Genomic DNA, 115,343 nt, shown 5'->3' with positions numbered 1-115,343 from the left:
ACTTTTCAAGAATGTACTCTACAAACTCAACGATTTCAAACTGAGTTTTGTGAAGAGAGGTATCACCAAATTCTATTTGATTGATATTAAGTAGATTCTGTACAAGTTGATTCATTTTTTTTGCTTCATCCATTATTACATCACAATAAAAATCCACCCTATTGTGATTCTTAGCCACATTTAACTTTAGTCCTTCTGCATATCCTTGCATCAATGCCAATGGGGTTTTAAGTTCGTGTGAAACATTATTCAATAACTGTTTTCTCTTCTCATCTATTTTGATTTTATCTTTTATTTCTTGTTGAAGTTCTTTGTTGCTTATGTTGAGTGAAGAAATGGTGCTATCTAGTTCTAAGGACAACTCGTTTATGCTCTGAGCAAGCTGTCCTAGCTCATCATTTGACTCAACGGTACATTTAGTATCAAATTTAAGATGTTTTAAATCATTGGTAGTCTTATTCATTTCTAAAATTGGTCTTGTAAATGATTTAGAGAGAATATAAGCTACGAACATACCAACTAAAAATAATATTACTCCAACCAGCAGTGAAAAATTATTTGCCAGTGAAATACTTTTCTCGATAGATATAAGAGGTAGTCTCAAAAGTAAGCTATTATTATTATCGAGAGTTCCCATTACATGAAGAAAGTCTGCACCTATGAATAAATCTTCTGCCCAAACAACTTTTATATTCCCCTTAATAATCTCTTCTTTTTTAATATCAAGTGGAGGATGAAAGCCATCTTTAAATGGAGGTATTTGCTTCATTAAGTCATCAATATCTTCACCTATTGCATAAGATTTAGATGAATAAAGAAGTTTTCCCATAGGGTCTTCGATGAATATATCAATATTTGATGTGTTTTCCATGGAAATAAAATCTTTAAGGAAGGCATCATATTCTGAGGAGGTAATATTGTTAATCTGTTCATAATAAGTTATCAGCTGTTTTTTTGCGTTAGATGTATAAAAGGGCTTAAAAAGATAAGTATTTGCAAGAATTAACAAACTGATAAGTAGAATTATTAATAATCCTATCTGGAAAAATAATTTTTTCTTTATTGAATTCATTCAATCACCTCGAATTTATAACCATACCCTCTTATAGTTTTTATATAAATACCACTTTTCTTCAATTTTATCCTAAGTCTATTCATATGGGTATCTACGGTTCTATCTGTTCCTTCGTAATCATAACCCCAAACTTGATCCAGTAGATTCTCTCTAGTTAGAACACTTCCTTCATTTTCAATCATATATGTAAGCAACTTAAATTCTGTACTGCTTAATGTAACAGGAGAATTAAGAACAGTAACCTTGTGCTGTTTAGTGTTTATATTCAGAGCACCTTTTATGATTATATCTGACTCAAGAGGGGAGTAAGTTCTATTGAATAAAGCATTTACACGAGCTACGAATATAGAAGGACTGAATGGTTTTGTAATGTACTCATCGGCACCAGATTTAAATCCTGTAAGTTCATCAGGTTCAGTATTCTTTGCAGTGAGCATTATGATTGGCACTGAGCTATTCATTCTGATTTTTTCACAAACCTGCCACCCGTCAAAGTAGGGCATCATCACATCAAGGATGACCAAATGTATATTAGGATCTTGGGTGAAAATATCAAGAGCTTCTTTGCCATCTTGTGCTTCTAGGATTTCATAACCCTCAAGGGATAAAAAGTCTGAGATGAGAATACGCATACGAAGTTCATCATCAGCTATAAGAATTTTTTTATTCATAAATATCACCAACCATTTTTAATTTATCTACATATTATTATCCCATATAATTGTCACAGTTATATAACGAATTTTTATTAACTTTCATAAATCTTGTTATATTTCTGTGACATTTATTCTATATAGTTAGTGGCACAGGAAGGAGGGGAATGACTACAATGAGACATGAATTAAAGTATATGGTTAATAAACTTGAGTATAAAGTACTAGTCAAACGGTTAGAGAAGATTCTAAAAAGAGATTCTAACAGCAGTGATGAGGGATATGCCATAACAAGTCTTTATTTTGATGATATGTATAATAACGCATATAGACAGAAGGTTGAAGGAGAAGCAGTAAGGCATAAATATCGAATTCGTTATTATAATAATGATCTTTCATTTATAAAGTTGGAGAGAAAATCTAAGGTAAATCAAATGACTATGAAGAAAGGTGTTCCATTATCAAAAGAAGAGGTTCAGATGATATACAGAGGAGATATTGAATTTTTACTATCTAAAGAAGAGTCCCTTTATAGAGAATTCTACTGTGAAATAAAACATAAGTTGTTAAAACCAAAAGTAATAGTTAAGTATGAACGTGATGCTTTTACTCATCCAGTAGGAGATATGAGGGTGACCTTTGATCGTAATGTAAAAACAGCAAATATGGAGACTAATATCTTTAATGAGGATATTTCTTTCGTACCTATACTTGATCCAAATCAGGTGATAGTTGAGATTAAATTTAATGGAGTGATCTCAGATCATATACAAAGTATTATGCAAATGGGACATGTTACCCAGGCTTCAACATCAAAGTATGTATTATCAAGAAAGTATAATATTGATTTTTAATAAGGCATTCAATTGCCATGCTTAGGAGGAAGAATTATGATAACTTTTCAAGATATTTTAAAGGATGGTTTCTTGCAGAATAGCACAAATATATCGGCATTATCAATAGGAGTAAATTTATTTTTAGCATTTATTATAGGGATGTTTATTTTCCAGGTGTATAAGAAAACATATCAGAGTGTTGTATATACAAAAAGTTTTAACATTGCATTAGTTATGATGACAGTGGTAACTTCATTAGTAATTTTAGCAGTAACTTCAAATGTTGTTCTATCATTAGGTATGGTAGGTGCATTGAGTATCGTTCGTTTTAGAAGTGCTATTAAAGATCCGATGGATATAGTTTTTATGTTTTGGTCAATAGCAGCAGGAATAATTATAGGAGCAGGGTTTTACTTGTTAGCAGTTATAGGTTCACTTGTAGTAGGAGTAATTATTTTCGTCTTAACAAAGAATGTTAAGAATGATACTCCATATATTCTATTAATAAGTTTTAAAGATGATTCCGCAGAGAAACACATTCTGGATAAAATTAAGTCTACAGTGGATAAGTATTTTGTTAAATCAAAAATTGTGAATAGTAACAATATCGAACTTACAGTTGAATTAAGAATTAAAAATGGTGAATTTTCATTTATAAATGAACTACAAAGAATGGATTCAGTTTCTAATGCAATGCTTGTTAGTAGTAATGAATTTTCAAGTTAAGAAGGTGAGAATGTGAAGTGGATAAAGAGCTTAGGTGTATTTTTATGTGTTTCAATACTCTTAGTTTCAATAGATAACTTTGTAAGTAAAAGCAGTATTTCGGCTAGTACAAGCGTGAGTAAGGTTGATAAGGTGGTGTTTCCTCATGATAGTGTGATAGATGTTAAAATCACCATAGATGAGGAGACATATAAGAATATGATTGAAAATGCTATGTCTGAAGAAATTGTTGAGGCAGACATTGACTATAATGGATACAATTTTAAGAGTGTGGGAATCAGACCAAAGGGAAATTCAAGTTTGATGCATGTGGCTAATTCAGATAGTACAAGATTTAGTTATAAAGTTGATTTTGATTATTATGCAAACGATCAGAATTTATATGGAATAACAAAGATTAATCTGAACAATATATTCGGTGATCCTTCTATGATGTATGAGTATTTAGGATATGAGATGATGGATGAATTAGGGGCAGATGCATCAAGGACAAACTATGTTGCACTATATATTAATGATGAGTATGTTGGATTATATTTAGCGGTGGAGCAAGTAAATGAGAGTTTCTTAAAAGAGCACTATGGAAATGGGACAGGTGAGCTATACAAACCGGAGATGGCAAGAGGTGCTGATCTTAAATATATTTCAGATAACTCAGATGATTATACTGCACTTATTCCTAAGAATAAGAGTGTGTATAATAATAATGACATAATAAAATTCATGAAGGTGATTGAAGAAGGTGGAGATTTAGAATCTGTACTTAATGTAGACTCTTTCTTAAAGTACCTGGCAATGAGCACAATAACAGTACATCTGGATGCCTATCAAGGTGGAATGTATCATAACTACTATTTGTACAATAATAATGGAGTTTTTGAATGGATAGCATGGGATCTAAATATGATATTCAATGGATTTACTATGGGAGTAACTGAGGAACAGGCAATTCAGTTTTTGATAGATGAGCCTGTAAAAGGTGAAATGGCAAAATACCCTCTAATAGAAGCGATATTCAAGAATGAGGAATATGTTGAGCAGTATCATGAATATATACAAATATTAATTGACGGATATCTTTCAGAAGATAGGTTTACAAACAAGGTTTTGAAAACTTATCAAATGATTAATAGTTATGTTAAAACTGATCCAACTTCATTCTTCACATATAAGGAATTTGAAGATGCTTTATTTAATGATACTGAAAATAGCCTTAGCTTATTAAACTTTGTTAAAAATAGGAATGAAAACGTACAGAAACAGCTTGATGGAACTATACCAAGTACCAATAATGGACAAGGTAATGAAGGTGAAAGTGGTCTGGGCGGAAAAGGTGGTTTCGGTGGATTGGGTGGACAGAATGGAAAAGGTGGTAGGCCTGAAAATATCGAAGAAACAATCCCTGTTAATGGACAGAATGGTATGAATCGTCCTAAAGAAGAAGGTAAAGAAGATAGTAAAAATGCAATTATAGGTGGTTTACCACCTGGAGTAAATATTGAGGATATGCCAGAAGAATTAAGAAGTTATATAGAGAATGGTGAAATGCCACCTATGGATATGATGATGGAGTTTATGGAGAATTTGCCAGGAGGGTTCCCAGGTATGGGAGGAGAAGGGTCGATTAAAATGGTTAACCCTATAGAACTAGCCATAAATCTAGCACTAACATTACTTGGAGTTATTGTGATGTTAATTTTTATGAGAATTATGAAAAAGAAATATTAAAAATCTTATAAAAAAGCATTTAAACTGCATATATTCTATTGAAAGGTTTCCCCACCTTGAATATATATAAACTTACTTATAACGTAGAAGGAGGGTGCAATATGTATGAGGAGTTATCCAAAATTATAGGCACTCTCGGGTTCCCCATAGCTATGTGTATATATCTCTTAGTAAGATTTGATAAGAAGATTGAAATTCTAAATCAATCCATATTGAATCTTACAAGGGTGATTACAAGCGTTATAGGTACCAGAGAAGATAGGTAGCCCTTGTGGCTACCTTTTTCAGACTGCTGAAAAAGCCCAATTTCGGCGTCACTAAGACTCTCTGCGCTGCTCGTTCGCCTTGTTCCTTGACCTTGGACTTTTTCAACAGTCTGAAATTCTGAAGTTTGAAAAGTGTACTCTTTTTTATATTAATAACTTTCTTTTTGCTATCCAATAGTAAATGCCGGGTATTTGACAAAAGCAAACCATAATTAATGTACGATAAGGATTTATAGTAAAAAATAAAGGGTAAATCGCAAAAATAAGGTAAGAGATTAATTTAAGTATAGATTGATTTCTATGAACTTTCCAAAATTTACATTCATTAATTACATTGTCTTTTTCAATATTTAATGAAGAATAATCCTTTTTCTTACGAAGATTATAATCAAAAATAAATATTACAACAGCAGCAACGGGAATTACAAAGAATAAAATAATTTTATAAGTCATGATGTTGTCCTCTCTAAAATTAAGTTTTATGAATCAACAGTTTTATCAATATATAAATCTTTAGATTTCCTATTGAAATAAAAATCAGGTAAAAAGTTATAAAGAGTTATAGGAATCAAATTATAATCATAGAAGAGACAAATGCCAAATCCAATTGCTCCAGCTAATCTTAGTATTGAACGATTCATATGGACTAAGTACAGTTCATCTTTATCTAAAATTGTATAATCTTCTCGATTTTTTAAAAAGAATTTTTCTTGGGAACGCCGAATGCAATCAAAAATAAATATTAAAATTCCAACCATAAGAACTATGTATGCCATGGTTTTCTCAATCATAATATTACGCCTCCAATAAAACAATATGTTTATATGAAAATATTACCATAACATGAGCGCTGTGTCCAAAGATTCTAAATAATACGAATATTATAAAGCGTATTGACCATGGAATGTTCAGGTGTTATCATTTAAAGAAATTAAAAACTTAAACCGAAACTCATATATTTTTGATAATATGGATCAAAAGTTTCTACGAGACACCGTAAATTTCTCGCTATGGGTAATCCAGCTAAATAATTTTGTTCAGAATTTCTGTCATTAGGATTACTTATTATCTTGAGGACGGGAATTTTTTTGATTTACAAAATTGTTGTTAGAGGGAGCAGTTTATGAATACTAAAGATAAAGCTAAAGGAAATTTCTTAGAATCATATTTTCAATTGAAGGAACATAATACCAATATAAAAACCGAGATATTGGCAGGATTCACAACTTTTATTACAATGGCTTATGCATTGCTAGTAATCCCTAATATATTAAAGGCTTCTGGAATGAATAGTCTTGGACTTATGGGAGATGCGGCTAATGGTTTAAATACTATGAATGATCCAGTGGTTGGAGCTGCTTTCGTTGCAATGTGTATAGTGTCTGCTATAGGAACATTGATAATGTCTCTGTATGGTAACTTACCATTTGCAGTTGCACCAGGTATAGGCCTTACAGCATTCTTTACATATAGTGTTTGTTTAACATTAGGGTACACTTGGCAACAAGGATTAGCGGCGGTAACTATATCAGGATTGTTATTTGTTACTATTACAGTAACTTCATTAAGAGAAAAAATTGTTGAGTGTCTGCCAAAGAATATAAAAGTAGCAATGACAGCAGGAATTGGTCTTTTCGTAGCACTTATAGGACTAAAGAGTGGGGGAATAGTGGTAGCTGATCCTGGAACACTTGTTAGGTTTGGAAATTTTACTGATAAGAATGTATTGCTTACAATAATTGGACTAGCTATTATGTGTGTATTGATGGTTAGAAAAGTTAAAGGAGCAATGCTAATTTCTATATTAGCAACTACAATAATCGGTATACCTATGGGAATTACACAGGTTGCTGGTTTGAAAATATTAAGTGCACCTACATCAATAATGCCAACATTCATGAAAATGGATTTCCAAGGGCTATTTGCTCATAATGGAAATGGAATAGTTGGAGCAATAACTAGTATAATAATGGTTGTATTTACATTCAGCTTAGTTGATTTATTTGATACATTAGGAACATTGGTTGGAACAGCTCAGAGAGCAGAAATGATCCAGCCTGATGGGAAGATAAGAAACATGAGAAAGGCATTACTTACAGATGCAATATCAACAACATTTGGTTCAATGTTTGGGATGACAACTACTTCTACATATATTGAATCTGCAGCGGGAATAGCTGAAGGTGGAAGAACTGGATTAACAACTTTAGTGGTGGGTGTGTTATTTGCAGCATCAGTATTCTTAGGTGGAATCGTTGGAATAGTACCAGCGCAGGCTACAGCACCAGCACTTATTGTAGTTGGAGTTCTTATGATGGAATCTATTAAGGATGTTAATTTCTCAGATTTAAGTGAAGCAGTACCAGCATTCTTAACAATAGCTCTTATGCCATTTACTTATAGTATAGCTAACGGTATAGCAGCCGGAATCATATTCTATCCTATTATGAAAGTAGCTGTTGGAAAGTACAAAGAGGTACATCCTATTACATATATACTTGCAGTACTTTTTGTTTTAAGATTTATGATGATACAGTAGATTTAAAGAACAGAGAATAAAGAATAGGAACAGATTAAGGTGCTTAGCAAGATTAATAGAAATAAAATGACAAAACAAAGATGCTGTTACCGGTGTAACAGCATCTCTGAATGTTTATTGGAATAAAACAAATTTAAAAAAAATGTAATATTCCAATAATTATGTAGTGAAGATCACTAGGAGGCAACCCATAATCTTCCTTTAGCTTAATTAGCTATGTTTTATAAATTTATTATACAATATTTTTCACTAAAAGTCAAAATTTACTGAAAATTCTAAAGAAATATTATGGCATGGGGAGGACTAAAAAGAAGTGGAGAGTTGGAAGTAGAGAGTGGAGAACGATTGACATTCGTTCTCCACTCTCTACTCTAAACTTGTTTTTAAGCACGGTTCACAGTGCTTTTTCTATTATCTATGTTATCCAGTAATGCCATTAGCAAGGTAGAAATTATCATTATAGCTCCTATGATCTTCCAAGCAGTTGGAATTGAGATATATTCTAATGCTTTCCCTGTTAATACAGGAGCTAGTGTATATCCAAGTCCCATTAGAAGTGGGAGAATAGAATTCATACGTCCTCTATGGGAGGCTGGTGTGTGATTGGCAATGAATGGCATAAAGCTGATTGTAACCAATATCTCCCCTAATGTAAATATGAATACAGATACGAAGAAGGCAATCTTAGTGCTTACGAAGCCTAACATACCAAACCCTATAACATATAGTACTCCTCCGTAAACCATCTTTCTTATATTTGATTTCTTGATAAATATAGCTGTAAGTATAGCTGTGAAGATCATAACAATAGCTCCATTTGCGCTAGCCATCCAGCCATATAGTTTAGCACCTTCATTTACGAAATTATTTTCAACATGCAAAGGAATTAAATATCCCCATTGAGCATATACAAAGTTATATCCAATAGCAACTACTGAAAATAGTAGAAGCATTGGTCTTTTTATAAGAACACTGAATATTGAACCAGTAGCTATTTGTTCCATAGCTCTATCTTCAGTAACTTCTTCTTTAGTTTTATGGATTGTTTCCCCAACAAAGAAGTAGATTAAGGTTAGTGCCATAAGTGCTGTAATTGCATCAACTAAGAAGAAAAGTCTTAAATGATTCTCGAATAAGAGTCCTCCAATTGCAGGTCCAACTGCGAAGCCGATGTTAAATCCTAGATAAGTGAGGGAAAAAGCACCATCACGATTCTCAGGAGTAGTTAAATCAGCGATTATACTACTATGAGCAGGATCACCTACACCCATAAAAAATCCAGCAGCAACTATGAGGTATACCATAGTCATAGATGGTGGGATGATTGCACAGATTATGTAACATAGTGCTGCAAGTGTATCAAATACGATTATTAGTTTTTTTCGCCCATAGGAATCTGCAAGTTTTCCTCCTATAAGACCAGCAGGCATAAAAACTAAACCGGAGGCTGTTATCCAAATACCAGCTTCAGTAGTGCTAAGGCCTAATTTTTTAGTAAGAAGCAAGGTTAAAAGTGGAAATACGAACATGCCTAGCGCATTCACTATTTTTGCTATAAATATTATGTATATTTCTTTTGGTAAACCTTTATAAGGTTTAAGTAATTTGTTGATAGTTGATGAATTATAACTCATTTATATCCCTCCCTGATGATAATTAATAATTGTATAAGACATAATTTTTTATTAAGAAAAATTAATATATAGAATAAAATTTTTGAATAGGAATTCCCCAAAATTTTGATGAAATCTTTAATATAAAGATTTCAAAAAAATAAAAGCCACATTAAGCAGAGCTTAGCATGACTTTTACAGAACATATTTATTATTCAGGTATTGAAGCAAGTGAGATTACCTTAATACTATTAGATATAATAAAAGCCATAGGGGGAACTCCCTATGGCTACATTAAATTCAATTTAATATATTAAACTTCTTCATATAGGTCGTTCGTAAAAAAATATTCACTTGATGATACAATTTCATTTAATACATTTAACATATTTAATTTATTTGTATTCATCAAAACGACCTCCTAAAAATTATTATAATTTCTTTCTTGTCCATTATATGACATAAAGAATGATATGTCAAAAGATATTGAAAAGTCAGAAATAAAAAAACGCGATATATTACACACTATTAGTCATACTGAAGAATTAATACAGTATATGACATGAATCCAACGTGTATATTTCAACAGGAAGTGACTGTATATTTATATTTGTGAAAGTCTTTTTTCATATGTATAAAGACTTTCATAAGAAGTGAAAAATCATATTCTTGTTTCTAATATATTGAAGTTATAAAATATATGTAAGAGATATTCCGGAATGTCCCAAAAGCGTGCAAAAGGGGACGATAAAGATGAAAATAGAAAATGATGTTTTAAAAGTTCTTCTAGAAAGGGCTAAAAGTGGCGATAAAAAAGCAGTCAGTGAAATTATTGATTTGTTCAACGGGTATATAATTAAAGAAGCATTGAGATATAAAATACCCTCAATGGAATTAGAAGACCTTGTACAGTATGGCTATCTTACAGTATTAAAATGCATAAAGAGTTATAAGCTTGGATCAAATTCTTTCTATGGGTATGTAATAATGGGAATTAAAAATAATTTTAATTATATGGTGAGAAAGCATAAGGTGAATAGAGTTGTATATTATGATAATGAGATTGTAGATATTATGGGTACAGATGAGTTTTCACTTGAGGAACATATTATGATTTATGAAGATGTGAAATGGCTAAGAGACACTATAGATAAATTAATTAAGGAAGAACAGGAACTTATCAAATGTTATTTTTTAGAGGGGGTGAAGCTAGTTAATTATGCTAAAGCAAAGGGGGTACCTTATCCAACTATGCTATATAGGAAGAATGAGCTATTGAAGAAACTGAAAAGAAGTTACTTTAAGAATAAATAAGGAAGAAAACTCTTTGCTTGATTAATGGGCGAAGAGTTTCATTTCTGTGTAGAAAATTAGCGATTTGTATGTTATATATAGGATAGAGAGTTATTCTTAAGGAACAATGGAAATAACACATATATGTAAAGTGAATAAATTAGTATTTGAATGTGCCTTATGCAGCATTAATGAAGAAGTTGGAGAAATTTATAAAAGAAGGTGTACAATTTATGACAGAGTTTACGAAAAGTGTGATAGAGATAATTACTGGAATACCTGCTGGAAAGGTGATGACCTATGGAGGAATAGCCACAGCAGCAGGTAATTCAAGAGGAGCACGACAAGTTTCAAGAATACTTCATTCAATGAGTAAGACTCATAATCTTCCATGGCATAGGATTATAAACTCAAAAGGAGAAATTTCCTTAACTGGCGAAGGCTTAGAATTACAGACAAAACTTTTAGAAGAAGAAGGTGTTCAGGTTCACAAGGGAAACAAAGTGGATCTTAAGAAATATAGATACGAAGTTATGATCTGTGATGATTTAGATTGGATATAATACATAAATAGTGTTGGATGGTTTTTAAGCTGAAAATTTAACCGAATTTTAACTTTTGAGAGTATAAATCGTCATATAATAAGAGAAGTGAAAATGATGGTGAAAAATGAGAAAATTATAATAGCAGAAGGGGAAAAATATGAGTAGAGTAAGAAAAAGAAAACCTTCTTCAACATCTTCAAGAGGGGGAAGAAGTACTACTAAAACAAATAGGGGAAATACCCAAAGAAGTCCACAAAAAAGCAAGCCTATATCAAATAAAGGGCGTAGAGGAAAAAGAAAAGTTAAAAAGAAAAAAAGCGTTTTAAGATCTATAAGTTTGATATTATTTATATCACTAGTGCTTATAGGAGCAGGACTAGGAGCAGGAACTCTTTACATAAAGAGTAAGACTGATAAAATGTTTGTGACTAAGCCAACAACTCCAACTGGTGGGAACAACGGTGCTGGTGATACTGAAAAGGAATACTCTTTTAAAGAATCAGACTTATATACTTATGATAGAAAGAAGGATGAGGAACGATATCTAAATATTCTTGTGATGGGTATAGATGGTGAGAACAGAAGTCAGAGAATAGATAGTTGGACGAGGACTGATGTAATGATGCTTGTTAGTTTGGATAAAGAAACAAATCAGACTAATATTATATCCATACCAAGGGATACATATAGTGATAAGATTGATTCAAAGACACAGAAAATTAATTCGGCTCATGCTATAGGTGGACCATATAAGGCTATTGAGGTTGTTGAGGATTTTTTTGATACAAAGATTGATAACTTTATAAAGATAAACTATCAAGGATTCAGAGATTTTATTGATGCTATTGGTGGAGTGGATGTTTATATTGATAGGGATATGATATATGATGACCCGGGACAGGACTTAAAGATAAGATTCTATAAAGGGGACAATGTAAGACTATATGGAAAGAAGGCAGAAGAATATATAAGGTGGAGAAAGAATAACGAAGACGCTTCACCAGCAGTTGGTGGGGGTTCAGATTTTGCTAGAATAGAGAAGATGCAATACTTCATAGGGCAAGTAATAAATGAGTTGGTTTCTGTATCAACTGTATTTGAGATGAATAGTATACTTGATTCTGTAGCTGATAATATTCAGACAGATATGGAATTTGGAACTATGGTGGATTTAGCATTGAAGATAAATAAGATAAAATCAGGAGTTGAAATGCGAACTCCAGAAGTTTTTGAAGGAAATCAATATGCTCCTAGTATGGGAAACATACAATCATATTATTTTGTGGATGATAGAAATATTATGAATACATTGAAATTATTCCATGGTGATGGATATCTAAATAAAAGGTATTTGAGGATAAAAATAGAAAATTGCACATCCAAAGCAAGTCTAGCTGGGGATTTTGCAAAGTTCTTAAGAGGAAAAAGATATGGGAATTTTGAATTAACTGATGGAGTTAAGAGAGACAAGAGTGTTGTTATAATAAACGGATTAGATGAGTACGCAAGGAAGGTATTTGAGGATGAGGTGAATATGGATAATATCCAGTATATCAATGATTCTAATGAATACTATGATGTTATAATCAAACTTGGAGAAGATCACGATTACATTAGATAAGGCATATTCAAATAAATAGCACTAATACTATGCTATTTTCAATATACCAAAGGGAGGATAAAATTAATGAGTGAGAATGTTAAAATTAGGTTTGCAACGATGGAGGATTTAGAGGGTATAGTAAAAATTTACAACCAGGCTATTGAGACTAAGAGGGCAACTGCTGATCTTGAGAAGATAACAACTGAGGATAGAAAACAGTGGATGATTGATCATAAAAGTGATACATATCCAGTATACATAGCGGAAATAGATGGGGAGGTTGCTGGATGGTGTTCAATAAGTCCATACAGAGCAGGAAGAAGAGCACTTGCTAGAACAGCAGAGATAAGCTATTACATTGATTTTAATCACCATAGAAAAGGAATAGCTTCAAAGCTTGTTGAACATGCATTAGGTGATTGTGAGAGATTAAACATAAAAAATCTTTTCGCATTTATATTGAGTGTTAATGAGAGAAGTATAAACCTTCTAAAAAAATATGGATTTGAACAGTGGGGTTACATGCCTGAAGCAGCAGATCTTGATGGAACAATTTGTGGTCACTGCTTAATCGGAAAACAAGTTTAAAATAAAAACATAGTTGAGAGTTCTCAACTTCTTTTAAGGCACGCTTAGCGTGCTTTTTTTATTGAAAATTCTTCCAAGTTGTGATATTATTTTAATAACCCCCTATGGGGGTTATTAAGAATCTTGGAGGAAATATGAAATTTCTAAGAGAAAATAAGATTTTGATGAAGGCTATAATTGTATTGGCTATCCCTGCTATAATTGAGAATGTGCTACAGTTTTTTATCGGGGTTGTTGATATGTATTTCGTAGGTGGTTTAGGTAAAGAAGCAGTCTCAGCTGTGGGGATAAGCAATCTCATAATGAACATATACCTGTCATTCTTTATTGCAATAGGGGTTGGAGCTACTGCTATAATAGCGAGATATATAGGTGAGGGGGATAGGGATGCTGCTAAGAGGGCAATAACTCAAAGTTTAATTACCACAGCTATTCTTGGTATTATTTTTGGTGGTATAAGTTTTATATTTGCATATCCTATACTTGGTATAACTGGGGCGGAAGAAAGTGTTCTTATTCTTGGAAAAGAGTATTTTAATATTGTTGCAGGCCCGGTGGTATTTCTGAGTTTGATAATGGTTGCATCATCCGCATTAAGAGCATCAGGTGATACTCTGACACCTATGATTGCTGTTATATTATCTAACTTTATTAATGCGGTGTTGGATTTCATCTTGGTAAGAGGCGTGGGAAGCTTCAAGGGTATGGGTATTGCTGGAGCAGCTCTGGCGACTACTATATCCAGAGCTATTGCAGTGATTATTTTATTGGTTGTATTATGTAAAAGATTTAAAATTCATAAGAAATTTAAAGTAACTCTAGATAGAGGAGTCCAGAAATCTTTATTGAAGATAGGATGGCCAGCAGCTACTGAAAAGTTGGTTATGAGAGTTGGACAGATTATATATGGAGCATTGATAATAAATATAGGGACAACTGCTTATGCAGCTCATAATATAGGGGGAACCATTGAGAATCTCACCTATCTTCCTTGTTTGGGATTTGGAATAGCGGCAGCAACGTTGGTAGGACAGAAATTAGGAGCTAACAAACCAGATGAGGCAGTTAAGGTAGGAATTCTAAGTTTCATAATGTCGACAGCTTTCATGTGGACTATAGCATTGGTATTTTTAATATTTCCAGAGCAATTGGCTGGTATATTCTCAAAAGATATTGAGGTTATTAATTTAACTGCAGATGTGCTTAAGATAATAGCAATTTTCCAACCAGCATTAAGTTGTTCAGTTGTTATAACCTCTGCACTTCAGGGGGCAGGAGATACCAAATATCCTATGTATGCCACTATTATTGGTATATGGGGAGTAAGAGTAACAGGAGCTGGTATCTTTGGAGTATGGCTTGGCATGGGACTTGTTGGAGTGTGGTTATCCTATGCACTAGATATATCCTTGAGAAGCATAATCCTCATGAGACGATATGTAAAGAAAAAGTGGTTAAATATTGAAGTTAATATAAAAGCATAAAAATATAGCTATGAATTTGTTAAACTTTAACAAATTCATAGCTATATTTTTGGCTAAAACATCAATATACATAATATTGTTAATATAGTAAGATTTATATAGAAAGGTTATTTATGGGGAATATATATCTTAAAAATTTAGGAGGGGAATCATGGCGGGATTAAACTTAAAGGGAATTAATAAAATATATCCTAATGGTTATCATGCTGTTAAGGATGTGAGTTTTGAAATTGAGGACAAAGAGTTTATTGTTCTTGTTGGGCCATCTGGATGTGGTAAGTCTACAACCTTGAGGATGATAGCGGGTCTAGAAGAAATCAGTGATGGTCAATTATATATTGGGGATAAGGTAGTAAACGATGTTCATCCTAAGGATAGGGATATAGCGATGGTGTTCCAAAACTATGCATTATATCCTCATATGTCGGTGTATGAAAATATGGCTTTTGGATTAAAATTGAGGAAGTACCCAAAAGCGGATATTGATAAGAGGGTAAACAATGCTGCTAGAATACTTGGAATAGAGGAGTTATTACCAAGAAAACCTAAACAATTATCTGGAGGACAGAGACAGAGAGTTGCTTTAGGAAGAGCTATTGTAAGAGAGCCTAAGGTTTTCTTAATGGATGAACCATTATCAAATCTTGATGCAAAATTAAGAGTTCAGATGAGAGCTGAACTTTCTAAGCTCCACAAAGAACTTCAAACAACTTTTGTATATGTAACTCATGATCAGACTGAGGCTATGACAATGGGATCAAGAATTGTAGTTATGAAAGATGGGGTTGTACAGCAGATAGATAATCCCCAGACCATATATGAACATCCTGTTAATAGATTTATAGCATCATTCATAGGTTCACCTCAGATGAATTTCTTGGATTGTAAAATAGTTAAAAATAGTGATAAAATGTATTTAGACTTCTTTGATAGTAATATTGATATTCCAGAAGATAAAATTAAGATTATCAAAGAAAATCATTATGTAGGAAAAGAAATCCTTCTTGGAATCAGACCTGAATCTGTTCTTATAGATGATAGTAATGAAGGGATTCTTGCTAAAGTTGAAGTAACTGAGATGCTTGGTTCAGAAACATATCTATATCTTAATGCAAATGGATACAATATAATTGCTAGAGTAGATCCAAGTATAAAGGCTTCAGTTGGAGATGATGTAAGAATCAAGTTTGTTACTGATAAAATTCATATATTTGATAGAGAAAGTGAGAAGGCTATTTTCTAATCCAGTAGGAGGAGAAATTTGAGTAAAATCTTAAAAAAACAGGGTATAGAAAAACTTAAGAATATTATCCAAGGTGATTTAATCATGCTAGATGGTGATTTTAATACAATCTGGAGTAAAAATGAAGAAACTATTGGAGAATATGATTATAAGAGATATAAAAACATAATATATAGAGGAACTAATTTTATTGATAATAGAATAATATATATGCACATGGATGAAGAATTAGTAATTGTAATAGAGGATGATAATGAGTTCAATCGGGATGTCATAGAGATGGTGGCTTTATTTATTGAAGAAGAGAAAGAATATGACAGTAAAGAAGATGTAATAAAAGGCCTGATAAATGGAGAGATAGATAAAAAATATGCAGAAGAACTCTTTAAAAAGCTTGATTTTAAGTTGAAAAAGAAAATGAAAGTCTATATTGTAGAATGTCGAAAAAATATTGAAGAAATTCATAATTTATTGAAGGAATTTTTTGATAATTCTATAATTTTATTAAATGACAAGAAAATTGTGGTTATTGATACATCTCTTGAAGATAATCTGGAAGAAGGTATACAGGATGTTATACTTTCAGAGACAATGATAAAAATAAAAATTTCAGTAGGAACCATTGTGAATGATATCTTTGATATTAAAAATAGCTATGATAGGGCTATGAAAGCAATGGTACTTGGTAAAAGATTAATTAAGGGTAAAAATATTTTCTATTATGATCAGATGATATTACCTATCATAATTAATGGAGTTAAGAGTAAAAAACTTACTACGCTGAGTAATGAACTGTTTCAAGGTATGGATAAGATATTTGAAGAAAGAGAACTTATGCAAACGGCAACAAGTTTTTTGGAAAACAACTTAAATATAAGTGAAACATCCAAAAAGCTTTTTATACACAGAAATACTTTAACGTATAGGTTAAACAAAATCAAAAAACTCACTAGATATGACCTAAGAAATTTCGAAGACGCTGTGAATTTTAAAATTGCCCTCTATATTCACAGTTACGTCAAAAATTAGATTAATTTTTGCACCCTTTGGGGTGTTTTTTTATTCTTTAGGAAATTGAAAAATTTCTTAAAGAATTTATCACATGTAATGTTGCTTATATCAACGGGGTGCATGTTTGTGTAAAATTGTACCAGTTCAATTTCTAAAGAATAAAAAAATGAAGGGGTGGTAGGGAATACAAGGAACATTTAACAGAGAATAAAGAATAGATGTCCTTGGTTAAAAATACAAAAAAATTATTTGGGTAAACTAAACCTTAAGATAAGATATCTATAGAGATATAAACAAAATTTTAAGTTTGTGTGAAAATAATTGAAAGATAGTATAATAATTTTCAAATTTATGTTAAAATATGTGCTATGTATATATAGATGAACTTTCCAATAATATGAAAAATCATTGGAATCTCCATATGATTTCAATATTAATAGGTTTACCTATATGATAATGTGAGATCAATGTGAAAAATTCACAGAACGAGGAGGCATTTGCCGTGCTTAAAAAAAGTAAAAAATTCAGAGCTATCTTGTGTACGCTTCTTGTGGCAGGAATGTTTACAGGGTGTACTACAGGAGCTAAAGCATCAGAGAATAATGATAAAAAAGCAGTTGTAGAATTTAAACAAGGAAAGATAACTAAGGATGAATTATATGATGAAATGGTTAAGGCATCAGGTATGAATATTGCTTTAACAATAGCTGATACTGCTATATTAAATGAACTTTATCCAGTTACAGATGAAATGAAATCAAATGCAGATGAGCAACTTGCAAAAATAAAAGAATATTATGGAGAGAATTTTGAAGCAGTATTAATGCAAAATGGTATAGCTACTGAAGAAGAGTATCTTAAAATTGTATCTCTTAGTCTTCAAAGACAAAAGTATATCGAAAAATACGTAGGGGATAATATTTTAACTGAAGAAGAAATTAAAGCATATTATGATAATTTTGAACCTAAGGTAAAAGCTAGTCACATTCTTATAGGTGCAGAAGAGGAAAGTGAAGAAGCTTTAGCTAAAGCTAAAAAAACTGCTGAAGAATTAATAGCAAAGATAGAAAGTGGAGAAGATTTTGCAGCATTGGCTAAAGAATTCTCTATAGATAAAGGTTCTGCCGTAAATGGAGGAGATTTAGGATTCTTCGGAAAAGGGCAGATGGTACCAGAATTTGAAGAAGCTACTTATGCTCTAAAAGTAAATGAATACACTAAAACTCCAGTTAAATCACAATTTGGATATCATATTATATTGAAAACAGATGAAGAGAAAAAAGATACACTAGAAGAAATGAAGAATAAAATAATTGAAGATTTAACTAAGGAAAAAATAGCTGCTGATGCTACATTAGGAGATAAAGCTTTAATTAAGATGAGAGAAGAAAATGGAATGAAAATAAACAATACTGATATAAATGATAAATATCAAGAGTTTGTAAAAAGTCTTGAAACAGAAAAAACAGAGAAATAACAATATATTATAACTTTGTCAACAAACTTAGAGACCACGCAGGTCTCTTTTTTTCTGTGAATTTTAGAAACTATGATGAAAAAATACTATTAAAACAAGGATTGGAACTCTTCAATATTTTTTTGAATTCAGCTATGCTTTAAATAAATATTTATTTCGGAAAAAAGATAATAATAAAGGTGTTTTTCATATAATATAGAAGTATTGATAATATATGTAATTTAAAGAGGAGCAGGTTAGTGAGAAAAAAACTTATAAAGGAGGAGATTTTTTGTTTTCATTTGTTAACTTTTTCTTAGGGTTAGGATTACTAATTATAGTAGTTGTTATCTTAGTGAGGAATATATTAATAGGAATTAAGGGTACTGATAACGGAGTTGTTAATTTAGTTCTTGCGGCTCTTGTTTTAGTAGGAATATTTTGCTCGTTTGCTATATTATTAAGACTAGTCAACATAAATAGTTTAGAAGTAAGACTTAATTCTGAAAAGGCTCTATCTATGGAACAAATTGCATTAATAAAAAATGATATAGCTCAAGCGAAAACTAACAATATCATTTGTATTTTAGTTGGTTATTGTTCTCTAATTTTTGATTTTATTATATTTAAAATTATTGAGAAGAAGAAGACAGTAGCCCTTGCAAAAGGAAAAAAACGTTGGGATTGGAATAAAGTGAAGTGAATCTACTCCAGATGAAGGGGAGCAAGTATAAAAGATAATGGAGAATGTATAATGGAAAATGATTGACATTTCTCTTCGAGAAATTTTAATTTAATAGTGCTTGGACAATAGAAGGTTGGTAGTGCGCGCAAAGTGCGCTTTTTTTTTATTGGCTATGTTTAAGAATGATATTGAAATTGTGTATTCATTATAAATGTTGAACAATTGCTTTATATTAGTTTATTAAAATACCTCCCTAATTTTCGGGAGGTTGATATTATTTATTTCTCAAACTGTTTCAATGTTTCAATAATAAACGAAGAGTTTCCAAACAAAATAAATCTTGCTTTTGATTCTTTCTCAACATAATCATATGAATAATTTGCACCACCTTTTGTTACCTCAACATTATTATTTATTATTGTCATTAACTTATCTGACATTTCTTTGGCTGCCTTTTTCGTATCACAATAATAATCTGCAATAGTACAAATTTGCAGTTGACCATTCATATCTGTGTTAACACCATCAATAAAATCAAGTACTTGCTCTCTTTGATGATCTTGCATATCTTTTGCTACATTTCCTTTATTAAATAATTTTTTAACGTCTTTCATAGTAAACCTCCATTGACCTCCAATTTTTGTACCTTCAAGACTTCCATCTTTCAGATAATTTCTAATTGTACGTGTTGTAAGACCAGTCATCTTTGCAATATCTTCAACCGTATAAAGCTTTTCCATTTCCTCCATCTTTATATTCTCCTTCCATATATTGTTATTATAATTATAATTATAATTCATATATTTTCATATTAATTGTTATTTACATTTAACTAAATGATATTATCAACACTATTTTTAAACATAGCCTTTTTATTTAAAAAAGAGAGTTATATAAAATTGGAAATAAAAAGTTTGAAAAAACACTTTACTACTCTACTATACTAAAGTATAATATGTAAATATAACGTTGGACAAGGTATTTGAATATGCCTAAAGTCCGAAAAGGAGGAAAAACATGAGAAAGAGTATTTTAGTAGTTTTAATGGTTCTTGTTGTACTTATGGGTATAACAGGGTGTGGTAGTAAGAATTCAGAAGGGGGAAAAAATTTGCATTCTGAAGAAATTAAGAAATTTGTTGTTGGATTAGATGATAATTTTCCTCCGATGGGATTTAGGAGTGAAAGTGGAGAGATAATTGGATTTGATATAGATCTAGCTAAGGAAGCAGCAAAGAGAATAGGATATGAGGTAGAGTTTAAAGCTGTGGATTGGGATGGAGTACTTCTATCTTTGAATAATGGAGATATTGATGCAATATGGAATGGGTTGACCATAACAGAGGAGAGGAAGGAAAAGATAGGGTTTACAGATGAGTATTTAGTAAATAATCAGATTATAGTTGTTAAAGGAGAATCTGATATTGATACTAAAGCAGAATTAAATGATAGGAGTGTAGGAGTTCAAATGGGAAGTAGTAGCCAAGCTGTTCTTGAGAATATAAAAGATGAAATTGGTATAAAAGAGATAAAAAAATATGCAAACAATGTGGATGCGCTTCTTGACCTTAAAGCAGGTCGAATACAAGGAGTTGTTGTGGATGAGGTTGTTGGAAGATATTATATGACTAAGAATGGTGGAAGTTATAGAGTATTAGAGGAAACACTTGGAGGAGAGAGCTATGGTGTTGGATTTAGAAAAGATGATAGTGAATTTGGAGAAGAATTAAATAAAGTCTTGATCGATATGAAAGAAGATGGAACTTTCGATAAGATAAAAGAAACGTGGTTCGGTAAATAGATGAGCATGAATGAATTAATGGAAATGGTGAAATATATTATAAGTGGAGCAACCATCACCTTCAGTATTTTCTTTTCCACACTTGTAATATCCTTTCCCATTGGAGTAATAGGTGCTCTTGGAAAAATAAAAGGGAATATATTAGTTCGAAAGCTTCTGAATATCTATACATGGGTATTTAGAGGTAGTCCATTATTGCTGCAGATTATTTTTGCGTACTATGGACTTGGGGTTATGGGAATAAAATTCACGCCATTTCAAGCAGCACTTATAGCATATTCTTTGAACTATGGTGCTTATATAACTGAGATAATCAGAGGAGGAATAAACTCTGTTGATAAAGGGCAGTTTGAGGGGTTCAAAGTTCTTGGTATGACTTATTTTCAGGGAATGAGAAGAGTAATCCTTCCTCAGGCAATAAGAAAGGCATTACCATCTCTATGTAATGAGGTAATAAACCTTATTAAAGATACGGCAATGGTGTCTGTTATTGGGCTTGGAGATATACTAAGAAACTCAAAGGAAATTGTAACTAGAGAATTCACAATAGTTCCTTTGATAATAGCAGTGGGTATATATTTGTGTATATCATCTGTAATCATACATTTAATGAAGAAACTTGAGGAAAAATATGCTTTTTAAGCGCACGCAGCGCGTGTCCTTTTACAGCCTAAGGAGGAAAAACTAATGATAAAAATTATAGATGCTTCGAAAAAATTTGGAGAAGAGAATGTTCTTAAAGGAATAAATACTTGTTTTGATAGCGGTCAAGTTATATCTATAGTGGGTCCATCAGGGGCAGGGAAAAGTACCTTTCTTAGGTCAATTATTCAGCTTGAAAAGTTGGATAAAGGAATGATTGAAGTTGATAATAAAATCTTATCGCTGGTTAAGAATGGAATAGATGAGGTGAGTAAGAGGAGTAAGAGAGAACTCTTATTAAAAATGGGAATGGTGTTTCAGAATTTTAATCTATTCCCTCATAAGAGTGCCATTGAAAATGTAATGGAAGCTCTTGTTGTTGTAAAAAAGATGAAGGAAAATGAGGCAAGAGAAATTGGAGAGCAAATGTTAGAAAAAGTGGGGCTTTTTAATAAATGTGATGCCTTTCCTTCTCAGCTTTCAGGTGGACAGAAACAAAGAGTAGCTATAGCAAGAGCACTAGCATTGCAACCTGAGGTTATATTATTTGATGAGCCAACATCAGCCCTTGATCCAGAATCGATAAGGGAAGTGGTTCAGGTTATTAAGGAACTGGCAAAGGAGAAAATAACTTTAATTATAGTAACTCACGAAAAAGAATTAGCTTTAGGGGTATCCCAAAGAGTATTATTCATGGAGCATGGGAAAATAGGTTTTGATTTCAACCCAAGTGAAATTGATACATTAGAAGATGGGGACAGAGTGAGAAATTTCTTTAGAGCTTTGGCCTAAATACACAATTCTTAGATTCCATCATATATTATTAATATAGGATGGTTTTTATTTTAACTAAAGTTAGAAATTAAGATACAAAAGAGAAAATGTAAAAAGTCCTTAGAGAATTTTATTCTCTAAGGCCTTTGTGTTCTTATTTGAAGTGTCTATCTAATAATCCTTTAAATGCAGCACCATGTCTAGCCTCATCTTTACACATTTCATGAACTGTATCATGAATAGCATCTAGGTTAAGTTTCTTAGCTAGAGTAGCTAGTTCTTTCTTACCTTTGTTAGCACCGTACTCAGCTTCAACTCTCATTGCAAGGTTTTTCTTAGTAGAATCAGTTACAACGTCACCAAGTAATTCAGCAAATTTAGCAGCGTGTTCAGCTTCTTCCCATGCAATTCGCTTATAAGCTTCTGCTACTTCTGGGTAACCTTCTCTATCTGCCTGTCTGCTCATTGCTAAGTACATACCTACTTCAGTACATTCACCAATGAAGTTTTCTCTTAAACCTTTAACTACTTCTTCGTCAACACCTTTAGCAACACCAATTTTATGTTCATCAACCCATTTCATGTTGTTTTCATCTAATAATTGAAACTTTTCAGCTCCTGCTGAGCATACTGGGCATTTATCTGGTGCATGCTCTCCCTCGTGTACATATCCACATACTAAACAAACGTGCTTTTTCATAATAATATCCTCCTAAATAATTGTTTTTTGACCTTTGAACAATTTATTTTCTTATTTCGATTAAATTCAATTTATCATTTTCTTTTGATGGTACCTTGTTTTGTTTTATCTATCTTACAGTTATTATTATATAATAATTATTATTGCTTGGCAAGAGTTTTCGAAAATTTTTTTTCTCTGTGTGGTTCAAGACATAAAAGAATGATTTTAACGAATTAACAAATATGATAAAATATGTATGCGGGGAGGCGGGAATTATGATTGAAAAAAAGCCCATAGTAAGATCAAAGTCTAGAGCATATCTAGGAAAGCAGTATTATACATACAAAAGATATCTAAAATGGATATTTAAAAGCAAGAACTTTTCAAGAATACATTCAGAGAAAAAGTTAGAGTATAAGATATTTACTCATAAGACTCCTTTGTTGAGAAAATTAAAAGATGTAGATATGCAGCTTCAGTATAATAAGATTACTAATTTGAAGATAGCTATAGATAAGATTAATGGGATAATAATAAAACCTGGAGAGATATTTTCTTATTGGAGGCTAATAGGGAAACCTACTTATAAGAAGGGTTATGTAGATGGATTGATATTAAATCCAGATGGTTCATTTAAAGCTGGGGAAGCAGGGGGATTATGTCAACTCTCAAATATGATATATTGGATAACATTGCACACACCACTGAAGGTTGTTGAGAGATATAGGCATAGTCATGACATATTCCCAGATGCTAAAAGAACTCAGCCCTTTGGAAGTGGTGCTACTTGCGTATATAATTATCTTGATCTTCAGATATATAATGATAGTGAAGTGGAATATCAGCTTAATCTGAGTATAAACCATGAATTCCTATATGGAGAATGGCGTTCTAATGAAAAGGGAAGATATACATATGAGATATATGAAAAGGAACATTTCTTGACTACTGGATGGTGGGGAGGATATATACGTAATAATATAATCAATAGAAGAGTGTTTAATATGTTTGGAGAAGAAGTTGATGATGAGTTCGTAACAGAGAACCATGCAATAATGATGTATGAGCCTTTTTTAGAAGAGAGTTCTATTGCTGTAGAAGAAGTAGCAGCAGGAGAATCAGCACATAATGAAAAACTTTAAACAAATGGAGAATTATAATGATGGATGTTTCTGCTCTAAAGCAGAAACATCCATCATTCTCCATTTTTAATTAGGTTTTGTTAAGGGGCTGCGATTTTAATAATCATAACCCCATCAGGATTAAATACCTCAATTATCAAACTCTTAATCAGTGTTACGATTTTAAACTCATCAGTCTTAATTTTAAGTTTAAAAGTATTACAACAAATTTCTATAAGTTTGATTTCAGCAGGAGATAGTACATCAATATTGAAATGTGGAGCAGTTATTTTTGCTGTATATCCTTCAAGAGGTAAATTAATTGATAATCCGGTTGAATTAATAATTTGCTCTAACATAGGAAAATAACCTAAGTATTACTTTCTATATTAGATTTAAGCATAATTCTAACTAATTCGTTAGTTTGTTCCCCTTGTTCAGTTTTTTCAGTAGTATACAATGTAAAATTTCCTTTAGAAACTACAGTAACAATTTCACTTTCAGGGGAAGTTTTTTGAATATAGTATCTATTTGTTACTTGTGTAGAACCATCTGTATTAACTGTAGTAATAGGTGATTCTGTAGCTGAAATTAATGCCACTTTAGTGTTAGTTGATTCAATATCATATAAATCAGCATTTAAGCTAAGAACAGAAGCAGATTCAGTGGCAGGTATTACTAATATTTCATCAACATCTAAATCGTATTTCATTTTTTTCTCCATAATAACCTCCAAACTATGTTGGATTAATACCAACATAGTATCAATATATACAGTAATAAGCTATCTGTTACAAATTTTAAAAAAGTAAAGCTAACTGCTTAAAAAAGCAAATGAATGGAATTATATTTCGAAGATTACTGAAATTTTTTGAAATAAAGGGGCTATTTCAGTAGTAATAACTCGAGGTATGGATTAGTTTGCACAGATTTGGAATACAGTGTAAAATAAAAATAACAGATTGTTTAAAGAAAATTATGATAAATAAATATTGGTTTTATTGGAGTGTTTTGAAAATGGAATAGGAGTGGTGTTATTGATTAGTTGGGTAAAGAATGTGAAGCTTAGAACTAAGATGATCCTTGGATTTATGGCAGTTATTATATTAATGCTTGTAGCAGTTTCATTTGGTTTAAAAGGGCTAGATACAAATAGAAAGCAGTTCATAGCTCTTAAAAATATATCTGATGAACAAGTGATTGCTAATAAAATTCAAGCAGAACTTTTAGGAAGCCGTATTAATTATGAAAACTTTCTGGTTACAGGTGATGTGAATAAGGAAGATTTATTCAGTAAGCATTTAAGAAGTATGAAAGATCTTATAGAAGATTATATATCAATAAGTGTTGATGAAACGCGGCTTCAATATATGGAAGAAATAGAAAAAGAATTGGAGTCTTATGAATCAGATTTCCGTAGAATTGTTGACTTAGAGAAAGCGGATAAGGAATTATTTGATGATACATCAGAAGTTGGGAATAGAATATTGACTTCACTTAGAAATATGGAGGAGACAGCATTTAATGAAGATGAAGCTTTTATCGCAAAAGAAGTAGCAAAGGCTCTAGAGTATATTCTTAACTCAAGACTTGTAGCATTCAAATATTATACATTCCATGATTTAGAAAATTTTAATGAATTTGAGGATTTATATAATATATTAGTTTCTCATATGGATGAAATAAAAAAAGAAGGAAAGAATCTGCAATATAGAAGCGATTATATGGATTATTTAAACAATGAGAAAACATATATGGAAGGAATTAGAGGATTAAAGAAAATTTTTGAAGAACAAGATCGCTTGATTGTAGGGATGGCAGAGCGAGGTCCTAGAATTGAACAAGTAATTGAACGTATTGTATCTTCAATTGAGTATGATAAATTACTTTATTTACATAATGTGGGAGAACAAAATAATATTATGATGAGATGGATGGGGCTGTTCGCACTGATTTCCATTTTATTATCTGGATTGATTTGTTATACATTACTGAGAATGATTTTGAGACCTATTACTTCTTTAACAGACACTTTTAAACAAATAGCTAAAGGTGATGTGGATCTTGATTTCCGTATGCCTTCAGGAAAAAAAGATGAGCTTGGTAAAATGTCCACTGCATTTAATGAATTCATGATTAAACTTAAAGGAATCATGAGTGATGTTAGATATAAAAACTGGATAAAGACTGCACAGACTGAATTGAATGATAAGTTAAGGAATAATGAAGATTTACTTGAAATAAGTGATTTGACTATATCTTATTTGTGTAATTATTTAGATGTAGAAATCGGAGCATTCTATCTAAATGATGGACAAGATAATTTCAGAATGACTGCTTCATATGCATATAAAAATAGGAAGGGAATGCCTCAAGAGATTAAGCTTGGTGAAGGGGTTATTGGCCAATGTGCAAGAGAGAAAAAAGTGTTTATTCTATCTGAGCTACCTGAGAACTATATTGCAGTTCAATCAGGATTAGGGGAGGGAACACCTAGAAATATTGCTGTACTTCCTTGTGTATATGAGGGTAATGTTAAGAGTGTCATTGAGATAGGTAGCATTCATGAATTAAATGAAGAAAGCATAGGGTTATTGGAAGCAATGGCAGATGCTATTGCAATAGCTATTAGTTCAGCTGAAGTAAATAAGAAGGTAAAAGAATTACTTGATCATACCCTTAGTCAATCAGAAGAACTAAAAACACAGCAGGAAGAACTTAAGCAAAGTAATGAAGAACTAGAAGAGCAAGCAAGAATATTAAAGGAATCTGAAGGACAGTTACAGGTTCAGCAAGAAGAACTTCGTGTATCTAATGAAGAACTTGAAGCAAGAACAAGACAATTGGAGCTGCAGAAGAAAGCATTAGATGAAAAGAACCACGAACTTGTTGAGTCTCAAGGACTTATTATTGAAAAGGCAGATGCTCTTGAGATTGCAAACCAGTATAAATCTGAATTCCTTGCAAATATGTCTCATGAATTAAGGACACCGCTTAATAGTATTCTTGTTTTATCTCAACTATTGAGTGATAGAGATAGAAATCAATTGATGACTGAGAAAGAGGAAGAATTTGCAAAGACAATACATTCTTCTGGAAATGATTTATTGAATATTATCAATGATATATTAGATTTATCCAAAGTTGAAGCTGGTTTTTTAGATATTCATCATGATGAAGTTAATCTTGAAGACTTGTTAAAACAAAATGAAAATTTATTTAAACCTCTTGCAGAGTCTAGAAATATAAAGTTTGAGACTTCTTTAAGTTCAATTGTTCCAAAGACCATTACAACAGATTCAGTTAGAGTGAACCAAGTAATAAAAAATCTTATATCGAATGCAATAAAATTTACTGAAGAAGGCATGGTTAAACTTTCAATTCGTCGACTAAATAACCAGGAAAGAAAAAAAATAGGAGATGCTGATGAATTTGTAGCTATAGAGGTAAAGGATACTGGAATTGGAATTCCAGAAGATAAACTTGATCATATTTTTGAAGCATTTAGGCAAACGGATGGTACAACTAGCCGTAAGTATGGTGGTACAGGCCTTGGATTAACAATTTCCAGAGAACTTATGAACTTATTAGGTGGAGAGATATTACTGGAAAGCGAACTAGGTAAGGGAAGTGTTTTTGTTGTTATATTGCCAATAAATTTATCATATCCAATGCCAAAAGAAATTTCTTATGAAGATGAGAAAAAGAAAATAAATGAACCAAGTGAAGATGATAGTGAAAAATTCGTGAAAATTAAAGAACCAGAGACTGGAAAGTCTAATAAAAATAGTAATAGATTATTGATAATTGAGGATGATGTTAATTTTGCTAGTGTTCTAAAATCTCTTTCAGAAGAAAAGGGGTATAAAGTTAATATGGCTCATAGTGGTGAAGAGGGACTTAAACAAGCGCAGATGCGACCACCAGAAGCTATAATTCTAGATATTGGATTACCTGATATGGATGGAATATTAGTAGCACAAAAGCTTGAAAAGATGGATGAGACAAAGGATATTCCAATTCATATTATTTCAGGTAAAGAAAATGAAAACATCGTAATGCCTCAAAGTGTAATAGGTTTCTTAAAGAAACCAGTAGATATAAAATCAATTTATGAGACCTTAGGGAAAATTGAGTCTGTTACAAAAAATGGATTCGAAAAGCTTCTAGTAGTTGGTCATTGTGGTGGAGAAGAATTTGATCACTTTGTTAATCTAGGGAATGTTGATGTGTCAAAAGTACTTACAGGTAAAGAAGGGCTAGAGAAAATCAAGGAAGATAAATATGAATGTATAGTACTTGATGTTGAACTTGAAGATATGAGTGGTGTTGAATTTATAAAGACTGTAAGTGAAAATAGGGAAGAGAAAATTCCAGTTATAATCTATACAGATGAAGATATAAAAAATGATAAACTCAGTGATGTAAATCCCCATGTGGAAAGTATAATACTTAAGAGTTCCAAGTCAAAGGATAGATTAGTTGACGAGATTTCATTATTCCTTCATGGTATGAGGGAGGCTGATAAAGAAAATACCTTTATTGAAAAGCCGACTCAACAAAAGCAGGAGAATCTAGATGATTCATTGGCCAGTAAAAAAATTCTTCTAGTGGATGATGATGAAAGAAATGTATTTGCTTTACTCCATCTATTGGAACAACATGGAATGGAAGTTCTAACAGCAATTGATGGAAATGAGTGTATTGAGTTGTTCAAGGAGAATGAAGCGATTGATCTAATTCTAATGGATATTATGATGCCTCATAAGGATGGTTATGAAGCAATTAAAGAAATACGTAAGATAGATGAGAGAAAAGAAATTCCAATAATTGCATTAACGGCTAAAGCAATGAAAGGAGATCGTAAGAAATGTATTGCTGCTGGAGCAAATGATTATCTAACTAAGCCAGTTGACGTTGGAAAATTATTATCTACTTTGAAGGTGTGGTTATCGTGATAAGTAAAAATGATGTAATATTAGATAATGAGGATATAGAGATACAATTATTTTTGGAAGCAATATTTCAAAAATATGATTATGATTTCAGGGATTATTCTCGAGCTCATATAAAACGAAGAATATTAAGTAAAAAAGTGAGAGATAACTTCTCAAGTATTTCTGAGATGCAGCATAGAGTTATATATGATGAATTGTTCTTCTTGGAAATGCTTTCTGAGTTCTCTATAAATGTCACAGAGATGTTCAGAGATCCAGAGTTTTTCTTATACTTTAGAAAAGAAGTGGTTCCGTACTTAATGACATATCCGCGACTTAAGATTTGGCATGCAGGTTGTTCTACTGGAGAAGAGGTTTATTCAATGGCAATATTGCTCAAGGAAGAAGGCCTCTTAGAGAGATGCCAGATTTATGCCACAGATTTTAATGAAAAGGTTTTGAAGAAGGCAGAAGAAGGAATATTTTCAATGGAGTCCATTAAAGATTATACAAGGAATTACATTGAAGCCGGAGGGAAGAAAGACTTCTCTGATTATTACATTGCTAAATATGAGTCTGCTATTATTAATCAATCATTAAAAAAACATATTATGTTTAATGAACATAATCTAGTTGTTGACCAGGTTTTTGGTGAAATGAATGTAATTATCTGTAGGAATGTTTTGATATATTTTAATAAAGAGCTTCAGAATAAAGTTTTGAATTTATTTGATGAAAGTCTTCCCAAAGGTGGTATACTATGTCTTGGGTCAAAAGAGACTTTGAAGAATTCAAATACTATGATAAATTTTGAAGTGTATGATGAAATGAGTAAAGTGTATAGGAAAAAATTTCAAGGATTGAATTTGTAGGGATACTATAGGTATATAAAAAATGTACAGGAGATATGAATATGAGACAAAAAGTAGATATCTTAATTGTGGATGATTTAAAAGAAAATCACTTGGTTATGGAAAGTGTTCTAACTGATGAGGATTTAAATCTGATTAATGCTATGTCAGGGGAAGAGGCATTGAAGCTATGTTCAAGTCATTCTTTTGCAGTTATTTTAATGGATGTTCAGATGCCAGGTTTAGATGGATTCCAAACAGCTGAGCTTCTCAGAAAAATTGAGAAAACGAAGAAAATACCAATTATTTTTGTCACTGCAATTAGCAAGGAAAAAAAATCTATATTTAAGGGCTATGAGGTAGGAGCTGTTGATTATTTATTTAAGCCTATAGATCCATTGATATTAAGAAGCAAAGTAAATATTTTTAAAGAACTATATTTGCAAAGAAGATTAATCGAAGATATTGCTGAAGAGTTGGAGAATAAGATTGTTGAATTGACAAACTTGAAAGAAGAGAAGTGTAAGTTAGAGGATATTAGTTTAGAAGATTTTCTAACAGGGACATATAACCGTAGAGGAATTGATCGTATGCTTAAAATGCATTGGAGAAACTGCAGTAGATATGAAATGCCATTATCAGTGATAATGTTGGATCTTGATAATTTTAAGAAGTACAACGATATGTATGGTCATATTCAGGGGGATGAAGTACTTAAAAAGGTAGCTAGTAGTATAAAAGGAACTCTTGGGCGATCAGAGGATTTTGCTGGAAGATATGGGGGAGAGGAGTTTTTGGTTGTACTGCCTAATACATCGTTGGATGGGGCAATTATTATTGCGGATAGAATCAATAATAAACTTAAAGAATTAAGCATAAAACATGAGAATAATGATGCAAATGGATATGTTACAGTAAGTATGGGTATTGCATCTATTTTTCCAAAGAATCATATGAATATGGAAGGAATTATAAAGCACGCAGATGAAATGCTTTATAAGGCTAAGGAGAATGGAAAAAATCAATATAAATATATAGAGATTTAAACGTAGTTTAATAGAATATAATTAAAAGGTACTTTTTTTCAGCAACGGCTTCTTATTAAGGTGCAAATTTAATAAATAACATTAGAAATAACTTGCTATTTAACATTAAAATAGCAAGTTGTTTTTTATTCTTTCTTTTTATAAACAAATACTGATAATATTAGGAAACCTAATATTAATGGACTATTTAAACCTATGTTTTTGATAGCAACATTAAGAGTACCATTTTCTACAAATCCAGAAATGAGACATATTACAAACATAAATACTGAAACAATTCCATATATAACTGATAATATTTTAGTTATAATTGACCTTATTTTAAAATCACCTATCCTTATTACTCCCAAATATAATATAGGTAAAATGATTAAGGCTATCATTTCCCATACTATAGGGTGAATGATTGCAGATATTATGCAATATAAAGATATTGTTAATATAGAACCATAAATAATTTTGTCCTTTGTTTTTTCATTTTTCATATAAAACGCTCCTTGAATTATGTTATTTTATATTTTTAATCAGCAAGTTCATTAAATCTTTTATTTATGTATTCAACTTCAAAGGAATAACTCACTCTTAGATTATTACTATCTAAAATTCTGTAATGATTTGATATTACATTTTGTTGAACTGTATAACCATTTTTAGTCTGAATATCCTTCCACCAAAGCTTTCCTCCAAGTGTTGAAGTGTATTTATTATCATTATTTTCAGAGGATAATGACCGAATTATATCTTCTATATCTCCTCCAAAAGTTAATTCTAATATTTCACTGTTCTTGAAGATAACACATACTGCTATAGCAACTGCCCAACCCAAACTACCTCTTTCTTTTTCAACTTGTACTAAAGTTTTTTTTGATATTCCAAGTATCTGTGCCATTTTATCTTGTGTGTATCCTTTTTCGTTTCTTATAAGTTTAACCTTTTCATCAACTTTTTTTATAAATTCATTTCTTGTCATAAAAGTTCCACCTTTTAAATATGATTTACTTATTAAATTTCTAAAGAGTAAAAAACACCCTTATAGTGTAATTTTACACTATAAGGGTACTATTGTAAATAGTTTTATAAAAAATTACAATACATTATGGCTCTTAAAGATAATTTTATATGCTAAACAGCTATAATATACAAGTTTGCATTAATATTGTATTTTAATCGTCTCATATTATTCTTTATGCTATTTTTTTTAAAACTTATTTGAAAGAATAGCATCATAAATAAAAAGAGAAATTATTTTTTGCATATAAAATTAAGTAAATGGACATCTTACAAACAAGATATTGTATGGAGGTTGATTATAAATGAGATACGAGAGAAGTACATTTGTGGAGATATTAGAAAGGCTAAGAGAAAACTTGTCTGAGTTTATAGAGGTAAGTGAAATCAGAGGCTTGGAGACTAATCCTGTAACTCAGGTAGTTGATTTTAAGTGCAAAAAGAATGAAAAAACTGGTTTGATTATTGTTGGTGAAAATAATAATAAGATTGTTCTTGAAGTAATTGTTGATGACCATGATGATGTAATTAAAGGAACACCTGTAATAGAAATGCATAAAGTAAATATTGAACTTCTAAATCAGCTTATTGAGTGGTTTGAAGAGTATAATGAAACAAGAAGTCCATTATTAGTTTAAAGAGAATAAAAATGGTTCTGTTTTTTGTCTTAAGAATTTCAGGCGTTGAAAAAGCTCAAGGTAGTCTTTTTAGAGACTACCTATTATTTTATCATTTTCACTTCTAATATTATAAAAAGTTAATTTATAGGAGTCAAGTCAAAAATAGTAATAAACTTATGTAGTTGCAATCGAAACTAATTTATTATATACTGAGATTAGTTTCGGTTGCAACTAATCTTAATACAGATTTATTTCTGGGAAAAGACTTATTTTGAAAGTATATAGCTGCAATTTTAAAAATAATCAAAGCATTAAATATGGGGAGGGGTAACAATGAAAGTTGGATTTATTACAGTACATGTAAAAAACTTAGAGGAATCAGTAGAGTTTTATAAAAATGCATTTGGACTTTTTGAAGTAAGAAGATTTAGTCCGCAAGAAGGCGTTAATATTGTTTTTTTGAAAGATGAAGAAAAGGGATTAATTGAACTGATAGAAAATAATCATATGCATGAAGTTAATGAAGGGGCATTGGTATCAATTGGATTTAATGTTGAAGATTTAAATGAAGTGTTAAAAAGATTAAGGGAAAAAGATATTGAGATTATTAGAGGACCTATTGAGGTTCCAAGCGGAGAAAAATTTGTTTTTATAAAAGATCCTAATGGTGTTGAGATTGAATTGATTGAGGGATTTGGAGTTTAATGCCATTCGCCTCCACCATTGAAACCCACGAAAATCTAAAATTTGGATTTTCGTGGGTTATTTTAATATATACACATTAAAAAAGATTTAATTTTATCATTGATTTGGAAAAACGTATTAAAATCAAAATTGAGCATATTATTAAATTTTTATGTAGTACTATTTGTAAGCTTTTTTCCTCTGCGAATAACTCCTTTGATAGAAACTTGTTTTTTAATATTTTATATTTTATAATGTTGAGAAGGCGGTGATACACTGTGAGTTTATTTTCTAACCAAGCTTTAAGCCAGTTTAGTGATTTAGATTATGAGATTTATAATTTTATATTAAAAAATAGTGAAAAAATTGCTTATATGACCATTAGAGAGGTGGCTAATGAAGCTCATGTTTCAACTACTACTATCACTAGATTTTGTAGGAAATTAAATTGTGATGGATTTTCTGAATTCAAAGTGAGATATAAGCTTGAAGCAGAGAAGAGTAAGAATCACCCCAAAACATATGATTCTTCAATAGTCGTGGATTTTTTACAAAGAGCAAATACGGAAGCCTTTCAAAATCAGCTTGATGAAATTGCATCAATTATAGCATCAAAGAAACATGTTATTTTTTTAGGTGTAGGCAATTCAGGAATAATTGCTGATTATGCTAGTCGCTATTTTTGTAATGTTGGGATTTTTTCTACAGGGATTAACAATCCAATGTTTCCAATAAACCTTGAAGTTCCAAGTGAAACAATAATAATTACCTTATCTGTTGAAGGTGAGATTGAAATGCTAATCCATAATTCTGAAATTTTGAAAAGAAGTAAGGCCACTGTAGTTTCTATCACTAATAGTAAGAATAGCACCTTAGCGAAAATGTCAGATTATAATATTTCATATTATATACAAAGAGAGTTAGCCTATAAGAATTCATGGGGCAAAGTAGATATAACTTCACAAATTCCAGCAATGTATATAATTGAAGCTTTAGCTAAATTAACCATACTAAAAAAGTAAAGTATAAAAACAACTTCAGAGTGTTAATAAACCTCCTTATAAAATTTTAAGGGGGTTTATTCTTGTAAAAAAAACACTTTGTTTTTTAGGTGGAACATGTAACTAAACAATCCTCTTTGTGACTATAAGCGCTATGAATATTCTAATGATTAATAGTTTCAATTATAATAATTATAGAAAGGTCGTGATGAATATGAAGAAGAATTTGAAAATAGTAACTATTGGTGGTGGATCAAGTTATACACCAGAATTAATAGAAGGTTTTATAAAGAGAAAAGATGAATTACCAATCAAAGAACTATGGTTAGTAGATATTGAAGCTGGGAGGGAAAAGCTAGAAATTGTTGGTGCTCTGGCAAAGAGAATGGTTAAAGCAGCAGGGTTAGATTGGGATGTTCATTTAACATTAGATCGTCGTGAAGCACTAAAGGATGCAGATTTTGTTTCTACTCAACTTCGAGTAGGTTTATTAGATGCCCGTATTAAGGATGAGAGAATTCCTTTATCTCATGGAATTATTGGACAAGAAACAAATGGTGCAGGAGGGATGTTTAAGGCATTTCGTACAATCCCTGTTATATTAGATATTGTGGAAGATATGAAGGAGCTTTGTCCAAAGGCATGGTTAGTTAACTTCACAAATCCGTCTGGAATGGTAACTGAAGCAGTTATTCGTTATGGAAATTGGGATAAAGTAGTAGGCTTATGTAATGTACCTATTATGTGTAGCAAAATTGCAGCAGGAGCTTTAAAAGATAAAGAGGAAGATTTATTCTTCCGTTTTGGAGGGCTAAATCATTTCCATTGGCATCGAGTATGGGATAAATCAGGAGAAGAAAAGACTAAAGATGTAATTGAAGCTGCATACACATCACCTGAAGCAATGGTGAAGGCATTAGAAGGAATCATGAGTCCAATAAATCCAAACAATAATATTGATGAAGATGTTGAACAAAAAGCTGGAGTTCAAAATATCCCGAATATTGGATTTTTAGCAGATCAAGTACGTAATCTTGGGATTATTCCATGTATGTATCATAGATATTACTATATTACAGATGATATGTTAAAAGAAGAGTTAGAAGCCTTTGAGAAAGGTGAAACTCGAGCAGAAGTAGTAAAACGTACTGAAGCAGAATTATTTGAGCTTTACAAAGATCCTAACTTAAGCATAAAACCACCACAACTTGCAAAACGTGGAGGAGCTTACTATTCTGATGCAGCATGTGAGTTAATTACTTCTATATATAATGATAAGCGTAGTCATATGGTAGTAAGTACGAAAAATAATGGTGCTATCTCTGACCTACCAGATGATGTAGTTGTTGAAGTAAGTTCTATCATTACTTCTAATGGACCAGTTCCACTTTCATGGGGATCCTTTGACTCTTCAAGCAGAGGATTGTTACAACACATGAAAGACATGGAGTTAACTACTATTAAAGCAGCGGTAACAGGAGATTATAGTACTGCATTACAAGCATTTACAATTAACCCACTTGTTCCGAGTGGGAAAATAGCACAAACAATTTTAGATGAAATGTTGGTTGCACACAAAGAATATTTACCACAATTTGAGGAAAGAATAGAATTTTTAGAGGGCAAGAAGAGAAATTAATATTCTATACAAGATGATTTAGTAGTAGCTACAAAATTGGCTAAAAAAATTAGTGAATTTTAAAGGAACTCCAGAGAGTTCCTTTATTACATGTTTTGGGAAGAAATGAAAACCATCTTAACTTTATATTATTGTTATTTTGTAAAGATGATGAATTATGGATTATAGTTTTTAAAAATCTATAGCTTATATATACGCTTTGGATTATCATATAACCAAAGCTTCATCACATATTTTGCATAGTTAAGATCCATACGCCCAATTTTAATTCTATATGCAAACGCTCTAGATAGATTTTCAAGAGCATGATTTAACTGTCCCCATACCTGCTCAGGCAATGTGTTAACATCTCCACCAAATCCGATAATCTTATTAACTGGCACTAAATCAAGCCATTCATTAATCATATTTTTTGTCATTTGTTCACTGACACAGTGACTCCAACATAAATTAAGATGGACATGAGGAAAGTTTTTACCTAAAAAAGCACATTCCCTAACATATGGAATGCCCATATGATATATGTCAAAAACAGTACCCCAATGTGCATTAACAACCGGAAACATAATTGACGGTGAAAGCCTGGTAATATCACCCCATACACCTGTATGAATTGCTGCAACTATATTATATTTAGCACATAAATCAAGTTTTTCATGAGCAATTGCTGAAGAAAGGGCAGCGCTGCATGGCATTTTTGAGTTCTTACGAATGTCTTCAAAATCTGACAATGCAGCTTTTTTATCTAATGGATGTATGAAAACGTCTGAAAAAAACTTTTGTAATATTGCTCCATTATTAACCTCTTCAGCCATTTCCTTATCAATCATATTAATATAATCATCATATGTTCCCTCAGGGCAACTATCAAAAAAATTACGAAGTTTTATACTACAATCATCTTCATCAGGTATTCCATAACAGAATCTGGAATCAGCAAATGCTTTTTCTCCAGTTGTACTCTGATTAAGTATAAGTTCAATTTTAGTAGCATTGAATATTTCATCAAAATGACCAGGTTTATTACGTTCATTTAATTCTCGACCAATCTTAACTATATTTTCTTCAGTTAAGTCATCACAATCATGGAACTTTTTCAAAGCTAACAATACTGGTCGGGCATAAGAACTGTATTTTATATATTGCCAAAATGGCTCAATTTTTCGGAATAAATCTATAGCTTGTCCCTCGTTTTTAGGATAATCTAAAAGTCCATAATTCATTCCTGAACTGGCCAAATCCCCTTTTACATATGCAGCCAAATAATCATAAAAGCTTAGATAGCGTTTCAAATGTTCTGGTTCGCTAACAAAATGTTCATGTGCGTCTATAATGTTCAATGTTTTTGAATACTCAATCAATTCTGAATAAAACTTGTCCATGTCATTTTCTTTATAATCATTAATATCATAATTAGGCATTTTCTATCACTCCCATTAAATATTCACTTATGCTGCCGGCGCATGATAAGATTATACCATTATATATTGGGTGGTTTACAGATGGAGGGTTTGAAAAATTTCATTTAGAAGATCGAGAACCTTCATTGCATTTTCAAGGGCATTGTCAGATACTTCAAGCCAATGGGATCGCATATTAGAGATGTGCTCGTCTCTTCTTTGATTCACTTCATTGGGAATTTTATTAATAATTTCTTTATCATATAATTGCAGCCTTTCTGATATCTCCACTATTTTATAATTTGATTGAAGCATAACATAGATTACATGCAGCCTTTCAATTTCTAGCGATGAGTATACTCTTTTGTTTGATTTTTGAGGTACTTTTATCAATCCTCTTCGTTCCCAATTTCTCAACACTTCCGGAGAGGTTCCAATAATAGCTGCTGTTTGTTTTCGATTATAGGTCTCAACCTTAGAGGAAGCATAAATATTGTTCCCCCAATTCTCGAGAGTTTTTATTGCGACAAGTGCCTTTTCCTGTTCCTCATTTATTGCTTTAACATAGTCACGTGCGTACTGATGGGCTCCAATTAGGTCCCATTCCTTCATTGCGCGTACTATCTTCATACCTGAGTTCCGTATAGGCTTTCCAGGCCATTTTCCATGAACAATTAATCGTGCAATCTTTGTCTGATATAAATGCTTATCTGAAAAAATCCTGTATCCATTAGCAGATCTAGGTGCAACTGATATAAAACCTATCTGTTCATAAAGCCTTACAGTATTTACATGAATCCCCACTTCACGAGCAATATCAATTGTTCTGTAACTTGTCAAACTCATCACCTTCTTATAAAGTCTTATATGTTATACAGTAGCAATCAAAAACTAGTTCTAAGGCATAGTTATCATGTACCGTGCCTCTTCAATTATTATATAGATCGATATTGTAGACAACAATAAGTTTATCATCTTTATCATTGGCAATCAATTTCGCATTTGCCGTTGATACGGTGAATCTTACCATAAGTAATGGCGTTTTTATTATTAAGATTGATATTACAGGGATAGGGGTTACTTTACTCCTAAAAATACTGTATCATAATTAAGAAATGAAGATATTTGCTATGTTAAATTAGTATTGAGTATTGAAGCTCACAATAGATTAAATCGGACAAATCAAAGCACAAAAACACAGGAAGTAATTCTGAAATTTTTATATAATTAGATTGAAAGGAAATGAATATTTTGGAAACAATTAAAATGCTTAATAATACAATTGAATATATTGAAAGAAATTTGGATACAACACTTGACATAGATGAGATATCAAAGGTGGCATTCTCATCACGATATCACTTTCAGCGTGTTTTTTATGCATTAACAGGATTTACTGTGACTGAATATATAAGAAATCGTAGACTTAGTCTTGCTGCCGAAGAGTTTACTACGTCAGACAAAAAAGTGATTGATGTAGCATTAAAATATGGCTATGAAAGTCCAGAAGCCTTTACTAAAGCTTTTAAAAGACTTCATGGAATATCACCATCAGCTTTAAAGAAGATAAATGGGAAAATTAAAGCTTTTCCAAAAATATCTTTTCAAATATCAATAAAAGGAGAAAGTGAAATAATTTATAGAATAGTTGAAAAGGAAGCTTTTAAAGTTTTTGGTACAGGTTTTGTAACAACTACAGTTAATAATGCAATCTATAAGGAGATACCAGAATTTATTAATAAGATTTTTGAAAATGGAACACATGAGAGGATTAATGAACTATTGGGAAATCCTAAAGGTACCTTATTGGATGGATTTCATTATGGTTTTAAAGAAGATGGGACAAGAAAATATATGATGGGGTATGAAATGCCTGAAACTGAGATATCAGATGAATTTACAATACTGCAGATACCAAAACTTACATGGGCAGTATTTGAAGGTCATGGACATCTTCCAGATAACTCAATTATGCAAGATATCTGGAAACGTATATATTCAGAATGGTTTCCCTCCTCTGGATTTGAACAAGTGGAAGGTCCATGCATTGAAAAAAACTTTTGGAATGATGAAAACCCAATTGAATATACATGTGAAGTTTGGATTCCTATAAAAAGAAAATCTATTAATTCATTATGATAAGAAATAATGATGATAAGGGAGAAAATCAATATGATTGACAATACAAATGAAGTTTATAAACTATGTATGAGAAAAGAAACTGAACAATTTATAATTTATTACACACAAGCAGACAAGACATGTATTGATAAAGTTTTGCATATTCTTGAAGAGAATTATAGTAGAATTACTGATAAGTTCAATCAAAAACTTCAGGAGAAATTGACTATTGAGATTCACTCAGAACATAAGGAACTTCTTAAAGCTTTAGGATTTCCTAATGCACCTAAATGGGTAAGAGGTGGAATTGGAGTAGGTAAGATATTAATCGCATCACCATTAAATCCACCATATGGTTCAGACTTTGATGGTGTGGTAAAAACAGCGGTTCATGAATTCATTCATATAATTGTAAATAAAATAAATAGCAATATACCTAGATGGCTGAATGAAGGAATTGCTTCTTATGAAGCAAAAGACAATAATGAAAATTGGATAAGGAAAACGATTATAAATGGACTACAAAGTAATTCCATTCCAACATTCAAAGATCTAGATACTGGTGAGGACTTTGAAACGTTTTTCAAGAGAGATGGATATCAATACGCATATACCATTGTAGAGTCACTCGTTCAAGAGTTTGGTTATGATAAATTGAATGATTTTGTAAAAACACCTAATGATTATTTGAATGTTTTTGGTTTAACAGAAATCCAATTGCAGGATAAGTGGATGGAGTTTATTAGGAGGACATATCAATAAAGTTAATTAATTTAATAAGAATAATGGCAAAAAAAATTGACAAAACAAGTAAAATGGGTTATTATTATTTATAATTAAACGATTTAAATTAAATAATGTGATTGTTACTGATTCGATCAGGCGAAACCTTAAATAATCAAAAGTGATAAATTTTATCCCTTTGATTATTTAAGGTTTTTATGTTTAAAAAAGCATTTTGCTAATGGATATGGGGGGGAATAGAAGTGATAATTAAAAAAATTTTTAATAATAATGCTGTGTTAGCTAAGGACGCTTCTAAGCATGAGAGTGTTGTTGTGGGATGTGGAATTGGTTTTAAGAAAAAGGTAGGAGATGAAATAGATGAAAATCTGGTTGAAAAAACCTTTATTCTTAAACAGAAAGAGATTTCAGAAAAATTTAAGTTATTGCTAGAAGACGTTCCAGTGGAGTATGTGTCTCTATCCTACGACATTATAGAATATGCAAAAAATATTCTAAAAGTAAAATTAAACGATTATATCTATATTACCCTAACAGATCATATTAGTAATGCTCTTAAACTTTTTGAAGAAGGACTCAATTGTTCTAATGTACTGATTTGGGAGATTAAAAAGTTTTATCCTAAGGAATTCGCTGTAGGGTTAAAAGCATTAGATTTTATTGAAAGTGAAACAGATAAGAGATTACCTGAGAATGAAGCAGGAAATATAGCTCTTCATCTAATAAATGCACAGGTAAATAGCTCCAGTGATAAGGTGGAGAATATGCGTGACATGACAACAAAGATAATGGATATTTTAAATATAGTTAAATATACTTATAATATTGAATTAGATGATAAATCTCTAAGTTATGAAAGATTTATTACTCATCTAAGGTTCTTCTTTAAAAGATTAAATAAAGAAGAAAAGAGAGAATCAGAACATGATGATTTTTTATTGAAGCAGGGAAAAGCAAAATATAAAAAGGCATATAACTGTATGCTTAAAATAGAAAAATATCTAGAAAAAGAGTTAAATGATGAGGAAAAATTGTATTTGACCCTTCACATTCAAAGGGTTACTAAAAGATAATTAAACATTTAGGATTGTTACTGGTAAAGCAGGCAAGACCGAAATAAATAGAATAAAAGATTATTCTATTTATTTGGTCTTGCTTTTTTTTATAAATAAAGATGAAAAGGGGAGAGCATTGTGAAATATGAACAATTGGCAAAGAACATTATAAAAAATGTTGGTGGAAAAGAAAATGTTAACAGTTTAACCCATTGTGTTACACGTCTTCGTTTTAAATTAAAGGATGAAAAGAAGGCAAATACAGAAGTATTAAAAAATATGGATGGTATTGTAACTGTTGTTCAAAGTGGTGGACAATACCAAGTGGTTATAGGTAACCATGTAGCAGATGTTTATGAAGAGGTGATGGCTGTAGGGGGATTTGGTACAGCTTCAGAATCAGATGAAACAGGAGAAAAAAAAGGAATATTTAATAGTTTAATAGATACAATTTCAGGAATATTTGCACCAGCTCTAGGAGTATTAGCAGCTACTGGTATGATTAAAGGTTTTAATGCTTTATTCTTAGCATTAGGTTGGCTTGCACTAGATTCAGGTACGTATCAGCTTTTAAATGCTATAGGAGATTGTTTCTTCTACTTTTTCCCAATATTCTTAGGATACACAGCTGCTAAGAAGTTTAAATTAAATCACTTCGTTGGTATGGCAATAGGTGCAGCACTTGTTTATCCAGCACTTGGTGGTTTAACTGTAGGTGAACCATTATACACTTTGTTCCAAGGTTCAATAATAGAATCACCTGTATATATAACATTCTTAGGAATTCCAGTTATCTTAATGAATTACTCATCAAGTGTTATTCCAATTATCCTTGCTACTTATGTAGCATCAAAGGTTGAAAAGGTATTTAAGAAGATAATACCAGATGTTGTTAAGACTTTTTTAGTTCCATTTTGTACATTACTAGTTGTTGCTCCTTTAACATTTATAGTAGTTGGACCTATAGCTACATGGGCAGGTCAGTTATTAGGTGCAGGTACAGTTGCTCTTTATGAATTAAGTCCAATTCTTACTGGTATTGTTATCGGTGGGTTCTGGCAAGTGTTTGTTATATTTGGATTACATTGGGGATTAATACCTGTGGCAATCAACAATTTAGTTACTTTAGGATATGATCCAGTACTTGCTATGTCATTCGCTGCATCATTTGCACAAACAGGGGTAGTACTAGCAATACTGTTTAAGACAAAGAATAAAAAGTTAAAAGGATTATCATTATCATCAGTTATTTCAGGTATATTTGGAGTTACTGAGCCAGCTATATACGGTATCACATTGCCTCGTAAGAAACCATTTGTAATAAGTTGTATTGTAGCTTCTATAGGTGGTGCTATTACGGGATGGGCTGGTTCAAAAGTGTATATGGTTGGAGGATTAGGTATCTTTGGTATACCAAGTTACATTAATGGACAAACAGGATTCGACAAAGGTTTCTATGGAGCCATTGCTGCAATTATCATTGCTTTCATTCTAGGGTTTGTTGCAATGTATTTAACTAAACTTGAGGATGAAGAAGTTGTTAAGGAAAAAAAAAACGCAAATAAAGATGAAACTTTAGTAAAGCAAGAAGTTATAGGTAGTCCACTAAAGGGAAAAATTATACCATTATCAGAAGTTAAGGATCAAGCTTTTTCAACAGGAGTATTAGGAAAAGGGGTTGGTATAGAACCTTCAGAAGGTAAGGTTGTAGCTCCGGCAGATGGAGTATTAACAACTCTTTTCCCTACAGGGCATGCTATGGGAATCACTACAGAAAATGGTGTTGAAATCTTAATTCATGTAGGTATGAATACTGTGCAATTAGAAGGAAAATACTTCACTCCAAAGATGAAACAAGGAGATAGAGTTAAAAAAGGCGATGTTATATTGGAATTTGACAAAAAGGCTATCGAAGAAGAAGGATACCCAGTTACAACTCCAATAGTTATAACAAATTCTGATAATTACTTAGATGTTATTGAAACTGATGAGGGCAATATAAATCATAAAGAAAAGTTATTAACAGTAGTAATTTAATAACTGGCATGTGAAAATAAATAACAAGTCAAAGATGCGAAGTATATTTTGCAAAGTACGAAGAGTTGGGTTCCACTGATAGTGGTTCTCTCAGTGGGTTCCAAGGATGAAGTAGTTTGCAAAATAGACGAGTATACTGAATTGTTATTTATTTGAACTTGCCTAAAGAAAGGACAATGGCTATGACAAATAAATTAGGATTTCCAGAAAGTTTTTTATGGGGAGGCGCTTTAGCAGCCAATCAATGCGAAGGAGCATATAATGAAGGAGGTAAAGGTCTAACTAATATAGATCTTTGCCCCGCTGGTAAAAATAGATTTAAAGTTATGTTTGGAAATGTAGAAAGTTTAAAGCCAGTGGATGGAGAAACTTACCCATCTCATGAGGCTATAGATTTTTATCACAAGTTTAGAGAGGATATAGCTTTATTCGGTGAAATGGGTTTCAAATGCTTAAGAGTATCTATAGCTTGGGCTAGAATTTTCCCTAATGGTGAGGATGAAACTCCAAATGAAGAAGGACTAAAGTTCTACGATGAGATGTTTGATGAGATGTTAAAGCATGGTATTGAACCGGTAGTTACTATTTGTCATTTTGATATACCGGTAGCTTTGATGGAAAATTATGGTGGATGGAGAAGTAGAAAGCTTGTTAAGTTCTATGAAAGATACACTAGAACTATTTTTGCAAGATATAAGAATAAGGTTAAATATTGGATGACTTTCAATGAAATAAACATGATATTACATCTTCCGTTTGTTGGTGGAGGAATAGTGTTTAAGGAAGGCGAAAATAAGACACAAATAAAGTATCAAGCGGCTCATCATCAGTTAGTTGCAAGTGCATTAGCTACAAAAGCAGCACGTGAAATAATGCCAGAGGCTATGATAGGATGTATGCTTGCAGCAGGAGTAACTTACCCTTATACTTGTAATCCAGATGATGTTCAAGAAGCTCTTGATAAAGATAGAGAAAATTACTTCTTTATAGATGTTCAATCAAGAGGGGAATATCCTGGATATGCTAAGCGATTCTTTAGGGAAAATAGTATAGATATTATAATGGAGCCAGGTGATGAAGAGTTACTTAAGGAGAATACAGTAGATTACATTGCCTTTAGTTATTATTCTAGTAGATGTGCTAGTACAGATCCAGAAATTCTAAGTAAAATGTCATCTGGTAATGTGATGGCAACAATAAAGAATCCTCATCTTAAGGCTTCTGAATGGGGATGGCAAATTGATCCTAAGGGATTAAGAATTACATGCAACACTTTACATGACAGATATCAAAAACCATTATTTATAGTTGAAAATGGATTAGGTGCTGTAGATAAGGTAGAGGAAGATGGCTCAATTAATGACGATTATAGAATTGAGTACTTAAGAGAGCATGTTAAGGAAATGAAGGAAGCCGTTTTAGATGGAGTTGAGCTTATAGGTTACACTCCTTGGGGATGTATTGACATAGTTTCTGCATCAACAGGTGAAATGAAAAAACGTTATGGCTTTATATATGTTGATAAGGATAATGAAGGAAATGGAACTTTAGAAAGATCTAAAAAGAAGAGCTTTCATTGGTACAAGAAGACTATTGCTACAAATGGGGAAGAACTTTAGACACTATGACCGCATTGGAGAAATCCAATGCGGTTGTTTTTTGCACAAATTGGTATTAAGAGGGGTGAATAGTCAGCCAAAACTGTCTTCTCGATATATATATTATCCTAATAAATTATTCATGTGAGGATTAGTAATACGACTTTCTATCTCGTTAAATCCACTATATATATTACACACTAACCTTTGTGAATGTTTTAAGTCTACTTCTAATATTTCAGTAAGATGGAATAAAGCAATATTTGTAGAAAGTATACTATATAGTCTTTTTAATAGAATAGTATATTTTCTAGATGATAATTTCTCTATTAAAGGTATAACAAATCTTCTTTCAATAAAGATTTTTAAAAGTGCAAAAGTAACAGCTATTGAGGCACTCATAAGTAACGTATGATAAATAGCTTCAATTGAATGAGAAATATTAGATATTGTTACAATTAATAAAACTGATAAAAAAATTTCTAAAAATTTAAAAGCATTTCTAATAAATCTAATGAAGTTAGAATACCTATATAATATATTTTTGAAATGATTTATTATATGTTTTTGTTTTTGATAACATTTTTGAATATCCTTTTCATTTGAAGGAATTTTACAACTAGTAAAAACTGTATCTAATAGAGAAGTTGTAGACTGTTCTAAATATTTAAAAGTCCAATCAGAATTATATTTATGAAAATCTTCACTAATAGAAAATAATTCATTTAGTTTATCATTAACATTGTCAAATACATTACTTTCATCTATAAGAGGAATATCATATTCCCCAACATTGAAATATTTTCTTAATAGATCATTTGAAAATTTTATTACATTACAATTATTCATTTAATATCTCCTATAAATAATCGTTATTGTCATATTTACTATATTATTAACTATAAAAATAATATGTAAAATCCATTAACGACTAAAATTATTCTCTCTATACTTCTACATTTAGAAAAAAATGCTTTCAAACAATATCCATATATAAGGATAACCACTTAAAGGGGTAAATATTCGAATCTCTCCCATAGGGCTTAGAAATATCTAAAGTTCTTTTATAAGCACATATTTTCAATAAATCTAGTTTAATTTATTAAACTGAAGCACCAATAAAGTAGCCTTCATGTGTCGCATCAATTGCTTTTCTAACTTGTAGAGCATCGCCAATAATACTCGTAGGAATTATATTTTTAAACTGAGTATATAATTCATTATTTGGTCGGGAGCCTATAGCTATAACGACTTGATCAGCTTGAATTTCATATTCTATGTTGTCGATATTTTTCACAGTAATAGAATTTTCAGTAATATTAACAGTTGTTGTATTAAGGAATGTTTTAACTTTATTCTTTTTTAATGATTTAAGTAACAAGTTTCTTGAGGCAGCTTCCATATCAGTAGCTAAAGTATCTCTCATTTCAATAATTGTTACATTATGATTATGTATAGCTATGTGTTCGGCAGTTTCTACTCCAACAAGTCCACCACCAATAACAACAATGTTTCCATTCATTTCTACAGTACTACTCAAAATATCATTTGCTAAAACAACGTTATTGTTAGTGATTCCAAGAATATTTGGCATTATAGGATTAGCACCAGTTGCAATAATTAAATGATCAGGATTGAATTTCGTGATTACTTGTTCAGTAACATCTGTATTGAGATGCACAGTTACATTAAGTCTTTTTAATTCACTAATTTGCCATACAGTTAATGTATTTAAAATTTCCTTACCTGGTGGAATGGCAGCTAATAACCACTGTCCTCCTAATTTGTCCTTCTTCTCAAAAATTGATACTCTATGTCCTTTACTCGCGGCACTTATTGCAGCCTCCATACCAGCAGGGCCACCACCAATGATCATGATTTTTTTCGGCATATGTGCATTTACCAAAGGATTCATTTCATTACCGGTTATAGGATTTACTAAGCATGAAATAGGTTTATTTTTTAATAGGTTATTCCAACATCCTTGCCTACAGCCAATACAGTGGATGATTTCTTCTTCTCTTCCTTCATATACCTTTTGAGGGAGGTGAGGATCAGCAATTGAAGCTCTTCCCATAGAGATAAAATCAGCTTTATTCTCTCTTAATAAGGACTCTGCAACTTCAGGATAAATAATTTTATTAACGGTTAGCACAGGAATTTTTATAACTTTTTTAAATTCACTTGCATAATCAGAGAATAGAGCAGTTGACATTGCTGTAGGTGCACATAAGTAATCACTACTTTTATAAACACCTCCAGATGCATGTAAGGCTGCAATTCCAGCAGACTCTAAGATTATAGCAATCGTTTTAGTATCTTCAATGGTTAAACCACCTTCAACTAACTCCTCTGATGAAATTCTAAAAATTATTGGATAATTTTCACCTAAGTTCTCTTTAATACTTCGAATAATTTCTAAAGGGAATCTAAGTCTATTTCTTAAATTGCCGCCATATTTATCGGTTCTTTTATTGGAAAATGGTGATAGAAATTGGTTTATTAAGTAGCCATGACCACCTTGTAATTCAATTGCATCGTATCCAATCTCTTTTGCTCGTAGTGCTGCTTCCGTAAATTTTCTAACTAAAACACCTATTTCATCAGGTGATAGTTCGATAGGTGTCTGACCAATAACAGGATCTTGAATAGCAGAAGGCGCAACTGGTAATTCTCCGATTACCGCGCTATGGGTTTGGCGACCTGCGTGATATAACTGAACAGCTATCTTTGAACCTGCTGCATGGACGCGTTTAACTAATTCAATATGTTCTGGCATAAACTTATCACTATATAATCCAGGAATATTTTTAAAACCTGCACCTCTTGGATCAATGAGATGGTCTTCACAAATAATTAAACCCCATCCCCCTTTAGCTTTCTCTTCATAATATTTTATATACTTCTCAGAAAGGCTTCCATCTTCATTTGCATATATACTTAACATTGCTGGAACGACTAATCTATTTTTTAATTCCATTGAACCAATTTTTCCTGATTCGAAAATTTTATTAAACATATTAACTCCTCTATGAATTTATTTTTCAATTAAAGATATATCTTGATGATTATTATATATCATCATGTAATTAACAACAAGTACTTACAAAAAAGTGGTATACACACAAAAAGTATAGTATAAGGTCATATGGATAATATAGATTTTAGATAAAAGAAAAGTTATATAGATATTATTTTGAACTAACATTAGATTTGATAAGGGGAAAATATTGAATTATTTGATCACAAAACACTAGAGTTAGAAGAGTAGCTATACTCTGTGTTCGGTATGCACAATAAAGACCGTTCTTGTTTTTCATTTATGGATTGGTATAATTCAATTAACAAAAATATTGAATTATTAAAGGAGGATAAAAATGAAAGCTACAGGAACGATTTATAGACCACCAGCTGAAGGAAACACAGTGTCATTGCAAGGAACAGCTGGTTGTGCACACAATAAATCCACATATAGATGTTATTTTGAAGTAACATTAGATTTGATAGGGGGGAAATGGAAACCAATAATGCTCTATTATTTAGGGTTTCATGGTACTTTAAGATATACAGAATTGCGGAGATGCCTTCCTAAAATAACAGAAAGAATGCTTACAAAACAGCTTCGTGAATTAGAAATGGATAGAATTATTAACAGGGAAGTGTTCCCACAAATTCCGCCAAAAGTAGAATATAGCTTGACTGAGAAAGGTAAATCACTAATACCACTACTAAATCAACTTAAAGATTGGGGTGAAGAGTATTTCAATGACAATATTGAATTATTTGATCACAAAACAATGGGGTTAGAAGAGTAGCTATACTCCATGTTCGTTATGCACAATAAAGACCGTTCTTGTTTTAATTTTATGGCTTGATATAATTCAATTAGCAAAAATATTGTAATCATTAAAGGAGGATAAAAATGAAATTTACAGGAATGATTTATAGACCACCAGTTGAAGGAAACACAGCGTTATTACAAGTAACAGCTGGTTGCGCACACAATAAATGTACATTTTGTACGATGTATAAAGATGTAAAATTTAGTATTGAACAATTAACTCAAATTGAGAAAGATATCCTAGAAATTAAAGATCGCTTTGGAAATATTGATAGAATTTTCTTAGTAAATGGTGATGCGTTTGTATTAAGTGCGAGAAGGCTAAAAGAAATATCTGATCTATTGATTAAGCATATTCCTTCTATTGAAACTATTTCTATGTATGCGTCTGTATCGAATATAAAAGGAAAGTCAGATTCAGATCTAGTAATGTTAAAAGAAGCACGTATAAATGACCTCTATATAGGTTTAGAAACAGGACATGAAGCGACTATTGATAGAATTAATAAAGGTCATACCCTAGAGGACGCGTATATTCAACTTGAGAGATTAAATAGAATTGGTATTGTTCACCATACCGGATTGATGTTAGGGGTTGCAGGAAAAGGACTTGGTATAGAGAATGCTAAGGCCACTGCTAAATTACTTAATACAGTAAAGCCAGGACTTATCTGGGCAGGTACTTTAGGTATATTTGAAGGTAGTGAATTAAGTGATCAAGTAGAAAGAGGAGAATTTATTCCTGCTAGTGAGTTAGAAATTATAGAAGAAGAAATAGAATTACTAAATGCATTAAAATTAGAGAATATTAGATTCTATGGTGTTCATCCAACAAATACAGCTTCTATTTATGGTGCATTACCTTATAACAAAGAAGCAATGATTCAAAAATTACAGAATACAATTCAAAAGTTAGATAATGAGGTATTAAATTCATCAGTTAAGAGACATAGTTTATAACAATTTAAATATCAAAGTTACTTTACATTTGAAAATGAACTGAAACTTTAGAAGAGGAGATGATATTGTGGATTACAGTAAAATGGATTTTAAAGAAGTTCTTAAAAGAATAAATGCTTTATATAACAAAAGTAAAAATGAAGGACTTACAGAAGAAGAAAAAAAAGAGCAGGCTGAGATAAGAAAATATTACATTAGTGTTATTACAGGTAATGTTAAAGGCAATCTTAATAAAGTAGAAAAAATAGACAAAGAAACAAATGAAAAAAAAAGGAGGATAGATATGAAATTTACAGGAACTACTTACAGACCACCAGTTGAAGGAGATACAGTATTATTACAAGTAACAGAAGGTTGTGCACACAATAAATGCACATTTTGTACGATGTATAAAGATACAAAATTTAGTATTGAGCAATTATCTCAAATTGAGAAAGATATCCTTCAAATTAAAGAGCACTTTGGAAATATCAATAGAATTTTCTTAGTAAATGGTGATGCCTTTGTATTAAGTGCGAGAAGGTTAAAAGAAATATCTGATTTATTGATTAAGCATATTCCTTCTATTGAGACTATTTCGATGTATGCGTCTGTATCGAATATAAAAGGAAAGTCAGATTCAGAGCTAGTAATGTTAAAAGAAGCACGTATAAATGACCTCTATATAGGTTTAGAAACAGGACATGAAGCGACTATTGATAGAATTAATAAAGGTCATACCCTAGAGGACGCATATACTCAACTTGAGAGATTAAATAAAACTGGTATTGTTCACCATACAGGATTGATGCTAGGAGTAGCAGGAAAAGGACTTGGTATAGAGAATGCTAAGGCAACTGCTAAATTACTGAATACAGTAAAGCCAGGACTTATCTGGGCAGGTACTTTAGGTATATTTGAAGGTAGTGAATTAAGTGCTCAAGTAGAAAAAGGAGAATTTACCCCTGCTAGTGAGTTAGAAATTATAGAAGAAGAAATAGAACTACTAAATTCATTAGAATTAAAAAATATTAAATTCTATGGTGTTCATCCAACAAATACAGCTTCTATTTATGGTGTATTACCTAATAACAAAGAAGAATTGATTCAAAAATTACAGAATACAATTGAAAAGTTAGATAATGAGGTATTAAATTCATCAGTTAAGAGACATAGCTTATAACAATTAAAATATCAGCGCACTAATATAGGCTGTGCTGCTCGAGTGCTATTTGGTAGTATAAAAAAGAATACTCATAAATCACAATAATATGAGTTGAATGTATATCTTGAAAAAACGCAGTTTAATTATGTACGGTTCACCGTACATAATTAAACTGCGTTTTAACGTAACTAGCAGAAGTCTCTCATCTTCTATAAGTGGGAGATGAATGCGTAATCTTAACGCTCTTACTTGGATAAAAAATCATTAATGTGAAATAATAAGAATGAATGTTCTTGAAGTTTCATTAAGAGCGCATATGAAGAGTAAAGGTAGTGAAAGTAATGAAAATCAACAAAGCATATAAATTCAGATTATATCCAAATGAAAAACAAATAGATGTAATTGAGAAATCTTTTGGTTGTTCGAGATTCATATATAATCATTTCTTAAATCAAAGGAATGAAGTATATAAGGAAGAAAAAAGATGTGTGAAATATACAGAACAACAAAATCAGTTACCAAGTATGAAAAAGGAATTTGTATGGCTTAAAGAAATTGATAGTACATCACTACAAATGACACTTAGAAATCTTGATACTGCTTTCAAAAATTTCTTTGAGGGTAGAACAGATAGACCGAAATTTAAAAGTAAAAGATATAACTATAAAACGTATACAAGTAATTTTGTTAATAACAATATTGATATAAAAAAAGATAAAATAAAATTACCTAAATTGAAATGGGTTAAAGTAAAAATTCATAGATATGTTGAAGGTAGAATAATAAATGCTACTGTTTCTAAAACTCCAAGTGGTGGGAGAGTTCACGAATAGAGGTTTAAGACATCAACTATGTGGAGTGATGCTCGGTATTAAAACGGATTGAATAGGTGGGATGGTTGATGAAAAATTAAAGGACTAACAGTAGTTTTATTGTTAGTCCTTTAATACGTTTTTACTAATGTAATGTTTTATAAAAATATATATTGGAAATGCTATACTTTAAACTTATTAAGTTGTTTTATAATCTCAGTTGTCATATTATTCAATGTTTGTGCAACAGAAGTCGCTTCTTCTGTAGAAGCATTCATTTCTTGTGATAATGCAGCTATTTCTTCACATGATGCTGAAACTTCTTCCGCTACAGAGGATGTACTTTCTACTTTCTCCAAAATAGTATTCTTATCATTAGTAACTTCAGCAGCATTCATATTAACTGTCTCAATCTTGGGAATTACTTCATCTACTTCTATAATTATTTTTTTAAATGAATCTATTGTAGTATTTATAACTTCAGCTTGATTATTTAATTCTTTATCCATTTCATCGGTGGTTTTAAGCATTGTATTCGTATCTTTTGATATATTACTAATTAATGAATTTATACTTTCAGATGAAGACTTTGATTGTTCTGCCAGTTTTCTAATCTCTTCAGCAACTACAGCAAATCCTTTTCCAGCGTCTCCAGCTCTTGCTGCCTCGATAGAAGCATTTAAAGCTAATAAGTTTGTTTGGTCTGAAATATTATTTATAACATTTGTTATTTCATTTATATGATTTATGTCTTCTCCAAGACTTAGAATTTGAGCAGCAAAATCTTTAAAAGAATTAGTGGATTTATTTACATACTCTATTAAAGTATGCATCTCATTATCACTATTATCAACCATTAATTGAATTTCTTTAGCACTTGCATCAATTTCATTTATTATATATAAATTATTATTAAGTTTTTCACTAAATTGATTTACTATACTGCTGATATTGGACAAATCTTCTGCCTGTTCACCAGTTCCTTCTGTAACATTCTGTATTGAACTTGAAACATTTTCAGCTGAATATAACATTTCTTCCGATACGTTAGATAAATTTTGTGACTGATTATCAATATTTTCAGAAGTATCTTTAACTATAGAAACTAAAGAATGTATTTTAGAAACAAATGAATTTAACAACTTAGATATGTCTCCTAACTCATCTTTCGAGTTTATCTTTAATCGTTTTGTTAAATCTCCATCGCCTTCTAATAAATCTCTAATCATTAAAGTAAGTTTTGATAAGCCAGATGTAATACTTTTTATAATTATAAATGCTAAAAGCATAGATATTACTAATGTTATTCCCGAAATAATCAATAATACTATAATAAACTTATTATTTTCTTCATTAACATTATTAAAAAATTCCTTAGCTTTATTTTGAGCAAAATCATCAAGAAATTTAATTTTTTTCTTTAATAGGTTTACATGTTCAGCGCTTTTTCCTTTTGTGATAGATATTGCCTCATCTTTTTTTTCAGCCATTGTCAATTGAATTACTTCATCTCTAATTGGTTTCCAAGTTTTAAAAGCGTCTAATGCTTCATTTACCATTGTTTTATCACCTAAAAAACGTTCATTAATAATATCAAAATTTTCATAAACTAATTCTTCATATTCATCAACATACTTTAATGACTCTTTTATTTGAGTATTACTGCTTGATGTAGAAATATCTTGCATCTCTATATGGATTTTTAATATATTAATCTCAGCATCCCTAACAGCATTACTTACAGCAAATGGATGATTATACATTTTAACTGTATAGTCTTTTACTGCTTTAATGGCATCTATTCCTAATAAATTGGTAAGAGAAGCCATTAATATAATTATTATAAAGACCACTAATAATTTAGTTTTAATTTTTAAATTTTTCATCATAATATTTTCCGGCTAATAAAATATAATATTTTCTCTGTAATATATAATATTTTTAAGCCAGAAGCACCTCCTTAAAATATTGGACTAACTGTCCTTCATTTGTATCTTCTTCATTTATGTATACGTAAATCAAAAATGCCATGGAGATTTTTCTTCATGGCAGTGCCTTTTGCCTTTTATTCTTTATATTCCATCAAATTATCCAAGCGAGAATTAGAAATAAGATTATTTCTTTTAATAAAGATTTTTAAAAGTGCAAAAGTAACAGCTACTACTCCACTCATAAGTACAGTATGATAAATTACTTCAAATGAATGAGAAATATTAGATATTGTTATAATAAATAAAACTGATAAAAAAATTGCTATAAATTTAAGAGCATTTCTAATAAATCTAATGAATCTAGAATACCTATGTAATTTATTTTTTAATTAAAGATATATCTTGATGTTTATTATATATTGTGATAACGTTAAGAACAAGTACTTACAATATAGTGGTATACGCACAAAAAGTATAGTGGGAGGTCATATGGATAATATAGATTTTAGATTAAAAGAAAAGTCCTATAGATGTTATTTTGAACTAACATTAGATTTGATAGGGGGAAAATGGAAACCAATAATTCTCTATTATTTAGGGTTTCATGGTACTTTAAGATATGCAGAATTGCGGAGATGTCTTTCTAAAATAACAGAAAGAATGCTTACAAAACAGCTTCGTGAATTGGAAATGGATAAAATGGTTAATAGGAAGATATACCCTCAAATTCCGCCAAAAGTAGAATATAGCTTGACTGAGAAAGGTAAATCATTAATACCACTACTAAATCAACTTAAAGATTGGGGCGAAGGGTATTTCAATGACAATATTGAATTATTTGATCACAAAACACTGGAGTTAGAAGAGTAGCTATACTCCATGTTGGTTATGTACAATAAAGACCGTAGAAGAAATAGAACTACTAAATACATTAGAATTAAAGAATATTAGATTCTATGGTGTTCATCCAACAAATATAGCTTCTATTTATGGTGTATTACCTAATAATAAAGAAGAACTGATTAAGAAAGAAGAAAATAGATAATATAAACTATTCTAAATAAAAAGAGACCTATAGTGTCCAAACTATAGGTCTCTTTTTAAACTAGTCTTGTTTATTAAAATTACATTTCAAATTTTTAGTGATTTTATAGCTTAAATAAGCTATTCCTATTAGAAAAATACCTGAGCAAATTATGGTTCCTTCAATTCCAAAAACACCACCTGAAATAAGTTCAAATTCTCCTACAGAATGAAATGAAAATAATGAACCACCAGGCATATTAGTACCACTTACTTTAATTCCAAATATATTTGCTTGAAACCAGTTCCACGCAGAATGGAATCCACATATGCCCCAAATATCTTTTGAATGTATTACGTAAAGGACTGCAAATATGGAAAATAGTATAAGATTAACTATGGGCATTAATTTCATTCCAGGATTCATACCATGTAGCAATGTGAAGAAAAGTGTGGAAATTATGATTCCAAAAGGTACATTATATTTTGCACCCACTACTGGCAAAACCCACCCTCTAGAAATTACTTCTTCTGTTCCTCCTTGAATAATAAATCCTACAAGCATACAAAGTATAGGTATTAATGTTTTTATACCAGTGTGCGATGTTTCAATAGTATTGATTTTAAAACCACCTAATAGGGTAGCTGTTAAAACACAAAAGCTCATAAATATAGCGCCAATTATAAATCCAATTATATATTTTTTGAAAATATTCTCTTTCACAAATCCAATGGATGCAATTGGTCTTTTTTCGACTTTTTTTACGTATAAAAAACAAAGAAGAGTTGAAGATCCAAAGGTAATTGTTAAGTCGAAAATACTTGTTTGTAAATAGTCTGGTAATTCAACAAATTCACCTATTAATCCAAAAAATCCTCCTATAAGTATTATGAAAAATGCTAGAAAAAATACTACTACAAAATTACTAAGTTTTTGTGACTGCTTTGCCTCTTTAAATAAGCCAGTATCTGATAGTTTTAAATATTGATTTTTAATAATAATCCCTCATTTCTATTGAATAATAAATTAATCTTTGGTACTTATAGAGATTACATTACGAAAATTAATTTATACATGTTCCAAAATCTCAGCGCATCAATGAGTTATGGACTTGTATAAACTAATATTTGAGTTTGGAATCTCTATAGCAATAGAATATGGTACAATTGCTAGCTACTAAGTAATTCTAAACAATGAAGTTAAGTGCATGTCAATAGAGATATATTAAAAAAATCAATTGAAATATGTAGTATACTACAGTATATAGTGGAAAAAGGTGAAAACTGTTATTTGGGAGGAGTTAATCATGAGAATCGGTGAGTTTGCAAAACTTTTTGATATAAAGAAGTCAACAGTTAGATATTATACAGATATGAAACTGCTTCTTCCAGTAAAAACTGGTCATAGTTTTTATTATGATGGAACATGTGTGAAAGACATGGAAGAAATTTTAAATCTAAGAAATATGGGTTTTTCAATAGATGAAATTATTAAGATTAAAACCTATAATAGATTACATATCAATTATTCTGAAGGTCAGAAAAAAGTAATAAAGAATATATTTGAATTTAAAATAAAAGAGTTTAATGAAGAGAAAAATTTAATTGAAAATAAGATAAATAGTATCCATAAGTATAAGGAAGAAATTATGTTAGATAAAGCAAGCAAACATATGGGTATTTCAGTTGAATTTTTAAGGTTCTTTATTTGTCCTTTATGTAAAGAAGAACTTGAACTCATAGAAGGAAAAATCAAAAATATGAGTGTTTTTGATGGTATTCTAAATTGTTCATGTGGTTACAGTGCTAAAATTGAAGAGGGTATATTGTTTACTAGTGATAGACAATTAGAAATCGCTAATGATTTTAAAAAAGAAAATGAGACTTGGCAGGAAAAAATGTCAAAGATCACACCTGAACTCATGGCTTTAATTTTTGAATCAGGAGTTAAAATGAAATCTTATAAAGGCTTCTGGGAAGAAGGGGATATTTACCTTTTTAATGGAGCAGATACAGACATACTTATAATGAGGCTTAATGAAGTATTTAGGCCGAATGGATTATATATATTCGCTTGTATTTATATAGATGCATTAAAAGAACTAAAAAGAAAAATGGAAACCCTAAATATTCCTGGGAAATTTCTTTTTATAAATCATTTTGATGAAATTCCTCTAAAGCCTTGTGTAGACAGAGTTATTGATCATGGAGCAAATATAATAGAGATGATGAGTGCACAATTGGATATTAATACTTTTAGTTGGATTTTAAGTGCATTATTAAATGGTGCTGAAATTTTAAATGTTTCTCCTTCAATTAAAGATGAATCAAAAACATTTGATAATAGACCTGAATATAAGCCTTTTCTATCACGTGAATTTCATAAAGAGAAGTTTAGTAAGCTCAATTTAGAATTAATTTCAGAAGAAGACTTAGGAAAGATTGATAATATTTCTAATGTTTTTCCTATGATTTATGAAGATGATTATTTAGAAATGACTTTATATAGATTAAAAGGTCGATAACAAACGACAGCTTGAATTATTAAGTGAAAGGCGGCATTTTTATGTTTTGTAATAATCAATTATTTCCGATTAAAAGCGTTGAATTATTTCCTAAAAAGTCTATAGACGAATGGATGAATCAAGGAGAAGAATTTAATTTTAAGAAAGGTGAGGTTATTACCAGATTTGGACACCTTAAAAATAAAGTTTATCTCATAAAGAAAGGTAGTGTAAGTGTATTTCATATTCATGTTGATGGAAAAGAATGTATTATTGGTCTATTGTCTTCAGGTGAATTTATTAATTTATTTGATGTTTTTACGGAAAAAGAAAGTAGTATGGTTTTTAAGGCGTTAACAGAAGTTACAGTTGTTGCAATACAGAAGGAAAAAGTGAGGGAAACTGTTAGAGAGACACCAACTTTAGCAATGGAGATGCTCAGTCATTTTTCATGTAAACTGCAAGAAATGGTTGAGGTTTTAGCTCAAGTTGCTTATGGAAAGGTTGAAGAACGACTTCTTTTTTTGTTTAAAAAATTTGCGGTTCCTATGAATGCTGAAAATGGATGGTGTCCGTTATCTTGCGCTATAACCCATCAAGATTTAGCTGGTATGGTGGGATCAACTAGGGAAACGGTCACAGTATTAATCAATAAGCTCATACAATTTGGGATTATCCGTCAGTATGAGGATAGGATTTGGATTAAATTAGAATCATTAGATCAAGATTAAAATTTCAATATGGTAAGCCTCCTTACATACATAAATAAAACTTTGGGTTAATATTTAAATATAGAGATTCTACCGCGAAATTTGATTTATACATGTATCAAAATATCGGTACACCTTAAACCTACGTATAAATCAATTATTGAGCTGAGATATCTATATAAGTTAATTAAATGTATTGGAGGATATAACTATGAATAATATTTCATTAGAAAAATTAGGACAAACAGTTAATGCAATGAAACAAAATCGTGAATTAGCAATGAAAAAATGGACTGCACATATAGAATGGAAAGATGGAGTGGAAAATCAGGTTGATATTCGAAATTTCCAACCTATTGTAACAGATGAGCCAGAAATTTTGGGCGGAACAGATAAAGGGGCTAATCCTGTTGAATATTTGATAGGAGCTGTAGGAAGTTGTTTTGCAATTACCTTTGAGGTTATTGCAAGTCAAATGGGTATAAAATTAGAAAAAGTTGAAGTGGATATTGAGGCAGATTTAAATGCAGCTATATTTTTAGGATTAGAAGAAGGCGATGGCGGAATCTTAAATCCAATTATTAATTTAAGAGTTGCAGCATCAGCTTCCGAAGAGCAAATAAAAGAAATAGGAAATATTGCTTTATTAAAATCACCAGTTTTAGCAAGTCTTAAACATAGTCCAGCATTAAAGATTAATTTGATAAAATAGGTAAAATCATACTGTTCCCAATAAAACTCACGAATTATTCGTGGGTTTTTATTTTCTTATATATTCCAGTCAAATACTTATGTATGTTGTTAAAAGAAGGATAAAATACCTTCATATAGAATATTTACTGTAGCGTATTAATACTTTATAAATAAAATTAAGGGAGAATAAAAATGAAAAAAATAATGAGAATGAGTTTTTTAATGTTACTAATGATATCAATGTTACAAGTAAATGTTTTTGCTGGTGGAGGTAATGGTGGAGGTAAGAGTGCATTGAAGTTAGAATCATCTACTCCAGCTAATAAAGGTGATATTGGTGTAGATGAGAGTATTAAATTAAAATTCAGTAATAATGTTGTTAATATGAAAGTTGCTGAAAATAATAAAACTTGCTTTAAGTTGGTTGACGCTGATGGAAATGAGCTTCCTATTAAAGTAGTCATGGGTGATGACCAAGTTAACAAAGATATTAAGAATGATATTGAAATTGTACCTGTTAAATCTTTAGAAGAAGGACAAACATATAAATTAATTATTGATGGAAAATTAGAAGCAAAAAATGGTAGTAAATTAAAGGATGAAAAAATCGTAACATTCAAGACAGAAGGAAGCGGTGGGTTCCCAGTAACAACAAGTGTAGGAATAGCAATATTATTTCTTGTAATAGTTGGTATACTAGCTCATAAAAATAAAAAATCTTAAGAATTAAGAAGGTAACTTTATGTCAACCAATGAAGGTTTAATTATTTGTGAAGAAAGTAGGAAAAATCAAAGGAAAATTCGAGTTAAATTACTCCTAATATACTTTATACCTGTTATAGTAGTAATCCTATCTTTATTTATAGGGCGTTATCCTGTATCAACAGGAGAAGTAATTACAGTTATTATAAATAAAATTATTGGGAAAGAAGGAATTTCTGATCCAATATTAACTAGTGTTATTTTTGATTTGAGATTACCTAGAATTTTATTAGGTATGCTGGTTGGAGGAAGTCTAGCAACAAGTGGGGCAACACTTCAAGGTATGTTTAAGAATCCATTAGTTGATGCTGGGGTGCTAGGAGTTAGCTCTGGTGCAAGTTTTGGTGCGGTTATAGCTATTATTTTATTTAATAATCAGCCTATAATAACTATGATATTTGCCTTTCTGTTTGGGGGTTTGGCAGTTTTTTTAAGCTATATCATTGGGAGTTTTTATAAAAGCACACCTACTATGATGTTAGTTCTTGGAGGATTGGTTATATCTTCTTTATTTTCCTCCTTGGTGTCTTTTGGCAAGTACTTAGCAGATCCATATGATGAACTACCCGCTATTGTATTTTGGTTAATGGGAAGCTTAGCAAACGTTGGTTATCAACAAATTATATATATTATATTCCCAATGTCCATTGGTTTAGTGGGGATATTCTTGCTAAGATGGCGTATTAATGTTTTATCAATGGGGGATAAAGAAGCACTTAGCTTAGGAGTAAATGTGAAGCAAATTAAAGGGTTGTTAATTGTATTTTCAACTTTGATTACAGCATCAGCGGTTTGTGTAAGTGGTACTATTGGTTGGGTTGGATTAATAATACCTCATATAGTTAGAATGATCTTAGGCAATGATAATATAAAACTAATACCAGCAAGCTTTGTTTTAGGTGGAGCATTTCTTGTATTTATTGATGATTTGGCAAGAACATTAACAGCGGCAGAACTACCTATTGGTATGTTAACGGCATTAATAGGTGCCCCATTTTACATCATTTTACTTAGAAAAAGTAAAGGTGGTGGTTGGTAATGCAACTTTTAGAAGTAAATGATTTAAGTTTTACATATGGCAATCATGAAGTATTAAAAAATATTGATTTGAGCATAGGAGCAGGTGAGGTGCTATGTATACTTGGACCTAATGGTTGTGGAAAGACAACTCTATTGGATTGTATATTGGGTGTTCATAGATTAGCTGGACTACAGGTATATTTGAACGGTCAATTACTTCAGAATATTAATGTAAAAGAAAAAGCAAAATTAGTTTCATATATACCACAGAAACATAAAGAAAGCTTTCCTTACAGAGTCAAAGAAATTGTTGTTATGGGGCGTGCTCCCTATATAAGTGGATTCGGTGCTCCAAAAAAAGAAGATCAAGAGATAGTTTATAATGTACTTAAAAGTTTAAATATTGAGGCCTTTGCGGAGAAAATATATTCTAGATTAAGTGGCGGAGAAGCACAGTTAGTGATGATTGCTAGAGCTTTGGCTCAAGAAACTGATTTACTGGTTATGGATGAGCCCACTGCCGCCTTGGATTTTAAAAATGAAGGCATTATATTATCAAACATAATCAAGTTAGTAAAAGATCAAAATAAATCTATACTGATGGCCACTCATTTTCCTAACCACGCTTTCCAGTTAGAAAGTTATGGTGTATCTGTGAAAGTAGCTATGATGAAAGATGGAGAAATAAAATATTATGGAAAGCCCTCTGAAGTTATTAATGAAAAAACAATCCAAGATATTTATGGAGTAAAAACTCAAATCATAAGATATAACAATAAGAAGACTAAAGTAGTACAACATAGCATTGTATCTACATTAGAGTAGAAGAGATTTTTTAATCTACACATAGGAGGAATACAATGAAATTTAAAAAAAGTTATATAATCATTAGTCTTATAATACTTATAATCTTGAGTGGTTGTAGTAACACAAAAATAGTTGATAAGTCTCAAAGTGGACCTACAAAAACTATTATAGATTCTATAGGTAGAGAAGTATGTGTACCTGATGAACCTAAGAGAGTTGCTTGTCTATATACAAATACCGGTCATTTTATTACCATGTTAGATCATGGCGACACTATTGTAGCAGTAAGCAACGGACTAAAAAGAGATAAACTTCTTCATAAAATTGTACCTAGTATTGCAGAAGCTACATTAGTTAAAGTTAGCGGTGACATAAATATCGAAGCATTATTAAATGAAAAAGTAGATTTGATTTTTATACCTAAAGATATGTATGAAAATAAAGAGCAGATTAATAAATTAGAAAAATACAACATACCTATTGTTGTGACCGAATTTACATCTATAAAAGAACACCAAGAAAATGTACGGATGTTAGGGGAAATTTTTAATAATAGTGAAGAAGCTAAAAGGTATATTGATTTTTATAATGATATGATTGAAGAGGTTTCAACCAAAATAGATCAGATTCCTATAGAAGAAAGAATAAGGATTTATCATTCAATAAATGAAGCAACAAACACAGTTGCAAAAAATACTTTACCTGCAGAATGGATGGCTATTGCAGGAGGCATAGATGTTTCTCTTGAAGGGGAATTGGATAAAGATGGAGATAAATACTATACATCACTTGAAGATATTTTATACTATAATCCAGAAATGATTTTGTGTAATGAAGATGGTGTTGATGAATATATAAGACAAGGACAAGCATGGCAAGAAATAGATGCTGTTAAAAATAATAAAGTATATTTATTACCTAATGGAATATCCAGATGGGGGCACACCACTTCCATTGAAACCCCTCTAGCTATTGGGTGGACAGCTAAGAAACTTTATCCTACTAGATTAGAAGAACTTGATATTAGAAAAGCTACTTTGAATTTTTATAAAGATTTATTTGAATATGATTTGTCTGATGAAGAATTAAATCAACTTATGAGTGGTAAGAGTATGAGATTGACCAAAGAATTGAAATAGGAGAATGGAGATGAATTATGAAATTTTATTTATGCATTGATGATACAGATAACATAGATTCTATTGGTACAGGCACAATTGCAGGATATATTAGGGAGCATATTGAAGCACAAAATTGGGCTAATTGTACGCAAATTACAAGGCATCAATTACTTATTCATGAAGATATTCCATATACATCACATAATAGTTCAATGTGTTTTGTAGGTGAATTAAAAGGTGATTATATAGATGAGATAAGAAAAGCAGCTATAAAAATTATTGAGGAGTTTAGTGCTGAAGGTTCAGATCCAGGGTTTTGCTTGTATCTCCAAGAAAATGAAGATGAAAGAGAAGATAAACTTATTCAATTTGGAAGAGAAGCTAAAGAAAAAGTATTGACTAAAGATATGGCTTATGAATTAGCAAAGAATATGGGTATCCATTTATCTGAACATGGTGGCACTGGGCAAGGGGTAATAGGTGCACTTGCTGGTGTAGGGTTAAGACTGAGTGGAAATGATGGTGAAGTGAAAGGTTCTTTAAAAAAAATTACTCTTGGAGAATATACTGTTAGAGAACTTACTGATTTACCAGAAATTGATGAAATTATTGATTTAAAAGGGAATTCTTTTTCCCCTGATTGCAAAGTGATTATTGAGAGCAAAAGTAAATCGGTGCATAGAAACTATCGTTTTATATTATATGTCCACGAAGAAAATGGGGTATTGAAAACCTATAATAAAAAGGAGATTAGAAAATGGGAAAGTTAAATTTTTTTCAGGTAACTCCTAAACAACAACATCTCTTCATTTATGGAAAAGAGGATGAAAATAATGCTGAAAAAGCATCCTTAGAATGCAAAGAATTTAAATCAGATGTTGAAGAAGAATGGGTTAGTGATCGCCAACAAACCTGTTATAATTGCAGATATCGTCGTTGGACAGCAACAAGTTTTGTCTGTCTAAAGAAGGAAGCATAAGATAGGTGAGGATAACCGTGCTGAACGTGTGTATTTGAAAAGTATAGACGTTCAGCACGGTTATATTTATGTCTTAATTACATTTAAATACCTGTAGATAAAGTGATAACTCACTGATATTAGTTTCTATATAATTATAATTACCATGATGAATTAGCCAATCAAATATCATTCCTCTTGAAAATTTTAAAATTTTCCATGTAATATCTTTTGATAGCAGATCATTTCTTATTTCTTGATTATTTTGCCCTTCTTCTACAACTAAGTTAAGTTGTAGAAAAAAATCTCTTTCTTCAGATAAAAAATAATTATTCTCTGAATGCAGTTGATATATATATAGTTCTTTTACGAGATTAGTATTAAAATGAAAAGTTTCATAGGTATTCATTTGAATTTTTATTAGTTCAATTATTTTTTCAAAGCTATTTAAATCTTTTCTAGAAACAATATCTGTTTTTTTAAATATTTCATCAGCCTTCTTATATATTTCATAGAGAATTTCTTGTTTAGATTTAAAGTATAAGTAAAAAGTACCAATTGATACATTTGCTTCTTTGCAAATTTTCCTTATTGTTACTTCATTAAAATCTATTTCGTTAAATAAGTCTATTGTAACATTGAAAATTTTGTTTTTTGTTTCTATGGCTTGTTTTTGACGATTGGTTAAATTTTTAGTATCCATATATTTTATAAATTCCTTTCTATTCAAAACCAGAACTATAGTTTTTGCTAATAAGGCAAGTTCAAATAAATACCAAGTCAGTATACTCGTGTATTTGACTTGGTATTTATTCTCGAATGCCTAATTAAAATACTAAATCTTTATTTTGAAAATGTCAAATGCTGTATGGTGTGATTTCGCAAAATTAAAAATCTTCATAATCTCTTGACATCATTCCCGAAAAGTGTTAACTTATTAACAAATAGAGTGAACATGTTCAGTGAATATGTTTATTAAATGTATTTCAATGAAAAAGGGGAATTTATAATGAATAAAAAACATAAGAGTTTATTTGAATCATTTAAAATCAACAACCTTGAAATGAAAAACAGATTTGTTATGTGTGCTATGGCTACACCAACAACGTGTACTACTGAAGGGGTTTACACTGAAGATTCAATCCAGTATTATGTGGAAAGAGCTAAAGGTGGAACAGGATTACTTATTACAGGAGCAAATGTGGTGGAAGATGAAGTTGAGAAGCACGCTCGTGCATTCTTTCCGTGTCCTACAACAGATCCGCACTTATACATTGCATCTGCAGGTGAATTAACTGATAAAGTTCACGCGTTTGGTTCTAAAATATTTTTACAATTAACTGCTGGACTTGGAAGATCCGCTTATCCGGCTGCAATAGCAGGAGAATGCGTGGCACCATCAGAGAGTACTAACAGATGGGATCCAAGAATTAAGTGTAGAGAGATAACTACTGAAGAGGTAGAGAGTATAGTTAAAAAGTTCATACAATCAGCCGTTATTGCAAAACACTCAGGATTTGATGGCGTTGAAATTCATGCTGTTCACGAAGGATACTTATTAGATCAATTCGCTATGTCATTATTCAACAAGAGAACTGATAAATATGGCGGAGATTTAAGAGGAAGATTAAGATTTGCTACTGAAATTGTTGAAGGTATAAAAGCAGCTTGTGGAAAAGACTTCCCAGTAATATTAAGATATAGTATTAAGAGTTACATTAAAGAATTAAGACAAGGTGGATTACCTGGAGAAGAATTTGAAGAGTTAGGTCGTGATGTTGAAGAAGCATTAGAGGCTGCAAAAATATTAGAAGAAGCAGGATATGATGCTTTCGATGCTGATGCAGGTACATATGATTCATGGTATTGGGCTCATCCACCTATGTATTTTGAAAAGGGCATGTATTTACCATTAGCTGAGCAACTTAAGAAAGTTGTAAATGTTCCAGTTATTATAGCAGGTAGAATGGATGACCCTGATATGGCAACTAAAGCACTTGCAGATGGTAAACTAGATGCTATTGGACTTGCAAGACCATTACTAACAGATCCACAATATGTTAATAAATTAAGAGCTGGAAAAATTGATGAAATCAGACCTTGTTTATCATGTCATGATGGATGCTTTGCAAGAAAAGTTGAAGGAAAAAGAGGTTCTTGTGCAATAAATCCAGAGTGCGCTAGAGAGTTAATAACGGGTATACAACCTGCTAATAAAGTTAAAGAAGTTATGGTTATTGGTGGAGGGCCTGGTGGTATGGAAGCTGCTAGAGTTAGTGCAATAAGAGGACATAAGGTTACTTTATATGAAGCAAGTAGTGAATTAGGCGGAAATCTTAAAGCAGCTGGAGCTCCTGATTTCAAAGAGGATGATAGAGAACTAGTAAAGTGGTATGAAAGACAACTTGAACTTCTTAATGTAACTGTTAATAAGAATAGCAAATTAACAAAAGAAATGGTGTTATCTAAAAAACCAGATACCGTTTTCGTTGCTACAGGATCATCACACATTAAGTTTAATCTACCTGGACTAGATAGAGAGAACGTATTCACAGCTAGTGAAGTATTAGTTGGAGAAAAAGAAGTTAAAGAAAACGTAGTTATTGTTGGTGGCGGATTAGTAGGTTGTGAACTTGCGCTTAGTCTTTCTAAAGAAGGAAAGAATGTTACAATAGTTGAAGCTTTAGATGATATTTTAAAAGCAGGTTGTCCATTAGCTCCTATGAATGATTGGATGCTTAGAGATTTAATTAAATTTAATAACATAAACTTACAATTAAATTCAAGATTATCTAAAGTAACTCACGAAGGAGCTTTCATTAGCGTTAATGGTAATGAAGAAGTTCTAGTGGCAGATAATGTTGTATTAGCATGTGGATTTAAAAAAGAAAGTGGACTTTATGAAGAATTAAGGTTCGAATTAGCTGAAATATATAATATTGGTGACTCTAGACAGGTTAGAAACATTAGAGGAGCAATATGGGATGCATACGAAGTAGCTAGATCAATATAATAATAAAAAAATTGCATACTCTGAACCGAAAGCTAGAAATTGGATACTCTTAAAAAGAGACTAATTTCTAGTTTTTTTGTTATTTTAATTCGGAAGGGAAATTTGCACTATGCTAGTAACACAAAAAAGCACCATAAGTACAGAAGAATATAAATTGTTTTAAATAAAAAGAGACCTATAGTTATTAAAATGCATGGGTTTTTCTACAGCCTGAGTCGCATTTAATGCGACTTTTATTAATCTACTTTTAATTTTACAGGAATTTGTATTTCCATTGAGACTTTATCATATTCCCAAGGATGACAACGCTCATCATAATACTCAAAATCAAATTTATCTTCATCAATTTCATATCCTGATGTAGGAAACCATTCTTCTATTATATATTTCCAAGTGCCTTGTATAGAGTTAACAAAATCATTATTATCTACTGCTGGAGTTGTAAATACAGCATAAGTTGCTGCAGGTAGTTCTAATTTGTACATGTCATCAGTAGCTAAATCAAAGTTATCAACACCGACTCCTAAGATATAAGAAAACTCATCTGTTTCCATATCTGTGTTAATACAAATACAATATTCACCATGCTTTGGTGGATTTAGTGTAGCATATAGTTTTTTTTCACATTGACCATTACCCAGTCCTCTTTGTGACCAAAATGCTGGAACATCACGTGTATGAAGTGTATCTTTAAGATTATTTTTAAATTCAAAACCAATTACTTTAAATGGTGATCTTTCTATTATTTTAGGTTGCATTATAATTCCTCCAGTTTTATTAGTAACTATTTTTAATAAATCAATTTTAGGTGGTAACCTCTTTGGAGAATGTATGCGATACATACTTGGTGGATAATTAAAACATTTTTTAAATGCTTTAGTAAAACCTGCATGAGTTTCATATCCGTAATCCATTGCTACATCAGTTATTTTTCTTCCATTTTGAATTTCAAACATTGCAAATTGAAGTCTTCGTTTGGTTACATATCCCATTACTGATTGACCTACGATACTGTTAAAAACTTTATAATAATGATATGTTGAGAATCCTGCAATAGATGCAAGGATATCTACTGAGATTGTTTCCTTTATATTGACATCAATATAATCTATTGTTTTTTGAATTAATTCAATATAGCTCATCTAGAACCTCCGGTGTTATTAATTTCCATATGGTAATTATATAATAACATATGGAAAATATTTTACTGTTCCATTTTTGTTAACCTTTTAAATAAAAATGATATAATTAGTTTAATGATTTTTTTATAACAAGCTATTTAATATTGTAAGCAACTGAAAGGATAAAGATGTAAAATGAGAATAGGTAAACTTTTTAGTAATTATGGGTATTGTTCAAGAAGAGAAACAAATAGACTTATTGATGAAAAGAGAGTAACGGTAAATGGAAAACTTGCTATACAGGGACAGTGGGTAGAAGAGGAAGATATTATTCTTATTGATAATGAGCTTATTACACCAAAAGATAAGGTATATATTGCATTAAATAAACCGGTAGGAATTACATGTACAGCAACAAAGGATGTTGAAAGCAATATAATTGATTTTATGAATTATCCAGAATATATTTTTCCCGTTGGTAGATTAGATAAAGCATCTCAAGGGTTGATTTTAATGACAAATGATGGGGTTTTAGCAAATGAAATTTTAAAATCAGAAAATGAACATGAGAAAGAATATATAGTAACTGTTCATAAACCTTTTGATGATTCTTTCATGAAAGGAATGTCTGAAGGGGTGGAAATTTGCGGAGTTAAGACAAGGACTTGCAAGTTGAGTAGAATTAGTGAAGATACTTTTCGTATTATTCTCACACAAGGACTTAATAAGCAAATTCGCAGAATGAGCAAAGCTTTTGGATATAAGGTTGTGCGACTAGAACGTATTAGGATTATTAATATTAAACTTGAAGGTATAGATATTGGTAAGTGGCGTTATCTTACAGAGAATGAAGTAATGGAACTGAGGAATGTAGAAGATTAGTATTTTCCATATTATTGAAAGGGAAAAGTTATAATGAGTAAAATAGAAGGATATGTTACCTATTTAATAAGGAACATGTCTCTATTTTTATCTAAAAAAAGATAAAAATAGGATAAAAAAAAGAAAAATATGTTATAATACTAAGATATGTGTCGGATTGACATATATTTTTTTTGATAGATAATGTCTTCATAAATTTACACCAACTTGATATTTATTATAAATACTATTTTCAAGGAAATATAATATTTAAAAGACTACAATATGTTGGTGTTTCGAATAACATAGGAGTGACATATATGAAAGATACATCAACAAAAAATATTTTTGATGAGTTAAATACTAAAAATAAGGTTCAAAATGAAAAAAAACTTCAATCTTTAACACTTTTAAAAGATGTGTTAAAAGGGATTACTGATATTATAGGGGTATATAAAACTGATAGAACAGTAATGTTTTACAATGAGGCTGGTTACAATTTTTATAAAAAAAAACCTGAAGAAGCTATTGGAAAAAAATGCTATGAAATGTTAGACAGAAAACAACCATGTTCCAATTGTCTTATTGATAAAGCAGTTGAAAGTAGACAAATATTAAGAAATCAAAAGTATATTTCTAAATTCAATAAATATATGGAATGTTGTTGCAATCCAGTTATAGATGATTCAGGTGAAGTTATATTTATTGTTGAACAATTGAGAGACATTACTGAAAAAATGGAATTAGAGAATATACTTAAAGAAAGTGAAGAAAGATATCGTAAAATGATCAATCTTTCACCATATGCTATAGTCATTACAGTAGATGGGAAAGTTATATTCGCAAATAAAGAAGCATTAAAATATTATGATAATCTTATTGGAGAAAATATAGATAAATATTCACCAGATTTTTCAGAAACGATTAATATGAGAATTAAGCAAATAATAAAAACCAAGACCCAAAGTGCCGTATTTGATTATAAAATTGTTCTTGATGATAGTAATGTAATTGATATTGAAGTATCTTCAAATTATATGATTTATAATGGACAGCCAGCAATTCTTTCAATAATCAGAGAGATTACTAAAAGAAAAAAGGAGTTGAATGCGGCTGCTAAAGTTCAAAAGAGGTGGTTGAAAAAATCATTTCCATTACCTAATAAAGCTAATATGGAAACACTTTATAAACCAGCAAAAACAGTAAGTGGAGATTTTTTTGCTTTTAAAAAAGTAAACGAAAATTTGGTTGTTGGAATAATTGGAGATGTAAGTGGTAAAGGGATTTCAGCAGGTCTTAATATTTCAGCATTTTATGTTTTGTTTCATGAAGCAGTTTTGAAAAGTCATAATCCGGCTGAAATAATTATTAATTTAAACGAAAAAATAGTTGATTATTTAGGGGAAAGTTATATTGCTGCATGTTGTTTCAGTTTTGATTTTAAAAACAATGAAGCAAAGATTGTGGGAGCGGGTATTAACCAGTTCATTTATCAAAATAGTAATTGCAAATTTGAATGGGGAACTGTTAAAGGCCCTTTTCTTGGAATGTTTGAAAATAGTATATTTGACGAGCAAATAATTAATTTTCAATCAGGTGATAAGTTTTATTTCTTTAGTGATGGATTAGAAGGTATATTAGATCCAGATAAGATTACAGAAGATAATATTATTAAAAGTACAATATCTGAATTCAAAAATTGTATAAATAGTTATTTAACTAATATGTCAACTGAAGTACAAGGAATAAAAGATGATTGTACATTAATTGCCTTAGAAATGAAGTAGGAAAATATATAATAATTGAAAGGATGAGTAAAATGAAAATGAGTCTTAAAGCTAAATTGATTTCAATGATATTTATATTTATATCAGTGCCGCTTATTACTTTAGGTATTGTCTCGTATAATATGGCTTCAAATGCTATGAAGGAATCAACTGAACAAGAATTAAGAGATCTTACAACACAAACTGCAGAAGCTATAGAGCAAACTATTGATTCAGTAAGGAGTTATGTTCAAATTATAAGTCATAATGAAGATTTGGCTAGAGTTGCAGCAGGAGATAAGAATTCTAACTCAGAAGTTTTTAAATTATTATCTAAAATTCAGAAAGAGAATAGTAATAAAATAGAGATGTTATTTATTACAGATGCTTTTGGAAAAGGTATTATTAGTAGTAGAGATAAAATGTATAGTGAGGATCTTAGTGATCGTGAATATATTAAAAATGCTTTAAAAGGATCTTTAGCTGAAAGTGAGGTTATAATATCTAAAAGTTCCAAAGAACATATTATAACCATTGCATATCCCTTAGTACTTGAAAATAAGGTTGTAGGTACAATAGTTGCAAGTATTAGATTTGAAAATATCACTCATCATGCTTCAAAAGTAAAAGTAGGTGAAAGTGGATATGCGTATATGATTGATAGAGATGGACAGTTTGTATATCACCCTGAAAGTGGCAAAATATTGAAAGAAAATATAGGTAATACAGATAATACTGAATTAAAAGCATTGGTAGAAAAAATGAAATCTGGTGAGACTGATGAAGGGTACTATACATATGAAGGAGTACATAAATATGTAAGATTTACACCAGCAAATAATTGGATTGTAGTAGTAACTGCTAATTACGAGGAATATATGTCTGCAGCTATAGAGATTAGAAAAGATACTATAATAATTACAATTTTGGCTTTAATTATTGCAATGTTAAATGTGTATATAATGACAAGTAAAACTATAATAAATCCAATAAAAAAATTAGAAAAATTAATGACTAAAGCAGGTGATGGTGATTTAACAGTTGAAGCTAAAATCACAACTAAAGATGAAATACAAAGATTAGGTGAAAGTTTTAATCAAATGATTGAACATCAGTCAAATATAATAAGAAATGTTAGAATGGGTTCTGAGGAAGTATCAGCAGCATCGGAGGAAGTATCAGCTTCTACTGAGGAAATTAGTTCATCTTCTGAACAGATTGCTAAAAATATACAAGAAGTTGCGCTTAATTCAGAACTTCAAAATAATTCAATAGTTGAAACTTCAGAGGTTTTATTGCAACTTTCAAGTTTAGTTCAGATAGCTCAAAGCAAAGCACATACAGCGAAAGATAATTCCCAAAATACTATGAGCGTTGCACAGACAGGAAGAACAAAGGTTAAAGAAACAGTTGAAGCTATTGGAAATATCAATAAAGTTTCAGCTGAAACTGAAGCAATATTAAGCGTATTGGATGATCTTTCAAAAAGAGTTAGTGGAATTATAAGTACAATTAACAATATTTCAGATCAGACTAATTTATTAGCTTTAAATGCTGCTATTGAGGCCGCAAGAGCGGGAGAACATGGGAAAGGATTTACGGTAGTAGCGGATGAAGTTCGTAAACTATCAGTAGAAACTAGTGCTGGTGCAAATGAAATATCTTCATTGGTAAATGAAATGGTAATGCATATAGAGAAAGCTGTAGAATCAATGAATTTTGGTAAACAAGCTGTGGAAAATGGAGTAATTGTAGCAAATGAAACTGATGAATCATTTATTACTATCATTAATGCAGTTGATCAAATAGCTAAAGATATTGAACAAATTGCAGATGTTACTAAGGACGAAGTTGCAAGTTCAGATAAAATAGTAAAGCTTATTGATACGGTTGCGACTACTACTGAAACAACATTGGCAAATAGTGAAGAAGTTGCAGCAGCTGCTGAGGAACAATCATCAGTAATTGAAAATTTAGCTGCAAGTTCAGAAGAAACTAGTGCAATGGCGGTGGATTTAAATAATCTTGTTGAAAAATTTATAATTTGAGGTGAAAATTTATGAATGAAATAAGTATACAAATACCTGAAAACTTTGAAGTAGATGAAGCTGCTAAATTTAGGGAAGAAGTAAATGTGATGATAGGTAAAGGGGAAAAACATTTTGTACTTAATTTCAATAATTGTTCATTTATTGATAGTACAGGACTTGGCGTTTTAGTAGGAATTTATAAGAAGTGTATGGAGTTAGAAGGAAGTTTTAAACTTAATTCGATTAATCCCAAGGTTATGAAAATTTTCGAACTAACAAGATTAGATAAGGTGTTTGAAATAAAGAAATAAAATAAAAAAAATGTAGATAGAGTTGTCTCCACAACTCTATCTACATTTCCTATATAATGACCAATTTTTTTAATTTTGAAAACTAGATGAAATTTCATTTTGCTGATTTATAAATAAAATAACTGAATGGTTAAACTCCTTTGGACTTTCAATATGGCACATATGTCCTACATTCTTTAAAATTTGAATTACTGCATTTTTATCTTTTTTAACATACTCTTTAGCTTTTGATAAAAATAAATGATCTTCACTTCCATATATATATAGTTTGTTAATGCAATCTTTCACTAGTTGCTTCTTATTTTCGTAGTAATTTTTCTTTTCCATTATAATATTATACCAATGAAGAAAATCATTTCTATCCATTTTCTTTGCTTCTCTTACAAATATTTCTCTAGATTCTCTGTGATTATTTTTAGGCATCATTACCAATGCAAATAAATTATAAAGAAAATGATGAGGCATTAAGTGTTTAAAAACATGTCCCACTTGTAATAAAAGTTTATTGATAAGTCCTATCTCTTTTACAGCGGCGCCATATACTATGGATTTAATTCTTGATTTATTATTTTCATAAATAAAATCAATAACTCCATTTCCAAGACACATACCAACAAAATGAGCTGATTCAATATTTAAATCATCTAGAATATTTAATATATCTTTTACTATCATCTCAGGTTCAAGATTTGTTATACCTTTCTTAGATTTTCCGTGTCCAGGTAAATCTATCAATAATAAATTAAAGTGTTTCTTAAATTCCCTTACTTGTCTAAAGAAAGTTGCAGAACTTCCGCCTAAAGGATGGATGAAAACAACCCATTCTTTTTTATTATCTGCAATCACTCTATAGTGAATCATATAATTTTCTCCTTTGTTTTAACTATAGAGATTCCAGTACGAAAATTAATTTATACATGTTCCAAAATCTCAGCGTATCAATGAGTTATGGACTTGTATAAATTAATATTTGAGTTGGAATCTCTATATTTTCTTTTAGATTTATTTTAACATAATTATGTGTTTCTCCACTAATGAATGAATCAGAAATTTTTACCATAAATTTGTTTGTGTTATTAGATAATAAAAAATAGAGAAAAAATAATCATCAAAATAGTCGAGAAAATATTAATTGTACGGTATATAATGGATATATCTCCGGAGGTGGAAAAATGGATTATATGATATTTTTGAAAGCTATGTATGATTATATAGAAAATCGAGTAACGGAAGAGTTGAAGGTAGAAGAGGTTGCAGAAGAAGCGGGGTTTTCATTATCCCACTTTAGAGCTATTTTTAAAGAAGCAACAAATGAAAGTCTAGCAAAATATATTACAAGTAGGAAACTAAATCATGCAGCATTTAAATTAGTTAATACTGATGAGAGTATATCTAAAATTGCAATGGACTATTCTTTCAGTTCTCATGATGTATTTGCACGAGCTTTTAGAAGAGCTTTTGGAGAAACTCCCTCAAATTTTAGGAAAAATAGACGGACTGTAAGTGGAACCTTGATAGTGCCTGGCGTTTTTGGTCCTTCCGTTAAAAATATGGAGGATTTAGTTATGAAGAATGAAACAGAAAATTATGTTAATGATTGTATTTTATATGGAGTACCAAAGGTGAGTTATTTTGAGAGTTATGAAATTACACCATTTATATCATCATTAAAGGCATGCCTTAGATACATGGGACAAGATATAAGCTATCCTTATTTAATGGCAGCTTCAGGTACTGCATTTAGGCTTATGTGGAACCCTGAGTGTTGGGACGGTGGAAATGTTGATATTTTAGGAATGAGAAAGGATTCTTTAGAGCCATTAAAAAGGGCATTTAATGCAGCTGGAAGAGATTTTAAGATGCTTCTAAAAAAAGAATCTTTCTTAATGGATATATGTGATAAATCTGAGAATCTAAATGAAGATATAAAGGCAGGAGAAAAAGAGGATTTTATTAAATTTATAAAGGATGAAATTGATGAAGGAAGACCAGTAATTGGATTTGGTATTGTTGGTCCGCCAGAAGCTTGCATTATTACAGGATATAAAAATAATGGAGAAGAACTTGTGGGGTGGAACTTCTTTCAAGATATGCCTGAGTTTGCGGGGGCAGTAGAAAAGGAATCGTGTGGATATTTTGTTCGCAAAGGATGGTTTGAACATCCAATGACTGTTGGGGTTATGTCAATAGGGGAGAAAAATGAAGATATTTCTAAGGAAGAAGTTCTTGAGGATATTCTTTCTTATGCTATAGATATAATGAATACTTCAAGAGTTTATCATCGTGCAGGAGGAACTTCAGCTTTTAATGCATGGGCTGAAGCTATAGGGAATGATAGTGAATTCCCTAAGGATGCACCATTACCATTATTAATGGAAAGACTTATGTGTCAGACGGATGCTATGACAATGATTGGTGAAGGTAGATGGTGTGCTGGGGAGTTTTTAAAAGAAGCAGCATGTGATTTATCTCAGGTTGATAATGAGCTAAAAGAAGCAAGTAAATTATTTAGTGAAGAGCATAGTATTGTTCAGTCAATGGCAAAAATTCTTGGTGGATTTGGTATGAGTGAAAAACAAGCAAGAGCTTTAGGGGAGCCTCAAACTAGAAAAGAACTAGTGGAAATGATACATAAGGCATGTGAATTAGATAAGAAAGCTGCTGAGTATATTGGAAAAGCCTTAGAAAAGATAGGATAAAAACATAATGTATAATGGATAATGATGGACATTTCTCTTGGAGAAATTTTAATTTTATTGTACTTTAGACAAAGGCGGTTTACTCGTTTCATTTATATTAAACTGTGTACTTATGTGACAAGGCTAATTTAATAATTTTAAAGGGGGATTTTTTTATGGATAATAAAAGTGTACTGAATATTAATAAAAATTATTGGGATAGAAATGCGGATGAATGGTTTGGCGTTACATCTCTTCCAACCTATGGTGTTCAATTTGTGACAGAAGATGAATTGAAATTATTTGGCGATGTTGCAGGAAAGAAAATGTTAGATATCGGATGTGGAAGCGGTCATTCTTTGAAGTATCACGGTGACAACAATGCTGCTGAACTTTGGGGAATAGATATGTCTACAAAACAAATTGAAAATGCTAATAAATACTTGACTGAATGTGGATATACACCCAAGTTGATTAATGCACCTATGGAAGTAGAATATGGAATACCAAAAGAGTACTTTGATTTTGTATATTCTATATATGCTATTGGATGGACTACAGATTTACAAGGAACGTTTAATCGTATAGCATCTTACTTGAAAAAGGATGGTATATTTATTTTTAGTTGGAAACACCCTTTACATCATTGTGTAGTTGTTGAAGAAGATAAATTAATATTCGAAAAAGCCTATTTTGATGAAAATTGGTTTACCCAGCTATTGGATGATTGTGATATTACATTGTGTAATAGGAAGATTTCAACTTATATTAATGCACTGGGAAAAGCAGGATTTGTTATTGAACAGATGGTTGAGGAAACAGACAAGGCGACAATGTCATCAACAGGTAACCTTGATAACAGGTCAAAAAAGGCAAAAATGCTTCCGCTTTCATTTATCATTAAAGCAAGGAAACTTTAATATAAATAAAACGAATATAAACATATGGGTAGTTAAGATTTTTCTTATTTTAAATATTTATAAAATATGAAGCAAGGAAATCTAAAATGTTCCCATTTAAGATTATACATCACTCATAGAGTAAGAAAACGTGAATAGAAAGAGAGCGATAAATGAAAAAGACATTTAACACAATATACGATGAAGAAAGATTAGCTAATGGGAAATACTATATTGAAATACCCTTCAATGTGTGGGAAACATTTGGAAAGAAAGGGAGAGTAAAAGTTATATGTGAAATCAATGAATTCTCTTATGATTCAACGATAATTCCTAAAGGAGAAGGTCAGTATGTATTAATGCTTACTAAGAAAATGAGAAGTGATTTAAAACTAATTTCAGGCGATGAAATTTCAATTAGTATACAGTTACAAAACATTGTGAAACCTAAAATAGCCACCATGGAAGAAAGGTTAAAAATTGATAACATTATCTTTAGAAGACAACCAACTAATAAGACATGTGGGACTGCATGTGTAGCAATGTTGATAGGCAAGTCCGTTGAAGAAGTAATTGACATAGTAGAGAAAAAACCAATGGGTATTAGTAAAATAATTGAAGTATTAGATAAATATTCGGTTAGGCATTCAGAGAAGAATATAAAGATATCGAAGAAGAATCCAAATCCTTCGGATATTAGCATACTAACTGTAAATTTTGAAGACCATAATCATTATATATTATTATTCAAGGGTAAGTATTATGATCCTGCAAGAGGGGTTTTAGATAATTTACCAGAGGGAGCTAAAATAACAATGTTCTTAGAAATACATGGTTAGTAATGGATTTATGGTAGGGGTGAGGAGAATAACAGTGAGTATAGGAGGGATAATATGAGCTTGTATTTTGAAAAAGCCAGAGTAGAAGATGCTAGAGCTTTGACAATGGTACAAAAACATGCATTTGATGATGATGCCAAAAGGTTCATGGGCAAATCAGTTGGTTGTGGGCCTCCTGGGTACTCATCACTTAAATGGAATATTAATATGATAAAAAGAGGTATGTATTATAAAATCAGATTAGATGATTATACCATAGTTGGGGGATTTATTATCTCATCTAAAGATAATAAAACGTACAACTTAGATAGGATTTTTATTGAACCAGAGTATCAAAACCAAGGTATAGGAACTAAGTCATTAGAGTTTATTGAAAATAATTATGTTGATGTGAATAAATGGATATTGGATACGCCAAAGTACTGTTATAGAAATCATATATTTTACGAAAAGAACGGATATCAAAAAGTAGGGGAATCTGGAGAGTTATATCTATATGAAAAAACTATATAATATAGGAATATAGTGTAGATAAAAGAGCTAAGTACGATAAAACAAGTAAAATAATTATTGCAAAATAATAGTAAATAATTACGAATTAAATAGAGGGGGAATTACTAATGAAAACACTTATTTTTAGTGGTACACCTAGAAAAAATGGTGATACTATGGCTTTGGTAAATGAATTTATTAGTCACCTAGAAGGTGAATATAAAATTATAGACGCGTATGATTGTAGCATTAAACCTTGTATTGACTGCAGATATTGTTGGGAAAATGATGGGTGTTCTATTAATGATGAAATGCAGGGAGTTTATAATTATATTCAAGAATGCGATAACATAGTAATCGCATCGCCACTTTACTTTTCTGAGTTAACAGGGCAGTTGTTGGCTATTACAAGCAGGTTACAAACATATTTTTGTGCAAGATTCTTTCGAAAAGAGAATCCCATAAAGAAAAAAAAGAAAGGTGGAGTTATATTAGTTGGTGGTGGAGATGGAAGTATTGAAAATGCGTATAATACAGCGTGTACCCTTTTACATCATATGAATTCGAGAGATACTGCACCAATGGTTTATAGCCATAGTACAAATGATATTCCAGCTAAAGATGATATAAAAGCAATGGAAAGTTCAAGGGATTTGGCATTATTTTTTAATGATAAAGCATAGATTTTGAATAAATACTAAACTTCAAAAAAGAAAATAAAAGATAGATTTTAAAATAAATGGTACAGGAACTTCCATGCCATTTATTTTTCATTATTATTAGTTGAAAGTTCAACTATATTATGATAAGATTTAAATAGTTGAACTTTCAACTATATTTTTGATGATATGTTATTATGATTGGAGGTTTTATGGACTATTTTATTTTAAGAGAAATAGGAATGGTTGCAAGATGTGTTAATTCAATAAGTGATATTGAATTTAGAGAAATAAGCTTAGAAAAAGGTCAATATCTCTTTTTAGTAAGAATATGTGAAAATCCAGGAATAAATCAAGAAAGACTTTCTAATATGCTGAAGGTTGATAAAACTACCACAGCTAAAGCAGTAAAAAAATTGATTTTAAAAGGTTATATTATAAAAGAACAAAGCGAAAAAGATAAAAGATCCTTTAAACTTTATCCAAATGAAAAAGCAAAAGAAATATATGAATTTCTTAGGAAAGAAGAAGATTATACTACTAAAAATGCATTAAAAGATTTTTCAGATGAAGAAAAAGAGATTGCTTACAAACTTTTAAATAAAATGAGATTAAATATTGAAAAGGATTGGGAAGTAGTTAAAAAAGGTATGAATAGAGATTATTTAGATTAATGAAAGGAGATTGGACATTATGAATTTGAAAATGAAAAAGTTTAGTGATTTAACAGTTGAAGAGTTATATGGGATTTTAAAACTAAGAAATGAAGTTTTTGTGGTAGAACAAGAATGTATTTATCAGGATTGTGACAACAAAGACAAAAATGCATATCATCTATTTGTTGAGGAAAATAGTGAAATTATAGCATATTTAAGAATATTAGAAAAAGGTATTTCCTATGATGAAATATCTATAGGAAGAGTAGTAGTGGCTAAGGAGCAACGTAAAAAGGGATTAGCTAGGAAAATAATGATGAAAGCTATTGACTTTATTCAGGAAGAATTAAATGAATATGAAATAAGGATTTCAGCACAGGAATATCTAATTGATTTTTATAAAAGCTTAGGATTTGAAGAGGTTTCAGAGGTATATCTTGAAGATTCACTTCCTCATAAAGAAATGTTATATAGAAAAGCTTAATAAAACCATAATGGATAATTGATAATGTAGAATGGAGAATGAATGACATTTAATTAGGTATAAGGGGGACAGATAAATATGTGTACTGATTGGTTTAAAACAAATCAAATAACTAATAATATCTATTCAATTGATGATAATGGTGACAATATTATGTATCTTATTATTGGAAATGAAAAGGCATTATTAATAGATACTGGATGGGGTGTAGGTAATTTAAAAGAGGTTGTTTCTAAAATAACCGATTTGCCACTGATAGTAGTTAATACTCATGGTCATCCAGATCATGTTAGTGGAGGATACCAATTTTCTGATATATATATTGGAGAGGATGATATACCTATACTTAAAGGATGTTTTAAATTAGAAAATAGACAATGGGCTCTTAATAATGTATTAAAAGGACCATATACTGAAGAATTTTCTTCAGAACAATGGCTTCATTCAAAATTAGGTAATATATTTGCTATAAAGAATGGTCATAAATTTGATTTAGGAAACAAGATTATTGAAGTTATCGAACTACCAGGGCATACACCTGGAGGCATCGGACTTCTAGATAGGGAAGAGAGAATATTATTTTCAGGTGATTCAATATTAAAAGGTCATATATGGATGCATCTAGATCACTCAACATCTTTAAGTACCTATTTATCAGGGTTAAAAAAACTTGAATTAGATATAAATGCTTTTGATACTATTTTACCTGCTCATGGAACTTCATTTAAATCACAAATGTTAAATAAATTAATTTCAGATATTGAAGATATTTTGTATGGTAAAAAGCAAGGAACAACGCACCAAACTTTTTGCGGTGAAGGATTATTGTGTGAATTTGAGGATTATAGCATATTATATGATGGTTCTAAATTGTAGATAAAAAAGCTCTTTATTCTAAAGAATTTTTAAAGCCATAACTCGTTATAATACCAATTATGGCTTAGTTTTGTTCTTTTAATACGGTTTTCCTTTAAAATACCTAAGTGGCTCTAAAGCAGGCCCTTCTAATATTTCACCTTTAAAGTTGAAGCGTGAGCCGTGACAAGGACAGTCCCAAGTTCTTTCTGCACAATTCCAAGTGAGCTCGCATCCAAGGTGAGTACAAGTAATATCTACAAGGTGAAGGGTTCCTTCAGTATCTTTATAAGCTCCATATTTTTCCCCATCAATACTTACAGTTTTTCCTTCATCTCTATCTAGTTTAAGATTTCCTGAATTAATTTTTAACTTACCTTTTACCAATTCTTTAGCAGTATCAAGGTTTTCAATAATAAAATTCTTAATTGATGGTGGGGTTATATGTCTTGAAGGACAAAATAAATCTTCATAGGGACTTGAACCTTTTACTATCATATCTCTTATCATTATTGCAGCATTAGTTCCACCGCTCATTCCCCACTTACCAAAGCCTGTTGCTACATAAATATTTTCTGATGAAGATTTTAATTTTCCTATATAGGGTACTCTATCTATGGTTATATAATCTTGAGTAGACCATCTATAAAGTTCCTTATCTATAGCGAAGAGGTCAGTAGCAAAATTATTTAAAGCATTAAAATGAAACTCAGTTTCTTTTCCTTCTCCTGTTTTATGACTTTCTCCACCTATCAAAATCAGTTGTTTCTCTTGATCATTTTGGCGACGAAGAGATCTTTTAGGGTCTTCAGCAGATATAAACATTCCTCTTGGAAAGTCATATTTTGCTGTAACACCAATTAGATATGAACGCTCAGGTCTAAGTCGTGTAAAGTATTTTGCTGAGCCATCATAGCATGGAAAATGAGAAGCTGAAAGTACCTTGTCACTTTTGATTTTTATTCCATCTTCCGTAGTTAATGTTACTATAGACCCTTCTTCTAAATCAACAATTCTAGTATCTTCATATATAAGGCCGCCAAGGGAAACAAACTCTTTTGCTAAAGCAAGAAGATATTTTCTAGGGTGAAATTGAGCTTGATCTCTAAATTCTATTGAGGCTTTTATAGGAAGTGATAGAAGGAATGTTCCCTTAAAATGAGGATTTAAACCTAATTTATGGCAAGCCTCAAGCTCTCTTTCGATTTTTGAAACATAATTATCCTGAAGTGTATAAACATAAGATGGCAAAACTTCAAGATTACAGTTAATATTATTCTTTTCAATTTTATCTACTATGAATTCTAAAGCCTTTTCATTAGCTTCCCCATACTGCTGTGCTTTTTCAAATCCAAAGGTTTTAATTAAATAATCATATATAAGATTATGTTGAGAGGTTATCTTTGCTGTAGTGTGTCCAGAAGCACCTTTTATGATTTTATTACCTTCAAAAAGAGCTACTTTAAAACCTTCTTTTTGAAGAAGTAGTGCGCTGGTAATACCAACTATACCACCACCTATTATAGCTATATCTATGGTTAAATCTTCTTTTAGTGAAGGATATTTTGTTTCTTCTGTAGAGTCTATCCAATAGGATCTTGTGAAATTCATTTATCATCACTCCTTTGCCTTTTTAGTTTTTGTTATCTAGGGAGTAATATTCACTGATAATTAATAAACTTTCAAGGAGAGTATAGAAAAATCTAAAATAGTAACTATTATAAAAAATAATGGCAAAAAACTAAAAATAATTACATAGTTAAGTTTTAGTTAAAGAGGGAAGGAGAAAAGTTACATGCTCTAAGCTTCAACAAGTAAAGGAAATATTGATTTACAAATATTGTTTTTATAGTAACTTAATGCTAACATCTATAATATAAGAATCGATAATTGAAATTTAAACACAAAGATTGGTTATGAGAGTTTTCTTGAAAAGGATAGAATTGAAGTATTGAAGATTTATATTGATTAGTAGAGAAGAAATATCAAGTGTTTTTATCAAAGTGAAACGATATGTTAAAGGGGATGTTTTTATGAAAAAATACAGCATCATGATTATTATGTGTTTATTATTAATTTCTTGTAGTAGCTCGAATGGTTCTGCTTCAACCGCAAAAAAAAACACGAATAAATCTGAACTTGTTTTATATGAGCATGAGGGGGACATAAACTATAAAATTTATAATAATAAGATGGTTGATACATATATTATAGCTTCAGCTTTGTATTTGGATTTTAAGAGCGATAGGTTGCTTCCAGATACAGATAGGTATCCTTTGTATATAAAAGCTAAGGAGTATTTTACTCCATATAGAGATCATCCGTTTATTCAGGAATTTTCAGAATATTTGTGGTATGATGATATTAATTCGGATGTTATAACTATACTTCTTAATCTTTCAAATGATTATAAGTTAGAAAATAATATTGAAGTCGACCAAGTAAGTTATACTTTTTCAAATAAAGAGGAAATAGAAAAATTTATAAAAGATTTTAAAAAGTTTTATGAAGATACAAAGGCAGAAGAATTCCTTAATAGTAATTCTGAAATATATTTATCTATGAAAGAATACTATAATAATAATAGAGACAAAGCAGATATTAGTATATTACTAAAAGAAATGGAAAGTTACATAGGAGTAAATGAGAAAATCACAAAAACAATTAATTATCAAACAGTAGTTACTCCTTGGAGACCTTTCATGGGATCTTTTTTCCAAACAGATACAGAAGATAAAGTTACACTATACAGTTTTCAATCTTTATTAAATTATAACTCAAGAAATCTAGAAGATTATGATATAGAACAAAGTGTTTCAACTGAGGTTCATGAGTTTTTACATTTCTTTGTAAACAAGCCGGTAAAGGATAATAATTTTATCATTGATAAATTTAATCAATTTTCAAACAAGGAAGAACTTGTAGAATCATCTTTATATTCAAGTATGCCTTGGAACAGAATTACAGATGAATATTTTGTAAGAGCGATACAAGGAAGAATTTATAGAAATGTATATGATGAAAAAAAAGCAAGACATACTATTTTAGATAAAGAATTATTATATGGTGGATTTCATTACTTAAATGGGATATATGAAAAGTTAGAAGAATATGAAAATAACAGAGAAAAATATAAAAGTATAGACTCTTTTGTTCCAATTTTGATTGAAGAACTTTTTAGTAATGGAAAATAACTAAATAGATAGTTCATAATTAAGCATCGGTTTTTTTTAATAAACCGATGCTTAATTTTTTTACTCTATAGCAAATTATAAATTTTTGAATATGTGGATAAGTTATTGAATATATTTTGGTATTTATTTTTACGATGTTATATGATTCTATAGAAACATTTATTCACCGATAATGAATAAACTAAGCTTTTTTAGAGAGTATAATAAATAGTTTTCTAAGGAGGCATTTATGATAAGAAAAATTAGAAATCCCGATCTGTACCATGGAGCTAAAAAGAAGAGAGACTTTTGATACCTTTAGTTGAAGAGAATATTAAAGGGCAAGTACAACTTGAACTTCGAGATATAGAAAGTTCAAAGGTAATTTACAGTGGAAAGGGAAAAAGTACAGGAATAGAATATGGTGGAGAGATGATGAAATTATAAAAGCGAATAATTAGCTAAAAAAAATATTTAATATACGAGTTAGTACGAAAATAAAATTAAATAGTTGACACAATGTTAAGAAATTGTTATTATAAGGCTATAAAATAAAACTTTAGTTTGTTAAAGATTATCACATGACTGGCGGAAGTGGAATTAACCACAGGGAGTGTGATTTGAATAAATGCCGACCGCCTGGGCAAAGATATGTCCGGGTGGTTTTTTGTTGTTTTTTATTCTTTATGGAAGTGAAAATTTCTAAAAAGTTATATTGGAAAGTACCGGACTTTATAAAAAAGTTTAGGAGGCGTTAGTTATGTTAAAAAGAGAATGGACAGGATTTAATGAAGGTAATTGGCAAGAGGAAATAGATGTGAGAGATTTTATTATTAAGAACTACACTCCATATGATGGAGATGAAAGTTTCTTAGCTGAACCTACTGAAAAGACTAATAAGGTTTGGGAAAAAGCTCATGATTTAATAATTAAAGAAATTAAAGAAGGAATAATCGATGTTGAGGTTAATAAAGTTGCAGGAATAAATAACTTTGAACCAGGTTATATAGATAAAGAAAATGAGACAATCATTGGGTTTCAAACAGATGAACCATTAAAGAGAATAATAAATCCTTACGGTGGATATAGAATGGTAGAAAACTCTTTAAAGGCATATGGATTTGAGATTAACCCTGAGATACCTAGACATTTTAATGAATATAGAAAAACTCATAACCAAGGGGTATTTGATGCTTACACTAAAGAAACAAAATTAGCAAGAACTGTTGGACTTTTAACTGGTCTTCCAGATGCATATGGTAGAGGAAGAATCATAGGTGACTACAGAAGAATAGCTCTTTACGGTATAGATTTTTTAATGGAGAAAAAAAAGCAAGATTTAGCTAAAGCTACTGGAGCAGCTAGTGAAGAGTTAATAAGACATAGAGAAGAACTTTCAATGCAAATTAGAGCATTACATGAAATTAAAGAAATGGCTGCTACTTATGGTATAGATATTTCTAAACCAGCTACAAATGCACAAGAAGCTGTTCAATTCTTATATTTTGGATACTTAGCTGGGGTTAAAGAAAACAACGGTGCTGCTATGTCTCTTGGTAGAAATACAGCATTCTTAGATTGTTTCATAGAAAGAGATCTTAAGAGTGGAGTGTTAAATGAAGAGGAGGCTCAAGGACTTATTGATCAATTTGTTATCAAATTAAGATTAGTAAGACACTTAAGAACACCTGAATACAATGATTTATTTGCTGGGGATCCTAACTGGATTACAGAGGTTATCGGTGGTATAGGGATTAATGGTAAGCACCACGTAACTAAAACTTCTTATAGATTCTTACACACATTAACTAACTTAAGCCCGGCTCCAGAACCAAACATGACTATATTATGGTCTGAAAATTTACCTGAAAGATTTAAGAAATACTGTGCTTACATGTCTATCAAGACAGATGCAATTCAGTATGAGAATGATGATATAATGAGACCAATTTACGGTGATGACTACGCAATTGCTTGCTGTGTATCAGCAATGCAAGTTGGTAAGGAAATGCAATTCTTCGGAGCAAGAACTAACCTTGCAAAAGCCCTTCTATACGCAATCAATGGTGGTGTAGAAGAAATTAAACTTGATAAGCAAGGTAATAGAATTACTGTTATACCGGGAATAGAAAGAATGGAAGAAGAGATTCTTGACTTTAAAAAAGTTAAGAAGAGTTTCTGGAAGGTTATGGAGTATATTGCAGAGTTATATGTAAATACAATGAATACTATCCACTATATGCATGATAAGTACGCTTATGAAGCAGGACAATTAGCACTGCACGACTCAGAGGTGCATAGATATATGGCATTTGGTATAGCAGGTATCTCTATTGTAGCTGATAGCTTAAGTGCTTTAAAGTATGCTAAAGTTAAACCAATTAGAAATGAAGAAGGAATAGCTGTTGATTTTGAAATTCAAGGTGACTTCCCTAAATACGGTAATGATGATGACCGAGTTGATGATTTAGCAGTAATGGTTGTTAAGAAGTTTACTACTGAACTTAAGAAGCATAAAACATACAGAAATGCTGAACACACTCTATCAGCTTTAACAATTACATCTAATGTAGTCTACGGTAAGAAGACAGGTGCTACACCAGATGGAAGAAAAGCTGGCGAGCCTTTAGCACCAGGAGCTAACCCAATGCATGGAAGAGATGAAAATGGTGCTTTAGCTTCATTAAACTCTGTAGCAAAAATCCCTTATAGAGAGTGGTGCCAAGATGGTATCTCTAATACTTTCTCAATTGTACCTGAAGCATTAGGTAAGAAAGAAGAGGATAGAATAAATAACTTAGTATTTATCCTAGATGGATATTTTTCTCAAAGTGCATTCCACTTAAATGTTAATGTATTAAACAGAAAAACATTAATAGATGCTATGGAAAACCCAGAAAAATATCCAACATTGACTATTAGAGTTTCAGGATATGCAGTTAATTTCAATAGATTAACTAAAGCTCAACAGCTTGAGGTAATCAGCAGAACATTCCACGATACTATGTAAATAAGGGGGAGTGCTTTATGAAGGGAAGAATACATTCTATAGAAACATTAGGGCTTAATGATGGTCCGGGTATAAGGTTTGTAGTATTTTTTCAAGGGTGTAAGTTAAGATGTGCTTACTGTCATAATCCTGATACATGGAATTTGAATGAAGGAAAAGAGGTAACTCCAGAAGAACTTTTACAGAAGGCATTAAGATTCAAACACTATTTTGATAGGTCTGGAGGGGGAATCACATGCTCTGGTGGTGATCCACTTCTACAGCCTGAATTTCTAATAAAGTTTCTTAAGCTTTGTAAAGAACATGGATTGCATACTGCTATAGATACAGCTGGATTCGGTTTAGGGAATTATGAAGAAATCTTAAAATATACTGATTTAGCAATCCTTGATGTTAAACATGTGAACAGAAAAGGATATAAGGAACTTGTTAGAGGGGATATTAACGAGTTTAAAAAGTTTGCTGAAGATTTGAAGAAATCCAATGTAAACCTATGGATTAGACATGTAGTTGTACCAGGAATAACTGATGGGGATAACCATTTAAAGCAGTTGAAAAGTTTGATTGATGAATTTGAAAATGTGGAAAAAGTTGAACTTCTTCCTTATCATACTCTTGGTGTAAATAAATATGAGACTATGGGTATACCATACAGACTACAGGGAATTAAACCTATGTGTAGAGAGAAAATTAAGAAAATGGAAGATAGATTTGTAAGTGTTTAATAGATAAATAAATAAAATTCTAAAGATAGAAAACAAAGTCAAAATAATATATTGTAACTTTGTAAACAAACTCAGCCAGCTCATTAAGAGAAGGTTGTGTTTGTTTTTATATTTACAAAATTAATAATAATTGATAAAATGTGTATATTGATAAATATGAGAGAGGGAGAAAATGAAATACGAAATTATTTATGATATTATTATGACTTTGTTTGGATTAAGTTTTTCAGGGTATCTGATTTATATTGGTATAAGACAGATTAAAAGAGTTCCATTTATAATTAGAGGAATTAGTTCACGAGCAGCAAGAGTACTGCCCGTGTTTATGATTTTTTCTTCACAAGTTATTGGAGAGGAATTTGACATGTTTTTATCAGTAACTGCTCTTTGTTTGATGATTCTATTTTTTATATTTTTGTATATAGATTATAAAAAGTTTTACCAATTGTATATTTATAATATTGATGAAGAAACACTTGAAGGTTTATTAGAACAATATTTTGAAGATAAGGGTTTTAAGTATAAACTCATTGATGACTCATCAGTATTTGATTCATTTTATAATGAAATAAGAATTTATAAATCAAAGTCTAAGAAAAACATTGGGGTTTTAAAAAGCGATTTTGAGAAGTATATAAATCATATGAAATGCAAGAAATTTAGAGTTATGGGATTGGTAAATATACTATTTGGTCTTGCTTTTTTGATTTTTATCATACATATATTAATTAAATTTTATATTTGATAATAGTTCATGTGAAGATATATTAATAACATAGGTATGAAATCAAAATTACCTCATATTAAACAATGAATACGGTAAGTTTTAAACTTAGAGCCCAGTACTATTTGATTAAATAGTACTGGGCTTTAAGTTATATTAGTCTTCAGAAGATGGAATATTTTTTGAAAATGCAAGATGATTTTCTCCCCAATCATGTAAAGTTTTAAATATTGGACACAGTGTTTCTCCATACTCAGTAAGGGAATATTCAACTTTCGGTGGGATGACATTATGAACTGTACGATGAATAATTCCATCCTGTTCTAATTCACGTAATTGCTGAACAAGCATTTTTTTTGTGATTTCTGGAATGGCACGATTTAGTTCATTAAATCTCATTGGATTAGGATGTATATTCCATAGTATACTGGCCTTCCATTTACCTCCAATAACTGATAGGGAGGCTTTAACATAGTCTTTGTTGAATTTTTCCATTGGTTCCTCCTAGATGAGTGGTATCATTTTAGATACTAGGTGACAAAAAAGTGCCTAGTTGATTTATTGATACTTACAAACTATCATAAATTATATTACTAGTCAAAATATTTTGTGTGGAGGGATAATATGAAAAGATATGATGTAGTTATTTTAGGAAGTGGTCCAGCTGGTTTAGAAGTTTCAAATATGTTAAGTCATACAGATAAAAGTATTTGTATCATTGAAAAGTTTGAAGAAAATTTTGGTGGGACATGCGTTAATCAGGGATGTATGCCAACAAAAGCACTTGTGAAATCAGCTGAAATAGTTGAAATGGCTAATAAAGCAGAGATGTTTGGAGTAGAAATCCCAAATGTTAATCCTAATATGAAAAAAATTAGTGGTATACTAAATAAAACTACTGAGATGTTAAGTGGATTTCATATGTCTAGCCAAAAGAGTGAAATAATTTTTGGACATGGAAGATTTGTAGATGCTAATCATATTGAAGTAAGTAAGAGTGATGGAAGTAACGAAGTTATTTTTGGTAATGAAATTGTAATTGCAACAGGGTCTAGAGCTAGATTATTACCTAATATTCATGTTGATGGTAAATATGTATGTACAAGTGATGAACTGTTAAAAAATGATGAAATACCAAAGTCGTTACTTGTAATAGGTGGAGGAGTAATAGGTTGTGAATTTGCTTCTATATATTCAAGATTAGGTACAGAAGTTATGATGGTGGAGATGTCAGATTATATTATGCCAGCTGAAGATATAGATACTAGCGTAATGGTTAAAGAAATATTTTCTAACAGAGAAATAGAAGTTCATACCTCAACATGTGTTAAGAAAGTTGAAATTGTGGACAATAAAGTTAATTGTTATTTTGATGGAGCAATTAATGAGGAGCGCATATTCGATAAAGTTCTATTAAGTATAGGAAGAGTACCAAATATTGATGAACTCAATCTTGAAAAAGCAGGGGTTGAAACTGAAAATGGGTTTATTAAAGTTAATGAATATTTACAATCAACAAAAGATAATATATATGGTGTAGGGGATGTGGTACCAACATTAATGCTTGCTCATACAGCTGTGTATGAAAGTATGATAGTTTCAAGTAACATTATGAATGAAAAAAGCAAGAAATATGAGAATTTTACTGCACCAAGAGTTGTTTATACATCTCCTGAAATTGCTTCAGTTGGATTAACAGAAAGACAAGCTAAGGGAGAAGAAGAAATTAAAGTAATTAACTTCCCTATGAGGATGAACGGAAAAGCTATTTTAGAGAAAGCGACGGAAGGAAGATTAAAGCTTATCTTGGATAAGAAAACAGAAGTAATACTTGGTGCGAATATTATTGGAAAGAATGCTACAGAGCTTATTCATGAATTGGCTTTAGCAGTAAGACACAAGTTGACTCTTTCTGATCTAAGAGAGACAGTGCATGCTCATCCAACTCTTGCTGAAATTATTTGGTTTGCTACTTTTAAAGGCTAAATATAAAAATAATTATTCATTATTGAATCATAAATAAAACTAAAAGGGAGTAGTGCTTGTACTCCCTTTCTAGTGGTTACTCTTTTATAACTTCTTTTAATTTTTCCAATTGCGGATCACGTCCATTTATTATATCCTCTATTGTTGTATAAACAATTATATCTGGAGTTAAACAATTTTCGGGATCATTAGCTGTATTAGGTCTTTTCCAATTTTTAAATGATACTTGATAATCATACTTAGAGTTAGGTAATTTAAACTGAAGACAATCACCATAACTTGAAGGTTGATTCCCTGTTGGCTCACCTATTATTTTTCCTATATTATTATCTCTAAAGACTACAGCGAAGTCGTTTGCAGAACTAAATGTAAATGGTGATGTTATTGCATATACAGTTCCTTTAAATATCATCTCTGTAACTCCAATTTTTCTATTATTGATTTTATTGACAGAATGGGATTTGTACCCAGATAATTTTTCAGAAGGTCTTTGATTACGAGCCTCAGATGAATATCTAATTTCACTGGAATAACCAAAATAGTTATCAACATCTAAATATTGAATAAATTCATTTATTACACGTGAATTTCCACCTGTATTCTCTCTAAGGTCAATAGCTATATTTTGTATATTGTTTTTTAATACTTCCTGGAAAAAATCATTTAATCCCTCTTTATATTCATCATTGTAATTACAATGATCTAATTTAAAGATACCTAGTGAATTTTCATTATCTATGGTAAAGCTTACCCATTTTTCATGTATAAATGATTCATCCATTAGGGAATCAGTTTTGGAGGTATTAATTGCTATTAAAGGTAGTTTTATTTCCATTTTTTTATCTTTTCTCTGTATCTTTACATTGACATAATTATCTTCTATTATATTTAAATATCTTAAGTAAGGTTCTTTTATAATATTTAAGCTTCCAATTGATTTTATCCAATTATCATTTTCAGCAGGGGTTAATTTTGATAGTTCTATTAATAAGTCTTCAGTTTTTTTCCCTCCCAATGAAAGTATCTTATCTCCTTTTTGTAATTCACCAATACTTTCTTTAACATACAATCCATCACGGAGCCAAACGGGAAATAAATCAATAATAGTATCTTCACCATTCAGATTCAGGTAGATATTTGTATGAGCATCTTTAAATGAGCATACAATCTCATTTGCTATAAAATAAAACGCTCCTATTTTCAGAGGTTCTTTTATCTGTTCATAAGCTGTATTAATTATATTTAGCTGTTCTTCAGAAAACCCATTATAGGTTTTAGGATGTACATTCTCTAAAGTTTCAACTAAAAAATCTAAATCTTCTTTCATTTCCTTGTGTGAAAGTATAGTATTTGTATTTTGCTTTTTTTCTTTATCACTATTACCTTTTTGTTTGTTTTCTTTTGAAGTATTAGTTACTTTAGTTTCTTTTTTTCTTTCAGTATTTCCTAAGTTTGTACTATTCTTTGGGGAACATCCTAATAGATTAAAAGATAACATTACTGTAATAGTGAATAATACAAATTTCTTTAGTTTCATTTTTAAAGCCTCCTCTATAATTCTAATATGATTAAGGTGTTTGATTATACCTATAATTGAACTTTATATGTAATAATACATTAAATGGTAAGATTATACAATAAAAGTTATGTGCATTAGGTGGATATTAGGGAAAATGGATTCTAGTAATAGAGACATCTCATTATGAAGAGTCTTTAATAGGTTTGTTAATGATTTAACAAATAGAGAAAAATAACGTGTAACTTCATATTATTAATCAGAAAAAAACGTATCAAAAAATAGACAATAAGGTATTAAAAAACTTTTAGAAAATTGCGAATTATTTATAACTACTTGAAATTCTATGAGTTATTATATATCATATATCTTATAATATATAATTCATATATTATAAGATATACTATTTATTATATATGATATACAAATAGAAAGTTAATTGGATGGTTATAGAAGCCTGTAGAATTAATGTTATATATATATAAGTTATCCAAATTGGTGAACTAAATAATACATGGAAGGTGAAAAAATATGAAGGTACTAGTAATTAATTGTGGAAGTTCTTCTCTAAAGTATCAACTTATTAATATGGAAAATGAAAGTTGTTTAGCTCAAGGTTTAATTGAGAGAATAGGTACTGAAGGATCAGGTTTAACTCAAAAGGTAGAAGGTAGAGAAAAATACATAGTAAAACAATACATGAAGGACCATAAAGATGCAATTAAAATAGTTCTTGACACGCTAGTAGATGAAACTAATGGAGTAATTAAAAATGTAGAGGAAATTTCATCAGTAGGACATAGAGTTGTTCATGGTGGAGAATACTATTCTAGCTCTGTAGTTATTGATGAAAAAGTAATACAAGCATTAGAAGAGTGTTCAAAATTAGCACCACTACATAATCCACCAAACATTATTGGGATTAATGCATGCAAAGCCCTTATGCCTAACACTCCAATGGTAGCAGTATTTGATACAGCATTTCATCAGACAATGCCAGACCATTCATATATTTATCCTCTTCCATATGAATTATATGAGGATCATAAGATAAGAAAATATGGTTTCCACGGAACATCTCATAAATATGTTTCACAAGTAGCGGCAGAAATGATGGGCAAAGATATTAAAGATTTAAAAATCATTTCATGTCATTTAGGAAATGGAGCAAGTATTTGTGCAATTGATGGTGGTAAATCTATTGATACAACTATGGGCTTTACACCACTTGCTGGACTGGCAATGGGAACAAGAGCAGGAGATATAGACCCTGCAATTGTAACATACTTGATGCAAGAATTAGATTTAACTCCAGCACAAGTATCAGACTTAATGAACAAAAAATCAGGAGTACTAGGGGTTTCAGGTATAAGTAGTGACTTTAGAGATCTTAAGGCAGCCGCTGAAGGAAACAAAAGAGCACAATTATCATTAGATGTATTCCATTATAGAATTAAAAAATTCATCTCTAGTTACGCAGGTGCTTTAGGTGGAGTGGATTGTATAATTTTCACTGCTGGTATTGGTGAAAACTCATCAGATGCTAGAGAAGCAAGTTGTGAAGGTTTAGAGTTCTTAGGAGTAAGAATAGATAAAGAAAAGAACAATGTTGCAGGTAAAGTAGCAGAAATCAGTGCAGAAGAGTCAATTGTAAAAGTATTTGCAATTCCAACAAATGAAGAGTTAATGATAGCTAGAGATACTAAGGAACTTTGTCAATTATAAAAGATATATTAATGATAGAATCATTGAAAACCACGATAGAGATATCGTGGTTTTTATTTATACATGCAAACTGCACGTCTAACCAGTTTATCTAAATGTTCAAAAACATGCCCATCGCAATGTGTACATACCGAAACATGTATAACATCATAAAGTTTCATTAACTGCTTTATAATCTGTTCTAGTCTATCATCTTTATTTACTAGAAGATAAACCTGGCTTAGGGAACCATCATCGATTCTACTGCAAAGGATTCCTTCAAGGTTAAAAGCACGCCTTGCAAAGAGATTGGTAATGTGGGACATTACTCCAGCAGTATTGTTTACCGTTAATATGATAACACAGTAATAATTCATTGCATTAACCCCCAATCATTTCATAGTTACCTGCTCCAGGAGAAACCATAGGGAATACGTTTTCTTCCGGATTAATTAGTACATCAATTACATACGGACCAGTCTCAGAAACTACCATCTGTATATGTTGCATAGAACTAAGTACATTTGCATCCAAACGAACACCTTTTATTCCAAATGCCTTGCTGACTGCAGCAAAGTCAGGAATTGTTTTAAATTTACTTGCAATATAATTTCCACTGTAAAAAAGCTCTTGCTGTTGTCTTACAAGACCTAGGCAGCCATTGTTGAGTACTATGACCTTAACATTAAGGTTAAGATCCGAAAGTGTTGCCAAGTCATGAATATTCATCAGCAAAGACCCATCTCCGCTGAAACAAACAACACGTTTTTCAGGGTTAGCAATCGCAGCTCCGATTGCTGCTGGTAGTCCGAATCCCATGGTACCAAGTCCGCCTGATGTAAGCAGTGTTCTAGGTTTCATAAATGGATATACCTGAGCTACCCACATCTGATGCTGTCCTACATCGGTAGTTATAATGGTATCTTCATCTAGAAAACTAGCAGTATTTCTAATAATGTTAAGGGGATGCAAATAGTCTTGCTTTGGCGGCATTTTAAAAGGGTGTTTTTTTCTCATTTCATTAACAACTGAAAGCCATTCACGTCTACTATCGCTTTTTATATACGGCAGCATTTTCTGAATGATAATTCCAACATCTCCAACAACATGGCAGTCAGTTTTTTTGTTTTTATTTATCTCTGAAGGATCAATATCCATATGAATTACTTTTGCTTTAGGGCAAAACTTATTAAGGTTACCTGTTGCTCTATCATCAAACCGGACACCCAGTGAAATAAGCAAGTCGGTATCACGCATAATAAGATTGGTGTGCTTTGAGCCATGCATACCAAGCATTCCAAGGTATAATGGATCATCGGAAGGGTAGCATCCAAGCCCCATCAATGTGCATGTTACAGGAATACTATTCTTTTTTGCTAATGATTGTAGTGATTTCCACACATTAGAATGGATTAGCCCTCCACCAACATACAATATAGGCCTTTTTGAGTTATTTATCATTTCAATTGCAAGTTCCATATCAAATATATTTATTTGGTTCATAGGTTCTATAATTTCTTGAAAAACAGGCCAGTAATCAAATTCAACCTCTTGAAACTGAACATTTTTGGGTATATCTACTACAACAGGGCCAGGGCGGCCTGATTCTGCAATTTTGAAGGCTTCAGGTATGATGTATAAGAGGTCTCTAGCACACTTCACTAAAAAGTTATGTTTTGTAATAGGTACGGTAAGTCCGTAAGTGTCTATCTCTTGAAATGCATCTGTTCCTATTAAAGAAGAATTAACTTGCCCAGTGATTGCGACTATTGGCACTGAATCCATCTTTGCATCGGCAATGGCTGTTATCAGATTTGTTGCACCTGGTCCAGAAGTTGCAAAACAAACTGCTGCCTTACCGGTGCTTCTTGCTATTCCTTGGGCAATAAAGCCCCCCGCCTGTTCGTGACGTGCTAGAATATGGACTATTTTACTTTTATAAAGTGCATTATATATTGGAAGAATCGCTCCTCCCGGAATTCCCGTTATATATTCTATCCCTTGTCTTTCAAGTAATTTGATGATAATTTCGGCCCCACTATACTTCAAAAAAACATACCTCCTTTCTGCTTATTACATAATATGCGTATCTAATATATTAAAGAACATATCTATTAATATAGCAGTGTGGAGGAGGGAAAGTATATCTCTTGTCGATTTAAGGGGGCTCAGCAATAGTAGTTGCTGTTATTACTTTCTTATCATGTTTTTCTTTCTAAATTCACTTGGTGTCATTCCCATATATTTTTTGAACATTTTAGTATAGTAATACTGATGACTATAATTGAACATAACAGCTATATCAAGAATTGAATATTTAGAGCATTTTAGTAATTCTATAGATTTTTTGACTTTTATTCTATTAACATAGCTAGAAAAGTTCTCTCCTATTTCCTTTTTAAAGATATGAGATAAATGAGAATAAGAATACTTAAATTTATCTGATATGTCTTTTAAGTTCAAATCCTCTGTTATATGATCATGAATATAGTCTAATATAAGTTTTATGGACATGGTATATTTATTTTTTTCACTGGCTTCCTTTACAAGTCTTTGATAAACTACAATAATTTGATACATGTACCTTTTTACATCTTCTACACGAGTAAACTCTTCAACTTTCTCTATAAAATAATCACTATATGTGAAAGATATATTATCGTCAACACCTAAATCAATTGCTCCCCTACAAACTATTGTAATCATACATATTGCTATTGTTTTACTAGAACGCAAATGATCTTTGCTATTTAATGTAGGGATTAGGTAATTGGCCATTGACGTATATGAGAAATTATCTGATACTTCTAGTAAAATATCATGTATTATATTTTTCTCTAAATTATATGGATGATGTTTTATTAATGTTTGAATCTCAATATTAGGAATGGATATATTTTTGTCAGATGTAATATCATTTAAATACTTGTTTTTAATGGGGATATTTGATTTTGTTAAAACATCTAACATATTCTCAAGACTACTAATTTGAATTTGATTTATCATAGGAATAGTATCTAAATAATTACGAATATTAATCATAGGGGTAATACTTTCTTTTAAATTGATACCTAGATCAAAGGCATTAACGGTCTCAATATACTTCATTGGTCCAATGATATAGACCCCTAAAAAAGTTTTTTTACGATAGATACAATTAAAAATACATAGATCTTTATAGGTAGAAAAATATTCTTTAGAAGTATTCCTAATATTCAATTCCTTGGCGTAAGTAATGATTTTATTTATTAATTCATTATAATAACCCTCTATGGGTTGGGCGATTCTATTTCCTATTCTAAATACTTCTTCCATGCTTTCATCAAAAAAAGCTATAGGTAGTCCAGTTGAATAGTAAAAAGTATTTGCAATATTAATAACATGATCTTTTGATAATTTTCCTTCTGAATTAAAAAAAATAATAGCACCTCCAAAAACGTAAAAAAGTATTAAAGAGCAAAAAAAAGAATAAATTTACATTTATAAAAAGTATATAATTAAAAGTATAAAATGTAAACAAGGGGGAATTCTTTTGATAAATAAAATTCAAGAAATTTTAGCTCAAATTACATTAGAAGAAAAAGCATCTTTATGCTCTGGATTAGACTTTTGGACGACTCAACCTGTTGAACGTCTAGGGTTACCATCTATAATGGTAACTGATGGACCACATGGACTTAGAAAACAAAGCGGTGAATCAGATCATTTGGGATTAAATGCAAGTGTACCTGCTACTTGTTTTCCTTCTGGTGTAGGACTTGCTTCATCATGGGATAGAGATTTAATCGAAGAGGTTGGTGTGGCGCTCGGTAAGGAAGCTCATACGGAAAATGTTGCTGTCTTACTTGGACCTGCTGTTAATATCAAAAGATCGCCATTATGTGGAAGGAACTTTGAATATTTTTCTGAAGATCCTTATCTGGCATCGCAAATAGCAAAACATCATATCTTAGGTGTACAAAGTCAAGGTGTAGGTACATCAATTAAACACTTTGCTGCAAATAATCAAGAATTTAAAAGATTTTCAGTAGATACACTTGTGGATGAAAGAACTTTAAGAGAAATTTATTATGCAAGTTTTGAAACTGCTATAAAAGAAGCAAAGCCTTGGACAGTTATGTGTGCTTACAATAAGTTAAATGGTACTTATTGTTCTGAACATTATAACTTATTAACTGAAGTGTTAAGAGATGATTGGGGCTTTGAAGGCTTAGTAGTTTCAGATTGGGGTGCAGTAAATGATAGAGTAGAAGGTATTAAAGCTGGTATGGATTTGGAAATGCCAGGGAATGGTGGGCTCAATGATAAAAAAATTGTTGAAGCTGTTAAAAATGGAGAATTAGATGAGCAAGATCTTGATAAAGTAGTTACAAGAGTATTAAGGTTAGTATCTAGAAGTATAGAAAATGCCGATGAAACTGCAACATTTGATAAAGAAGCTCATAATGATTTAGCTAGAAAAGTTGCATCTGAATGTATGGTATTACTTAAAAATGAGGAGAAGATACTTCCATTAAATAAAAATCAAAAAGTTATGGTTGTGGGAGAATTAGCACAAAAAGCAAGATATCAAGGTGGGGGAAGTTCACATATTAATCCTACATTTTTAAATAATGCATTAGAAGAAATAAAAAAAGAAGCTGATGTGGCATTTGCTTTAGGGTATGTTTTAGATGAAGATGCACCTAATGCTGATTTAGAAGTTGAAGCTGTTAAATTAGCATTAGAAAATGATGTGGTTGTAGTATTCGCAGGTTTACCAGATAGATACGAGTCAGAAGGATATGATAGAGAGCATATGGATATGCCGGCAAATCAAATTCATCTAATTGAAACATTAAATAAAGCTAATAAAAATGTAGTTGTAGTATTATCTAATGGCTCTCCAATTGAAATTTCATGGTTAGATAACATAAAAGCGGTATTAGAAGGGTACTTAGGTGGTCAAGCTGGAGGCGGTGCAATAGCTGATATTTTGTATGGTAAAGTTAATCCATCTGGTAAATTAGCTGAAACTTTCCCAGTAAAATTACGACATAATCCATCTGCAATTAATTTCCCTGGAAAAGAAGATAAAGTAGAATATCATGAAGGATTATTTGTAGGTTATAGATATTATGATGCTAAAGATATAGAACCATTATTCCCATTTGGATATGGACTTAGCTATACAACATTTAAGTATACAGATATTAAAGTAGATAAAGAAGAATTTGAAGATACTGAAGAAGTTAAAGTTACTGTAAAAGTTAAAAACGTTGGAGATACTGTAGGTAAAGAAATTATACAATTATATGTTAGAGACATTGAGGCATGTGTAATAAGACCAGAAAAAGAATTAAAAGAATTTACTAAGGTTGAACTTCAACCAGGGGAAGAAAAAGAAGTTGAATTTATAATAAGTAAACGTGCTTTTGCTTATTATAATGTAGATATTAAAGACTGGTATGTAGAAACTGGAGAATTTGAAATTTTAGTAGGTGGATCATCTTCAGAATTACCTTTAAGTATAACAGTTAAAGTTAATTCTACAGTAGAAATTAAAAAAATCTTTACAGTAAATTCTACAATGGGAGCGATTATGGAGCATCCGGTAGGTTCTGCTATAGCGCAGCAAATGATTCAAGGATTTATTGGAGAAATGGATTTATCACAAGATGATTCTATGGGTAATATGATGGAAAATATGATGGAAAACATTACCCTAAGAGGTCTTGCTGCATTAAGTGGTGGTGCATTTACAGATGAAATGATACAAGGTTTATTGATGCAATTAAACGATTAGTTTTAAATCTGGGGCAAGGGTAAGGCAAATTGATAAGGGAGAATGAGTGACATTTCTTTTAGGGCGCGAGAAACGCGCCTTTTTTTACTCTATAGGAAATTATAAATTCATGAATCTGTGGATAAGTTATTGATTTGAACAACTATTCCAATGAAAGTGATTTTTTATAGAGTAAAAAAATGAAGGGGTTGTAGGGGAAGTGTTTCCCCAGCCGGTTTAAGGAGGGGGCTCAGCAACGATAGTTGCGTCGAGGGGAACCATAGGGTTCCCTAGCGAAGCGCGAAGCGCCTTTTTTATTTTTACCAATTTATAGTATTATTGATATTATGGGGAAATCATAGTACAATACATATATGTAAATATATGGTTAAGTTCTAGGCTAACTTGGATTAAATAACATAATGGAGCTGAAGTCAATGAATAAATTTATAAAATATAATGATTATTTTAGAAATGGAATAATGATATTTATTTTTTTGAATATAATTTTAAAAGATTACAATACTCCATCAACAGCAATTTTATATGGAGGTATTTTTTTAATTGCAATCTTAAATGATAATTTAAGATATGATCGTTGGTTTAACAATAATAAAAAATTTGCAATTTCATTGTCAATATCTTTAGGTATATGTTCTTTATTGATGTATAAGGCTGGAGGAAATACTCTTGTATATTCGTTTTTTCTTTTATATGAAATAATTGTTTTTATGGAAGGAAGGATGAGTCGTATATTTTTTATTATTCATTTTACTATATATGCCTTTATGCTTTGTATTTATTGGGGTTTATTTCATAATATTTTTTCACCCCAGTATTGGAGAGAGAATTTAATCAATTATGTAGTCTATTTTTTGATTTACTTAGTAAATATTTTTTCATTTATGAGTTTTAAATTTAATAATAGAGAAAAATCAAGAGTTAAAAAGCTAAATAATGAATTAAAAGAAGCTAATGAGAAGCTCAAGGAATATTCTTTAAAAGTAGAAGAACTTACTATAAAAAATGAGAGAAATAGAGTAGCTCAAGAGATTCATGATTCTCTAGGACATTCCTTAACTGCACTTATAATGCACCTTGATTTTTTAGAAAAGATTATAGATAGCAAACCAGAAAAAGCTAAAGAGGTAGTAATTAAATCACAGGATATAGCAAGAAGTAGTATGAAAGATGTTAGAAAAGCAATATATGCACTGAAGGATAATGAAATTTCAAAGGGATTAATTTATTCCATAGAGAACCTTATAGAAAAGTTAACTATTTCCCAAGGAATAAAATTTGATTATAATATTGCTGATGATAGTATCGAGAATATTGAACTAAATATTAAAAATATAATATATATAACTATAAAAGAAGCTATAACTAATGGAATTAAACACGGACAAGCATCTCATTTCTTTATTAATTTAGAAAAAACAGATAAGGATATAAAATTAAATATTAAGGATAATGGAAAGGGATGTAAAAACATTGTATCTGGTAATGGACTTAAGGGCATGAAGGATAGAATTGACGCAGTATCAGGTGAAATTGATTTTTATGGAAATATAGATAGAGGGTTTGTAGTAGAGGTAAGTATACCTGCGTAAAAATTATTTGAAAAGGAAGTGTTACGATGATAAATGTTATGATCGTGGATGATCATTCAATAATACGAGAAGGTCTCAATATGACTCTTAGTTTATGTGATGATATCAATGTTTGTGGTGAGGCTTCAAATGGGCAGGAAGCTTTAGAATTTCTTGAGATTAATAGTGATAATGTTGATGTAGTTCTCTTAGATATTAGAATGCCTATTATGGACGGAGTAGAAACTTCTAAATTTATAAAGGAAAAATATAATAATATAAAAATTCTTATTCTCACTACCTTTAAAGAGGAAGAATATATATTTGATGCTTTAAAAAATGGTGCCGATGGATATATTTTAAAAGATGTTAAATCAGATGAAATAATAAATGGTATTAAAACAGTTTATTCTGGAAATGTTCTTCTTCAGCCTGAAATTGCATCTAAGGTTGTTAAGGCTTTTAACACTATGATGAGTTCCCATGAAAGCGTAGATACTCAGAATAGTAATGATGCAGAAAAAGATGGAAATGTAATAAAAGGCAGATATGAAGCACTTACAGCTAGAGAAAATCAAATAGCAAAACTGGTTGCAGATGGGAAAAGTAATAAAGAAATAAGCAAAATACTTTATATAACAGAAGGTACAGTGAAAAATCATCTTACTAAAATTCTTGGTAAACTAGAAGTGAGAGATAGAACACAGTTAGCTTTGTATATAAAACAATATGACTAAAGTCATGCATGAAGGTAAAGATACCTTCTTTTTTATGCCTAAAAACATTACTTTTGTTAGATGGAATAATTAGGGATGTGATGTATTATTAACTTATAAGGAGTTATAGAGATTTAAGCTCAGAATCGAACTTATTCAAATAGATTAGATGTGATTTTAACCAAAGAAATTTTTGAATCCAAATTTTATTTTTGAATTTTTCAAATAAGTAAATTTTTAGACTGAGATATATAAAATAATGAAAGTGAGGTGAGTTCCATTACCAAAATATTTAGGATTGTGAACAATTAACTTTTGGTAGTGGGAATTGTATGAAAAAATCATTAGGTATTAATAAGGCAGTATATTATATTTCCTTTCCATTAGCATTTATTGGATTTATATTACCTATATATGCAGCTAGTATGGGATCAAGTGTTATTGAAGTTGGATTATTGTATTCAGTATTTTCACTGTGCAGTATATTGATAAGACCTTTGGTTGGTAAGTTAATTGATACTAAAGGTAGAAAATGTTGTTTTATAATTGGACTTTTCTGTTATATGATTGTAAGTGGATTATTTTTAGTAGGAAATAGTTATAACTATATTCTAGCAGCGAGAGTAGTCCAAAGTATTGCTTCAGCATTTTTATGGATAAGTATTAATACAATGATATCTGATGTAAGTGAAAATTCTGATAGAGCTTATAATTTTGCAGTTGTAGGACAGAATTCAAGCAAAGGTTCAATTATTGGATCAATTATTGGATTTGCAATTATATTTTCATATCAAGGTGATGATAAATTTATATATGTTTTTGGAATTTATTTTATAGTAGCTATATTGGCATTGTATACAGGAATTAAAAATTGTAGAGAGACAATTAATGATTGTTCTGGTGAAAGTGAAAATAACTCTGTAATGATAAATGGGAGATTTATTAAATTTTTAGTAATAACAATGATTCTTTCAACTGTTACAAGTCTTCTAGCACCAATATTCTTGTTATATATAAGAGATAATATTACAAAAAGTATTACACAAATAAGTTATTTATTTATACCAGCAGCTATATTATCGACTATGTTACCTTCAAGACTAGCAAAGTTTACAGATAAGCATGGGAAATATAAACTTATGATTGTTGGAATCATGATAGATGCAGTTTTTACATTAATTATACCTGTATTTAAAAGTTTTAATGCATTCATGATAATATATACTGTTACATGCATTGGTGGAATGTTAAGTGGTCCTGCACAGAAAGCACTTGTAAGTGAAATGACAGGCGAAAATCAAAGGGGTAAGGCTTATGGATTATATAGTTTTGCTGCTGGAATAGGGGGAATTATAGGACCTTTAGCAGGAACAGCTATTTATCAATATGTAAGCAGTGATATGGTATTTTATATACAGGGGGCAATATTAATAGTGTGTTGTATATTGATAGGAACTTTGTTTAGGGTAAATAGGAAAAAGGATTTAGAGGGTGTTAACGACAAAAGTATGAATAAAATAGTTTAATTCTGAGGGAGATTTACAGAAAGAATTGAGTCGCTTCATGTAAGCTATGAGAGTACTCCTCTTTTCCTTGAAAATGAAGGAGAAGAGGATTTTTATTTTATAACTTTTCAGACTATAATATAGAATAGAACTAAATCAAAATATGTTATGAATTTGAAAGGAGAAATAAGAGGTGGGTAAATTTGTACATATCGTTTTTGGAGATTCTGCAGCAGGGTTAATGAAATACTTTTTTCATAGTAATAAAAATGAATTTAAGGGCCAAGTAATAGCTTTCAGCGAAGATTATTCAATTGGACCAATATATGAAATTGATACTGATACAGGACGTAGAAACAGGATAAAATGGTTTAAAAAGGTGTTAAAACAGGTTTCAAATTATGATTATTTTGAAGATATTGAGAAAGAATTTATTGATACATATGAAAGTATAAAAAATATTGATTCAGATTCAAAAATTGTAATATGGTATGGTGAAAATACTGGTGATCAAGTAGGGCGTCGATATTTAAATGCGCTATTGAGAAATAAAGAATTATATGAGGTGAATGTTTCACAATCATATATAGGGGATTATAATGGCAATAGATATAAACCAAGAGCTTTGGGGGAGTGTGCTCCAGAAGAAATAAATCATATAATTTCAACAATGAAAAAATTAGAAAAGGAAAAATGTAATCGTTTAATAAATGATTGGGAAGTTCTTAGAATATCAAAAGAAAATTTGAGAATTCTAAAGGAAAATAAAATAATAGGGGTAGATGAAAGTTATTATGATTATGATATCTTATCAAACTGTACCTTTAATTTTAAAAAAGCTGCCAGAGTTATTGGAATGACTATGGGAAAATCACATCAACTTGTTGGTGATACTTATATTGATTATAGAGTTAGAAAGTTAATTGAAAGTGGAAAAGTTGAATATCGAGGAAGACTTGAAACTATGAGAGATTTTGAAATAAGAGTGTTTGGTAACTTGAATGAATTTTTTACAAAGCTATTTAAAAAGAATTGTGAAATAGATGAAGACGGATTCTATCATTATTTGTTGGAGGAGAAAGAAAAGGAGTTAGTAGTTGACACAACACATATAACTAAGTGGAATACAATAGATTTATCTAATAAATTAATATTAGATTATGATGATAATAATGTGTTTTCTCTAAGTTGGTTTAAAGAAGGTAGAGACTTAATTAGTATCAATCAAAGTTTGGTAGGTAATATTGAATACATAGTTGAAATGTATGAAGATGAAAATGGTGAAGAAATCAAAACAGAAGCTATAATACTTTTTTTAGAAGATTTAACAGATAAACATTTACACATTCAACTTAAACCGTATATTAGTGTTGGGTTGAAAAATTAAAAAGTTATGAACTTGAAAGATGGGCTAATAAAACAGGAAATTAGAAGAAGTATCAACTTGCTTGAAAGACCACTTGTTTCAGCTAAAGGTGGTGGAAAAACATACATTTACTCTAATTATAATCCAAAGTATGCACATATGCTATTTCAGATATTTCGTACTTACTTCAACTTTGCAAATATTAGTACAAGCTATGATAAGAAAAAGCTTACACCAGCTCAAAGAATTGGTTTAGCAAAAAAAGAAGTATGAACTACGAGATATTATTTACTTTAGATAGTTATTGACTCTCAAGTTACATGATACTCTATACTGTTAATAACATAGTAAAATTTAAGTTGCAGAGGAGGAAGTTATGAACGAATTTAAAATGAAATCTATCGGTGAAATAGCAAAAATTGTTCAGGTGTCAGTTAGTACACTACGATATTATGACGAGATTGGATTGCTAAAACCTATACACATCGATGAAGTTAGTAAATATAGGTATTATTCTGACGAGCAAGTAAGTCAGTTGCTTCGTATTCTTGAATTAAAAAAGTATGGGTTCAACCTTGATGCAATAAGAGGGTTGCTAAACGAAACTTCAGATGAGAATATTGTTTCTGCGTATAAATCAAAGGTTAAAGAGTTGACTTGTGACATGAAGGAAATTAATGATGCAAAGAAAATGTTGTTGAATCGAATTGAAAATTATGATTTAAAAGATAATCATGTAAATAAGAAAATTCTGATTGTTGATGATTCGTCTTTCTTGAAAGAAATCGTTAGGGAATTTTTAACGAATTATGATTTTAGAGTTATTGGTGAAGCTTCAAACGGATTAGAAGGAATTGCAAAGTATAAAGCGTTAAAACCCGATGTAGTCATAATGGATATTGGCATGCCAGAGTTAGATGGTATTTCTGCAACTAAAGAGTTAATTCAATGTTTTCCAGATGCAAAAATAGTAATGTGTTCAGCAAAAAGTGAACTAAGCAATGTCATTTTATCTATGAGAAATGGAGCGATGGATTTTATACCAAAACCTTTCTCACAGGAACATGTAATAAACTCAATAAATAGAGTTTTGGATGGAGATTTCGTGTCTAAAGTAGATATGAATTTTATTGATGAAATCATAAATGATAAAGAAGTTACGGAATCTATTAAGAGAACAAAGCTATCACTCCAACAAATCAGCAAGGTATTAGATATAATTAGGAGCGATGTATCTTCCAAAAAGTCTGATTTATTGAAATTTGTTACTGAATTGAATTAAATCTTTTAAACATAAATAAACACAAAGGAATTTCATTAATATGAGATTCCTTTGTGTTTTTGTTGAGAATAGTTAATGTGTTTTTGAAAAAAGACCCTTTTAAGTGAAGCCCTTACCCTATAGGTTACTTTTAAGCATAACAAAATAAACAAATAGATTTAGCAGTATGCTCAGCAATGGAAGTTAAGTTGTGAAGCCTAATATTTGAAATACATGCAATTATATATACCAGAATGTTATAATGTGGATATGTCTTACAAAAAAATAAAGCAAATATTGATTTTTATTTTACAGAAGATAATATAGGGGGATTAAATTGAGAAGAAGAAATAAAGTATTATTAATAATTAGCATTTGGATGGTTCTTGCAGTTGTTTTATATAAAGAAGGATTATTAACAACGGATATTAACAAAATTAATGAGGTTATAGGAACTAATCCCGTGAAAATGAGAGTGATATTTGTTTTATTATCCAGCTTTAGAGTAATATTATTTATTCCACAAACTGTTTTTATATTCATTGGAAGTGTTTTATTTGGAGCATATGAAGGGTTCGTTTTATCTTTTATAGCTTTAATAATAAGTCAAACTATAATGTATATAGTAGGAAGATATTTTCAAAGATGGTTTATTGGAGAGAAATATTTTGAAAAGAATAAAGAGCTAATAGCACATATCAAAACCTATGGGTACAAGTTTTTAGCTTTGGCATTAGCGTGTCCAGTACTTCCTTCAGATGCAATAACATTGACTGCAGCTTGTATGAAATTGGATTATAAAAAATATATGTTAACTATAATATTAGCAGCTTCACCTGTAATATTTTTATATGGATTTATGGGGGAGGGTTTTCAAAGATCAAATGGGTTTATAGTTATTGCAGCTATTAGTGTGATACTCATTTCATATTATACTTTAAGAATATGGAAAAAGATAAATTTGAAGAATAAAAAGGGTGAATAATGATAAAAATGATATACTATATATTAATAAAGAAGCATTGAATTGACAAATAATAAATAAAATGGTATATATAATACATACTATTAATAAGTAGTATAGCATAAATGATGTGAAATGTAAGAATAATTGAATATTAGGAGGGGTGAAATGGAACATAATAATTTAGAGATTTTAGTTATGGGTGGCACAGAATTTGTGGGAAAGGCTGTTGCTAAATATTTAATAGCACAAGGATATACTGTAGATATTTTTACAAGGGGATTAAAACATGTTGACTATGATGGAGTTAGAAATCATATTAAGGGTGATAGAAAATTAATCGACGATTTAGAAAAAGGTTTAGCTGATAAGCAGTATGATTTTGTGATTGATATTTCAGCATATACTAAAGAGGATGTAGAAAATCTTATATCTGTACTTGATATTAGTAGAATAAAAAGGTATGTATTCTGTAGTTCTGGTGGAGTATATATACCGTCAGATGAAATAGTCTCCGAGGAGTATTCTAGAGGAGAAAATCCTAATTGGGGAGCTTATGGATTAAATAAAAAAGAAGCTGAGGATTACCTATTTGATTTATATGAAAAAGAAAAATTCCCTTGTACAATGTTTAGACCCACTTATATATATGGGGAAGGGAATAACTTATATAGAGAGAGTTATTTATTTGATAGGATAACTAATGGATTGGATATCCCTATACCAGAAGGAAGTACAACAACTCAATTTATTCATATTAATGATCTAGTAAAAACTTTTGAAAGTGCATTATATTGTGATGCGGCAATTGGACAAGCATATAATATTACACATCCAGATATCATATCGTGGCAGCATCTTGTAGAAACAGCAATGGAAACAGCAGATAACAAAATTGAAATTGTAAAGGTAAGTAAATCTTTTATGGATAAGCTCAATATAAAAATTTCAAGAGAATTTTTCCCATTTAGAGATGTAACCTATATGTTAGATATTCAAAAATTAAAAGCCCATGGCTTACATATTCCTACTATTGGTATAATGGAAGGATTGGAAAAGTCATATAGGTGGTATTGTGATAAAAATCATGTTAATAAGGACTTAAGAATGATCAAAAAAATAGAATTAGTTTTGGAACAGAAGTAATAAAATAGAAACCACGATGAGATCGTGGTTTCTTTGTTTGCACAGATTTAGATAATTGTAAAACGTCATTCATCAAAGGTGTTTTCAAACTTTAATAATATCATTATTCCAGAATAGTTGTTATTTAATGTTTGATAATTGGTAAAAAAATACTATAATAAAAAATATTATAATAAACTTTTTGAGGATTTCACTAACTATATCTTAATTTACAACACTATATAATTGAAGGTGCAAATTTACATGGAAGTAATAATGAAACTCAGAGGGGATTACTTGAAGGGGGATTAAATTTTGGAGAATAGCGCTGTTTATGAAAAAATAAAAGAATCTATAGATATAATATTCTCTTTTGCTTTAAAGAGAGTAAGTAATAGATATGAAGCCGAGGATTTGTCCCAAGAAATAATAATGAATTTATACAAATCAGCTCATGGATTAAAGGACCTCAATAAATTTCATGGATGGATGTGGGCTATTTCAAGGAACGTGTTTAAGGCTTACTTAAGGAAGAATATCAGGAACAATAATCTAGAGTTAAGTGAGAAAGTTTATTTTAACTTAGAGTATACGTCATACGTCAATCCTATGGAACAGGAGCAAATACAGCTTTTATACAGAGAACTCTCCATACTGTCTGGATTCTATAGGGAAACTATGAATCTATACTACATAAAGGGTAAAAGTTGCGATGAAATAGCTGAAAGACTAAATATATCAGTGAATATGGTGAAGCAGTACTTGTTCAAATCAAGAAAAAAGATCAAGGAAGGTATGAATATGATAAGAGAGAATGGAGAAAGAAGTTTTAACCCAAGAAAATTTAGTATCTACGCTTGGGGGGCTAGTGGAAATTATTGTAATGAAATTTTTAAGAAAAAGTTACCAGGAAATATAATGTTAGAGGCTTATTATGAACCTGTACTTATTGAAGACCTCAGCATAGAGTTGGGCGTGGCAAGTGTCTATTTAGAAGATGAGATAAGAGTACTTAAAAATTACAATCTATTGAGAGAGATGAGAAACAGTAAGGTTCAATCAAATATAATTATATTCACAAAGGAGTTTGAGGAGGAATTACATAATAAGACAAATAAAATATATTCCAATGTTGCATGTAATTTAATGGATTTCTTAAATGAAAAAGAAGATGAGATAAGAGGTATAAAATTCAAGGGCAATGATATGAGCAAAAATACATTCATGTGGCAGATGGCAACGTTTTGTCTTGAGGAAGCCATGATAACCAGATTTTTGGAGGAAGTAATGAAGTCAATGTCCGCAGATGGCGATAGTTCTCAAGAATATATGTGGGGACTTGAAAGAAAGTATGGGGATAACAATTTTGATCTAGGTATATTTAAATATAATGACAGAATGAATAATCTCATCAGGGGGATAGATTATTATATAGTAGATCGAAAGGTTCAGGGATTATGTAAGAAGGTAGTAGGTGAGGTGGTTATTGGGATTGCACAGGGGGATTACGGTAATTTAAGTATACATGAAGAGGATGAACTTATGAATCTTATACAGAGTGGATACGTTAAAAATGATTTTGGAGATATGTCCTTGAATATGCCTATTTTTACAAAGGAGCAATTTGAAGAACTTAAGAATATTCTAGATCCTGCAATTGAGAAAATACTTATGGAGTGTAAGGAAATAGGACCTGTTACAGAGAAACTGTTGAAGAATTATGCACCATCTTTTGTACGAGATCAGATACCTGTGATAGCAAGTCTCAAACAGGTAGAAGCTTTTATAGTAAATACAATGAATAATATGTATTTGCAGAGAGGTATTGAGATTCCAAAACCGTGCAATGAATTATTATCAGCATTTATTGTTCTTGCTGATCAAAAGGAACTTAAATAAGTATTAAGTTATATATGTTTATATGATTAATTATAAATAAAATTATGGAGGGAGATAAAGAATGAATAGCATTACTTCAGCTGAGGAAATTATAAAGAAAAAACGGAACAATATGATAGTATGGAAAAACATGATTTTGCTTTTATTAGGAAAGTTAGTATCTTTATTTGGAAGTAGCATATATAGCTTTGCTATAAGTCTCTATATATTGAAAACTACAGGCTCTGGGCTTAATTTCTCCTTGACTTTGGCAATAGGAACACTTCCTAGAGTTATATTTGGAACAGTTTCAGGAGTAATGGCAGATAGGTTTGATAGAAAGAAGATGGTTGTTTGTCTGGATATCCTAAGCGGGATGATTGTATTAGGACTTTTAGGGTTAAGTGTAATGGATAGTTTAAGGTTGACCTATATTTATATAGCTACATTTTTGCTGGCTACATGTAGTACTTTCTTTAACACGCCTTTAACAGCATCAATACCAAATCTAGTTGATGATGAGAATTTAACAAGAGTTAATTCTTTGAATGAGGCTATAACATCAATCTCTACAATAGCTGGACCTTTCATAGGTGGATTAGTTTTCGCACTTATCGATATCAGATTATTTCTATTGGTTAATGGTATTTCTTTCGTCTTTTCAGGTATATCAGAAATGTTTCTTGACTTTAACGCGAGAGAAAAGCTTTATGGTGTTGAGGAAAAGAAAAATGAAGAGAAGAGAGAAAAAAAAGGGAATGGAAGTTTTTGGGGAGATTTAATAGAAGGATTCAAGTATATAATAACTCAAAAGTGGTTACTTGTATTTGGATTATTCGTTATATGCTTTAATATGTTTATAATGATGGGGTTAACAATACCGGTTCCTTATATAGTGACAAAAGTTTGGGGATTCTCCCCAAAACAGCTTGGCATGCTCAACATGATGTTCCCAGTTGGAATGCTTATAGCTTCATTATCCCTATCAGTATTACCACAAGCAAAGAAAAACTATAAACGAATAATAACATGCATATTAACATTCTCATCAGTGATATTTTTAGTAGGAATAATAACTTCAGAAATATTTTTTAAACTGACCAATATCCAGTATTTAATATTATTGATGATATGTTATTTCATAATGGCGGGGTCATCTATATTTATCAATGTTCCAGTAGGAGTAACAATGCAGAAACTTATACCAGATGATAAAAGAGGTCGGGTGTTTGGAACCATTGGTACTCTATCTATGGGATTAGCACCTGTTGGAGCAATTATTGGTGGCTTGTTAGTTGATACAATAAACCCATGGATATTACCTATAGGTTGCGGTGTTTTAATGATACTGTTAACTATATTCATGACAACAGTTGAAGAGATAAAATCTATATAATAAAGAATTATTTAACTGAGAGTTTATTGATTTTTAGACTATGAAAACCACGATATAGTGGTTTTTATTTGTTTTTAGAATTTAGAATTGAAAGATAGATGAAATATTCTATTGACATTAATACTAACTAGTAGTATATTTGAAATATGAATAATAACAAAATATCGTATGGCGAACTTAATGATTTAAATTTACGTCTTGTAATTGCATTGTCTAGATGTAACCAGTCGGTTCATAAAAAGAATTTAAAAAGTGTTAAAGAGGGAGGATTGACAATTTCGCAGTTTGGAGTACTTGAAGCCCTTTATCATAAAGGTGATTTGCGTATTTCGGAAATAATAGAAAAAATGCTAACAACTGGTGGGAATATGACAGTGGTTATAGACAATCTTCAAAAAAGAGGTTTGATTAAAAGGCTCTCTGATCCAGAGGATAGAAGAGCGACATTAATAAGTATCACAGAGAATGGACGAGAGTTAATGGATGAAGTATTTCCAAAACATGTAGAAGAAGTAAGAGGAGTATTAGGGGGATTGACAAAAGAAGAGAAAAAAATTCTTATAATGCTATTAAAAAAATTGAGTGAAACTTAATTTTTTTAACTATATAGTACTAGTTAGTATTATATCAATTAGAATTAAATTACTCTTGAACAGAAAAAACTAAATACATTTTATATTATTGATAAAATTTGAAAGAAATACATTGAAAGTAAAGGTATAAACTTCGTATGGATAAATAATTAAGAGTGAAAGAATAACAAATTACATTTTAAATTTAAATTATATGAAATTAAATGAATATATAAGCTTTTCTCAATAAAAGATTATATTACTAATTAGAAATATAACTTAGTTGTTAAGCAGAAAGCTAGAAAAGTGAAATTAGAAGGAGTGATTTATATGAAAAAAATAATAATAGAATATTTCCATGATGTGCTTTGAGCACACTGTTATACTTTCTCGCCTAGGTTAAGAAAGTTAGTTGAGGAGTTTCCTCAAATTGAGATTATTAATAGAGCATTTGCATTATCTAGAAGTTATAATGATGCAGTTAAAGTATTTGGATCGCAAGAAAATGTGAAAAAGGTGATATTAAATCATTGGAGAGAGGCAAGAAGAAACGATGAAGATGATGATAGAATAAATGTTGAATTAATGGAAAGTAGAGATTTCAATTATCCTTATTCTATGCCTGGTCTTCTAGGATGTAAAGCAGCAGAAATTCAAGGAGGTCAAATAGCTCACTCTAATTATTTCGATTTAGTTCAAAAAGCACATCTTACAGAAGCAAGAAATATTGCAGATAAAGAAGTTTTATATGATGTAGCAGCTGAAGCCGGATTGGACAGAGAAAAGTTCATAAAGGATTTTAATAGTGAAGCTGTAAAGAAAATGGTTGAAGATGATATAAATTTAGCTAAACAATATATGGTTAACTCAGTGCCTACAATGATAGTTAATAAGGAGTATAAAATATCAGGTTCATTAAAATATGATCAACTTAAAGAGCTTATAATTAAGAATTATATGTAATTAAGTATATGAGGATTTTACTAATAGGGATAGTTAGTAATAAAAATTAATGACAAGGTTAATGTGTCACAATGATAGTGAATAGTAACTACTAAAGATGAAGAACCTAATTATGAATAAAGTGAGGTTAATAAAATGTTTGATAAATTAAAAAAGATTTTTACAAAAGAGAGGAATGATATTAAGATGAGTAAAGTACTATATATAACAGCGAATCCAAAAGAAGTAGAACAGTCTTTCAGTTTACAAGCAGGTAGAGAATTTATAAATGTATATAAAGAGAATAATCCCAATGATGAAATTATAGAGATTGATTTATATAAAGAGAATATACCTCTAATTGATCCTGATGTATTTAAGGGATGGGGTAAGTTGCAATCAGGTAAGGGATTTGAAGAATTAACAGATGCAGAAAAAACACAAGTAGGTAGAATAAATGAACTTACTGAACAATTTATGGAAGCCGATAAATATATATTTGTAACTCCATTATGGAATCTTTCAATGCCACCAATGATGAAGGCTTATATAGATACATTCCTTATTGCTGGAAAAACATTTAAATATACAGAAAAAGGACCTGTTGGTCTATTAGAAAATAAAAAAGCTGTTCACATTCAAGCTGCTGGAGGAGTATATTCAGAAGGTCCTGCTAAAGATGCTGAACATGGTAATTCATATATGAAAACAGTATTGAACTTTATTGGAGTAACAGATGTTGAATCTATTTTAATCGAAGGAACTGCTATTCCAGTACCAGGACCAGAAGAGATTAAAGCTAAAGCAAGTGAAAGAGTTAAAGAAGTTGTGAAAAACTTTTAAGCTGTTTTCAGAACCACGATAAAGATGTCGTGGTTTTTATTTGCGAGCAGAAAAGACTTAAACGAATTATCAAGAGAACTTTAGGTTATTTATTAGATTTAGGAAGGTGATATTAATGGAAATACAAAGCCAAGATGAGTTTAATGAACTCATAAAAAAAGTACCTTTCTCTGAAGATGATTATTGGATTTACTTTGGTCATGGAGAAGGTTGGGGTAATAAATGTTCTTCTTGTTATTACACTCTAAAGGTTGATAGAAAACCTAATAAAGAATGTATTAATTGTTGGAAATTTGAAATCTGGGAAGAAAATTTAACAAATATTGAGGAAACCTTATTGTTCTTATTAGAAGAGTCAGATAAAGACCATACTCTTAGTGGAAAGATGATGAAGGATAAATCTTTAATATTCGAAGAGGTAGGGAGTAGATTAGGTAGTGGAATTAGTCATTCATTCCCAGAGGAAGCAAAACCAGATAGTTACTTAAGAGGAGAAATAGATAGTGATAGAGTAATATTGATATATAGTCAATCAATTGAAGAAAGAGATATGAGAATGGAAAAATTGTTGAAGGGACTAAAGGAGAGAGGTCTTTATAAAAAAGAGAGTTTTCCGTACAGACGAGGTTGTATTGAACCTCATGAGAAACTAATTGGACCTTGGGAGAAGTGGTTTAGCATGGAGAAAGATTATATAGAGTAACAAAGGTGTGAAAAAATGAGTGGAATTACGATAAAGAGGAGTCCTTAGATAACTTAAAAAAAGATTTTGAAGAGAAGTTGAAATAATACTAGGTTGATAAGTATATTATTTATTAAGAAAAAGCCGAGGAATCTCAGATTCCTCGGCTTTAACATTTCTTGATGAGGATTTGTAGGTCTAAATATATGCTGTTCAAATCGAAATCTGCAGATTTTGTATTTTCAATTATAATCAGTTTACTTATAGGGGAAAGGTTATTCTCTCTCATATAATCATAAAATTTAGCTATTTCAATATCGACTTCATCGTAGTTTTGAATAAAAATCCCATAGTTTAAGTAGGAACCTTCCTGAAGGAGAATTTTATCGAAACGTTCAAAAACTTTCATCCCAGGGGTTTTAAGTATACAAAGATTGAAGGTATCATTATCTAAAGGGATTATATAGTTATCCTGATATATATCTAAATAATCTATATTTTGGGACTTCATAATCTCATAGGTTTCTTTAACTGTATATTCAAATATTTTTCCTGTATGAAGGCAATAGAGTACTCTCTCAGGTAGGTTAATCACACGATAATCTTTTTTTACTTTCTTAAAATTTTCAACATAATTTAATTTTTTAGCAATGTATTTTCTTTTATTCTTCAATTGTTCTATTTTTGAGTCTATGGATGATAATGAGGAGTTTAAGATTTCCATGTAATCGTCAATAGAGTAGTTGTTGATTATGCACTTTAATTGCTTAAGAGGAACATCCAATTTCCTAAGTAATAGAATTGTTTCCAATCTATCTAGTTCGTTGAAATCATAAAGCCTATATCCATTATCATCGATCTTGCAGGGGGATAGTAATCCTTCTTTCTCATAGTATCTGATATTGGATGTTGAAATTTTCATTAAGTCTGCAAGTTCACCAATAGTTAAATATTTACGCAATGTTCATAACCTCCTTATTGACCTTAAACTTACTTTAAGGTTTATTATATAGAAATAGAATGATTATTACAAGGTGTGATAATAGCTAATTTAAAGATGAGTTAGATATAATAATGTTGGAGGATATAAGAGGAGATGAATAAATCAAAGAAAACACATGTTGACTTAGGAAATGATAAGATTGTGAAGATATTTTTGAACTATGCCATTCCGTCTATACTGGCAATGTTGGCGGAGAGTACAGCAGGGCTTGTGGATTCAATATTTATTGGAAGGTATGTTGGAGCGGAGGGGTTATCTGCTATTACTCTTATAATGCCAATTTTAATGTTACTTGCTGGAATAGGTACAATGGTTGGTATTGGAGGAACTACACTAGCGGGCATTCATAAAGGAAAGAAGGAATTAGAAAAAAGTAATAACTATTTCAATGTTACAATAGTGCTGTTGAGTATCGCAGCAGTTACAGGCACGGTTCTCTTAATTGGTTTGAGTGGAAAACTTTCTAGTTTATTAGGTGCAAAAGGGAAAGTAGCAGAATTTATGATTGATTATACAAAAACAATATCCCTGTTCTTCTTACCATTTTTATTAACATTTGCTTTCACATTTTTCTTGAAATTAGATGGGAAACCTGTTGAGGTGGTTGTGATTATACTAAGTGGTACGATGATAAATATATTATTGGATTATTTGTTTGTTGGCGTTTTAGGATGGAGCATGAAAGGAGCTGCTCTTGCAACAGGGGTTTCGCAATTGATTCCTTGGGTGTTGATGTTGTATATGATTAAATATAAATCATCATGGAAGTTCTCGCTTCCTATTTTTAGAAGAAAAGAAATATGGGCTATGTTATTTAATGGGTCATCTGAATTACTTAGTAT

At 30.7% G+C, this 115,343-nt stretch carries 106 protein-coding genes, 1 pseudogene and 2 riboswitches (2 of these 109 running past the window's edge); of the genes and pseudogenes, 80 read left to right on the top strand and 27 right to left on the bottom strand.

Annotation, left to right across the window (positions count from 1 at the left end; genetic code table 11):
- On the bottom strand, positions 1–871 hold the 5' portion of the coding sequence (locus tag KDK92_RS07265; protein ID WP_250858532.1) for a sensor histidine kinase. It extends 410 nt beyond the left edge of the window; 871 of the gene's 1,281 nt are visible here — the first part of the coding sequence; the start codon lies at positions 869–871; the stop codon falls past the left edge of the window.
- A gap of 197 nt (positions 872–1,068) precedes the next feature.
- Entirely contained in the window at positions 1,069–1,746 is a 678-nt protein-coding gene (locus KDK92_RS07260) for a response regulator transcription factor (protein ID WP_250858531.1), read from the bottom strand.
- Between the two features lie 158 nt (positions 1,747–1,904).
- Between KDK92_RS07260 and KDK92_RS07255 the strand changes: the two genes are divergently transcribed.
- The 4 genes from KDK92_RS07255 to KDK92_RS24510 all read left to right on the top strand — a co-directional run bounded on the left by KDK92_RS07255 (position 1,905) and on the right by KDK92_RS24510 (position 5,284).
- Positions 1,905–2,582, top strand: a complete 678-nt coding sequence (locus KDK92_RS07255) for a polyphosphate polymerase domain-containing protein (RefSeq protein WP_250858530.1) — start codon at positions 1,905–1,907, stop codon at positions 2,580–2,582.
- Between the two features lie 36 nt (positions 2,583–2,618).
- Positions 2,619–3,290 (top strand): DUF4956 domain-containing protein, encoded by a 672-nt coding sequence (locus tag KDK92_RS07250; RefSeq protein ID WP_250858529.1) that lies wholly within the window; start codon positions 2,619–2,621, stop codon positions 3,288–3,290.
- A 12-nt stretch (positions 3,291–3,302) separates the two neighbouring features.
- Complete coding sequence (locus KDK92_RS07245; RefSeq protein ID WP_250858528.1) at positions 3,303–5,018, top strand: CotH kinase family protein; 1,716 nt, start codon at positions 3,303–3,305, stop codon at positions 5,016–5,018.
- A 101-nt stretch (positions 5,019–5,119) separates the two neighbouring features.
- On the top strand, positions 5,120–5,284 hold the full coding sequence (locus KDK92_RS24510) for a YvrJ family protein (protein ID WP_276575877.1): 165 nt from the start codon (positions 5,120–5,122) through the stop codon (positions 5,282–5,284).
- A 144-nt stretch (positions 5,285–5,428) separates the two neighbouring features.
- Here the strand turns inward: KDK92_RS24510 and KDK92_RS07240 are convergent, their stop codons facing one another.
- Both KDK92_RS07240 and KDK92_RS07235 read right to left on the bottom strand, forming a co-directional pair.
- Positions 5,429–5,737, bottom strand: a complete 309-nt coding sequence (locus KDK92_RS07240; RefSeq protein ID WP_250858527.1) for a hypothetical protein — start codon at positions 5,735–5,737, stop codon at positions 5,429–5,431.
- Between the two features lie 26 nt (positions 5,738–5,763).
- Entirely contained in the window at positions 5,764–6,075 is a 312-nt protein-coding gene (locus KDK92_RS07235; protein ID WP_250858526.1) for a hypothetical protein, read from the bottom strand.
- A gap of 140 nt (positions 6,076–6,215) precedes the next feature.
- Positions 6,216–6,315, top strand: a riboswitch (purine riboswitch).
- A gap of 92 nt (positions 6,316–6,407) precedes the next feature.
- On the opposite strand from KDK92_RS07235, the gene KDK92_RS07230 reads away from it, so the two are divergent.
- On the top strand, positions 6,408–7,823 hold the full coding sequence (locus KDK92_RS07230) for an NCS2 family permease (RefSeq protein ID WP_250858525.1): 1,416 nt from the start codon (positions 6,408–6,410) through the stop codon (positions 7,821–7,823).
- Positions 7,824–8,206: 383 nt separating this feature from the next.
- Here the strand turns inward: KDK92_RS07230 and KDK92_RS07225 are convergent, their stop codons facing one another.
- Positions 8,207–9,457: an MFS transporter gene (locus KDK92_RS07225; protein ID WP_250858524.1), complete on the bottom strand. Its 1,251-nt coding sequence runs from the start codon at positions 9,455–9,457 to the stop codon at positions 8,207–8,209.
- Positions 9,458–10,189: 732 nt separating this feature from the next.
- On the opposite strand from KDK92_RS07225, the gene KDK92_RS07220 reads away from it, so the two are divergent.
- The 9 genes from KDK92_RS07220 (at position 10,190) to KDK92_RS07180 (ending at position 19,362) form a co-directional block, all read left to right on the top strand.
- Entirely contained in the window at positions 10,190–10,750 is a 561-nt protein-coding gene (locus tag KDK92_RS07220; protein WP_250858523.1) for a sigma-70 family RNA polymerase sigma factor, read from the top strand.
- A gap of 170 nt (positions 10,751–10,920) precedes the next feature.
- The gene (locus KDK92_RS07215) at positions 10,921–11,292 is read left to right on the top strand and encodes an MGMT family protein (RefSeq protein ID WP_250858522.1); all 372 of its coding nucleotides are present in this window, start codon (positions 10,921–10,923) and stop codon (positions 11,290–11,292) included.
- A 139-nt stretch (positions 11,293–11,431) separates the two neighbouring features.
- Positions 11,432–12,895 carry an LCP family protein gene (locus KDK92_RS07210; protein WP_250858521.1) on the top strand — a complete coding sequence of 488 codons (1,464 nt, stop codon included), beginning with the start codon at positions 11,432–11,434 and terminating at the stop codon, positions 12,893–12,895.
- 66 nt (positions 12,896–12,961) lie between these two features.
- Positions 12,962–13,465: a GNAT family N-acetyltransferase gene (locus KDK92_RS07205; protein ID WP_250858520.1), complete on the top strand. Its 504-nt coding sequence runs from the start codon at positions 12,962–12,964 to the stop codon at positions 13,463–13,465.
- A 134-nt stretch (positions 13,466–13,599) separates the two neighbouring features.
- Positions 13,600–14,949, top strand: coding sequence for an MATE family efflux transporter (locus tag KDK92_RS07200; RefSeq protein ID WP_250858519.1), 1,350 nt, complete (start codon positions 13,600–13,602; stop codon positions 14,947–14,949).
- Between the two features lie 151 nt (positions 14,950–15,100).
- The gene (locus KDK92_RS07195; RefSeq protein WP_250858518.1) at positions 15,101–16,192 is read left to right on the top strand and encodes an ABC transporter ATP-binding protein; all 1,092 of its coding nucleotides are present in this window, start codon (positions 15,101–15,103) and stop codon (positions 16,190–16,192) included.
- Between the two features lie 18 nt (positions 16,193–16,210).
- Positions 16,211–17,221, top strand: coding sequence for a PucR family transcriptional regulator (locus tag KDK92_RS07190; RefSeq protein ID WP_250858517.1), 1,011 nt, complete (start codon positions 16,211–16,213; stop codon positions 17,219–17,221).
- Between the two features lie 484 nt (positions 17,222–17,705).
- Complete coding sequence (locus KDK92_RS07185) at positions 17,706–18,680, top strand: peptidylprolyl isomerase (RefSeq protein WP_250858516.1); 975 nt, start codon at positions 17,706–17,708, stop codon at positions 18,678–18,680.
- Between the two features lie 271 nt (positions 18,681–18,951).
- Positions 18,952–19,362, top strand: a complete 411-nt coding sequence (locus KDK92_RS07180) for a hypothetical protein (protein ID WP_250858515.1) — start codon at positions 18,952–18,954, stop codon at positions 19,360–19,362.
- A gap of 260 nt (positions 19,363–19,622) precedes the next feature.
- Here the strand turns inward: KDK92_RS07180 and KDK92_RS07175 are convergent, their stop codons facing one another.
- The gene (locus KDK92_RS07175) at positions 19,623–20,093 is read right to left on the bottom strand and encodes a helix-turn-helix domain-containing protein (protein ID WP_250858514.1); all 471 of its coding nucleotides are present in this window, start codon (positions 20,091–20,093) and stop codon (positions 19,623–19,625) included.
- A 268-nt stretch (positions 20,094–20,361) separates the two neighbouring features.
- Between KDK92_RS07175 and KDK92_RS07170 the strand changes: the two genes are divergently transcribed.
- Genes KDK92_RS07170 through KDK92_RS07160 form a run of 3 tightly spaced genes read left to right on the top strand, consistent with a single transcriptional unit; the run spans position 20,362 to position 22,578 of the window.
- Entirely contained in the window at positions 20,362–21,144 is a 783-nt protein-coding gene (locus KDK92_RS07170; protein ID WP_250858513.1) for an amino acid ABC transporter substrate-binding protein, read from the top strand.
- Between the two features lie 6 nt (positions 21,145–21,150).
- Positions 21,151–21,786, top strand: coding sequence for an amino acid ABC transporter permease (locus tag KDK92_RS07165; RefSeq protein ID WP_250858512.1), 636 nt, complete (start codon positions 21,151–21,153; stop codon positions 21,784–21,786).
- 45 nt (positions 21,787–21,831) lie between these two features.
- Positions 21,832–22,578, top strand: a complete 747-nt coding sequence (locus KDK92_RS07160) for an amino acid ABC transporter ATP-binding protein (protein ID WP_250858511.1) — start codon at positions 21,832–21,834, stop codon at positions 22,576–22,578.
- A 136-nt stretch (positions 22,579–22,714) separates the two neighbouring features.
- Here the strand turns inward: KDK92_RS07160 and KDK92_RS07155 are convergent, their stop codons facing one another.
- Complete coding sequence (locus KDK92_RS07155; RefSeq protein ID WP_250858510.1) at positions 22,715–23,260, bottom strand: NADH peroxidase; 546 nt, start codon at positions 23,258–23,260, stop codon at positions 22,715–22,717.
- Between the two features lie 257 nt (positions 23,261–23,517).
- Between KDK92_RS07155 and KDK92_RS07150 the strand changes: the two genes are divergently transcribed.
- Positions 23,518–24,384, top strand: coding sequence for a VanW family protein (locus KDK92_RS07150; protein ID WP_250858509.1), 867 nt, complete (start codon positions 23,518–23,520; stop codon positions 24,382–24,384).
- 80 nt (positions 24,385–24,464) lie between these two features.
- Here the strand turns inward: KDK92_RS07150 and KDK92_RS07145 are convergent, their stop codons facing one another.
- Both KDK92_RS07145 and KDK92_RS07140 read right to left on the bottom strand, forming a co-directional pair.
- On the bottom strand, positions 24,465–24,722 hold the full coding sequence (locus KDK92_RS07145) for a hypothetical protein (RefSeq protein WP_250858508.1): 258 nt from the start codon (positions 24,720–24,722) through the stop codon (positions 24,465–24,467).
- 11 nt (positions 24,723–24,733) lie between these two features.
- Positions 24,734–25,087 carry a hypothetical protein gene (locus KDK92_RS07140; protein ID WP_250858507.1) on the bottom strand — a complete coding sequence of 118 codons (354 nt, stop codon included), beginning with the start codon at positions 25,085–25,087 and terminating at the stop codon, positions 24,734–24,736.
- A 313-nt stretch (positions 25,088–25,400) separates the two neighbouring features.
- On the opposite strand from KDK92_RS07140, the gene KDK92_RS07135 reads away from it, so the two are divergent.
- Genes KDK92_RS07135 through KDK92_RS07125 form a run of 3 tightly spaced genes read left to right on the top strand, consistent with a single transcriptional unit; the run spans position 25,401 to position 31,197 of the window.
- A complete protein-coding gene (locus KDK92_RS07135; RefSeq protein ID WP_250858506.1) occupies positions 25,401–29,321 on the top strand; it encodes a response regulator in 3,921 nt (1,306 codons plus the stop codon).
- Complete coding sequence (locus KDK92_RS07130; protein WP_250858505.1) at positions 29,318–30,172, top strand: CheR family methyltransferase; 855 nt, start codon at positions 29,318–29,320, stop codon at positions 30,170–30,172. Before KDK92_RS07135 ends, KDK92_RS07130 begins: the two co-directional genes overlap by 4 nt.
- Before the next feature lie 41 nt (positions 30,173–30,213).
- Complete coding sequence (locus KDK92_RS07125; RefSeq protein WP_250858504.1) at positions 30,214–31,197, top strand: GGDEF domain-containing response regulator; 984 nt, start codon at positions 30,214–30,216, stop codon at positions 31,195–31,197.
- 125 nt (positions 31,198–31,322) lie between these two features.
- Here KDK92_RS07125 and KDK92_RS07120 read toward each other — a convergent pair whose 3' ends face one another.
- Both KDK92_RS07120 and KDK92_RS07115 read right to left on the bottom strand, forming a co-directional pair.
- A complete protein-coding gene (locus KDK92_RS07120; protein ID WP_250858503.1) occupies positions 31,323–31,682 on the bottom strand; it encodes a hypothetical protein in 360 nt (119 codons plus the stop codon).
- A gap of 35 nt (positions 31,683–31,717) precedes the next feature.
- On the bottom strand, positions 31,718–32,167 hold the full coding sequence (locus KDK92_RS07115) for a helix-turn-helix transcriptional regulator (protein WP_250858502.1): 450 nt from the start codon (positions 32,165–32,167) through the stop codon (positions 31,718–31,720).
- Positions 32,168–32,510: 343 nt separating this feature from the next.
- Here KDK92_RS07115 and KDK92_RS07110 point away from each other — a divergent pair, with 343 nt between their 5' ends.
- The 4 genes from KDK92_RS07110 to KDK92_RS07095 all read left to right on the top strand — a co-directional run bounded on the left by KDK92_RS07110 (position 32,511) and on the right by KDK92_RS07095 (position 36,149).
- Positions 32,511–32,843 (top strand): hypothetical protein, encoded by a 333-nt coding sequence (locus KDK92_RS07110; RefSeq protein ID WP_250858501.1) that lies wholly within the window; start codon positions 32,511–32,513, stop codon positions 32,841–32,843.
- A gap of 315 nt (positions 32,844–33,158) precedes the next feature.
- Positions 33,159–33,530 (top strand): VOC family protein, encoded by a 372-nt coding sequence (locus KDK92_RS07105; protein ID WP_250858500.1) that lies wholly within the window; start codon positions 33,159–33,161, stop codon positions 33,528–33,530.
- A gap of 257 nt (positions 33,531–33,787) precedes the next feature.
- Complete coding sequence (locus KDK92_RS07100) at positions 33,788–34,531, top strand: MurR/RpiR family transcriptional regulator (protein ID WP_250858499.1); 744 nt, start codon at positions 33,788–33,790, stop codon at positions 34,529–34,531.
- Positions 34,532–34,724: 193 nt separating this feature from the next.
- Positions 34,725–36,149 (top strand): 6-phospho-beta-glucosidase, encoded by a 1,425-nt coding sequence (locus tag KDK92_RS07095; RefSeq protein ID WP_250858498.1) that lies wholly within the window; start codon positions 34,725–34,727, stop codon positions 36,147–36,149.
- A 179-nt stretch (positions 36,150–36,328) separates the two neighbouring features.
- On the opposite strand, the gene KDK92_RS07090 is transcribed toward KDK92_RS07095, so the two are convergent.
- Both KDK92_RS07090 and KDK92_RS07085 read right to left on the bottom strand, forming a co-directional pair.
- On the bottom strand, positions 36,329–37,570 hold the full coding sequence (locus KDK92_RS07090) for a hypothetical protein (protein ID WP_250858497.1): 1,242 nt from the start codon (positions 37,568–37,570) through the stop codon (positions 36,329–36,331).
- A gap of 75 nt (positions 37,571–37,645) precedes the next feature.
- Complete coding sequence (locus KDK92_RS07085; protein ID WP_250858496.1) at positions 37,646–38,389, bottom strand: MerR family transcriptional regulator; 744 nt, start codon at positions 38,387–38,389, stop codon at positions 37,646–37,648.
- A gap of 411 nt (positions 38,390–38,800) precedes the next feature.
- Between KDK92_RS07085 and KDK92_RS07080 the strand changes: the two genes are divergently transcribed.
- The 5 genes from KDK92_RS07080 to KDK92_RS07060 all read left to right on the top strand — a co-directional run bounded on the left by KDK92_RS07080 (position 38,801) and on the right by KDK92_RS07060 (position 45,125).
- Positions 38,801–39,688 carry an AraC family transcriptional regulator gene (locus tag KDK92_RS07080; RefSeq protein ID WP_250858495.1) on the top strand — a complete coding sequence of 296 codons (888 nt, stop codon included), beginning with the start codon at positions 38,801–38,803 and terminating at the stop codon, positions 39,686–39,688.
- Between the two features lie 33 nt (positions 39,689–39,721).
- Positions 39,722–40,432 (top strand): peptidase MA family metallohydrolase, encoded by a 711-nt coding sequence (locus tag KDK92_RS07075; RefSeq protein ID WP_250858494.1) that lies wholly within the window; start codon positions 39,722–39,724, stop codon positions 40,430–40,432.
- Between the two features lie 224 nt (positions 40,433–40,656).
- Positions 40,657–41,487, top strand: coding sequence for a BglG family transcription antiterminator LicT (licT, locus tag KDK92_RS07070; RefSeq protein WP_250858493.1), 831 nt, complete (start codon positions 40,657–40,659; stop codon positions 41,485–41,487).
- A gap of 120 nt (positions 41,488–41,607) precedes the next feature.
- Positions 41,608–43,506, top strand: coding sequence for a beta-glucoside-specific PTS transporter subunit IIABC (locus tag KDK92_RS07065; protein WP_250858492.1), 1,899 nt, complete (start codon positions 41,608–41,610; stop codon positions 43,504–43,506).
- Positions 43,507–43,688: 182 nt separating this feature from the next.
- Positions 43,689–45,125 carry a 6-phospho-beta-glucosidase gene (locus tag KDK92_RS07060; protein ID WP_250858632.1) on the top strand — a complete coding sequence of 479 codons (1,437 nt, stop codon included), beginning with the start codon at positions 43,689–43,691 and terminating at the stop codon, positions 45,123–45,125.
- Between the two features lie 102 nt (positions 45,126–45,227).
- Here KDK92_RS07060 and KDK92_RS07055 read toward each other — a convergent pair whose 3' ends face one another.
- Both KDK92_RS07055 and KDK92_RS07050 read right to left on the bottom strand, forming a co-directional pair.
- A complete protein-coding gene (locus KDK92_RS07055) occupies positions 45,228–45,953 on the bottom strand; it encodes a hypothetical protein (RefSeq protein WP_250858491.1) in 726 nt (241 codons plus the stop codon).
- A 253-nt stretch (positions 45,954–46,206) separates the two neighbouring features.
- Positions 46,207–48,123 (bottom strand): oxidoreductase, encoded by a 1,917-nt coding sequence (locus KDK92_RS07050; protein ID WP_250858490.1) that lies wholly within the window; start codon positions 48,121–48,123, stop codon positions 46,207–46,209.
- A gap of 358 nt (positions 48,124–48,481) precedes the next feature.
- On the opposite strand from KDK92_RS07050, the gene KDK92_RS07045 reads away from it, so the two are divergent.
- From KDK92_RS07045 to KDK92_RS07030, 4 genes are all read left to right on the top strand, one after another.
- Entirely contained in the window at positions 48,482–48,919 is a 438-nt protein-coding gene (locus tag KDK92_RS07045; RefSeq protein WP_250858489.1) for a winged helix-turn-helix transcriptional regulator, read from the top strand.
- A 107-nt stretch (positions 48,920–49,026) separates the two neighbouring features.
- Positions 49,027–49,905, top strand: a complete 879-nt coding sequence (locus tag KDK92_RS07040) for a radical SAM protein (RefSeq protein ID WP_250858488.1) — start codon at positions 49,027–49,029, stop codon at positions 49,903–49,905.
- Positions 49,906–49,972: 67 nt separating this feature from the next.
- Positions 49,973–51,067: a radical SAM protein gene (locus KDK92_RS07035; RefSeq protein WP_250858487.1), complete on the top strand. Its 1,095-nt coding sequence runs from the start codon at positions 49,973–49,975 to the stop codon at positions 51,065–51,067.
- A 323-nt stretch (positions 51,068–51,390) separates the two neighbouring features.
- Complete coding sequence (locus tag KDK92_RS07030; protein WP_250858486.1) at positions 51,391–51,882, top strand: RNA-guided endonuclease TnpB family protein; 492 nt, start codon at positions 51,391–51,393, stop codon at positions 51,880–51,882.
- A gap of 161 nt (positions 51,883–52,043) precedes the next feature.
- On the opposite strand, the gene KDK92_RS07025 is transcribed toward KDK92_RS07030, so the two are convergent.
- Entirely contained in the window at positions 52,044–53,750 is a 1,707-nt protein-coding gene (locus tag KDK92_RS07025) for a methyl-accepting chemotaxis protein (protein ID WP_250858485.1), read from the bottom strand.
- Between the two features lie 519 nt (positions 53,751–54,269).
- Here KDK92_RS07025 and KDK92_RS07020 point away from each other — a divergent pair.
- Positions 54,270–54,662 carry a winged helix-turn-helix transcriptional regulator gene (locus KDK92_RS07020; protein ID WP_420852321.1) on the top strand — a complete coding sequence of 131 codons (393 nt, stop codon included), beginning with the start codon at positions 54,270–54,272 and terminating at the stop codon, positions 54,660–54,662.
- Between the two features lie 235 nt (positions 54,663–54,897).
- On the opposite strand, the gene KDK92_RS07015 is transcribed toward KDK92_RS07020, so the two are convergent.
- Positions 54,898–55,539 (bottom strand): CPBP family intramembrane glutamic endopeptidase, encoded by a 642-nt coding sequence (locus tag KDK92_RS07015; RefSeq protein ID WP_250858483.1) that lies wholly within the window; start codon positions 55,537–55,539, stop codon positions 54,898–54,900.
- A gap of 583 nt (positions 55,540–56,122) precedes the next feature.
- Here KDK92_RS07015 and KDK92_RS07010 point away from each other — a divergent pair.
- From KDK92_RS07010 to KDK92_RS06970, 9 genes are all read left to right on the top strand, one after another.
- On the top strand, positions 56,123–57,340 hold the full coding sequence (locus KDK92_RS07010; protein ID WP_250858482.1) for a MerR family transcriptional regulator: 1,218 nt from the start codon (positions 56,123–56,125) through the stop codon (positions 57,338–57,340).
- A 41-nt stretch (positions 57,341–57,381) separates the two neighbouring features.
- Positions 57,382–58,050 carry a Crp/Fnr family transcriptional regulator gene (locus KDK92_RS07005; protein ID WP_250858481.1) on the top strand — a complete coding sequence of 223 codons (669 nt, stop codon included), beginning with the start codon at positions 57,382–57,384 and terminating at the stop codon, positions 58,048–58,050.
- A gap of 190 nt (positions 58,051–58,240) precedes the next feature.
- The gene (locus KDK92_RS07000) at positions 58,241–58,741 is read left to right on the top strand and encodes an OsmC family protein (protein WP_250858480.1); all 501 of its coding nucleotides are present in this window, start codon (positions 58,241–58,243) and stop codon (positions 58,739–58,741) included.
- Positions 58,742–58,914: 173 nt separating this feature from the next.
- Positions 58,915–59,445, top strand: coding sequence for an Ig-like domain-containing domain (locus tag KDK92_RS06995; protein WP_250858479.1), 531 nt, complete (start codon positions 58,915–58,917; stop codon positions 59,443–59,445).
- Positions 59,446–59,464: 19 nt separating this feature from the next.
- Positions 59,465–60,523 (top strand): FecCD family ABC transporter permease, encoded by a 1,059-nt coding sequence (locus KDK92_RS06990; RefSeq protein WP_250858478.1) that lies wholly within the window; start codon positions 59,465–59,467, stop codon positions 60,521–60,523.
- A complete protein-coding gene (locus tag KDK92_RS06985) occupies positions 60,523–61,329 on the top strand; it encodes an ABC transporter ATP-binding protein (RefSeq protein ID WP_250858477.1) in 807 nt (268 codons plus the stop codon). Before KDK92_RS06990 ends, KDK92_RS06985 begins: the two co-directional genes overlap by 1 nt.
- A 35-nt stretch (positions 61,330–61,364) precedes the next feature.
- Complete coding sequence (locus KDK92_RS06980) at positions 61,365–62,450, top strand: ABC transporter substrate-binding protein (RefSeq protein WP_250858476.1); 1,086 nt, start codon at positions 61,365–61,367, stop codon at positions 62,448–62,450.
- A 17-nt stretch (positions 62,451–62,467) separates the two neighbouring features.
- Positions 62,468–63,202: a hypothetical protein gene (locus KDK92_RS06975; RefSeq protein ID WP_250858475.1), complete on the top strand. Its 735-nt coding sequence runs from the start codon at positions 62,468–62,470 to the stop codon at positions 63,200–63,202.
- Complete coding sequence (locus KDK92_RS06970) at positions 63,190–63,411, top strand: hypothetical protein (protein WP_250858474.1); 222 nt, start codon at positions 63,190–63,192, stop codon at positions 63,409–63,411. Before KDK92_RS06975 ends, KDK92_RS06970 begins: the two co-directional genes overlap by 13 nt.
- Before the next feature lie 73 nt (positions 63,412–63,484).
- On the opposite strand, the gene KDK92_RS06965 is transcribed toward KDK92_RS06970, so the two are convergent.
- A complete protein-coding gene (locus KDK92_RS06965; protein ID WP_250858473.1) occupies positions 63,485–64,093 on the bottom strand; it encodes a TetR/AcrR family transcriptional regulator in 609 nt (202 codons plus the stop codon).
- 306 nt (positions 64,094–64,399) lie between these two features.
- Between KDK92_RS06965 and KDK92_RS06960 the strand changes: the two genes are divergently transcribed.
- The gene (locus KDK92_RS06960; RefSeq protein WP_250858472.1) at positions 64,400–66,403 is read left to right on the top strand and encodes an oxidoreductase; all 2,004 of its coding nucleotides are present in this window, start codon (positions 64,400–64,402) and stop codon (positions 66,401–66,403) included.
- A 236-nt stretch (positions 66,404–66,639) separates the two neighbouring features.
- Here the strand turns inward: KDK92_RS06960 and KDK92_RS06955 are convergent, their stop codons facing one another.
- Positions 66,640–67,545 carry an effector binding domain-containing protein gene (locus KDK92_RS06955; protein ID WP_250858471.1) on the bottom strand — a complete coding sequence of 302 codons (906 nt, stop codon included), beginning with the start codon at positions 67,543–67,545 and terminating at the stop codon, positions 66,640–66,642.
- A gap of 174 nt (positions 67,546–67,719) precedes the next feature.
- Between KDK92_RS06955 and KDK92_RS06950 the strand changes: the two genes are divergently transcribed.
- The 4 genes from KDK92_RS06950 to KDK92_RS06935 all read left to right on the top strand — a co-directional run bounded on the left by KDK92_RS06950 (position 67,720) and on the right by KDK92_RS06935 (position 72,492).
- On the top strand, positions 67,720–68,406 hold the full coding sequence (locus KDK92_RS06950) for a pseudouridine synthase (protein ID WP_250858470.1): 687 nt from the start codon (positions 67,720–67,722) through the stop codon (positions 68,404–68,406).
- Between the two features lie 299 nt (positions 68,407–68,705).
- A complete protein-coding gene (locus tag KDK92_RS06945; protein WP_250858469.1) occupies positions 68,706–70,172 on the top strand; it encodes a SpoIIE family protein phosphatase in 1,467 nt (488 codons plus the stop codon).
- 32 nt (positions 70,173–70,204) lie between these two features.
- Positions 70,205–72,199, top strand: coding sequence for a methyl-accepting chemotaxis protein (locus KDK92_RS06940; protein WP_250858631.1), 1,995 nt, complete (start codon positions 70,205–70,207; stop codon positions 72,197–72,199).
- An 11-nt stretch (positions 72,200–72,210) separates the two neighbouring features.
- Positions 72,211–72,492, top strand: a complete 282-nt coding sequence (locus tag KDK92_RS06935) for an STAS domain-containing protein (RefSeq protein WP_250858468.1) — start codon at positions 72,211–72,213, stop codon at positions 72,490–72,492.
- 69 nt (positions 72,493–72,561) lie between these two features.
- On the opposite strand, the gene KDK92_RS06930 is transcribed toward KDK92_RS06935, so the two are convergent.
- On the bottom strand, positions 72,562–73,353 hold the full coding sequence (locus tag KDK92_RS06930) for an alpha/beta fold hydrolase (protein WP_250858467.1): 792 nt from the start codon (positions 73,351–73,353) through the stop codon (positions 72,562–72,564).
- 311 nt (positions 73,354–73,664) lie between these two features.
- On the opposite strand from KDK92_RS06930, the gene KDK92_RS06925 reads away from it, so the two are divergent.
- The 8 genes from KDK92_RS06925 to KDK92_RS06890 all read left to right on the top strand — a co-directional run bounded on the left by KDK92_RS06925 (position 73,665) and on the right by KDK92_RS06890 (position 80,075).
- The gene (locus tag KDK92_RS06925; protein WP_250858466.1) at positions 73,665–75,191 is read left to right on the top strand and encodes a helix-turn-helix transcriptional regulator; all 1,527 of its coding nucleotides are present in this window, start codon (positions 73,665–73,667) and stop codon (positions 75,189–75,191) included.
- A 155-nt stretch (positions 75,192–75,346) separates the two neighbouring features.
- Entirely contained in the window at positions 75,347–76,090 is a 744-nt protein-coding gene (locus tag KDK92_RS06920) for a class I SAM-dependent methyltransferase (protein WP_250858465.1), read from the top strand.
- Between the two features lie 152 nt (positions 76,091–76,242).
- On the top strand, positions 76,243–76,908 hold the full coding sequence (locus tag KDK92_RS06915) for a DUF1905 domain-containing protein (RefSeq protein WP_250858464.1): 666 nt from the start codon (positions 76,243–76,245) through the stop codon (positions 76,906–76,908).
- Positions 76,909–76,962: 54 nt separating this feature from the next.
- Positions 76,963–77,421 carry a GNAT family N-acetyltransferase gene (locus KDK92_RS06910; RefSeq protein ID WP_250858463.1) on the top strand — a complete coding sequence of 153 codons (459 nt, stop codon included), beginning with the start codon at positions 76,963–76,965 and terminating at the stop codon, positions 77,419–77,421.
- Positions 77,422–77,528: 107 nt separating this feature from the next.
- Positions 77,529–78,083 (top strand): flavodoxin family protein, encoded by a 555-nt coding sequence (locus KDK92_RS06905; RefSeq protein ID WP_250858462.1) that lies wholly within the window; start codon positions 77,529–77,531, stop codon positions 78,081–78,083.
- Positions 78,084–78,271: 188 nt separating this feature from the next.
- On the top strand, positions 78,272–78,733 hold the full coding sequence (locus tag KDK92_RS06900; protein WP_250858461.1) for a MarR family winged helix-turn-helix transcriptional regulator: 462 nt from the start codon (positions 78,272–78,274) through the stop codon (positions 78,731–78,733).
- Between the two features lie 19 nt (positions 78,734–78,752).
- A complete protein-coding gene (locus tag KDK92_RS06895) occupies positions 78,753–79,199 on the top strand; it encodes a GNAT family N-acetyltransferase (RefSeq protein WP_250858460.1) in 447 nt (148 codons plus the stop codon).
- A gap of 78 nt (positions 79,200–79,277) precedes the next feature.
- Complete coding sequence (locus KDK92_RS06890) at positions 79,278–80,075, top strand: MBL fold metallo-hydrolase (RefSeq protein WP_250858459.1); 798 nt, start codon at positions 79,278–79,280, stop codon at positions 80,073–80,075.
- Between the two features lie 78 nt (positions 80,076–80,153).
- Here the strand turns inward: KDK92_RS06890 and KDK92_RS06885 are convergent, their stop codons facing one another.
- On the bottom strand, positions 80,154–81,665 hold the full coding sequence (locus tag KDK92_RS06885) for an FAD-dependent oxidoreductase (RefSeq protein WP_250858458.1): 1,512 nt from the start codon (positions 81,663–81,665) through the stop codon (positions 80,154–80,156).
- Positions 81,666–82,087: 422 nt separating this feature from the next.
- On the opposite strand from KDK92_RS06885, the gene KDK92_RS06880 reads away from it, so the two are divergent.
- From KDK92_RS06880 to KDK92_RS06860, 5 genes are all read left to right on the top strand, one after another.
- Positions 82,088–83,248, top strand: coding sequence for a DUF4932 domain-containing protein (locus KDK92_RS06880; RefSeq protein WP_250858457.1), 1,161 nt, complete (start codon positions 82,088–82,090; stop codon positions 83,246–83,248).
- Between the two features lie 288 nt (positions 83,249–83,536).
- The gene (locus tag KDK92_RS06875; protein WP_250858456.1) at positions 83,537–83,674 is read left to right on the top strand and encodes a hypothetical protein; all 138 of its coding nucleotides are present in this window, start codon (positions 83,537–83,539) and stop codon (positions 83,672–83,674) included.
- A 124-nt stretch (positions 83,675–83,798) separates the two neighbouring features.
- A riboswitch (ZMP/ZTP riboswitch) is annotated at positions 83,799–83,879 on the top strand.
- Between the two features lie 108 nt (positions 83,880–83,987).
- Positions 83,988–86,237, top strand: a complete 2,250-nt coding sequence (pflB, locus tag KDK92_RS06870) for a formate C-acetyltransferase (RefSeq protein WP_250858455.1) — start codon at positions 83,988–83,990, stop codon at positions 86,235–86,237.
- Positions 86,238–86,254: 17 nt separating this feature from the next.
- Positions 86,255–86,962: a pyruvate formate-lyase-activating protein gene (gene pflA / locus KDK92_RS06865; RefSeq protein WP_250858454.1), complete on the top strand. Its 708-nt coding sequence runs from the start codon at positions 86,255–86,257 to the stop codon at positions 86,960–86,962.
- A gap of 172 nt (positions 86,963–87,134) precedes the next feature.
- Positions 87,135–87,707, top strand: a complete 573-nt coding sequence (locus KDK92_RS06860; RefSeq protein WP_250858453.1) for a hypothetical protein — start codon at positions 87,135–87,137, stop codon at positions 87,705–87,707.
- 135 nt (positions 87,708–87,842) lie between these two features.
- Here KDK92_RS06860 and KDK92_RS06855 read toward each other — a convergent pair whose 3' ends face one another.
- On the bottom strand, positions 87,843–88,181 hold the full coding sequence (locus KDK92_RS06855) for a winged helix-turn-helix transcriptional regulator (RefSeq protein WP_250858452.1): 339 nt from the start codon (positions 88,179–88,181) through the stop codon (positions 87,843–87,845).
- 129 nt (positions 88,182–88,310) lie between these two features.
- Between KDK92_RS06855 and lpdA the strand changes: the two genes are divergently transcribed.
- The gene (gene lpdA, locus KDK92_RS06850; RefSeq protein ID WP_250858451.1) at positions 88,311–89,672 is read left to right on the top strand and encodes a dihydrolipoyl dehydrogenase; all 1,362 of its coding nucleotides are present in this window, start codon (positions 88,311–88,313) and stop codon (positions 89,670–89,672) included.
- A 76-nt stretch (positions 89,673–89,748) separates the two neighbouring features.
- On the opposite strand, the gene KDK92_RS06845 is transcribed toward lpdA, so the two are convergent.
- On the bottom strand, positions 89,749–91,209 hold the full coding sequence (locus KDK92_RS06845) for a S41 family peptidase (protein ID WP_250858450.1): 1,461 nt from the start codon (positions 91,207–91,209) through the stop codon (positions 89,749–89,751).
- 510 nt (positions 91,210–91,719) lie between these two features.
- Here KDK92_RS06845 and KDK92_RS06840 point away from each other — a divergent pair.
- Complete coding sequence (locus KDK92_RS06840) at positions 91,720–92,913, top strand: acetate/propionate family kinase (protein ID WP_250858449.1); 1,194 nt, start codon at positions 91,720–91,722, stop codon at positions 92,911–92,913.
- A gap of 53 nt (positions 92,914–92,966) precedes the next feature.
- Here KDK92_RS06840 and KDK92_RS06835 read toward each other — a convergent pair whose 3' ends face one another.
- From KDK92_RS06835 to KDK92_RS06825, 3 genes are all read right to left on the bottom strand, one after another.
- Positions 92,967–93,269 (bottom strand): ACT domain-containing protein, encoded by a 303-nt coding sequence (locus KDK92_RS06835; RefSeq protein WP_250858448.1) that lies wholly within the window; start codon positions 93,267–93,269, stop codon positions 92,967–92,969.
- A gap of 4 nt (positions 93,270–93,273) precedes the next feature.
- Positions 93,274–94,941, bottom strand: a complete 1,668-nt coding sequence (ilvB, locus tag KDK92_RS06830) for a biosynthetic-type acetolactate synthase large subunit (RefSeq protein WP_250858447.1) — start codon at positions 94,939–94,941, stop codon at positions 93,274–93,276.
- 141 nt (positions 94,942–95,082) lie between these two features.
- Positions 95,083–96,207 carry a helix-turn-helix domain-containing protein gene (locus KDK92_RS06825; RefSeq protein WP_250858446.1) on the bottom strand — a complete coding sequence of 375 codons (1,125 nt, stop codon included), beginning with the start codon at positions 96,205–96,207 and terminating at the stop codon, positions 95,083–95,085.
- Between the two features lie 217 nt (positions 96,208–96,424).
- Between KDK92_RS06825 and KDK92_RS06820 the strand changes: the two genes are divergently transcribed.
- The 15 genes and pseudogenes from KDK92_RS06820 to KDK92_RS06750 all read left to right on the top strand — a co-directional run bounded on the left by KDK92_RS06820 (position 96,425) and on the right by KDK92_RS06750 (position 113,519).
- Positions 96,425–98,677 (top strand): glycoside hydrolase family 3 C-terminal domain-containing protein, encoded by a 2,253-nt coding sequence (locus KDK92_RS06820; protein ID WP_250858445.1) that lies wholly within the window; start codon positions 96,425–96,427, stop codon positions 98,675–98,677.
- 416 nt (positions 98,678–99,093) lie between these two features.
- Entirely contained in the window at positions 99,094–100,269 is a 1,176-nt protein-coding gene (locus KDK92_RS06815) for a sensor histidine kinase (protein WP_250858444.1), read from the top strand.
- Positions 100,270–100,295: 26 nt separating this feature from the next.
- Positions 100,296–100,985, top strand: a complete 690-nt coding sequence (locus KDK92_RS06810) for a response regulator (protein WP_250858443.1) — start codon at positions 100,296–100,298, stop codon at positions 100,983–100,985.
- Between the two features lie 311 nt (positions 100,986–101,296).
- On the top strand, positions 101,297–102,490 hold the full coding sequence (locus tag KDK92_RS06805) for an MFS transporter (RefSeq protein WP_250858442.1): 1,194 nt from the start codon (positions 101,297–101,299) through the stop codon (positions 102,488–102,490).
- Between the two features lie 172 nt (positions 102,491–102,662).
- On the top strand, positions 102,663–103,856 hold the full coding sequence (locus KDK92_RS24795) for a DUF1835 domain-containing protein (protein ID WP_250858441.1): 1,194 nt from the start codon (positions 102,663–102,665) through the stop codon (positions 103,854–103,856).
- 6 nt (positions 103,857–103,862) lie between these two features.
- Positions 103,863–104,108, top strand: a complete 246-nt coding sequence (locus tag KDK92_RS06795; RefSeq protein ID WP_250858440.1) for a hypothetical protein — start codon at positions 103,863–103,865, stop codon at positions 104,106–104,108.
- A gap of 103 nt (positions 104,109–104,211) precedes the next feature.
- Positions 104,212–105,117 carry a response regulator gene (locus KDK92_RS06790; RefSeq protein WP_250858439.1) on the top strand — a complete coding sequence of 302 codons (906 nt, stop codon included), beginning with the start codon at positions 104,212–104,214 and terminating at the stop codon, positions 105,115–105,117.
- A gap of 316 nt (positions 105,118–105,433) precedes the next feature.
- Positions 105,434–106,081, top strand: coding sequence for a TVP38/TMEM64 family protein (locus tag KDK92_RS06785; protein ID WP_250858438.1), 648 nt, complete (start codon positions 105,434–105,436; stop codon positions 106,079–106,081).
- A 147-nt stretch (positions 106,082–106,228) separates the two neighbouring features.
- Positions 106,229–107,206, top strand: coding sequence for an SDR family oxidoreductase (locus KDK92_RS06780; protein WP_250858437.1), 978 nt, complete (start codon positions 106,229–106,231; stop codon positions 107,204–107,206).
- 294 nt (positions 107,207–107,500) lie between these two features.
- Entirely contained in the window at positions 107,501–109,084 is a 1,584-nt protein-coding gene (locus tag KDK92_RS06775) for an RNA polymerase sigma factor (RefSeq protein WP_250858436.1), read from the top strand.
- 61 nt (positions 109,085–109,145) lie between these two features.
- Positions 109,146–110,459, top strand: coding sequence for an MFS transporter (locus KDK92_RS06770; protein WP_250858435.1), 1,314 nt, complete (start codon positions 109,146–109,148; stop codon positions 110,457–110,459).
- Between the two features lie 146 nt (positions 110,460–110,605).
- Entirely contained in the window at positions 110,606–111,052 is a 447-nt protein-coding gene (locus KDK92_RS06765; RefSeq protein WP_250858434.1) for a MarR family winged helix-turn-helix transcriptional regulator, read from the top strand.
- Positions 111,053–111,418: 366 nt separating this feature from the next.
- Positions 111,419–111,994: pseudogene (locus tag KDK92_RS06760) on the top strand (DsbA family oxidoreductase); the annotation flags it as partial.
- Between the two features lie 135 nt (positions 111,995–112,129).
- Positions 112,130–112,816, top strand: coding sequence for an FMN-dependent NADH-azoreductase (locus KDK92_RS06755; protein WP_276575876.1), 687 nt, complete (start codon positions 112,130–112,132; stop codon positions 112,814–112,816).
- Between the two features lie 115 nt (positions 112,817–112,931).
- Positions 112,932–113,519 (top strand): hypothetical protein, encoded by a 588-nt coding sequence (locus KDK92_RS06750; RefSeq protein ID WP_250858433.1) that lies wholly within the window; start codon positions 112,932–112,934, stop codon positions 113,517–113,519.
- A 148-nt stretch (positions 113,520–113,667) separates the two neighbouring features.
- On the opposite strand, the gene KDK92_RS06745 is transcribed toward KDK92_RS06750, so the two are convergent.
- Entirely contained in the window at positions 113,668–114,459 is a 792-nt protein-coding gene (locus KDK92_RS06745; protein WP_250858432.1) for a helix-turn-helix domain-containing protein, read from the bottom strand.
- 135 nt (positions 114,460–114,594) lie between these two features.
- Here KDK92_RS06745 and KDK92_RS06740 point away from each other — a divergent pair, with 135 nt between their 5' ends.
- Positions 114,595–115,343, top strand: partial view of an MATE family efflux transporter gene (locus KDK92_RS06740; protein ID WP_250858431.1) — the 5' portion only. It continues 613 nt past the right edge of the window; 749 of the gene's 1,362 nt are visible here — the first part of the coding sequence; it begins with the start codon at positions 114,595–114,597; the stop codon falls past the right edge of the window.

The sequence above is a fragment of the Oceanirhabdus seepicola genome, assembly GCF_023684385.1.
In the GTDB taxonomy this organism is placed as follows: Bacteria; Bacillota; Clostridia; order Clostridiales; family Clostridiaceae; genus Oceanirhabdus; species Oceanirhabdus seepicola.
The sequence above is the reverse complement of the archived record's forward strand: the minus strand, read 5'-3'. Positions and strand labels throughout refer to the sequence as shown.

Excerpts from the sequence above, each read along its gene's own strand:
- KDK92_RS06995 (WP_250858479.1), top strand. The coding sequence starts at position 58,915 with ATGAAAAAAATAATGAGAATGAGTTTTTTAATGTTACTAATGATATCA.
- pflB (WP_250858455.1), top strand. The coding sequence starts at position 83,988 with ATGTTAAAAAGAGAATGGACAGGATTTAATGAAGGTAATTGGCAAGAG.
- KDK92_RS06885 (WP_250858458.1), bottom strand. The coding sequence starts at position 81,665 with ATGAATTTCACAAGATCCTATTGGATAGACTCTACAGAAGAAACAAAA.
- KDK92_RS06890 (WP_250858459.1), top strand. The coding sequence starts at position 79,278 with ATGTGTACTGATTGGTTTAAAACAAATCAAATAACTAATAATATCTAT.
- KDK92_RS06815 (WP_250858444.1), top strand. The coding sequence starts at position 99,094 with ATGAATAAATTTATAAAATATAATGATTATTTTAGAAATGGAATAATG.
- KDK92_RS07125 (WP_250858504.1), top strand. The coding sequence starts at position 30,214 with ATGAGACAAAAAGTAGATATCTTAATTGTGGATGATTTAAAAGAAAAT.
- KDK92_RS06960 (WP_250858472.1), top strand. The coding sequence starts at position 64,400 with ATGAATAAAAAACATAAGAGTTTATTTGAATCATTTAAAATCAACAAC.
- KDK92_RS06920 (WP_250858465.1), top strand. The coding sequence starts at position 75,347 with ATGGATAATAAAAGTGTACTGAATATTAATAAAAATTATTGGGATAGA.
- KDK92_RS06840 (WP_250858449.1), top strand. The coding sequence starts at position 91,720 with ATGAAGGTACTAGTAATTAATTGTGGAAGTTCTTCTCTAAAGTATCAA.
- KDK92_RS06915 (WP_250858464.1), top strand. The coding sequence starts at position 76,243 with ATGAAAAAGACATTTAACACAATATACGATGAAGAAAGATTAGCTAAT.
- KDK92_RS07115 (WP_250858502.1), bottom strand. The coding sequence starts at position 32,167 with ATGACAAGAAATGAATTTATAAAAAAAGTTGATGAAAAGGTTAAACTT.
- KDK92_RS06955 (WP_250858471.1), bottom strand. The coding sequence starts at position 67,545 with ATGAGCTATATTGAATTAATTCAAAAAACAATAGATTATATTGATGTC.
- KDK92_RS06935 (WP_250858468.1), top strand. The coding sequence starts at position 72,211 with ATGAATGAAATAAGTATACAAATACCTGAAAACTTTGAAGTAGATGAA.
- KDK92_RS06845 (WP_250858450.1), bottom strand. The coding sequence starts at position 91,209 with ATGAAACTAAAGAAATTTGTATTATTCACTATTACAGTAATGTTATCT.
- KDK92_RS07005 (WP_250858481.1), top strand. The coding sequence starts at position 57,382 with ATGTTTTGTAATAATCAATTATTTCCGATTAAAAGCGTTGAATTATTT.
- KDK92_RS07215 (WP_250858522.1), top strand. The coding sequence starts at position 10,921 with ATGAAGAAGTTGGAGAAATTTATAAAAGAAGGTGTACAATTTATGACA.
- KDK92_RS07105 (WP_250858500.1), top strand. The coding sequence starts at position 33,159 with ATGAAAGTTGGATTTATTACAGTACATGTAAAAAACTTAGAGGAATCA.
- KDK92_RS06925 (WP_250858466.1), top strand. The coding sequence starts at position 73,665 with ATGGATTATATGATATTTTTGAAAGCTATGTATGATTATATAGAAAAT.
- KDK92_RS06755 (WP_276575876.1), top strand. The coding sequence starts at position 112,130 with ATGTTTGATAAATTAAAAAAGATTTTTACAAAAGAGAGGAATGATATT.
- KDK92_RS06810 (WP_250858443.1), top strand. The coding sequence starts at position 100,296 with ATGATAAATGTTATGATCGTGGATGATCATTCAATAATACGAGAAGGT.
- KDK92_RS06855 (WP_250858452.1), bottom strand. The coding sequence starts at position 88,181 with ATGGAAAAATTCAACAAAGACTATGTTAAAGCCTCCCTATCAGTTATT.
- KDK92_RS06895 (WP_250858460.1), top strand. The coding sequence starts at position 78,753 with ATGAATTTGAAAATGAAAAAGTTTAGTGATTTAACAGTTGAAGAGTTA.
- KDK92_RS06980 (WP_250858476.1), top strand. The coding sequence starts at position 61,365 with ATGAAATTTAAAAAAAGTTATATAATCATTAGTCTTATAATACTTATA.
- KDK92_RS06860 (WP_250858453.1), top strand. The coding sequence starts at position 87,135 with ATGAAATACGAAATTATTTATGATATTATTATGACTTTGTTTGGATTA.
- KDK92_RS07250 (WP_250858529.1), top strand. The coding sequence starts at position 2,619 with ATGATAACTTTTCAAGATATTTTAAAGGATGGTTTCTTGCAGAATAGC.
- KDK92_RS07000 (WP_250858480.1), top strand. The coding sequence starts at position 58,241 with ATGAATAATATTTCATTAGAAAAATTAGGACAAACAGTTAATGCAATG.
- KDK92_RS07095 (WP_250858498.1), top strand. The coding sequence starts at position 34,725 with ATGAAGAAGAATTTGAAAATAGTAACTATTGGTGGTGGATCAAGTTAT.
- KDK92_RS07255 (WP_250858530.1), top strand. The coding sequence starts at position 1,905 with ATGAGACATGAATTAAAGTATATGGTTAATAAACTTGAGTATAAAGTA.
- KDK92_RS07010 (WP_250858482.1), top strand. The coding sequence starts at position 56,123 with ATGAGAATCGGTGAGTTTGCAAAACTTTTTGATATAAAGAAGTCAACA.
- KDK92_RS07260 (WP_250858531.1), bottom strand. The coding sequence starts at position 1,746 with ATGAATAAAAAAATTCTTATAGCTGATGATGAACTTCGTATGCGTATT.
- KDK92_RS06910 (WP_250858463.1), top strand. The coding sequence starts at position 76,963 with ATGAGCTTGTATTTTGAAAAAGCCAGAGTAGAAGATGCTAGAGCTTTG.
- KDK92_RS06945 (WP_250858469.1), top strand. The coding sequence starts at position 68,706 with ATGAAAGATACATCAACAAAAAATATTTTTGATGAGTTAAATACTAAA.
- KDK92_RS06985 (WP_250858477.1), top strand. The coding sequence starts at position 60,523 with ATGCAACTTTTAGAAGTAAATGATTTAAGTTTTACATATGGCAATCAT.
- KDK92_RS06970 (WP_250858474.1), top strand. The coding sequence starts at position 63,190 with ATGGGAAAGTTAAATTTTTTTCAGGTAACTCCTAAACAACAACATCTC.
- KDK92_RS06790 (WP_250858439.1), top strand. The coding sequence starts at position 104,212 with ATGAACGAATTTAAAATGAAATCTATCGGTGAAATAGCAAAAATTGTT.
- KDK92_RS07195 (WP_250858518.1), top strand. The coding sequence starts at position 15,101 with ATGGCGGGATTAAACTTAAAGGGAATTAATAAAATATATCCTAATGGT.
- KDK92_RS07210 (WP_250858521.1), top strand. The coding sequence starts at position 11,432 with ATGAGTAGAGTAAGAAAAAGAAAACCTTCTTCAACATCTTCAAGAGGG.
- pflA (WP_250858454.1), top strand. The coding sequence starts at position 86,255 with ATGAAGGGAAGAATACATTCTATAGAAACATTAGGGCTTAATGATGGT.
- KDK92_RS07055 (WP_250858491.1), bottom strand. The coding sequence starts at position 45,953 with ATGAATAATTGTAATGTAATAAAATTTTCAAATGATCTATTAAGAAAA.
- KDK92_RS07075 (WP_250858494.1), top strand. The coding sequence starts at position 39,722 with ATGATTGACAATACAAATGAAGTTTATAAACTATGTATGAGAAAAGAA.
- KDK92_RS07040 (WP_250858488.1), top strand. The coding sequence starts at position 49,027 with ATGAAATTTACAGGAATGATTTATAGACCACCAGTTGAAGGAAACACA.
- lpdA (WP_250858451.1), top strand. The coding sequence starts at position 88,311 with ATGAAAAGATATGATGTAGTTATTTTAGGAAGTGGTCCAGCTGGTTTA.
- KDK92_RS07240 (WP_250858527.1), bottom strand. The coding sequence starts at position 5,737 with ATGACTTATAAAATTATTTTATTCTTTGTAATTCCCGTTGCTGCTGTT.
- KDK92_RS07050 (WP_250858490.1), bottom strand. The coding sequence starts at position 48,123 with ATGTTTAATAAAATTTTCGAATCAGGAAAAATTGGTTCAATGGAATTA.
- KDK92_RS06795 (WP_250858440.1), top strand. The coding sequence starts at position 103,863 with ATGAACTTGAAAGATGGGCTAATAAAACAGGAAATTAGAAGAAGTATC.
- KDK92_RS07145 (WP_250858508.1), bottom strand. The coding sequence starts at position 24,722 with ATGTTAGAGCAAATTATTAATTCAACCGGATTATCAATTAATTTACCT.
- KDK92_RS07025 (WP_250858485.1), bottom strand. The coding sequence starts at position 53,750 with ATGATGAAAAATTTAAAAATTAAAACTAAATTATTAGTGGTCTTTATA.
- KDK92_RS07220 (WP_250858523.1), top strand. The coding sequence starts at position 10,190 with ATGAAAATAGAAAATGATGTTTTAAAAGTTCTTCTAGAAAGGGCTAAA.
- KDK92_RS07110 (WP_250858501.1), top strand. The coding sequence starts at position 32,511 with ATGAGATACGAGAGAAGTACATTTGTGGAGATATTAGAAAGGCTAAGA.
- KDK92_RS07230 (WP_250858525.1), top strand. The coding sequence starts at position 6,408 with ATGAATACTAAAGATAAAGCTAAAGGAAATTTCTTAGAATCATATTTT.
- KDK92_RS06825 (WP_250858446.1), bottom strand. The coding sequence starts at position 96,207 with ATGGAAGAAGTATTTAGAATAGGAAATAGAATCGCCCAACCCATAGAG.
- KDK92_RS06965 (WP_250858473.1), bottom strand. The coding sequence starts at position 64,093 with ATGGATACTAAAAATTTAACCAATCGTCAAAAACAAGCCATAGAAACA.
- KDK92_RS06835 (WP_250858448.1), bottom strand. The coding sequence starts at position 93,269 with ATGAATTATTACTGTGTTATCATATTAACGGTAAACAATACTGCTGGA.
- KDK92_RS06770 (WP_250858435.1), top strand. The coding sequence starts at position 109,146 with ATGAATAGCATTACTTCAGCTGAGGAAATTATAAAGAAAAAACGGAAC.
- KDK92_RS06880 (WP_250858457.1), top strand. The coding sequence starts at position 82,088 with ATGAAAAAATACAGCATCATGATTATTATGTGTTTATTATTAATTTCT.
- KDK92_RS07060 (WP_250858632.1), top strand. The coding sequence starts at position 43,689 with ATGACAAATAAATTAGGATTTCCAGAAAGTTTTTTATGGGGAGGCGCT.
- KDK92_RS06765 (WP_250858434.1), top strand. The coding sequence starts at position 110,606 with ATGAATAATAACAAAATATCGTATGGCGAACTTAATGATTTAAATTTA.
- KDK92_RS07175 (WP_250858514.1), bottom strand. The coding sequence starts at position 20,093 with ATGGAGGAAATGGAAAAGCTTTATACGGTTGAAGATATTGCAAAGATG.
- KDK92_RS07030 (WP_250858486.1), top strand. The coding sequence starts at position 51,391 with ATGAAAATCAACAAAGCATATAAATTCAGATTATATCCAAATGAAAAA.
- KDK92_RS07225 (WP_250858524.1), bottom strand. The coding sequence starts at position 9,457 with ATGAGTTATAATTCATCAACTATCAACAAATTACTTAAACCTTATAAA.
- KDK92_RS07200 (WP_250858519.1), top strand. The coding sequence starts at position 13,600 with ATGAAATTTCTAAGAGAAAATAAGATTTTGATGAAGGCTATAATTGTA.
- KDK92_RS07235 (WP_250858526.1), bottom strand. The coding sequence starts at position 6,075 with ATGATTGAGAAAACCATGGCATACATAGTTCTTATGGTTGGAATTTTA.
- KDK92_RS07150 (WP_250858509.1), top strand. The coding sequence starts at position 23,518 with ATGATTGAAAAAAAGCCCATAGTAAGATCAAAGTCTAGAGCATATCTA.
- KDK92_RS07205 (WP_250858520.1), top strand. The coding sequence starts at position 12,962 with ATGAGTGAGAATGTTAAAATTAGGTTTGCAACGATGGAGGATTTAGAG.
- KDK92_RS07140 (WP_250858507.1), bottom strand. The coding sequence starts at position 25,087 with ATGGAGAAAAAAATGAAATACGATTTAGATGTTGATGAAATATTAGTA.
- KDK92_RS06750 (WP_250858433.1), top strand. The coding sequence starts at position 112,932 with ATGGAAATACAAAGCCAAGATGAGTTTAATGAACTCATAAAAAAAGTA.
- KDK92_RS07170 (WP_250858513.1), top strand. The coding sequence starts at position 20,362 with ATGAGAAAGAGTATTTTAGTAGTTTTAATGGTTCTTGTTGTACTTATG.
- KDK92_RS07165 (WP_250858512.1), top strand. The coding sequence starts at position 21,151 with ATGAATGAATTAATGGAAATGGTGAAATATATTATAAGTGGAGCAACC.
- KDK92_RS07120 (WP_250858503.1), bottom strand. The coding sequence starts at position 31,682 with ATGAAAAATGAAAAAACAAAGGACAAAATTATTTATGGTTCTATATTA.
- KDK92_RS06905 (WP_250858462.1), top strand. The coding sequence starts at position 77,529 with ATGAAAACACTTATTTTTAGTGGTACACCTAGAAAAAATGGTGATACT.
- KDK92_RS06950 (WP_250858470.1), top strand. The coding sequence starts at position 67,720 with ATGAGAATAGGTAAACTTTTTAGTAATTATGGGTATTGTTCAAGAAGA.
- KDK92_RS06975 (WP_250858475.1), top strand. The coding sequence starts at position 62,468 with ATGAAATTTTATTTATGCATTGATGATACAGATAACATAGATTCTATT.
- KDK92_RS07160 (WP_250858511.1), top strand. The coding sequence starts at position 21,832 with ATGATAAAAATTATAGATGCTTCGAAAAAATTTGGAGAAGAGAATGTT.
- KDK92_RS06930 (WP_250858467.1), bottom strand. The coding sequence starts at position 73,353 with ATGATTCACTATAGAGTGATTGCAGATAATAAAAAAGAATGGGTTGTT.
- KDK92_RS07155 (WP_250858510.1), bottom strand. The coding sequence starts at position 23,260 with ATGAAAAAGCACGTTTGTTTAGTATGTGGATATGTACACGAGGGAGAG.
- KDK92_RS24510 (WP_276575877.1), top strand. The coding sequence starts at position 5,120 with ATGTATGAGGAGTTATCCAAAATTATAGGCACTCTCGGGTTCCCCATA.
- KDK92_RS07045 (WP_250858489.1), top strand. The coding sequence starts at position 48,482 with ATGAAAGCTACAGGAACGATTTATAGACCACCAGCTGAAGGAAACACA.
- KDK92_RS06990 (WP_250858478.1), top strand. The coding sequence starts at position 59,465 with ATGTCAACCAATGAAGGTTTAATTATTTGTGAAGAAAGTAGGAAAAAT.
- KDK92_RS07090 (WP_250858497.1), bottom strand. The coding sequence starts at position 37,570 with ATGCCTAATTATGATATTAATGATTATAAAGAAAATGACATGGACAAG.
- KDK92_RS06940 (WP_250858631.1), top strand. The coding sequence starts at position 70,205 with ATGAAAATGAGTCTTAAAGCTAAATTGATTTCAATGATATTTATATTT.
- KDK92_RS06900 (WP_250858461.1), top strand. The coding sequence starts at position 78,272 with ATGGACTATTTTATTTTAAGAGAAATAGGAATGGTTGCAAGATGTGTT.
- KDK92_RS06805 (WP_250858442.1), top strand. The coding sequence starts at position 101,297 with ATGAAAAAATCATTAGGTATTAATAAGGCAGTATATTATATTTCCTTT.
- KDK92_RS06780 (WP_250858437.1), top strand. The coding sequence starts at position 106,229 with ATGGAACATAATAATTTAGAGATTTTAGTTATGGGTGGCACAGAATTT.